This is a genomic window from Pseudomonas sp. Leaf15, from assembly GCF_001421425.1.
GTDB classification, from domain to species: domain Bacteria; phylum Pseudomonadota; class Gammaproteobacteria; order Pseudomonadales; family Pseudomonadaceae; genus Aquipseudomonas; species Aquipseudomonas salomonii.
Map to the genome: position 1 here is coordinate 171,446 of NZ_LMKI01000034.1, position 111,926 is coordinate 283,371.

The 111,926-nt window shown below is 58.2% G+C and carries 110 protein-coding genes, 9 tRNA genes and 1 riboswitch (2 of these 120 running past the window's edge); of the genes, 75 read left to right on the top strand and 44 right to left on the bottom strand.

Annotated elements, in window-relative coordinates:
- Positions 1–105 carry the end of a DUF1852 domain-containing protein gene (locus ASE80_RS24385; RefSeq protein ID WP_056861182.1) on the top strand. It extends 879 nt beyond the left edge of the window, so only the last 105 of its 984 coding nucleotides appear in the window; its start codon lies beyond the left edge, outside the window; it ends in the stop codon at positions 103–105.
- A gap of 29 nt (positions 106–134) precedes the next feature.
- Positions 135–1,169 (top strand): methionine synthase, encoded by a 1,035-nt coding sequence (locus tag ASE80_RS24390; protein WP_056861183.1) that lies wholly within the window; start codon positions 135–137, stop codon positions 1,167–1,169.
- Between the two features lie 242 nt (positions 1,170–1,411).
- Here ASE80_RS24390 and ASE80_RS24395 read toward each other — a convergent pair whose 3' ends face one another.
- Positions 1,412–2,839: an MFS transporter gene (locus ASE80_RS24395; RefSeq protein ID WP_056861184.1), complete on the bottom strand. Its 1,428-nt coding sequence runs from the start codon at positions 2,837–2,839 to the stop codon at positions 1,412–1,414.
- A gap of 95 nt (positions 2,840–2,934) precedes the next feature.
- Between ASE80_RS24395 and ASE80_RS24400 the strand changes: the two genes are divergently transcribed.
- Positions 2,935–3,558 (top strand): helix-turn-helix transcriptional regulator, encoded by a 624-nt coding sequence (locus ASE80_RS24400; RefSeq protein WP_201784837.1) that lies wholly within the window; start codon positions 2,935–2,937, stop codon positions 3,556–3,558.
- 267 nt (positions 3,559–3,825) lie between these two features.
- On the opposite strand, the gene cynR is transcribed toward ASE80_RS24400, so the two are convergent.
- Positions 3,826–4,719, bottom strand: coding sequence for a transcriptional regulator CynR (gene cynR / locus ASE80_RS24405; RefSeq protein ID WP_056861185.1), 894 nt, complete (start codon positions 4,717–4,719; stop codon positions 3,826–3,828).
- A 111-nt stretch (positions 4,720–4,830) separates the two neighbouring features.
- On the opposite strand from cynR, the gene ASE80_RS24410 reads away from it, so the two are divergent.
- The 3 genes from ASE80_RS24410 (at position 4,831) to ASE80_RS30905 (ending at position 6,185) form a co-directional block, all read left to right on the top strand.
- Positions 4,831–5,472, top strand: coding sequence for a carbonic anhydrase (locus ASE80_RS24410; protein WP_017136973.1), 642 nt, complete (start codon positions 4,831–4,833; stop codon positions 5,470–5,472).
- 31 nt (positions 5,473–5,503) lie between these two features.
- Positions 5,504–5,974 carry a cyanase gene (gene cynS, locus ASE80_RS24415; RefSeq protein ID WP_056861186.1) on the top strand — a complete coding sequence of 157 codons (471 nt, stop codon included), beginning with the start codon at positions 5,504–5,506 and terminating at the stop codon, positions 5,972–5,974.
- A 67-nt stretch (positions 5,975–6,041) separates the two neighbouring features.
- Entirely contained in the window at positions 6,042–6,185 is a 144-nt protein-coding gene (locus tag ASE80_RS30905) for a hypothetical protein (protein WP_156376423.1), read from the top strand.
- On the opposite strand, the gene ASE80_RS24420 is transcribed toward ASE80_RS30905, so the two are convergent.
- Positions 6,164–7,225: an alpha/beta hydrolase family protein gene (locus ASE80_RS24420; RefSeq protein WP_056861187.1), complete on the bottom strand. Its 1,062-nt coding sequence runs from the start codon at positions 7,223–7,225 to the stop codon at positions 6,164–6,166. The two genes, ASE80_RS30905 and ASE80_RS24420, sit on opposite strands and share 22 nt — an antisense overlap.
- A 255-nt stretch (positions 7,226–7,480) precedes the next feature.
- On the opposite strand from ASE80_RS24420, the gene ASE80_RS30910 reads away from it, so the two are divergent.
- The 3 genes from ASE80_RS30910 (at position 7,481) to msrA (ending at position 10,008) form a co-directional block, all read left to right on the top strand.
- On the top strand, positions 7,481–7,975 hold the full coding sequence (locus ASE80_RS30910; protein WP_133257324.1) for a hypothetical protein: 495 nt from the start codon (positions 7,481–7,483) through the stop codon (positions 7,973–7,975).
- A gap of 61 nt (positions 7,976–8,036) precedes the next feature.
- A complete protein-coding gene (locus tag ASE80_RS24430) occupies positions 8,037–9,392 on the top strand; it encodes a hypothetical protein (RefSeq protein WP_133257323.1) in 1,356 nt (451 codons plus the stop codon).
- Between the two features lie 109 nt (positions 9,393–9,501).
- Positions 9,502–10,008: a peptide-methionine (S)-S-oxide reductase MsrA gene (gene msrA / locus ASE80_RS24435; protein ID WP_056861190.1), complete on the top strand. Its 507-nt coding sequence runs from the start codon at positions 9,502–9,504 to the stop codon at positions 10,006–10,008.
- Positions 10,009–10,173: 165 nt separating this feature from the next.
- On the opposite strand, the gene ASE80_RS24440 is transcribed toward msrA, so the two are convergent.
- Complete coding sequence (locus ASE80_RS24440; RefSeq protein ID WP_056861191.1) at positions 10,174–10,497, bottom strand: DUF6124 family protein; 324 nt, start codon at positions 10,495–10,497, stop codon at positions 10,174–10,176.
- A 479-nt stretch (positions 10,498–10,976) separates the two neighbouring features.
- A complete protein-coding gene (locus tag ASE80_RS24445; RefSeq protein WP_056861192.1) occupies positions 10,977–12,218 on the bottom strand; it encodes an acyl-CoA dehydrogenase family protein in 1,242 nt (413 codons plus the stop codon).
- A gap of 272 nt (positions 12,219–12,490) precedes the next feature.
- Between ASE80_RS24445 and ASE80_RS24450 the strand changes: the two genes are divergently transcribed.
- The 4 genes from ASE80_RS24450 to ASE80_RS24465 all read left to right on the top strand — a co-directional run bounded on the left by ASE80_RS24450 (position 12,491) and on the right by ASE80_RS24465 (position 15,317).
- Positions 12,491–13,414, top strand: coding sequence for an ABC transporter substrate-binding protein (locus ASE80_RS24450; RefSeq protein WP_056861193.1), 924 nt, complete (start codon positions 12,491–12,493; stop codon positions 13,412–13,414).
- 139 nt (positions 13,415–13,553) lie between these two features.
- Positions 13,554–13,856: a type II toxin-antitoxin system RelE/ParE family toxin gene (locus tag ASE80_RS24455; protein WP_056861194.1), complete on the top strand. Its 303-nt coding sequence runs from the start codon at positions 13,554–13,556 to the stop codon at positions 13,854–13,856.
- 1 nt (position 13,857) lies between these two features.
- Positions 13,858–14,232 (top strand): addiction module antidote protein, encoded by a 375-nt coding sequence (locus tag ASE80_RS24460; protein ID WP_056861195.1) that lies wholly within the window; start codon positions 13,858–13,860, stop codon positions 14,230–14,232.
- Between the two features lie 134 nt (positions 14,233–14,366).
- Positions 14,367–15,317 carry a DHH family phosphoesterase gene (locus tag ASE80_RS24465; protein ID WP_056861196.1) on the top strand — a complete coding sequence of 317 codons (951 nt, stop codon included), beginning with the start codon at positions 14,367–14,369 and terminating at the stop codon, positions 15,315–15,317.
- Here ASE80_RS24465 and gudD read toward each other — a convergent pair.
- Both gudD and ASE80_RS24475 read right to left on the bottom strand, forming a co-directional pair.
- Positions 15,286–16,611 (bottom strand): glucarate dehydratase, encoded by a 1,326-nt coding sequence (gene gudD, locus ASE80_RS24470; protein ID WP_056861197.1) that lies wholly within the window; start codon positions 16,609–16,611, stop codon positions 15,286–15,288. The genes ASE80_RS24465 and gudD overlap by 32 nt on opposite strands.
- 18 nt (positions 16,612–16,629) lie before the next feature.
- Entirely contained in the window at positions 16,630–17,991 is a 1,362-nt protein-coding gene (locus ASE80_RS24475) for an MFS transporter (protein WP_056861198.1), read from the bottom strand.
- Between the two features lie 350 nt (positions 17,992–18,341).
- Here ASE80_RS24475 and ASE80_RS24480 point away from each other — a divergent pair, with 350 nt between their 5' ends.
- The 7 genes from ASE80_RS24480 (at position 18,342) to ASE80_RS24510 (ending at position 30,097) form a co-directional block, all read left to right on the top strand.
- A complete protein-coding gene (locus ASE80_RS24480; RefSeq protein WP_056861199.1) occupies positions 18,342–19,052 on the top strand; it encodes a FadR/GntR family transcriptional regulator in 711 nt (236 codons plus the stop codon).
- Positions 19,053–19,065: 13 nt separating this feature from the next.
- On the top strand, positions 19,066–19,761 hold the full coding sequence (locus ASE80_RS24485; protein WP_056861200.1) for a tRNA (adenine(22)-N(1))-methyltransferase: 696 nt from the start codon (positions 19,066–19,068) through the stop codon (positions 19,759–19,761).
- A gap of 298 nt (positions 19,762–20,059) precedes the next feature.
- The gene (locus ASE80_RS24490; protein ID WP_081321476.1) at positions 20,060–20,599 is read left to right on the top strand and encodes an ATP phosphoribosyltransferase regulatory subunit; all 540 of its coding nucleotides are present in this window, start codon (positions 20,060–20,062) and stop codon (positions 20,597–20,599) included.
- A 93-nt stretch (positions 20,600–20,692) separates the two neighbouring features.
- Positions 20,693–20,992: a DUF3144 domain-containing protein gene (locus ASE80_RS24495; RefSeq protein ID WP_056861202.1), complete on the top strand. Its 300-nt coding sequence runs from the start codon at positions 20,693–20,695 to the stop codon at positions 20,990–20,992.
- A gap of 1,458 nt (positions 20,993–22,450) precedes the next feature.
- Complete coding sequence (locus ASE80_RS31970) at positions 22,451–23,311, top strand: methyl-accepting chemotaxis protein (protein WP_442962927.1); 861 nt, start codon at positions 22,451–22,453, stop codon at positions 23,309–23,311.
- 450 nt (positions 23,312–23,761) lie between these two features.
- Positions 23,762–29,356, top strand: a complete 5,595-nt coding sequence (locus ASE80_RS24505) for a membrane-targeted effector domain-containing toxin (protein WP_133257322.1) — start codon at positions 23,762–23,764, stop codon at positions 29,354–29,356.
- Between the two features lie 114 nt (positions 29,357–29,470).
- On the top strand, positions 29,471–30,097 hold the full coding sequence (locus tag ASE80_RS24510) for a glutathione S-transferase family protein (RefSeq protein WP_056861205.1): 627 nt from the start codon (positions 29,471–29,473) through the stop codon (positions 30,095–30,097).
- Positions 30,098–30,216: 119 nt separating this feature from the next.
- Here ASE80_RS24510 and solA read toward each other — a convergent pair whose 3' ends face one another.
- From solA to ASE80_RS24530, 4 genes are all read right to left on the bottom strand, one after another.
- A complete protein-coding gene (solA, locus tag ASE80_RS24515; RefSeq protein WP_082463672.1) occupies positions 30,217–31,335 on the bottom strand; it encodes an N-methyl-L-tryptophan oxidase in 1,119 nt (372 codons plus the stop codon).
- Positions 31,336–31,739: 404 nt separating this feature from the next.
- A complete protein-coding gene (locus tag ASE80_RS24520) occupies positions 31,740–32,090 on the bottom strand; it encodes a hypothetical protein (RefSeq protein ID WP_056861206.1) in 351 nt (116 codons plus the stop codon).
- Between the two features lie 93 nt (positions 32,091–32,183).
- Entirely contained in the window at positions 32,184–32,618 is a 435-nt protein-coding gene (locus ASE80_RS24525) for a hypothetical protein (RefSeq protein WP_236708863.1), read from the bottom strand.
- Positions 32,619–32,685: 67 nt separating this feature from the next.
- Positions 32,686–33,141 carry a VOC family protein gene (locus tag ASE80_RS24530; RefSeq protein WP_056861207.1) on the bottom strand — a complete coding sequence of 152 codons (456 nt, stop codon included), beginning with the start codon at positions 33,139–33,141 and terminating at the stop codon, positions 32,686–32,688.
- A 126-nt stretch (positions 33,142–33,267) separates the two neighbouring features.
- On the opposite strand from ASE80_RS24530, the gene ASE80_RS24535 reads away from it, so the two are divergent.
- Positions 33,268–34,008: a BPL-N domain-containing protein gene (locus ASE80_RS24535; protein WP_056861208.1), complete on the top strand. Its 741-nt coding sequence runs from the start codon at positions 33,268–33,270 to the stop codon at positions 34,006–34,008.
- Positions 34,009–34,348: 340 nt separating this feature from the next.
- On the opposite strand, the gene ASE80_RS24540 is transcribed toward ASE80_RS24535, so the two are convergent.
- The 3 genes from ASE80_RS24540 to ASE80_RS24555 all read right to left on the bottom strand — a co-directional run bounded on the left by ASE80_RS24540 (position 34,349) and on the right by ASE80_RS24555 (position 38,369).
- The gene (locus tag ASE80_RS24540; protein ID WP_133257321.1) at positions 34,349–35,569 is read right to left on the bottom strand and encodes a hypothetical protein; all 1,221 of its coding nucleotides are present in this window, start codon (positions 35,567–35,569) and stop codon (positions 34,349–34,351) included.
- A gap of 70 nt (positions 35,570–35,639) precedes the next feature.
- Complete coding sequence (locus tag ASE80_RS24550) at positions 35,640–36,563, bottom strand: hypothetical protein (RefSeq protein WP_133257320.1); 924 nt, start codon at positions 36,561–36,563, stop codon at positions 35,640–35,642.
- A gap of 378 nt (positions 36,564–36,941) precedes the next feature.
- The gene (locus tag ASE80_RS24555) at positions 36,942–38,369 is read right to left on the bottom strand and encodes a hypothetical protein (protein ID WP_056861212.1); all 1,428 of its coding nucleotides are present in this window, start codon (positions 38,367–38,369) and stop codon (positions 36,942–36,944) included.
- A gap of 422 nt (positions 38,370–38,791) precedes the next feature.
- Between ASE80_RS24555 and ASE80_RS24560 the strand changes: the two genes are divergently transcribed.
- Positions 38,792–39,025, top strand: coding sequence for a hypothetical protein (locus tag ASE80_RS24560; RefSeq protein WP_056861213.1), 234 nt, complete (start codon positions 38,792–38,794; stop codon positions 39,023–39,025).
- A 75-nt stretch (positions 39,026–39,100) separates the two neighbouring features.
- Positions 39,101–39,400 (top strand): hypothetical protein, encoded by a 300-nt coding sequence (locus ASE80_RS24565; protein ID WP_056861214.1) that lies wholly within the window; start codon positions 39,101–39,103, stop codon positions 39,398–39,400.
- A gap of 37 nt (positions 39,401–39,437) precedes the next feature.
- Here the strand turns inward: ASE80_RS24565 and ASE80_RS24570 are convergent, their stop codons facing one another.
- A complete protein-coding gene (locus ASE80_RS24570; protein WP_017136895.1) occupies positions 39,438–39,677 on the bottom strand; it encodes a DUF6124 family protein in 240 nt (79 codons plus the stop codon).
- A gap of 543 nt (positions 39,678–40,220) precedes the next feature.
- Positions 40,221–40,826: a hypothetical protein gene (locus ASE80_RS24575; RefSeq protein WP_056861215.1), complete on the bottom strand. Its 606-nt coding sequence runs from the start codon at positions 40,824–40,826 to the stop codon at positions 40,221–40,223.
- Positions 40,827–40,953: 127 nt separating this feature from the next.
- On the opposite strand from ASE80_RS24575, the gene ASE80_RS24580 reads away from it, so the two are divergent.
- The 5 genes from ASE80_RS24580 (at position 40,954) to ASE80_RS24600 (ending at position 44,089) form a co-directional block, all read left to right on the top strand.
- A complete protein-coding gene (locus ASE80_RS24580) occupies positions 40,954–41,523 on the top strand; it encodes a nucleotidyltransferase family protein (RefSeq protein ID WP_056861216.1) in 570 nt (189 codons plus the stop codon).
- Between the two features lie 58 nt (positions 41,524–41,581).
- Positions 41,582–42,022, top strand: coding sequence for a tryptophan-rich sensory protein TspO (tspO, locus tag ASE80_RS24585; RefSeq protein ID WP_056861217.1), 441 nt, complete (start codon positions 41,582–41,584; stop codon positions 42,020–42,022).
- On the top strand, positions 42,022–42,966 hold the full coding sequence (locus tag ASE80_RS24590) for an alpha/beta hydrolase (protein ID WP_056861218.1): 945 nt from the start codon (positions 42,022–42,024) through the stop codon (positions 42,964–42,966). The genes tspO and ASE80_RS24590 overlap by 1 nt, the downstream gene beginning before the upstream one ends.
- Positions 42,967–43,031: 65 nt before the next feature.
- A complete protein-coding gene (locus tag ASE80_RS24595; protein WP_056861219.1) occupies positions 43,032–43,571 on the top strand; it encodes a hypothetical protein in 540 nt (179 codons plus the stop codon).
- A gap of 20 nt (positions 43,572–43,591) precedes the next feature.
- Positions 43,592–44,089, top strand: a complete 498-nt coding sequence (locus ASE80_RS24600; RefSeq protein WP_056861220.1) for a GNAT family N-acetyltransferase — start codon at positions 43,592–43,594, stop codon at positions 44,087–44,089.
- 318 nt (positions 44,090–44,407) lie between these two features.
- Here the strand turns inward: ASE80_RS24600 and ASE80_RS24605 are convergent, their stop codons facing one another.
- The 3 genes from ASE80_RS24605 to ASE80_RS24615 are packed head-to-tail and all read right to left on the bottom strand — an operon-like array spanning position 44,408 to position 47,180.
- Complete coding sequence (locus ASE80_RS24605) at positions 44,408–45,172, bottom strand: ABC transporter ATP-binding protein (RefSeq protein WP_056861221.1); 765 nt, start codon at positions 45,170–45,172, stop codon at positions 44,408–44,410.
- Positions 45,169–46,173: a FecCD family ABC transporter permease gene (locus ASE80_RS24610; protein WP_056861222.1), complete on the bottom strand. Its 1,005-nt coding sequence runs from the start codon at positions 46,171–46,173 to the stop codon at positions 45,169–45,171. The genes ASE80_RS24605 and ASE80_RS24610 overlap by 4 nt, the downstream gene beginning before the upstream one ends.
- Positions 46,170–47,180 (bottom strand): ABC transporter substrate-binding protein, encoded by a 1,011-nt coding sequence (locus ASE80_RS24615; protein ID WP_056861223.1) that lies wholly within the window; start codon positions 47,178–47,180, stop codon positions 46,170–46,172. Before ASE80_RS24615 ends, ASE80_RS24610 begins: the two co-directional genes overlap by 4 nt.
- 115 nt (positions 47,181–47,295) lie before the next feature.
- A riboswitch (cobalamin riboswitch) is annotated at positions 47,296–47,489 on the bottom strand.
- A gap of 60 nt (positions 47,490–47,549) precedes the next feature.
- On the opposite strand from ASE80_RS24615, the gene ASE80_RS24620 reads away from it, so the two are divergent.
- Together ASE80_RS24620 and ASE80_RS24625 are read left to right on the top strand one after the other, a co-directional pair.
- Positions 47,550–48,413 (top strand): M24 family metallopeptidase, encoded by an 864-nt coding sequence (locus ASE80_RS24620; protein ID WP_236708864.1) that lies wholly within the window; start codon positions 47,550–47,552, stop codon positions 48,411–48,413.
- 108 nt (positions 48,414–48,521) lie between these two features.
- A complete protein-coding gene (locus tag ASE80_RS24625) occupies positions 48,522–49,151 on the top strand; it encodes a hypothetical protein (protein ID WP_056861224.1) in 630 nt (209 codons plus the stop codon).
- 718 nt (positions 49,152–49,869) lie between these two features.
- Here ASE80_RS24625 and ASE80_RS24630 read toward each other — a convergent pair.
- Positions 49,870–51,261 (bottom strand): aldehyde dehydrogenase family protein, encoded by a 1,392-nt coding sequence (locus tag ASE80_RS24630; protein ID WP_056861225.1) that lies wholly within the window; start codon positions 51,259–51,261, stop codon positions 49,870–49,872.
- Positions 51,262–51,447: 186 nt separating this feature from the next.
- Between ASE80_RS24630 and ptrR the strand changes: the two genes are divergently transcribed.
- Complete coding sequence (gene ptrR / locus ASE80_RS24635) at positions 51,448–52,320, top strand: putrescine utilization regulator PtrR (RefSeq protein ID WP_017138723.1); 873 nt, start codon at positions 51,448–51,450, stop codon at positions 52,318–52,320.
- 46 nt (positions 52,321–52,366) lie between these two features.
- Here ptrR and ASE80_RS24640 read toward each other — a convergent pair whose 3' ends face one another.
- Together ASE80_RS24640 and ASE80_RS24645 are read right to left on the bottom strand one after the other, a co-directional pair.
- The gene (locus ASE80_RS24640; RefSeq protein ID WP_017138724.1) at positions 52,367–52,576 is read right to left on the bottom strand and encodes a hypothetical protein; all 210 of its coding nucleotides are present in this window, start codon (positions 52,574–52,576) and stop codon (positions 52,367–52,369) included.
- 101 nt (positions 52,577–52,677) lie between these two features.
- Positions 52,678–53,874 carry an amino acid aminotransferase gene (locus ASE80_RS24645; RefSeq protein ID WP_056861226.1) on the bottom strand — a complete coding sequence of 399 codons (1,197 nt, stop codon included), beginning with the start codon at positions 53,872–53,874 and terminating at the stop codon, positions 52,678–52,680.
- Positions 53,875–54,217: 343 nt separating this feature from the next.
- Here ASE80_RS24645 and uvrB point away from each other — a divergent pair, with 343 nt between their 5' ends.
- The 10 genes from uvrB (at position 54,218) to ASE80_RS24695 (ending at position 61,931) form a co-directional block, all read left to right on the top strand.
- A complete protein-coding gene (gene uvrB / locus ASE80_RS24650) occupies positions 54,218–56,233 on the top strand; it encodes an excinuclease ABC subunit UvrB (protein ID WP_056861227.1) in 2,016 nt (671 codons plus the stop codon).
- A gap of 198 nt (positions 56,234–56,431) precedes the next feature.
- A complete protein-coding gene (gltX, locus tag ASE80_RS24655; protein ID WP_056861228.1) occupies positions 56,432–57,913 on the top strand; it encodes a glutamate--tRNA ligase in 1,482 nt (493 codons plus the stop codon).
- Between the two features lie 147 nt (positions 57,914–58,060).
- Positions 58,061–58,136: transfer RNA gene (locus ASE80_RS24660), tRNA-Ala, on the top strand.
- 78 nt (positions 58,137–58,214) lie between these two features.
- Positions 58,215–58,290 (top strand) — tRNA-Glu (locus ASE80_RS24665).
- Positions 58,291–58,340: 50 nt separating this feature from the next.
- A tRNA-Ala gene (locus ASE80_RS24670) sits at positions 58,341–58,416 on the top strand.
- A gap of 80 nt (positions 58,417–58,496) precedes the next feature.
- A tRNA-Glu gene (locus ASE80_RS24675) sits at positions 58,497–58,572 on the top strand.
- 183 nt (positions 58,573–58,755) lie between these two features.
- On the top strand, positions 58,756–59,295 hold the full coding sequence (locus ASE80_RS24680; protein WP_017138728.1) for a TetR/AcrR family transcriptional regulator: 540 nt from the start codon (positions 58,756–58,758) through the stop codon (positions 59,293–59,295).
- A gap of 14 nt (positions 59,296–59,309) precedes the next feature.
- Positions 59,310–60,143 carry an alpha/beta fold hydrolase gene (locus ASE80_RS24685; protein WP_056861229.1) on the top strand — a complete coding sequence of 278 codons (834 nt, stop codon included), beginning with the start codon at positions 59,310–59,312 and terminating at the stop codon, positions 60,141–60,143.
- Between the two features lie 37 nt (positions 60,144–60,180).
- Entirely contained in the window at positions 60,181–60,618 is a 438-nt protein-coding gene (locus tag ASE80_RS24690) for an acyl-CoA thioesterase (protein WP_056861230.1), read from the top strand.
- A 347-nt stretch (positions 60,619–60,965) separates the two neighbouring features.
- Positions 60,966–61,931 (top strand): tRNA dihydrouridine synthase, encoded by a 966-nt coding sequence (locus ASE80_RS24695; protein ID WP_056861231.1) that lies wholly within the window; start codon positions 60,966–60,968, stop codon positions 61,929–61,931.
- 102 nt (positions 61,932–62,033) lie between these two features.
- On the opposite strand, the gene ASE80_RS24700 is transcribed toward ASE80_RS24695, so the two are convergent.
- Both ASE80_RS24700 and ASE80_RS24705 read right to left on the bottom strand, forming a co-directional pair.
- Entirely contained in the window at positions 62,034–65,312 is a 3,279-nt protein-coding gene (locus tag ASE80_RS24700) for an EAL domain-containing protein (protein WP_056861232.1), read from the bottom strand.
- A 67-nt stretch (positions 65,313–65,379) separates the two neighbouring features.
- Entirely contained in the window at positions 65,380–66,270 is an 891-nt protein-coding gene (locus ASE80_RS24705; protein ID WP_056861233.1) for a LysR family transcriptional regulator, read from the bottom strand.
- A gap of 140 nt (positions 66,271–66,410) precedes the next feature.
- Here ASE80_RS24705 and leuC point away from each other — a divergent pair, with 140 nt between their 5' ends.
- The 19 genes from leuC to ASE80_RS24800 all read left to right on the top strand — a co-directional run bounded on the left by leuC (position 66,411) and on the right by ASE80_RS24800 (position 85,359).
- A complete protein-coding gene (leuC, locus tag ASE80_RS24710; protein ID WP_056861234.1) occupies positions 66,411–67,829 on the top strand; it encodes a 3-isopropylmalate dehydratase large subunit in 1,419 nt (472 codons plus the stop codon).
- Positions 67,830–67,839: 10 nt separating this feature from the next.
- Entirely contained in the window at positions 67,840–68,484 is a 645-nt protein-coding gene (gene leuD / locus ASE80_RS24715) for a 3-isopropylmalate dehydratase small subunit (RefSeq protein WP_056861235.1), read from the top strand.
- Positions 68,485–68,613: 129 nt separating this feature from the next.
- Positions 68,614–69,378: a class I SAM-dependent methyltransferase gene (locus tag ASE80_RS24720; protein ID WP_056861236.1), complete on the top strand. Its 765-nt coding sequence runs from the start codon at positions 68,614–68,616 to the stop codon at positions 69,376–69,378.
- Positions 69,379–69,431: 53 nt separating this feature from the next.
- A complete protein-coding gene (gene leuB / locus ASE80_RS24725; RefSeq protein WP_056861237.1) occupies positions 69,432–70,514 on the top strand; it encodes a 3-isopropylmalate dehydrogenase in 1,083 nt (360 codons plus the stop codon).
- Between the two features lie 64 nt (positions 70,515–70,578).
- Entirely contained in the window at positions 70,579–71,691 is a 1,113-nt protein-coding gene (asd, locus tag ASE80_RS24730) for an aspartate-semialdehyde dehydrogenase (RefSeq protein ID WP_056861238.1), read from the top strand.
- A gap of 251 nt (positions 71,692–71,942) precedes the next feature.
- Entirely contained in the window at positions 71,943–72,953 is a 1,011-nt protein-coding gene (locus ASE80_RS24735; protein WP_056861239.1) for an aspartate-semialdehyde dehydrogenase, read from the top strand.
- A gap of 161 nt (positions 72,954–73,114) precedes the next feature.
- A complete protein-coding gene (locus ASE80_RS24740; protein WP_056861240.1) occupies positions 73,115–75,682 on the top strand; it encodes a FimV/HubP family polar landmark protein in 2,568 nt (855 codons plus the stop codon).
- A gap of 178 nt (positions 75,683–75,860) precedes the next feature.
- Entirely contained in the window at positions 75,861–76,685 is an 825-nt protein-coding gene (gene truA / locus ASE80_RS24745; RefSeq protein WP_056861241.1) for a tRNA pseudouridine(38-40) synthase TruA, read from the top strand.
- Between the two features lie 64 nt (positions 76,686–76,749).
- Positions 76,750–77,382: a phosphoribosylanthranilate isomerase gene (locus ASE80_RS24750; protein ID WP_056861242.1), complete on the top strand. Its 633-nt coding sequence runs from the start codon at positions 76,750–76,752 to the stop codon at positions 77,380–77,382.
- A 245-nt stretch (positions 77,383–77,627) separates the two neighbouring features.
- A complete protein-coding gene (gene accD, locus ASE80_RS24755) occupies positions 77,628–78,548 on the top strand; it encodes an acetyl-CoA carboxylase, carboxyltransferase subunit beta (RefSeq protein ID WP_003234319.1) in 921 nt (306 codons plus the stop codon).
- A complete protein-coding gene (gene folC / locus ASE80_RS24760; protein ID WP_056861243.1) occupies positions 78,545–79,852 on the top strand; it encodes a bifunctional tetrahydrofolate synthase/dihydrofolate synthase in 1,308 nt (435 codons plus the stop codon). The genes accD and folC overlap by 4 nt, the downstream gene beginning before the upstream one ends.
- Positions 79,836–80,510, top strand: coding sequence for an SPOR domain-containing protein (locus tag ASE80_RS24765; RefSeq protein ID WP_056861244.1), 675 nt, complete (start codon positions 79,836–79,838; stop codon positions 80,508–80,510). The genes folC and ASE80_RS24765 overlap by 17 nt, the downstream gene beginning before the upstream one ends.
- 194 nt (positions 80,511–80,704) lie before the next feature.
- Entirely contained in the window at positions 80,705–81,262 is a 558-nt protein-coding gene (locus ASE80_RS24770; protein WP_003212681.1) for a CvpA family protein, read from the top strand.
- A 41-nt stretch (positions 81,263–81,303) separates the two neighbouring features.
- Positions 81,304–82,809 carry an amidophosphoribosyltransferase gene (gene purF / locus ASE80_RS24775; protein WP_017138746.1) on the top strand — a complete coding sequence of 502 codons (1,506 nt, stop codon included), beginning with the start codon at positions 81,304–81,306 and terminating at the stop codon, positions 82,807–82,809.
- 65 nt (positions 82,810–82,874) lie between these two features.
- Positions 82,875–84,086 (top strand): O-succinylhomoserine sulfhydrylase, encoded by a 1,212-nt coding sequence (locus ASE80_RS24780; RefSeq protein ID WP_056861245.1) that lies wholly within the window; start codon positions 82,875–82,877, stop codon positions 84,084–84,086.
- Between the two features lie 11 nt (positions 84,087–84,097).
- The gene (locus tag ASE80_RS24785) at positions 84,098–84,862 is read left to right on the top strand and encodes an SDR family oxidoreductase (protein ID WP_056861246.1); all 765 of its coding nucleotides are present in this window, start codon (positions 84,098–84,100) and stop codon (positions 84,860–84,862) included.
- A 107-nt stretch (positions 84,863–84,969) separates the two neighbouring features.
- Positions 84,970–85,045, top strand: a tRNA-Val gene (locus tag ASE80_RS24790).
- 55 nt (positions 85,046–85,100) lie between these two features.
- A tRNA-Asp gene (locus ASE80_RS24795) sits at positions 85,101–85,177 on the top strand.
- A 105-nt stretch (positions 85,178–85,282) separates the two neighbouring features.
- A tRNA-Asp gene (locus ASE80_RS24800) sits at positions 85,283–85,359 on the top strand.
- 230 nt (positions 85,360–85,589) lie between these two features.
- Here the strand turns inward: ASE80_RS24800 and ASE80_RS24805 are convergent.
- Positions 85,590–86,873 carry an NAD(P)/FAD-dependent oxidoreductase gene (locus ASE80_RS24805; RefSeq protein WP_056861247.1) on the bottom strand — a complete coding sequence of 428 codons (1,284 nt, stop codon included), beginning with the start codon at positions 86,871–86,873 and terminating at the stop codon, positions 85,590–85,592.
- Positions 86,874–87,057: 184 nt separating this feature from the next.
- Here ASE80_RS24805 and ASE80_RS24810 point away from each other — a divergent pair.
- From ASE80_RS24810 to ASE80_RS24820, 3 genes are all read left to right on the top strand, one after another.
- A tRNA-Val gene (locus ASE80_RS24810) sits at positions 87,058–87,134 on the top strand.
- A gap of 268 nt (positions 87,135–87,402) precedes the next feature.
- Positions 87,403–87,762, top strand: a complete 360-nt coding sequence (locus tag ASE80_RS24815) for a nucleotide pyrophosphohydrolase (protein ID WP_056861248.1) — start codon at positions 87,403–87,405, stop codon at positions 87,760–87,762.
- Positions 87,759–88,748, top strand: a complete 990-nt coding sequence (locus ASE80_RS24820) for a hypothetical protein (protein ID WP_056861249.1) — start codon at positions 87,759–87,761, stop codon at positions 88,746–88,748. Before ASE80_RS24815 ends, ASE80_RS24820 begins: the two co-directional genes overlap by 4 nt.
- 469 nt (positions 88,749–89,217) lie before the next feature.
- Here ASE80_RS24820 and ASE80_RS24825 read toward each other — a convergent pair whose 3' ends face one another.
- Positions 89,218–90,675, bottom strand: a complete 1,458-nt coding sequence (locus ASE80_RS24825; RefSeq protein ID WP_236708865.1) for a hypothetical protein — start codon at positions 90,673–90,675, stop codon at positions 89,218–89,220.
- A gap of 305 nt (positions 90,676–90,980) precedes the next feature.
- On the opposite strand from ASE80_RS24825, the gene ASE80_RS30915 reads away from it, so the two are divergent.
- Together ASE80_RS30915 and ASE80_RS24830 are read left to right on the top strand one after the other, a co-directional pair.
- Positions 90,981–91,958, top strand: coding sequence for a hypothetical protein (locus ASE80_RS30915; RefSeq protein WP_133257319.1), 978 nt, complete (start codon positions 90,981–90,983; stop codon positions 91,956–91,958).
- A gap of 253 nt (positions 91,959–92,211) precedes the next feature.
- Complete coding sequence (locus tag ASE80_RS24830; protein WP_056861250.1) at positions 92,212–92,976, top strand: DUF2971 domain-containing protein; 765 nt, start codon at positions 92,212–92,214, stop codon at positions 92,974–92,976.
- A gap of 338 nt (positions 92,977–93,314) precedes the next feature.
- Here ASE80_RS24830 and ASE80_RS24835 read toward each other — a convergent pair whose 3' ends face one another.
- The 3 genes from ASE80_RS24835 to ASE80_RS30455 form a co-directional block, all read right to left on the bottom strand.
- The gene (locus ASE80_RS24835; RefSeq protein ID WP_082463674.1) at positions 93,315–94,049 is read right to left on the bottom strand and encodes a recombinase family protein; all 735 of its coding nucleotides are present in this window, start codon (positions 94,047–94,049) and stop codon (positions 93,315–93,317) included.
- A 90-nt stretch (positions 94,050–94,139) separates the two neighbouring features.
- Entirely contained in the window at positions 94,140–94,343 is a 204-nt protein-coding gene (locus tag ASE80_RS30450; RefSeq protein WP_082463675.1) for a hypothetical protein, read from the bottom strand.
- A 32-nt stretch (positions 94,344–94,375) separates the two neighbouring features.
- Positions 94,376–94,597, bottom strand: a complete 222-nt coding sequence (locus ASE80_RS30455; RefSeq protein ID WP_082463676.1) for a helix-turn-helix domain-containing protein — start codon at positions 94,595–94,597, stop codon at positions 94,376–94,378.
- Between the two features lie 79 nt (positions 94,598–94,676).
- On the opposite strand from ASE80_RS30455, the gene ASE80_RS24840 reads away from it, so the two are divergent.
- Both ASE80_RS24840 and ASE80_RS31230 read left to right on the top strand, forming a co-directional pair.
- Complete coding sequence (locus ASE80_RS24840) at positions 94,677–95,285, top strand: hypothetical protein (protein ID WP_133257318.1); 609 nt, start codon at positions 94,677–94,679, stop codon at positions 95,283–95,285.
- 421 nt (positions 95,286–95,706) lie between these two features.
- Entirely contained in the window at positions 95,707–96,078 is a 372-nt protein-coding gene (locus ASE80_RS31230) for a hypothetical protein (RefSeq protein ID WP_056861252.1), read from the top strand.
- A gap of 449 nt (positions 96,079–96,527) precedes the next feature.
- Here the strand turns inward: ASE80_RS31230 and ASE80_RS24850 are convergent, their stop codons facing one another.
- The 6 genes from ASE80_RS24850 to ASE80_RS24865 form a co-directional block, all read right to left on the bottom strand.
- Positions 96,528–97,253, bottom strand: coding sequence for a hypothetical protein (locus ASE80_RS24850; RefSeq protein WP_133257317.1), 726 nt, complete (start codon positions 97,251–97,253; stop codon positions 96,528–96,530).
- A gap of 437 nt (positions 97,254–97,690) precedes the next feature.
- Positions 97,691–98,167, bottom strand: a complete 477-nt coding sequence (locus ASE80_RS24855; protein WP_056861254.1) for a hypothetical protein — start codon at positions 98,165–98,167, stop codon at positions 97,691–97,693.
- Positions 98,167–98,421 (bottom strand): hypothetical protein, encoded by a 255-nt coding sequence (locus ASE80_RS24860; RefSeq protein ID WP_056861255.1) that lies wholly within the window; start codon positions 98,419–98,421, stop codon positions 98,167–98,169. Before ASE80_RS24860 ends, ASE80_RS24855 begins: the two co-directional genes overlap by 1 nt.
- On the bottom strand, positions 98,418–98,627 hold the full coding sequence (locus ASE80_RS30925) for a hypothetical protein (protein WP_133257316.1): 210 nt from the start codon (positions 98,625–98,627) through the stop codon (positions 98,418–98,420). Before ASE80_RS30925 ends, ASE80_RS24860 begins: the two co-directional genes overlap by 4 nt.
- Positions 98,628–98,804: 177 nt before the next feature.
- The gene (locus ASE80_RS30930; protein WP_133257315.1) at positions 98,805–99,053 is read right to left on the bottom strand and encodes a hypothetical protein; all 249 of its coding nucleotides are present in this window, start codon (positions 99,051–99,053) and stop codon (positions 98,805–98,807) included.
- Positions 99,054–99,408: 355 nt separating this feature from the next.
- On the bottom strand, positions 99,409–100,365 hold the full coding sequence (locus tag ASE80_RS24865) for a tyrosine-type recombinase/integrase (RefSeq protein WP_056861256.1): 957 nt from the start codon (positions 100,363–100,365) through the stop codon (positions 99,409–99,411).
- A gap of 51 nt (positions 100,366–100,416) precedes the next feature.
- On the opposite strand from ASE80_RS24865, the gene ASE80_RS30935 reads away from it, so the two are divergent.
- Positions 100,417–100,487, top strand: a tRNA-Val gene (locus ASE80_RS30935).
- Positions 100,488–100,590: 103 nt separating this feature from the next.
- Here ASE80_RS30935 and ASE80_RS24870 read toward each other — a convergent pair.
- A complete protein-coding gene (locus ASE80_RS24870) occupies positions 100,591–100,995 on the bottom strand; it encodes a winged helix-turn-helix transcriptional regulator (protein ID WP_056861257.1) in 405 nt (134 codons plus the stop codon).
- A gap of 100 nt (positions 100,996–101,095) precedes the next feature.
- On the opposite strand from ASE80_RS24870, the gene ASE80_RS24875 reads away from it, so the two are divergent.
- The 5 genes from ASE80_RS24875 (at position 101,096) to pcp (ending at position 105,645) form a co-directional block, all read left to right on the top strand.
- Positions 101,096–102,217 (top strand): NADH:flavin oxidoreductase, encoded by a 1,122-nt coding sequence (locus ASE80_RS24875; RefSeq protein WP_056861258.1) that lies wholly within the window; start codon positions 101,096–101,098, stop codon positions 102,215–102,217.
- A gap of 447 nt (positions 102,218–102,664) precedes the next feature.
- Positions 102,665–103,090 carry a GNAT family N-acetyltransferase gene (locus ASE80_RS24880; protein WP_056861259.1) on the top strand — a complete coding sequence of 142 codons (426 nt, stop codon included), beginning with the start codon at positions 102,665–102,667 and terminating at the stop codon, positions 103,088–103,090.
- 242 nt (positions 103,091–103,332) lie between these two features.
- A complete protein-coding gene (locus ASE80_RS24885; RefSeq protein WP_056861260.1) occupies positions 103,333–104,049 on the top strand; it encodes a DUF969 domain-containing protein in 717 nt (238 codons plus the stop codon).
- Positions 104,046–104,996: a DUF979 domain-containing protein gene (locus tag ASE80_RS24890; protein WP_056861261.1), complete on the top strand. Its 951-nt coding sequence runs from the start codon at positions 104,046–104,048 to the stop codon at positions 104,994–104,996. Before ASE80_RS24885 ends, ASE80_RS24890 begins: the two co-directional genes overlap by 4 nt.
- Positions 104,997–105,003: 7 nt before the next feature.
- Positions 105,004–105,645 (top strand): pyroglutamyl-peptidase I, encoded by a 642-nt coding sequence (gene pcp / locus ASE80_RS24895; RefSeq protein ID WP_056861262.1) that lies wholly within the window; start codon positions 105,004–105,006, stop codon positions 105,643–105,645.
- 15 nt (positions 105,646–105,660) lie between these two features.
- Here pcp and ASE80_RS24900 read toward each other — a convergent pair whose 3' ends face one another.
- From ASE80_RS24900 to ASE80_RS24915, 4 genes are all read right to left on the bottom strand, one after another.
- Entirely contained in the window at positions 105,661–107,061 is a 1,401-nt protein-coding gene (locus ASE80_RS24900) for a heavy metal sensor histidine kinase (RefSeq protein ID WP_056861263.1), read from the bottom strand.
- A complete protein-coding gene (locus ASE80_RS24905; protein WP_056861264.1) occupies positions 107,058–107,729 on the bottom strand; it encodes a heavy metal response regulator transcription factor in 672 nt (223 codons plus the stop codon). Before ASE80_RS24905 ends, ASE80_RS24900 begins: the two co-directional genes overlap by 4 nt.
- A gap of 42 nt (positions 107,730–107,771) precedes the next feature.
- Complete coding sequence (locus ASE80_RS24910; RefSeq protein ID WP_056861265.1) at positions 107,772–108,032, bottom strand: DUF2790 domain-containing protein; 261 nt, start codon at positions 108,030–108,032, stop codon at positions 107,772–107,774.
- A gap of 110 nt (positions 108,033–108,142) precedes the next feature.
- Positions 108,143–108,913 (bottom strand): alpha/beta fold hydrolase, encoded by a 771-nt coding sequence (locus ASE80_RS24915; RefSeq protein ID WP_056861266.1) that lies wholly within the window; start codon positions 108,911–108,913, stop codon positions 108,143–108,145.
- A 221-nt stretch (positions 108,914–109,134) separates the two neighbouring features.
- Here ASE80_RS24915 and ASE80_RS24920 point away from each other — a divergent pair, with 221 nt between their 5' ends.
- Entirely contained in the window at positions 109,135–109,812 is a 678-nt protein-coding gene (locus ASE80_RS24920) for an HAD family hydrolase (protein WP_056861267.1), read from the top strand.
- A 19-nt stretch (positions 109,813–109,831) separates the two neighbouring features.
- Here ASE80_RS24920 and ASE80_RS24925 read toward each other — a convergent pair whose 3' ends face one another.
- From ASE80_RS24925 to csrA, 3 genes are all read right to left on the bottom strand, one after another.
- On the bottom strand, positions 109,832–110,128 hold the full coding sequence (locus ASE80_RS24925) for a hypothetical protein (RefSeq protein ID WP_056861268.1): 297 nt from the start codon (positions 110,126–110,128) through the stop codon (positions 109,832–109,834).
- A gap of 94 nt (positions 110,129–110,222) precedes the next feature.
- Entirely contained in the window at positions 110,223–110,486 is a 264-nt protein-coding gene (locus ASE80_RS24930; protein WP_017138763.1) for a hypothetical protein, read from the bottom strand.
- Positions 110,487–110,695: 209 nt separating this feature from the next.
- Positions 110,696–110,890 carry a carbon storage regulator CsrA gene (gene csrA, locus ASE80_RS24935; protein ID WP_003192511.1) on the bottom strand — a complete coding sequence of 65 codons (195 nt, stop codon included), beginning with the start codon at positions 110,888–110,890 and terminating at the stop codon, positions 110,696–110,698.
- A gap of 262 nt (positions 110,891–111,152) precedes the next feature.
- Here csrA and ASE80_RS24940 point away from each other — a divergent pair, with 262 nt between their 5' ends.
- Entirely contained in the window at positions 111,153–111,518 is a 366-nt protein-coding gene (locus ASE80_RS24940) for an SPOR domain-containing protein (protein ID WP_056861269.1), read from the top strand.
- Positions 111,519–111,549: 31 nt separating this feature from the next.
- Here ASE80_RS24940 and ASE80_RS24945 read toward each other — a convergent pair whose 3' ends face one another.
- Positions 111,550–111,926, bottom strand: the 3' portion of a protein-coding gene (locus tag ASE80_RS24945) for an endonuclease (protein WP_056861270.1). 313 nt of this gene lie beyond the right edge of the window; the window shows 377 of its 690 coding nt (coding positions 314–690); its start codon lies beyond the right edge, outside the window; its stop codon occupies positions 111,550–111,552.

Consider the following 111,926-nt stretch of genomic DNA (forward strand, 5'->3'; position numbering starts at 1 on the left):
GAACGTGGTCGGCTGGCGATGGAGCAGGGCAGGTTTGTTGAGGAAAATTTCATCAAGCCCTATCACGCTGTGCTTGAACAGTGGTCCGCTCAATACGCCGCTTGACTCATCAAACTTACAAGGTTGTGCCTGTCATGAAAAAGTTATTACCCACTTCTACAGCTGGCAGCTTGCCAAAACCGGCCTGGCTTGCCGAGCCCGAGACGCTGTGGTCACCCTGGAAGTTGCAAGGTGACGAATTAATCGAAGGCAAGCAAGATGCCTTGCGCCTGGCATTGCAGGAACAGCAACACGCCGGGATTGATATCGTCAGTGACGGTGAGCAAACGCGCCAGCACTTCGTGACCACGTTTATCGAGCACCTCAGCGGGGTTGATTTCGAGAAGCGTGAAACCGTCAGGATTCGTGATCGCTATGACGCGAGCGTGCCGACCGTGGTGGGCGCCGTTACCCGGCAAAAGCCGGTGTTTGTCGAAGATGCCAGGTTCCTGCGCCAGCAAACCAACCAGCCGATCAAATGGGCGCTGCCGGGCCCCATGACCATGATCGATACGCTGTATGACAACCACTATAAAAGCCGCGAAAAACTCGCGTGGGAGTTCGCCAGGATCCTTAACGAAGAAGCCCGGGAACTGGAAGCGGCGGGCGTCGACATTATCCAGTTTGATGAACCGGCCTTTAACGTGTTCTTTGACGAGGTGAATGACTGGGGCGTCGCCACCCTGGAACGGGCCATTGAAGGCCTCAAATGCGAAACGGCGGTGCATATCTGTTATGGCTACGGCATCAAGGCCAACACCGATTGGAAAAAGACCCTGGGGTCGGAGTGGCGGCAATATGAAGAAGCCTTCCCCAAGCTACAGAAGTCCAGTATCGATATCATTTCGCTGGAATGTCACAACTCCCATGTCCCCATGGAACTGATTGAGTTGATTCACGGTAAAAAAGTCATGGTCGGGGCCATTGATGTGGCAAACCACAGCATTGAAACGCCGGAGGAAGTGGCCGATACCCTGCGCAAAGCCCTTCAGTTTGTCGATGCCGACAAGCTTTACCCATGCACCAATTGCGGCATGGCACCTCTGCCTCGCCACGTTGCAAGGGGCAAGTTGAATGCATTGAGCGCAGGCGCAGAGATCGTTCGAAGAGAGCTCCTTAACGCGCACTAAGCCACATTGGAAGGGGTGTAATCAGTTGCACCCCTGTGCAGGACTTACCCTGTCACTTCCCACTACGACGGTCGAGCAACCGAGCTTTCGTGAAGCGCTCGGGCACTCGATGGACGGCCACGCTTGGCTGCCTGATCCCGGCGTATCACCGTTACGCGCCTTGATCGAGCAACGACTGGGCAACGCTTTGCGCACGCGGCAGTGTCGGCGCTGGGTCGCCAAGCGTAGCGCGTAGGCGGTGTTCAGGACGGGGTCAATTGCGCCGCCGCAACCTTCAACCGCGTCGCCCGCCGCGCCATTACCCAGGCCAGCACCGGCGCCAGGGTAAACAGGGCAAACAACCAAAGTGCCGCGTTGGCGATGCCGGCTTTGCCGGTTGCGTCGTTGATACCCGCCACGTTGGAAATGACCCCGGCCAATGCCGCGCCCAGGGCCATGGCGAACAATTGCAAAGTGGTGATCGACGCGGCGGCCGTGTCCTTGTCCTGCTCCGACGCCACTTGCAGGATGCGCGTCAGCAGGTGCGGCCAGCCCAAGCCGATGCCGAAGCCGACCAGGAACAGCCCCAGGCAGATCGGCGCCAGCCGCGCCCATTCACCCAGGCTTTCCACCGGCGTGGTGATGGCCAACAGCACCAGCCCGGCCACGATAAACAGCGGCCCCGCGAGGATCGCGCGCTGTGCGCTGCGGCCGCTCCAGCCGGAGCTGAGGATTTCCGACACGGTCCAGCCGGCCGCCATCAGCGCCGCCATGTAGCCGGCAACCAACGGTGATTGGCCATGCAGGTGTTGCAGGAAATACGGCATGAAAATCTCGCTGCTCATGCCGATCACCAGCAGGCAAGTGGTTGCATACAGCGCGCACAGCGGGGCGTCGAACTTCAGTGCGTCCTTGGGCAGCAGCCGTAGGGTCGCGTTGGATTCGTGGCGTATCAGCGCATACACCAGCACGGCGCACACCGCGATGCCCAGCAGGTTCCAGCTCGGCAGCGCCGACACGCTGCCTGCGCACACGGCCAGCACGGCGGCGGCCAACAGCACCAGTTGCGGCACCGGCAAGCGGGTCGGCGTGCTCGCCGTGGCGTCGCGTGGCGGTAGCGCGCGGTGGGTGAGCACCATATAGGCAAGGCTTATCGGCACCATGGCGCCGAAGGCGAAACGCCAGGCATCCATCTCGGCGAACACGCCACCGACCGCCGGGCCGACCAGCGTAGCGACGCCCCACATGCCCGATACCAGCGCCATCGCCCGCGGCCATAAGCGCTCTTCGAACACCAACTGGATCATCGAGTAACACAGGGCCAGCAACATGCCGCCGCCCAACCCCTGAATCAAACGCCCGACCAGCATCACCGGCATGTTTGGCGCCAAGGCGCAGATCAGCACGCCAACCATAAAGATCAGCGTGGCGAGGGTGTATGCCAGTCGAGGTCCGGTACGTTGCAGCAGCTTGGAGGTGAGGGCTGAGCCGATGATCGAGGCCACCACGTACAGGGTGGTGCTCCACGCATACAGGGCCAGACCGCCGATTTCGGCGACCACCGACGGTAGAATGGTCGTGGCGATATAGGTGTTGGTGGCATACAGCGCAATGCCGCCGGAGAGGGCGATGGAACGGGGGGCATTCTTGCCCCGGAGCAACTCGCTCCAGCTGCTGTCTTGGGTGTGCATCGACGATTCCTTGTGCCGCTGGCAGGCTTGGGTTAATTTGCCAAGTAATTGCTTTGAATATTGCGACGAGGCTGTTTATTTTGTCAAGAAACGACTTGGAATATTCGCCGGTGTCGCCAGCGGATCGTTTGCTGCACCTGCTCAAGACCCGTGGGCCACAATTGGCCAGTGATGCCGGTGAGTTCCTCGGCACCACCGGTGAAGCGGCACGCCAGCAGTTGGTGAAACTGGCCGCCAGTGGGTTGGTCGAGGCCCGCTCCGAGGTGCGTGGGGTAGGGCGCCCGACCCAGGTCTGGCAGCTCACGGCGGCGGGGCACGCGCGCTTTCCCGACACCCATTCCGAACTCACCGTGCAACTGTTGCAGACCGTGCGCGAGACCTTTGGTGAAGAGGCTATCGAGCGTTTGATCGACGTGCGCGAGCGCCAGACCCTGGCGTTGTATGAACGTGAGATGCAAGGCGTCAGCGGCCTTAAAGCGCGGGTCGAAAAGCTCGCGGCACTGCGCACGCGTGAAGGTTATATGGCCCAATGCAGCGAGCAGCCGGACGGCGCCCTGATCCTGGTGGAGAACCACTGCCCGATCTGCGCAGCGGCGACCGCGTGCCAAGGGTTTTGCCGCGCAGAATTGCAGGTGTTCGAGCAGGTGTTGCGTGCCAGGGTCGAGCGCGTGGAGCACATCCAACTGGGCGCGCGGCGGTGTGCTTATCGGATTCACTGAACGCGCCGCCGATTGAATGTGGGAGCTGGCTTGCCTGCGATAGCCATCGGTGTCTGCACACCTATTGAAGGTATCCACACTCCCCTGTGGCGAGCGGGCTTGCCCCGCGTTGGGCTGCGACGCAGCCCTGAAATCAGGCGCTGCGTTTTTTCAGAAAGAACGCGGTGGCATTACTGGGGCCGCTGCGCAGCCCAACGCGGGGCAAGCCCGCTCGCCACAACAGCCCGTTCAGCCTGTAGCATCGCAGCGGTGCGACGATTCGGCACGTCAGCTCCCTTCTCCCAGTGCTACCGCTACCTCTTTGGCCACCTCGATAAACGCCCGCGCCGCCGCGCTCTGGTAAACCCCTTTGCGCTGCATCAACACCGCCGTGCGCTGCAGCCGCTGCGGCCCCAGTTCAATCGCGACCAACTCGGGATGCGCCCGTGCAATCGCGGCCGGCAATAGCGTCGACAGCGTGGTCCGGCGCACCACCTCGATCAGTGCGCCGATCACATTGGCCTCCATCATCACGCGCGGGCGGATGCCGTGTTGGTTGCAGTAGCGGTCGATCTGCTCGCGGGTGGCAAACGCCTTGCTGAGCAAGATCAGCGATTCGCCATTCAGCGCCTGCAACCCGATGGCTGCCTCGCCTGCCAGCGGGTGTTGGTTGCCGACCACCAACGCCAGGGTTTCCACCAGCAGGGGATAGCTGTCGATGTCGGGCGCGTGCACTTGATCAAAGGCGATGCCCACTTCCAGTTCGTCGGCCAGCAACTGGTTTTCCATCTGCTCCTGGGCGACTTCGCGCACGTTCAACGTGATGTTTGGGTAGCGGCGGTGGAAGGCTTCCACCAGCGGCCCCACCAGGTAGGTGGTGAAGGTGGGCGTGACGGCAATCCTCAGCGTCCCACGGCTCAAATCGCCCACGTCATGGATCGCACGCTGGCCTTCCTGCAGTTCCTGCGCCGCCCGTAACGCATAGCGCAGGTAAACCTCACCCGCGTCGGTCAGACGCGTCTTGCGCCCTGAGCGATCAAACAACTGCGCGCCGAGGCTCTCCTCCAACTGCCGCACTTGCTGCGACAGCGCCGGCTGCGAGACATGCAGGGCCGTCGCCGCCTTGGTAAAGCCCTGATGCTCTGCGACAGCAAGGAAGTAGTGGATATGGCGGGCCAGCATGCTTGTACTCATAAGATTATCTGATGTGCTTGATCGTATATGAGACTTTTACCTTATTTAAGTGGCTGCGTAACCTTTGCTTCATCGCATCGCGAACCAAAGGAGTCACCCATGCAAGACATCATCGACGGTTTCCTGAAGTTTCAACGTAACGCCTTTCCCGAGCGTGCCGGCCTGTTCAAAGACCTGGCCAACCAGCAGAGCCCACGGGCGCTGTTCATCTCCTGCTCCGACAGCCGCCTGGTACCGGAGTTGGTCACGCAGCGCGAGCCGGGCGACCTGTTCGTGATCCGTAACGCCGGCAATATCGTGCCGTCCTATGGCCCCGAGCCGGGCGGTGTGTCGGCCTCGGTGGAATACGCCGTCGCCGCCCTGCAAGTCAGCGACATCGTGATCTGCGGCCATTCCGATTGCGGCGCCATGACCGCCATCGCCACCTGCAAATGCCTGGACCACATGCCCGCCGTGGCCGGCTGGTTGCGCTACGCCGACTCCGGCCGGGTGGTCAACGAGGCCCGCCAGCATGTCGACCAACACGCCAAAGTCGCCTCCATGGTGCGCGAAAACGTCATCGCGCAATTGGCCAATATCCAGACGCACCCTTCAGTGCGCCTGGCCCTCGAAGAAAAACGCGTAACCCTGCATGGCTGGGTCTACGACATCGAAAGTGGCTGCATCCAGGCCTTCGATGGCCGTACCGGCCAGTTCGTGGCCCTTGCCGACAACCCGACCGCACGCGCCGTTTCCTACTGACACCCAACTTTTTACCCACGGAGATAACCCCATGATCCAGTCGCAAATCAGCCAGACTACTCGCCTTGCCCTGACCGACGTCATCCTCTTGGCCAAAGCCCGCAAAGACCTGTCGTTCGCCCAGATCGCCGAAGGCACCGGCCTGCACGAGGCCTTCGTCACTGCCGCCTTGCTCGGCCAGCACCCACTGCCCGCCAGCGCCGCTCAAGTCGTTGCCGACACCCTGGGCCTGGATGCGGATGCCGTGCTCCTGCTGCAAACCATCCCGGTGCGCGGCAGCATCGGCAACGGCATCCCGACCGATCCGACCCTCTACCGCTTCTACGAAATGATTCAGGTGTACGGCACCACGCTCAAGGCGCTGGTCCACGAGAAGTTTGGCGACGGCATCATCAGCGCGATCAACTTCAAGCTGGACGTCAAAAAGGTTGAAGACCCGGACGGTGGCTCCCGTGCCGTGATCACGCTGGATGGCAAGTACCTGCCGACCAAACCGTTCTGATCAGCTGAGTAACGGCCCGGCGCTGCAAGGCGCTCGGGCCACGGCAGCGATATTGAGGGTCGCAGTTATGGATTTGATCTTTCGTCATGTACGCATCGACGACGCACCGCCGCTGATGGGTGTGATTCTTGATCTGCCCGCGCGGTTGATGGTGCTCAAGCGCGGGAAGATCGTGGTGATGTCGGCGTGTCAGCGGTCGGTGGTTTTCTGATCCTGCGTACTCAGCCTGCCCAGAAACCCGGTAATCAACCCCACCACCTGCTGCTGAATCACCGCCCGTGGCCGTCCACCCTCGCCATCGCGGCAGATCATGCCATCGCCCGGCGAGCTTTCCTCAATCAACTTGATTGCGCCCGGTTTGCAGATCGACATAAAGCTGAAGTGGGTGGCGTCGCTGATTTCCACGTATTGGGTCGAGGCTTTTGGCAGGTGCTTGACCAGGTTGGCGGACTCCAGGTTGGGGTCCATATCCTCGGTTGGCACGCCACCTGCGATAACCAGCGCAGGCACCTTGAATGCCGCCAGGCTGGCGTCGGTCATGCCGCGTGACAGGCCCAGGTCCAGAGACACAATGGCGGTGACGCGCTTGTCGCTCAAGTCGGCGGCCAGCCGGGCTTTGCCTTCGGGCGTCGCGGCGGGGTTCATCTCGTGGTAGCCGATGCAACCGCCCAGTTTTGGGTGCTCTGCGCAGTCACGGGCGAACAGGTCAGGGTCGAAGCGCGCGCCGGCGATTTCCAGCACGGTCCAGCCGCCGAGGGAATGGCCGACGGCGGCAATCTGTTGGTTCGCCACTGCGCCAAATTGCTTGGGTTGAGCCAGCACCGCGTCGATGGCGCGGCTCAGGTCGGCCGGGCGCTGCCATAGCTGCGCGGCGGCTTGCGGGTTGCGGTCCTTGGTGGTGGTGCCGGGGTGGTTGACCGCCGCGACGATGTAACCTTTGTGCGCCAATGCACTGGCCAGCCACACCTGCTTGCCCCAGTTGCCACCGTACCCGTGGGACAGCACCACCAGCGGATGCTCGCCCGCAGCCGGTGCTGCGTCGGGCACGGCGAGTGCGCCGATAAAGACCGCGTTGTCGGCGATCAGCTTGGGTTTGGCCGTGGTGGTGGCGGGGTACCACACCACCAGCTCCAGTGGGCGGTTGTTGTGCGCATCGGGCAGGGTGGTGGTTTTGAAACCGACCGAGCTTTCGTCGGCGAAGGCGGGGGCGGCCAGGCAGAGCAGGAACAGCGCGCGTAGAGCGGTTTTCATTGTTTTTATCGTCCTTGATGAGGTGGCGCATCATGACGGGAAAAACCCCGTTTGAGTAGAGGGCAGGCGGGACTAGGAAGTAACTTACGTACTCCTACTTTTAGGTATGACAGAGCGGTCCTTAGTGTTTTTAGGAAGTGGCTGGCTTATCCCGGTTGATTATTCGTGCAGTGTTGGAGGCGTGAATCCTACTGCGGGAAAAGAGTGTGCCGACGGCAGGCTGAGTACTTGATTATTAACTCTAGGGTGATAACGATGAAAAGGTTACTTGCGGTTTCGTATGGTGTTGGTGTGCGTAGAGCGTTGTGTGGCGTATTGGCTGTCTCACTATTGTCTGTCTCCATCACTGCGAGTGCGGAAACGGTTAATAAAGTGGTGAAGCCCGACGTCATCACCGTACTATCTATTGGCGGTTCCGGGTTGGCGCAGTTTTATCTGCTCAGTACTGATTTTCCCAGCGGTACATTAGCTATTCCCCGAAAGTTGCAAGGGATCGATTGGACGACCACCGCCTATCTGCAGAGTTTTGGTGAGACAGTTGAGTTGTGCCTTTACCCGCCATTTAACAGTGTCACTCCCTTGGGCTGTGAAGCTATCGCACCCAATTCCTCTGGCACTGTTAATACCTTTAATGATCAGCGCTTTGGTAACGGCTCTAAAGTCATAATCCGGCATACGATATTGGGTGCCAGTGAGCGTCTCAGCTATCCGGCTGGCAACGATTCTCTCACCTTTCGTTTCAGCCAGTAGCTTAAACGTCTTTAGTTTCTCAGACTTCAACGCAGAAACTATCTGTGTGGGGGGAAGACTTATGATTGATATCACCAGCTCTCTATTGTCGTCCAACAGCCGCTTGGCCAATAGCCTCGACAGCACACCCAAAGCCCAACCAGTTGGGAACATTGACACTCTTTCATTAACAGACGGCGCGCGTTCCGTTAGTACGGTCTCAACCCTGGCCCGTCAATTGAACGAGGCGGCAACCCGCGCCGAAACACGTGTGGTTCAGGTCTCTTCCAGCTTGACAGGGTCGATTACGGGCGATGGGTATCTCGCTAAAAAAGCGCAACATGACGCTGAGGTGCCAAGCACCCACGACGCGCAACTACTGGCACGTTCCAGGCAAGCGACCGCCTTCCTCAACGGTTCAGACAGTAATCCCTTCAAAGGTCTCACACCCGATCAGTTGAACCTGATTGCCCACGATGAGGGTGGTACTTTCACAATCAATGAGCGACGCGCAGCATGGGTTGAAGTGGAGGCAACCGTCGTTCCGGTTCCCGCCCAGCCAATATCTTCATCCAGTTATGGGCGTGATTTGATGGTCTCGCGGCTGTTCTTTGGCATGGAGCCCGGGGTTTCCGACGGGGCGCAGGGGATGAGCCTGGCCAATATGAGCCGATTTCCTTACGAATTCCTAACCCGTGATGATCGTAACCTCTTGTCGCAGATGTACGCGTACACGCAGGAGCAAGGCGCCGACCTGGCCTTTGTCGACAGATTAGCCAACGAATTGGGCGAGTATCGTAAGCATGACAACGGACGTTTACTCGGCAATTTCAACAGCGGCCACAACTATGACGCTCAGGGCTACCAGCTTGCGGTCAGTTTCAACGACAAAGATGCGGCCACCGTCGCGCGCATTTTAAATGGCACGTCGATCAACAGCACGCTTATAGACCGCGGCTTTCTGAACTTCATCCTCGATCCGGGCTTTGGTGCTATCGGTAACAGCAGCAGCTATGAGTTTCTCGAGCAGATGGTGACGAAGTTCTCTGATGAGGGCGCAATGCAAACCGCGCTGGGTAGCCAGTTCGACACCTACGTGCCAGTCACCAATCTTGGCGACAATATCGTGATGACCCGGTCCCAGGACGTAAAGATCCATCGCGCCGATCCGCTCGTCATCAATGACAATGGTGTCTGGAGCGTTACCGAAAAAGGCAGGGCTGCCGGCTATTCGTTGGACCCGCAGACGGGTAGAGCCCGCTGGGCCGATCCCACTGCGGTTGTCCAGCAACCGAGCGGTTCCATCGCAGATACACCTGCCGGTCAAAGGCCGAACAGCTTCATTCTGGAAGCCCTCTCCGGCAATCGTGATCAGCCTGATGCGCGCCCGATCTGGCTGAGCAGCCTATTCAAGTTGATTCAAAATTACCGGCCTTGATTGGGCTGCGCGAGATTTCGCAATCTTTGAGGCAACTAATCGACGCCTAACCTTGGTATTGGCTAACCCAGCCCCATAACTACCCTCGTATCCACTGAGGGCGCAGACCATGACCAACTCAACCGAAACCGCCATCCTTGCCGGCGGCTGCTTCTGGGGCATGCAAGACCTGTTGCGGCGCTACCCTGGCGTACTCAGCACACGCGTCGGCTACACCGGCGGCGATGTGCCGAATGCCACGTACCGCAACCACGGCAACCACGCCGAAGCCATCGAGATCGTGTTTGACCCAGCGGTGATCAGTTATCGGCAGATACTGGAGTTCTTTTTCCAGATCCATGACCCGAGCACGCCTAACCGCCAGGGCAATGACACGGGGCCAAGCTATCGCTCGGCGATTTATTACCTGAGTGAGCAGCAGCGCGATATTGCCGAAGATACGGCGGCCGACGTGGACGCGTCGAAGCTGTGGCCGGGCCGTGTGGTCACTGAGATTGAGCCGGCAGGGCCGTTCTGGGAGGCGGAGCCTGAGCATCAGGATTATCTGGAGCGGATACCGAATGGGTATACCTGCCACTTTATTCGGCCGAACTGGAAGCTGCCGAAGCGGGCTTGAGAGTTCGCATGACGTGAACCCTGCGCCAATCCAAAAATGTGGGAGCGGGCTTGCCTGCGATTACGGTGTGTCAGTCAATAAATGAGTTAACTGATCCTCCGCCATCGCGGGCAAGCCCGCTCCCACATTAGCCTTGTGTTGCCTGGTGCTCAGCGATCATCAGCGTTAGCCGGCGGCCTCGCGCTCCAGCAGCCTGTCCATCAGCAACACCCCCAACTCACTCAACTGGTGAATCGCCAGCGCCACGTCGCGCTGTTTTCCCGTCAAATCTTCTGACAGGTCGAGCAACAAGGCAGTGACCGAGGAAAAGGTTTCGTAGCTGTTGGTGATCAGGGTTTCGCTGCTGGCGTCGGCGGCGACGTTGAACAGCGCAGGCGGTGGCAGGGCAGGGTCGGCTTTTGGGTTGAGGTAGTGATCTATCGCACGATGCGCGGCCTGATTGAGTTGCAGGTCCGGTTCGCTTGGAGGGTTCGGCGTTATTTTGAACATACTTGGAATTTCCCACTTTAGGGCCGCCACCTCTGAGCTACTAAACAAAGGGGTGGCAGCTGTGCACAGGTTAGTAGACCGGGGAATTCCAAGAAAGCCGGCGCGCCCGAAGACGCCCTGCACACAGCCACCATCAAGCACGGAAGAAGCCGTCCGACAGATGAAGCTCATGCACTGACTGGAATAACCCCGGGCTACTAAACCCGATCACTGAATTGTCAGCGACCGAGCAACCTTAGAGACGCCCACCACAGCGCACAAGCCGGCGGATTCTGACGCAAGCGTAGGCAAGGGAGCAAGGCGCTGTGGCTTCGGACTTTCCTGTTTCAGTGTGCGCTGTAGGACGTGAACCCTACACTGACCTAAATGTGGGAGCGGGCTTGCTCGCGAAAGCGGTGTATCAGCCAACACATTCAGTGACTGACACTCCGCTTTCGCGAGCAAGCCCGCTCCCACAGGGTTCTGTGTTGGGTGGTTGATCAGGCTTTGGCTACGCCCACACGCCACTGCGCGGGCGGCAGCAACCCATTCACCAGGTAATTACCGACGATCCGCGACTTGTACACCCGCGGGTTATGGTTCGCCAACGTGCGCGCATTGCGCCACAGCCGATCCAGCGCCTTGTTGCTGGCCGTGGCACTGGCGCCCAATGCATCGAACAACCCGGTGGTCGCCGCCAACGTCGCATCCACCACCGGATTGACCGCCAGGCACACCTCCAACTCCGCCAACGCAACCTGCGGGTCGTCATCCTGCAGCGGCCGGTCTTGCGCAATCACATACTGCGCCGTCTGATCCAGGCGCTGCGCCGCGTGTTGGGTGATGGCCTGGGCGGCGTAGGCTTGGCTGGCGACTTCGCCAATCACTTGCAACAACTGCACATCCTGGGCCGCCGTGTCGGCGTTGCCGGTGGTGAAGGTGCGGGCGCGCTGGCTGAGTTCTGCGGCGCCACTGAGCGCGGCGCGGCGGGCGATGCCGGCCAGGGTGGCAAGGTGGTAGATCTGGTAGAACGATTGGCCATAGGCGAAGCGTTGGGTGGTGGGGCGCACATCGTCATCCACCACCGGCGCGTTGTCGAAGAGGCAGGTGCCGCTGGCGGTGAGGCGTTGGCCGAAGCCGTTCCAGTCGTCGATGATCTGCACGCCGGGCGCCTTGAGGTCGACCACCAGGCTGTACACCACACCGTCCTCGCCGGTGGCCACGGTGTTGATCAGGTCACTGTAGAGCGCGCCGGTGGTGTAGAACTTTTTGCCGCTGATGCGCAACGTGCCGTCGCTGTGGCGGTGCAGGCGGGTGCCGAAATCGCCACGGGCCTGGTTGCCGACTTCGGTGCTGCCTGGGGAAAGCAGGGCGCCCTGGCCGAGGCGGTCGAGCCACTGCGCTCGCCAGTCGTGGTCTTTGGCACACAACACGTCTTCGCAAAAGCCAAAATGCCCGCGCAGGGCCTGGGTGATGTTGGAGTCGGCGGCGGAAAGCTCTGTCAGCAGCGCAAGCAGTTCAGCGAAGCTCGCACCTTGCCCACCGCAACTGGCGGGCAATCGCCAGCGTGGCAAACCCAGTGCGTTGAGTTGTTGGATGACTGCCGCCAGGCTGGCGCGTGTCTGGTCCGCCTCGGCAGCTTGCGCAAGTATCTGCGCAAACAACGGGCGAAAGGGCGCGGCCAGTTGTTCGTAACGGGCGGAGGGCGCAGTGCCCCAGGTATTCAAAAGGGGTGTGGACATGCAATGGACCTTGCAGAAAGGGTTTCAGGCGCGGGGTCCAGTGGTCTGGTGGCGTCACCCTAACTCAGTGGGCAGCAAATTTTTAATACGAAAAATAGCTAACCCACTGTGCTGCGGTTCTATCGATAGTGCACAACAGTATTAAACCCGGCGCTTTTATTGCGCTAGCTTCTACGGGCGCCACGCTCGGCGACCGCCAAAACCCTTCTCTCATTGCCAGACTGCACGCCCACAGATGGTTGAGTCAGCCATTAACTGTGTGGATTCCTCCTATGATCAATCGTCGTAACTTGCTAGCCGTGCTGGGCCTGGCCTCGCTGACACTGCACGGCCCAACGGTGTGGGCGGCAGAACCGCAGACCCTGACGGTGGGCGACCAGTTCTTCTCCAATCGCATCGTCCTGGAACTGTCCGGCGAGCTGAAAGACTTGCCGTATAAAATCGACTTCAAGCGCTTCAACACCGGCTCCCCGGTGGCCTCGGCGGTCGCCAGCGGCGCGCTGGACGTGGGCATTGTCGGCGACACCCCGGTGATCAGCCTCGCCGCCAATGGCGCGCCGGTCAAAGTGGTTGCCAGCACCCAGACCAGCCTCGATGGCGTGGGCATTGTGGCGCGCAAAGGCATCCATTCGGTGGCCGAGCTCAAAGGCAAAACGGTGGCGATCTGGAACGGTTCGTGGAGCCAGCAACTGGCCTACAAGGCCCTGGATGAGGCCGGTGTGCCGCGCAGCAGCGTGACCTTCAAATACCTGCTGCCGGCCGAAGCCAGCCTGGCGCTGAGCCAGGGCGACATCGATGCCTTCGGCACCTGGGAACCCTACGTGTCGTTGCAGGAGAAAGAGGGCAGCACCCTGATTCGCAATGCCAAGGGCCTGATGAGCGCGCCGACCTACATCGTTGCGTATGAGCCGGCGCTGGCGCAGAAACGCGCGATTATCAAAGATTTTGTGGCGCGTCTCACCCGTGCGCGGGTGTGGAGCAGCAGCCACGTTGATGAGTATGCCCAGGCGTGGTCGAAGGCCAACCAATCTGCACCGGAGATTGCCAAAGTGTGGTTCAAGCGTGATGCGATCAAGGTGCTGCCGATCTCCCCGACCATTGTCGGCGAAGCCCAGGCCACGGCGGATTTCCTGGTCGACGCGCAGATGCTCAAGCAGCCTTATGACGTGACGCCCTTGTTTGATCAGGCCCTTTAAACGCGGACGAAACACGCGCTAATAGTCTCGGGCGCCTGTTGATACGGGGGCTGAGCTAGGGTTTTTGGTTCCGGTTGGCGCCGGAACAAAAAATTCACTAGCATCAGTATGGAGTAGCCAGTAGGCTACAGGTGAGACCTTGACCAATTTAATCGGCAGGACGCCGGAGTTTGATACATGGCTCGACGGTATGAAGGATCTATGGGGCAAAACGGCGGTGCTGACTCGCCTGGACCGCGCCGAAGAAAACAATTTCGGCGATTGCGAGCCGGCCGGTGACGGCCTGAGTGAAATGCGTGTATTCGTCGGGCCGGGCTACAGGATTTATTTTGTACGCACAGGCATCACGGCCTACCTGATGCTGTGGGGCAGTGATAAAACCGACCAAAAAAGAGGCATACAGCGGGCAAAAGAGATTCTTGTTGCCCTGAGAGGTAAATGAAATGAGCAACGCGACATTCAAACCCGAGGACATGCCGATCCTCGATCTTGATACATCCGGCACCAGCGTCTACGAAGCGTCGCGCTTCCTCGACAGCCCGGAAATCATCAGTGCTTATCTGGCGCAAAGCATGAAGTCCCAGGACCCGCAGATCCTCATGAAGGCGCTGGCCGAGGTTGCCAAGGCCCAGGGTGTGAACAAAGTGGCCGAGGCGGCGGGGGTCAATCGCGAGAGTCTGTATAAAACCCTGAAGGGCGGCTCCAAAACACGTTTTGAAACGATCAAGAAACTGATGCTGGCGTTAGGCGTTGAGCTGACGGTGCAGCCCGTTGCGGCGAGCGCGAGCAAAAAAATGCCACGGCACAACGGGCAATAATCATCAACTGTCAGTTTTCACAGTATCTTTCTCCTTGAAGTCATGGTCTTGTCATGCGCTGTTGCGAACTTGCCTCGGCCAATAGTCAATTGGCACATGGCTACGCCTGAGTTGTACTTCAAGGAGATTGAATCATGAGGGTAGTGACCTCAGGCTGTGCTTATCTGGATATTGACGCGTATGCCTGCTGCATTGCCTACGCCGAGCTGCTCAATCACCAGGGGATTCAAGCGCGGGCGGTCAGCAGCGCGCCGCTCAATTTCAGCATCTGCGCCAGTGTGCTCGGCTGGAAGGCGTCGCTGGACGATTACCGCCCCGGGGCCGACGATGAGTTCGTGTTGGTGGATGTTTCCGACCCCCATCATTTCGACCCGATCGTGATACTCGATCAGGTACGCGAAGTGATTGACCACCATCCAGGCTTTGAAATCCACTGGGCGCAGAAGCTGGGTGCGGATGCCGAAATCCGCCCAATCGGTGCAGCGGCAACGCTGGTCTTCCAGCGCTGGGAAAGGTCCGGCCTGCTGCCGAAGATGAGCCGGCACAGCGCGGCGTTATTGGCCACGGCGATTCTGGACAATACCCTGAACTTCACCGGCAAAATGACCGCATCCCTGGATATCTGGGCCTACGAGGTGCTGGCGCGGCGGGCGGGGCTGACGGCGGATTGGCCGCAGCGTTATTTCAGCGAATGCCAGGCTGCGATCGAAGCCGACCTTGAGGTCGCCCTGGCGGCTGATATGAAACACATGACGGCCACGTGCAACTTGCCGCAACTGATCGCGCAAATGACGGTGTGGGATGCGCAGGGGCTGCTCCAACGGCACCACGCAGCCATTGAGCAATGGCTGGCGGCGCAAGGTGAGGACTGGCTGTTGAACGCCATCAGCATCCGCGAGCGCAAGAGCTATTGGCTGGCGGGGCCTTTGCCCAGCCAGCAAAAGCTGAGCCTTTTGCTGGCGGTCCATTGGCAAGGTGCACACGCAGTGCTGGGGCGTGCGATGCAGCGCAAGGAGCTGCTGAAGCTGGCCCTGGCTGCCGCAAGCCCGGACCTCAACGTACGAGGCAAGGCCGTTTGTTGTTGAAGGCCCAGCCTGGAATCAAAAACTGCATCGCCACGCTGTCGTCCCGCGCCCCGAGGCCCATGCCTTTGTACAGCTCGTGGGCCTTGGTCACGGCGTCCATGTCGATCTCCACACCCAGGCCCGGTTTGCTCGGCACCTTCACGTAGCCACCCTCGATTTTCAGCGGTTCCCTGGTCAAGCGTTGGCCGTCCTGCCAGATCCAGTGGGTGTCGATCGCGGTGATGTCGCCCGGTGCGGCGGCGGCCACCTGGGTGAACATCGCCAGGGAAATATCAAAGTGGTTATTGGAGTGCGAACCCCAGGTCAGGCCCCACTCATTGCACATCTGCGCCACGCGCACCGAGCCTTGCATCGTCCAGAAGTGCGGGTCGGCCAGGGGAATATCCACCGATTGCAGCTGGATCGCGTGGCCCATTTCACGCCAGTCGGTGGCGATCATGTTGGTCGCGGTTTTAAGCCCGGTGGCACGGCGGAATTCAGCCATGACTTCGCGGCCCGAGTAGCCGTTTTCTGCGCCGCAGGGGTCTTCGGCGTAGGCCAGCACGTGGTGCTGGTCGCGGCACAGGCGGATGGCTTCTTTCAATGACCATGCGCCGTTCGGGTCGAGGGTGATGCGTGCATCCGGGAAGCGCTCGGCCAAGGCCGTCACCGCTTCGATTTCTGCATCGCCACTCAAGACGCCGCCTTTGAGCTTGAAGTCGTTGAAGCCGTATTTGGCTTTGGCGGCTTCGGCCAGGCGCACCACGGCCTCGCTGGTCAGGGCTTTTTCATGGCGCAGGCGGAACCAGTCATCATCGGCGTCCGCTTCATTGCGGTAGGCCAGGTCGGTGGCCGCGCGATCGCCCACGTAGAACAGGTAGCCGAGCATTTTCACCGCGTCACGCTGTTGGCCTTCACCGAGCAGGGCGGCTATGGGCACTTCGAGGAATTGCCCGAGCAGGTCGAGCAGGGCGGCCTCCATGGCAGTGACGGCGTGAATGGTGATGCGCAGGTCGAAGGTTTGCAGGCCACGGCCGGCGGCGTCCCTTGAGGCAAAGGTGGTGCGCATCTGGTTGAGGATGCGCTGGTACTGGCCGATGGGTTGGCCGATCACCAGGCTGCGGGCGTCTTCCAGGGTCTCGCGGATACGTTCACCGCCGGGCACTTCACCCACACCGGTGTTGCCCGAACTGTCCTTGAGGATGACGATATTGCGGGTAAAAAATGGCCCATGGGCGCCGCTCAGGTTCAGCAGCATGCTGTCGTGGCCGGCGACGGGAATGACGTGGAAATGGGTGACGACGGGCGTGGTCATGGCAAGGTCCTGATAAGCTTAAAGAGGTTTGCTGATAGCGGTGCCTGTTGGCGCAACGCTCGGCGGCGCCAGCACGGCAGAAGGCGAAGTCTTGGCAAAAAACACCAGGATGGCCGCCAGCACCGAGGTGCCGGCCAGGCCATACAGGCCGCCCTGGATCGAACCGGCTTTCTGCTCCAGAAAGCCGAAGGTAGTGGGGGCCACGAAGCCGCCCAGGTTGCCGATGGAATTGATCAGCGCGATCACGGCCGCGGCGATGCGCACGTCCAGGTAACCCTGTGGGATCGGCCAGAACAGCGAGGACGCGGACTTGAACCCGATGGCCGCAAAGCAGATCGCGACAAAGGCGAAGACTGGCCCGCCGGTTGTGGACATGAACATGCCGGCGGCGGCAATCAGCAAAGCGACGGCAACCCAGGCTTGCTGGAACTTGAACTTGCCCGACAGCGCGGCGAAGGCGTACATGGCGATGATCGAGATCAGCCACGGGATCGAGTTGAAGAAGCCGACCTGCACGTCGCTCAAATCACCCATCTTCTTGATGATGCTCGGCAGCCAGAAGGTCGCGGCGTAGATCGTCAGCTGGATGCAGAAGTACAAGGCGCAGAACAGCAGGATCTGCCGGTCTTTCAGCAGCCTGGCAATGGTCGGTTTGACCGTGGTCAGCGCTTCACGCTCGCGCTGTTCCTGGTCGATGGCGCCCACCAGTGCGTCCTGTTCTTCACGGGTCAGCCATTGGGCGTCGTGGGGTTTGGAGTCTAGCCAGAACCACACAAAGAACCCCAGTGCCACGGAGGCCAGGCCTTCGATGGCAAACATCCATTGCCAGCCGTGGAAGCCGAACCCTTCTATTTGCAACAATGCCCCCGACAGCGGGCCGGAGATCAGCGACGCAACCGCCGAGCCACTGAGGAAGATGGCGATGGCTTTACCGCGCTCCACGCCGGGCAGCCAGCGGGTGAAGTAGTAGATCACCCCCGGGAAAAACCCCGCCTCGGCCACGCCCAGCAGAAAGCGCAGGATGTAGAACTGGGTTTCGTTCTGGATGAACGCCATCAGCGTGGCGACGATGCCCCAGGTGAACATGATGCGGGTCAGCCAGATGCGCGCACCGACCTTTTGCAGCAGCATGTTGGAGGGCACTTCAAAGAGCGCGTAGCCAATGAAAAACAGCCCGGCGCCCAGGCCGTAGGCGGCCGCGCCGATGCCCAGGTCATGCTCCATGTGCGTGCGCACAAAGCCGATATTGACCCGGTCGATGTAGTTGAGGATGAACATGATCACGAACAGTGGGAGCACGTGGCCCTTCACTTTGCTCACGGCGCGCGTGAGGACCGAATCACTGTCTGGAGCGGCAGATGCGTGGCTTGAATTGTTCACAATTGAAAAACTCCCCCTGATTTATTTTTATGCGGGTTTGCGTGTTTAGTTGCCAGACATCATACAAGTTCTTTTCTTGGGTTCGCAATGTGGCTGCAACTGTTTTTGTTCTTATAAGGCGGCTGATTGGGTGTGTGTTTTGGTTATTTGATCAGCGTTTATTGGGTATTTAGATCGTTCGTCGATGGGGGTAACGTAGATTTCACCTCGACGCACGGCTCGCAAAGGCTGGCGATTCAAGCACCGCTTAGATTGGTTGTCATACAAGTTGATGGCTTTATGAATCAAGCCTGCGCCTGCTCGGGGCAGGGTGTTAAGCTCCCCGCAGCCAACCCCGTGGACCCATAGTGATGCCCATTGAAAGCGCAAACCCTGTGCGTAAACGCTCCAATAACCTTGCCCAAGGCGTGGTCGAGGCGCTGACCCAGCGCATCCTGCTGGGCCAGCTCAAACCCGGTGAGAAGTTGCCGTCCGAGTCCAGCATCGTGCTGGAACATGGCGTGAGCCGCACAGTGGTGCGCGAGGCGATCTCCAAGCTGCAGGCGTCGGGGCTGGTGGAGACGCGTCACGGCATCGGCACCTTTGTGTTGGCGCAACACGCCCAGCAAGGTTTGCGCTTGCATGTGGACACGGTCGCCAGCGTGCGTAATATGCTCGAGCTGCGCCTGGGCCTGGAGGTGCAAGCCGTGGCGTTGGCCGCGCTGCGCAGGAGCGACGAACAGCTCGCCCACATGCGCCAGGCGCTGGACGATTACCAGGCCTCGCTGGCCAGCAACGACAGCTGTGTGGAAGAGGACAAGCGCTTTCATCAACTGATCGCCGAGGCCACCGGCAACACCTTTTTTACCGAAATCATGCTGCACCTGGGCAATGCGATGATCCCGCGCACCCAGGTCAAGGGCGTCGAACGCGGCGGTGCCGACTTCGCCAAGCTGGGGCAGTTGGCGAACCTGGAGCATGAGGCGATCTTCAATGCCATCAAACGCCAGGACCCGGACGCGGCGCGTGCTGCCATGGTGCTGCACCTGACCAACAGCCGGGACCGGTTTTCCGGGGAATGACAAGGAACCACCGTTGAACGAACACACATTGTCCATGCGCCTGGAGCGCGTGGCCGCCAACGTGCCCGTCGGCGCGCGCCTGGCCGACATCGGCTCGGACCACGGCTACCTGCCGGTGGCCTTGATGCGCCGTGGCGTGATCACGGCCGCAGTGGCGGGGGAAGTGGCGACCACACCCTTTTACGCAGCCCAACGCACCGTGCGCGACAACGGCCTGGAGCAGCACATCAGCGTGCGCCTGGCCGATGGCCTGGCGGCGATTGAAGCGGGCGACGGGATCACCGCGATCAGCGTCTGTGGCATGGGCGGCGAGACGATCCGCGACATCCTCGACAACGGCAAGGTGCACCTCAGCGGCCAGGAACGCCTGATCCTGCAACCCAATGGCGGCGAGCAACCCTTGCGCCAATGGCTGATGGACAACGGCTATCGCATCCTCAGCGAAGAGTTGCTGCGGGAAAACCGCTTTTACTACGAGATCATCGTGGCCGAGCGCGCAGGGCCAGTGGCCTACACCGATGAGCAGTTGTACTTTGGCCCATTGCAAATGCAAGCCCGCAACCCGGAGTTCCTGGCCAAGTGGCAGCGGATGCTGCGCCAGAAGCACAAGACCCTGGCCAGTTTTGAGCAGGCACGCCAAGCGGTGCCGGAGCAAAAACGGCAAGAGATTGCCCAGCAGGCGCGGTGGATTACCGAGCTGCTGGCGTGAAGTGACTTGTAACTTTTCCTACGCATGTGCAAGGATCTGCCCATGACTCAATTTTCGCAAAGCAACCGCCATCATCCCCACGGACCTTCCTTCAGGTGCCGTGGTTGTTTGCGCTCACTGATTGACCAGCCCCGCTGATCGCTCAATGAACCCCACCCAAGGCGCCTATGGCGCCTTTTTTATTGCCTGTAAACACTGGAGATTCAACCCATGACAATGCTACGTGGAACCCGAATGGTCACCGGCAAAGAAGCCGCAACGATGCGTGAAGTAGAAGGCCGTTTCCGTAGCTACCTTCATCGAAGCGGGCGCTGAAGAAGTCATCGTGCCGGCCTTGTGGGGCCAGGACACGTTTATCGAAAAAGCCGGCGGCAGCGAAATCATTGGGCAGATGTGGGCCTTTGATGACAAGGCGGGCCGCCAGTGTTGCCTGATCCCGGAAGCCACCGCGCTGTTCCAGGAGCGCAACGCTGCGTTGCTCGACGGCCGCGAGGCGGCGATGTTTTTCTACGTGGCGCGGTGTTATCGCTATGAGCGGCCGCAAGCCGGTCGTTATCGTGAGTTCACCCAGTTGGGGCTGGAGATTCTAAGCCCTGACCCTGGGTTGGCGTTGCAGCGCAGCCAGGCCCTGTGTACAGGGTTTCTCGACACACTGGGACTCGACTATGCGCTGAACCTGGCCGTGAAACGTGGGTTGAGTTACTACCTTGAGGGCAACGGTTTCGAGGTGCGCTGCCCGACATTGGGGGCGCAACAGCAAGTGGTGGGCGGCGGGGCGTACCGTGAAGGTGCGGGCTTCGGTATCGGGCTGGAGCGGTTGGTGCTGGCGTTGGCGTGAAGCACCAGGCGGCTCCCAGTGGGAGGCGCCTGCTTTGCTGCGCTCGAATATGCTCCAATAGCCGCCTTCTTTTGCTGACCCAGGAACCCTGCCATGGCCGAGACCACCGACCAAGCCTTCTACGACCGCGCAGACGCGCATATCGAACTGTCCAACGAGCAGCTCAAAACCTGCGAAAACCTCGGTGAGGTCAGCGCCTCGATGATGTTCGGCACTACGCGCTTCAATGCCTGGGCCAGCGCCCGCAACTTCAAGTCCGGCGCCGAGATGGCCGAGGCCCGTGAGGCGATGCTGAAGTATTTCTGTGACCAGTACCGGATGATGCTTGAGGATAACCTGGATGATCACATCAATAATTTCAGTCAGTACATGCGGGTGAACATGGCGGATTAAGAGAGTGATGGGGGAGGGGTTGTGTGTCTGGCAGCCCCAGTGGACGCCATCGCAGGCAAGCTGGCGCCCACAGTTACCGTTTCACTCTCGCCATTGAGTGTTTTTGCCCCATTTTTGCGCACGCCCGCGCACTTTTTCATTGCCGCACCGCCTATCTCCTGCCCCTCCTGCAACGGCCCGTATCTTGCTAGAGCCAAGCTAATCAATGACATGGCATTTTGCTTCTAGTCATTTCCAGCGTGTTTTCGGGAGCGGTCGGCCATGCACACTCTTCTATCACCCGGTATCCACTTGCTCGGCCGTTTCGGTTTTGCGCGCAAGTTCCAGGTGCTGTTTTTCCTGTTCATGCTGCCCCTGGCGGGGAGTCTCTGGATGATTGGTTCGGACTATCGCGGCAAATTGAACGTGATCAGCAGCGAGCAGTCCGGTGTGCACCAACTGTTGGCTCTGGACACACTCGATGGCCAATTGAGCGCGCAACGCAACCTGGCCGCGCGCTGGAAAGCGCTGGATATCCTTCACGCGCCAACCCCGGCCGCCCAGGCTGCCATGGACAAAGTGGATGCCGGCAACCCGATGATTGTGCAAAGCCTGCAAGCCCTGGGGGAGGTGCTCAAAGCCCGCAATGCCAGCGCCGACACCCTTGCGCGTTTCGAGGCGTTGCAGGCGACGGTCAAGGGCATGGACACCCAGTCCCTGCGCACCGTGGGCTGGTGGCCGGACGGCTACGACCGTTTCACTGCCGCGTTGACGGCGCTGCAAACCCTGCGCGAGCAAATCACCCTGGACACCGGCCTGATCCTCGACCCGTGGCTGGAGACCTACCTGCTGATGCAGATCTCCACCCAGCACACCCCGGACCTGATCGAGCGCATCGGTCGCACCGCCAGCGTTGGCCAGTCGTCCATCGCCTCGGGGCAGTTCACCTTGCAAAGCCGCTTGCAGATGCGCGACCTGCGCGGCCGTATCGGCGATGCACGCGACCAGTTGTTCAAGGCCGCCGCTTCGCTCAAAGCCAAGCCATTTCCCGGGATCGAGCCGTGGACAGCGCAATATGACAGCAGCCTGCAGCTGCTGGATAGCGAGCTTAAAACCCTGGACGACGGCGTGTTCGGCGGCACCATCAAAGTGGACAGCGTCGCCTTCGACCGCAGCGTCGACAGCATGTTGGGCGCGTTGGGGGCGTTGCGCAGCCAATCGTTGAACTCACTGGATGCGCGCCTGAGTGACTACCGCGAGCGTTCGCTCCAGCACTTTATTCCGGTGGCGGCGACGTTCAGCCTGCTGGCCCTGGCCGCGTTGTACTTGTTTATCTGTCTGCAAGCCTCGATCCGCCGCAGCGCCAGTGGCATCACCACACTGGCCGAGTCGTTGCGCGACGGTAACCTGTGCGTCGAAGTGGCGGTAGAAGGGCGTGATGAATTGGCCGCGATCAGCCGGGCACTCAACGTTGCCGTGATGCAACTGCGCACCAGCCTGCTGGGCGTCAATCACGAAACCCAGCAACTCGGTTCAGCCGTGCTCACCCTGAATGCGCAGTCGGGCAGCACCCTTACCGAGGTTGAAGACCAGCAACACCAAATCAGCCAGATTGCAGCCGCCGCGACCCAATTGGCCGCCACTTCCCTGGGCGTGGCCAAGAGTTGCGAACAAGCCTCGGGCAGCGCGCAGCACACCCGGCGCATCGCCGAAGACAGCAGCCGCGACAGCCAGCGCACCACGGCAAGTATCCAGCACCTCAACCAGCGCCTGACCGACACGGCCAACGCCCTGGAGCAGGTCAGCCAGCAGGGCCAGCAGATTCAGTCGGTGGTCGACACCATTCGTGGCATCGCCGAACAGACCAACCTGCTGGCGCTCAACGCGGCCATCGAGGCCGCGCGTGCGGGCGAGCAGGGCCGTGGGTTTGCGGTGGTGGCCGATGAAGTGCGCAGCCTGTCGCAACGCACCCAGGCGTCCACCGCACAAATCGCCGGCACCGTGGACAGCCTGCGCGCGACCGTCAGCCAAGCCGTCAGCCTGATGGGCGCGGCGTGCGACCAGGCACTGACCGACGCCGAATCCGTGACGGGCCTGGGCACCCGCCTGGGCGAAATTGCCGGTGCGGTGCAACACGTCACCGACACCCTGGCGCAGATCGCGGCAGCGGTGGAAGAACAGGCCACCACCGCCGATGAAGTCAGCGGCAATATCCAGCAGGTCGACCAGGCGGCAGGGCGTTTGCTGGACGGCGCACGGGCGGTCAATTCGGCGGCGGACACCTTAAGTAAGGGCAGTCGCGCATTGAGTGATAACACTGCGCGGTTCCGGCTGGTCTGAGGCGCCGGCGGCTGAACAATATGTACCGCCGATACACCCAGGCTCGCTCTCATGCTGAGGGTTCATTCCATCAGCATGAGGACCGTGCCCATGAGCACGCCGAACCCCACATCCGCCGCACCGACGCTTCAGGAAATTCGTACACACCTGCTTGAGATCGACCCGGGCCTGCGCACGCAAACCCAGGAGCCTGTCGTATTACCTGCCGAACTGCATGCGCTGGAACAACTGAACACCACCCTGATCAGCGCCAACAACGTCCTGTTGGCGAGGTCACGCAGCTTGTTCGAGGCATTGACGGAGGCAGATCTCACCCAAGCGGCCGGCAAGACGTTGCTTGCCCAACTCAAAACCGACTTGGACAAGCACCTGCTGGGCCTTGACGAAGTCAGCACGGTGGGCATTCAAGGCCGCAAGAGCTACCTCACCCAGGCGGCCGGTCTTGGCGCGTTGGAGCAGCAAGCCAAACTGGATGTGCGTGATTACCTGCTAAGCCCTGCCGAACAGCGCATGGTTGAAGACTGCTCCCGAGGCCCGACCTTTCGTCCTGGCATGTACTCGCTTAATTTCAGCTACCAGGACAAAACTGTGGAATTTGCCGGGGCCTTCGTTCTTACGAGAAAGTCCAGCCCAGTCGTGGACAACCTGACGTCGGTAGAAAACCTCGGCCAGGTCTTGTTGTTCACGCCAAACAGGGGGCTGGAGGCCTTCGACTCTCTGGTGCAGCTCGACCAGAGCCTCAAGGCGACTTTGGCGTTACCGGAGGGTCGAGCGGAGTTCTGCCGACACTTGCCTGTACGTTATCAAACGCTGGATGTCATCGATATCTGGCCCTTGCAATTGCTGCCCATTGACGGCGAGCCACTGTTCGAACACACCTACAACGCGATTATCGACAAGCGCAGCCAGGACATCGAACTGGCATTGAGCCTGGTAGACAACCCATTGCACGAGGCAACGCAGCTCAAGTCAGCATTGGACAACGCGGTGACAGCAGCGCTGCCAGACTTGTCGTCACGCTTGGCGTTCAGGCGCCAACAGCTACTCGAGCGCGGCGTCTATAACAGCCTGCCGGATTGGTATCGCAACGCGGCTGCGACGGACCAGCAAACCCTGAGTCGTTGCATGCAGGATTACAATCAGGCCCGGGCTACCTATATCGAGCTGCTGGGGCCTGTTGCGTCGCCTCAAGCCCTGGCAAATTTCCAGTTGACCGAGTATCTGGACGAAGCGCTGGAAATCTACGACCTGGACCCGCGTCACCTGAACATCACCACCCGACGCAACGTCGCCAATGTCGGCACCTATGAGCAGACCCGCAATCTGGTGCAATTAAGCTATGACGGGCTGCATACCGGCGACGAGTTGCCCGGCTCTGATTTTTTGACCACGACCGCCCTGACCTATGCCGACGCGCCACTGCAAGGTGACCATGCCGTTCTGAGTGCGCAAAGCCTGCTCCACATCCTCCGCGAACCAGGCCTGCAGCCGCGCCTGGACTATGCCGCGCTGCAAAAAAAAATGCAGGCCGAAACTGGCTACAAGCAAGCCACTCGCGACCTGTTTGATCATCGCCTGGTGTTGCTTGCCTTTGTCGCCCGGTTGCGAGGTGACCTGAGCCCGGCAGACCACAGGTTGTTCGAAACGTTGCGGGCCGGTACGAACCCGCTCCTGTGCGCACGCACCGTGCTGCTGCATGGCGCGCAACTCAAAGACCTGTGGTTATTGCGCGAGGAAGATGCCAACGGCCAAATCCGACGCTTGCTGTTGTGCACCCCCGATTCGCCACGTGAGCGACAGTTCCTGGCGTTCACCACCGAGCTCGAATGCCAGGCGCATATCATCGGTTGGGCCGATGACAACACCCGGTTAAAGGGTCGCACCATGAGCGACTACCTGTTGGAGCAATGCCCGCTGCGTTTTCGGCCGAAGATGCGCACGTTCCTCAAAGGCTTGGGCTTCAGGCCCGACGCAAAGGAACATGAGGAAGTGACATTTGGCCCTGTGTGCTCCCACACGGTATGCCTGGACGCCATGGTCATGCATGGGCAAAGCGCAGCGCAGGACGACTACGAATACAGCACCCCGCTGTGGTATCGCTCAGCCCAGGCGGCGGACCGAACCCGGTTGACCAGCCTTGCCGAAGATGCCGCAGGTGCCTTGCGCGTCTATAACGCCATGCCCGATTCAGAAGCGAACTTCATTACCTTCAATGCCTATCTGCACGATAAAGCCAAACTCAGCCTGAACACGCTGCTTGGTCGCCGTCAGAATGATATCGACCCGGATAGCGTGTTTGTGTCGGCGCCCTGGCCGTTGCTGGGCGGTGCGCCGAAGCCCATTTCCTATACCCGGCTGTACAGGGACGGTTACACGGATAACGTCGGGTTCATCGACCCGAAATTCTCCACTTCGGCCACGTTCAGCGGGCCGGTGGGCGTGGACCTGAGCCGTTTGACCCCGCAGAACGTATCAAGGGCGGTGACGGGTGTATGGATCGGGCAACGCTACACCGACGAAGTGCGCGCCAACTTGCAAAGCGCGAGCAGTCCCGGTTACGCCAAACGGCGCGACGCCACCTTGACGATCACACAACTGCAGATGAAGTACGCCGCACTCGATGGCTGCCTGCGCGGTCATATCGCCCGAGTCGACTTGACCTGGTTGGAGCGTGCGATCGACAGCCTTGGCGACACAGCGGCGGCGACCCGCTCGACTTATCAGGTACATCGCCTGAGCATTGACGGCGATTGGGTGATAGGCAGCTACCTGTTCAGCCATGCCAGCAACCCGGTTTTGCTCTACACCCCCAACGCACCCGATGGCATCGGTTTTCGTGAAGCGAAGCTATTCAACTACTGGCTGAAAAAGGTCGACGGTGTGTCCGACTACCTGCAGGGTCGGGTGCCGGTCCCATCTCAGGTACGGATCGGAGCGTTTCTGAAGACTGCCCGCAATGGCTTGCCCGAAACGATTGACCGTACGACCCCAAGTCCGGCGCGCTATGACCGGATAACCCCGGGCACCACCGTGAGCGACCCGCGCAATGATTTTTACAACATGGTGTTGCAGCGCAAAATAGACGATGTAGTTGCCTCCACGGTCAATCGCACGGAGATGATCACGGGGATTCTGTGGACGTGCGTCGAATTGGTCACTGCCATCGCCACTATCCCTTTTCCCGTATTGAGCCTGGGCCTGGGTGGTTTGCTGGCGTTCAAGGACGCGATGCTCGCTATCAGTGCCTACCAACAGGGTGACACGGGCGAAGCCTTGAAACACTACATTGGCTACCTGGCCAATGTGGGCGGCGCTGTGCTGTTTGACTTTCGCCCGGCCCTTAAAGCACTGCGCGTCCGGCCGGTGACCAAGGTGCTGGAGCAGGCCACGCTGATCAATGATATTGACCCCGGCATTGCTGCCGGAATGAAACCTGTGATGTTCAATACCGAGCAGTTCTGGATCAAAAACACACCGGACTCCCTGGGGCGGCATCTGCTGTTTCGCCGTGACCCAGTCACCGGGCAAATGCAGTCAACCACACGTGTGGTCAACCAGAACAGCGATGGCCATTGGGTGCGCTTCACGACTCCGGGAGGCGGGCGCCATACGCTACTGCGCGAAGAGGTCGACGAGTCACTGGTGCCCTACGAGATTGCACCCGAGCAAGGGAAGTATTTCAGGCGCGCGCTCGACCTTGAATATGTGCGCATCGTTACCAGCCCTCCGGACGACGCCATTGCACAGGGCATAAGTGACGGGGCCTATCTTCAGTTGAAGCCTCTACGCGACAGCTATCTCGATCAGATGAAATACCTGACTCAAGACGCGGACGCGTTTTATGCCTCGCCTCCAGCGCGCCCGGACCGTAGCGGCTTGCCGGTGCTGGCACCGGATTCCAGCCCATCTACTGCGCTTGCCACCCTGTTTCCACTCAAGAAGCGGCTGATCATTGGCGCATCCAATACCAGCGTTGCCAGTAAGCAATTACTCATCGAAAACCTGCCAGCCTTGAAAGTGCAAGGGCTCAAGCGCGTGTACGTTGAAAACCTGCCGGCCGATGTTTTCCGGACCAAACTCAAAATTATCAACGGCGAAACCCAGGGTGACGTGGCGTATGCCTTGAAACAGGTCGAGGACCATCTGGCGCGGGTAGACGCAGGCTTGGGCTGGGACGCGGACGCGCCTTTTACCTACCGTAAACTGATGCTTGAAGCCCACAAGCACAAGGTCGCGATCGACGGCGTGGATGCCTCGAGTTCTTATCATATGGAGCATGTGCTGGCGCTGTCTGAACAAGAGCGGTTTATCCCACGCAACAGCAAACTCAGGAACTTCTATTCCCACAAAGCCCTTTCACAAAACGACCCCGATGATGGTTGGATCGCCCTGGTTGATCACAACCGCATCGGCGGAACGGACGAGGTGCCAGGCCTGGCCGACTTGCAGAATGTCGTCGCCCTGCGTGTTGATGAAGGTGCGCTGGGCCAGGCGCTGGGCATCCAGTTCGATACGTCTGCCGCCGCCTTGTCCCGGGGTGACTACCGGCTGACGATGGCGCCCGCTTCGCGACCGTTGCCGGTGGCGGGCCCTTCAACGGCGGTAGTCGAACCCGCCTCACCTTCCCATTACACCGCGTTTGATCTGCCGTCGACCCTTAAGCCGCAGCTGGACGACATGGTGCATTCGCATCGTGACCTGGATTCTCGTTATGGCTTTCAGGCAGCGCACCCCTTTGAGGAGGCGTTCACTACGTTCAAGCGCACGCGCATTCGCTTGCAGCAGAGCGCCAAGGCAGCGTTTGCCACGTACGCGCCGCCGGCCCGTTCCAGCTTCGTCGAGCTGGCCGCGGCAACCAATGAAGAAACGTTTATCAAGCAGCTCTTTAAACTGAAGTTGGGGCTTATCATCGCTGAAGCGCATGCCGATCAGTCGAGCAAACGGTTCCTGATCAAGTACATGAAGTTATTGAAGGAGCAGGGCGTTAAAACCTTGTACCTGGAACACTTGCTCACCGATCTGCATCAGCTGGAACTGGAGGCCTTTTACAGCACGCTGAAAATGCCGGACAACCTCAAACGCTATTTGCGGGCGCAGGACCTCGGCCATCTGCCACGCGGGTACTCGGGCAGCGACACCTACACCAGCGTCGTCAAGGCCGCGAACAAGGCGGGCATCCGCGTGCGTGCGCTCGACTGCACGGCCAGCTATCACCTCAAAGGTATGCAAGACTTGAACGCTCGCGAGAACCTGTTCAGCTATTTCGCCAATGAGGTGATCAAGGCGGACCAGGCGGCGCAGGGGCCGCATAAATGGGTCGCGCTCATGGGCAGCGCTCACGCCGATATGTATTTGGGCGTGCCGGGTATCGCGCAGTTGCAGGATGCGGTCAGCTTGACGGTACGCGATGTCGCGCTCGATCACGCACGTCCCCTGCACCGAGGCGGCTGGGAAATTCTCGAGAAATCGATAAAAAATCCCGAAGGCGTCGCCCTGCGCAGTGATTTCAAGGTCGACGTCGGTATTGCCGGTACGCCTGCACCGCAGGCTACGCCGACAGCGGATCGCACATGGCTCAGAAGTGTTGGCGACTTCATGGTGGAGCGGCCTTCCGCGACCCAAGCTAACGTGCTGCACCGCTCCAATACGGGAGACATTATTTCCACCCCCGTTCAAATTGACGACAGCGGCCAATTCTTTATAGACCGGTGGCCGCAGGTGCAGGGACAGCGCTACGCCACGTTGGAGTTCCTGGTTCGTGCGCTCAAGACGGAGGTGTTGTTAACAGCCGTTTCTGCCTCGACCCTGCCGAGCGTGCGCCTGAAAAACATCGGCGATTTCCTGATCGAGTACGCGTCCTCCAACCAGGCCAATCTGCTCCACCGCTCCAGAACCGGAGATATTGTGACCACCCCGATCCAAAAGGATACGACGGGGCAGGTGTTCATTGAGCGCTGGCCACAGTTGAAAGGTAAACGCTACTTAACCATCGACGGCTTGATCGATGCGCTCAAGCAAGAGGTGTATTTGACGGCCGTCGCCTGATCCCTCCTGCTGTGCAGCCTCTGCTCAAGGGGCTGTGACAATTAATTGTGGGCACTCCCCCGAGCTGGCGTAGTCTCAACCCCTGACACCTACCCTTGCCCTGCGGAGTTGCCCATGATCACCGTTCACCACCTTAACAACTCGCGCTCACAGCGCATCCTCTGGCTCCTTGAAGAACTCGGCCTGCCCTACGAGGTCAAGCGCTACCAGCGCGACCCGAAAACCAACCTGGCACCACCGGAGCTCAAGGCCATTAACCCGTTGGGCAAATCCCCGGTTATCGAAGATGGCAGCCTGGTATTGATCGAATCCGCCGCCATCATCGACTACCTGATCCGCCGCCATGGCCAAGGCCGCCTGCAGCCTGATCCTGCCACCGCGACGTACGACAAATATGTGCAATGGCTGCACTTTGCCGAAGGTTCGGCCATGTTGCCGCTGATGCTCAACCTCTATGTCGGGCGCCTGGGTGAGGCCGGCGCGCCGTTGCACCCGCGTATCGAGTCGGAGGTGGCCAATTACCTGGGCTATCTGAATGATGTGCTGGCGGATACGCCGTATCTGCTCGGTGACGAACTGAGCGGCGCGGACATCCAGATGAGCTTTATCGGCGAAATCGCCAAGGCCCAGGGCAAGTTGCAGGCGTATCCAAACCTGGCGGCCTGGGTGCAACGCTTTCAGGCGCGACCTGCGTACCGCAAGGCGGTGGAGCAGGGCGGGGAATATGCGTTCGCCAAATAGGTCAGGCCAGAAGGCACAATCGCCCCTTGTGGCGAGCCCGCTCGCCACGGGTTCGTGCCTGCCTTTTCTTAAACGCTTTTGCCGTCGAAACGCTTCAACGAAAACGCCGACAGGTCCAGCTAACTCGACCCACGCATGCACCACTGCGCAAACGCCTCACCCAGCGCCGCCGAATGCTTGAAGCCGTGCCCCGAGCACGGCGACACCACCAGGGTGTGCTGCAGCGTGGGGTGTTTGTCGATGATGAAATCGTGGTCCGGCGTCACGGTGTAGGCACACACCGCCGACTTGACCACCTTGGCCGACACGCCGGTGATACGGCCCTGAACATGCTGTTCGTACATCGCCTGCGCTTGCGCCGCCGAGACCGTGCGGTCCAGCGTTTGCGGCGTGGCCGTGGTGTGATACTGCGCCGTGGCCAGCTTCAGGCTGCCTTCGCCGGGCAACGCCGGGAAACCGTAGTGGGTCTGGCCTTGATCGTGCGTGAGGATATAGGTGGGGGATTTGCCCACCAGGTCGGCCCCAGGCTCCAACGCGAACCAGAACAGCTGTTGCCGGTAAACACTCAGCAACCGGTCAAACGGCGCGCCGAGTAATTCGCCGGCCCAGTTGCCTGCACTCACCACCAACTTGTCGGCTTGCAGCGTGCGCTGGTCGGTGGCCACCGTGACGCCATGAGCATCCGAACGGATGTGAGTCACCGTCTCGCCCTTGTACAGCGTGGCGCCGTGTTGTTCGGCCAACTTGAGTTGCACATCAATGCACCGCTCAGGGCGCACGAAGCCGCCGCCAGGCTCGTAGTAGCCGATGGCGCTCTGCGCCACTTGGGCAAATTGCGGGAAACGCTGGCGAATCTGCGCAGCGTCCAGTAGCTCATGTTCAATGCCGTAGGTTTGCGCCAGGCCAATGGTGCGCAGGGTGAAATCGGTTGCATCGCTGGGATCAAAGTCATCACGAGAGGTGAGCACCAGCAACCCCGACTGCTCAAACAGCGCCTCCCCCGATAACGCCTCCAGCTCGCGCCAGATAGCGTGGGAACGCCGCACAATGGGCACGTATTGCGCGCCTTCCCCCACCGACAGCCGCGTGATACGCGTGTCGCCATGGCTGGAGCCCAGCGTGTGGGGCGGGTGATGACGGTCGATACCGGCGACGTTCACACCGGCTTTCGCCAGTTGATACACCGTGGCGGCACCCATGGCACCCAGGCCGATGACCAGCGATTCATAGCGTTCCAAGGTGATACTCGTGTGTGAGGGTGAGGGCGTAGTTGAGGCTAAGGCGTGGGAAAAAACAATGGGGGATAAGGCGGTAGCCTGTACCCCGTTCAGGAAACCCACAGTTGATCTTCGTCGCCCCGCAATTCCCTGTGGGAGCTGGTTTGAACTGCGATAGCCGGTTAACACGAAGTCTGTGGCAGGTGGGCTGTTGTGGCGAGCAGGCTTGCCCTGCGTTGGGCTGCGAAGCAGCCCCGGTAAAGGCACTGCAATTTTCCTGAAAGAACTCAGCGTCTGGGTTTGGGGCTGCTTTGCAGCCCAACGCAGGACAAGCCTGCTCGCCACAGGAGAAATTGGCTGCCTTCAAACGTTGTGTAGATACCCATAGCTATCGCAGGCAAGCCAGCTCCCACATTAGCGCCGCGTCAGGCCAGGCGTGCCCGCCAATCGCCGCCATGCTGGAGGTTGCAGGCTTCTTCGCAATCAAAGCGCACGCAGCGCTCGATTTTCACGGGGGCCACTTCGGCGTCGTGCAACGCCGCAGCCGTCAGTTCGCGCATACGTTGGTCCGCCCCGTTTGCCAGGGCCAGCTCCTTATGGGCCCGCGTATCGAACACCCAAATCACCCGCAGGCTTTGGGGAAACGCGGCGTAATCGACCGTGTGAGTCAGCCACTCGAAGCCCTGGATTTCAGCCTTGGCGGTTTCGCAGGCTTCGGTCAACGTAGCGACCAGGCGGCGTTCGAGGCGGGCGGTGTCGCGTTTGGTTGGGGGCATCAAAGGTCCTGGTATTCAATAAAAGTCATCACATCATCCGGCCCATATTCACGGATTCGCCAGTTGTTCCCCATCGGTTCGAAGTCAAACGCCTTAGACCTGAATGTCACACCGCGCCTCAACCGCGTGCAGCCGCAAGTTCAGACCCGATGCGAAGCACACAACCACGTGATGGTCGGCGGGAAAGGTATCGCTGAGGTAGAACGTATCCGTCTCGGCGTCGGCCGCCACAATGCCGATGGCGTGAAGCACCCTGTCGTCCTCAATCGGGCTGTCATGGCGCCCTTCGGCCGCAAAGTAACTTACGCCATGGAAGGTGAGGGTGACCTCCCGGGGCTCTTCGGGCGGCACCCAGTCCTCGGTCCGTCGTGTAAACCTGAGCGACAGCGTGCCCTCAGACAGCGCGTAATGGATGTCGCTGGCGACATAGAAATTGTGCAGGTCACAGGCGCGTCCTTCGACCTCAACCTCTATATGCCCGAGTGCAAAACCGTGGAATTTCATCGTGCCTGCGGTGAGTTCAAACATGTCGAGTTATCTCGGGATCGGGCACGGCCTACAGTAATCCTCATCTAGGCAACCAATGCAACGCCGTTCAAGCAAACGCGGCGACCATAAACGCCTCCAAGCCTTTCTCCTCCAGAATCTCGATAGAGAAATGCCCGAAGCGCTTGGGCAACCAAATGATGCGCGTGCCGGACGGCGACTGCAGAGCTTCCAGGGCCAATGGCCGGCCGTTTTCATCCTGTGGTTGCACACCCTCGGCTATCAACTCGGCATAGGCCACCTCGATATCCGGTGTGGTGTAGCAATGCCGATAAATCATGCCCTCACCGTGCGCGTCCAACAGCTCGCGCAAGTTGCCCGCCAACGGCTGCACCAGCATAAAACGCTCCTGGCCCATCAACGCCACCGCATACCGCACATGAAAGCCGCCGCGATTCCAGACTTGAGTGCTGGAGATTTTGGCCTTGAGGATCTTGGCGTAATAAGCGCAGGTTTCTTCAAGGTTCTCGACCAGTACGTCGACGTGGCTGAATTTCAGCTCCATTACAGGCCCTCTTGGCGAATGTGGTTTCAGGCGACAGTAGCTGATTTACAACTGTTAACGAATTCAAAGACGCGTTCGATATAGGCTTTGAACAGTCCCGACCTCCTGTTCGCTGAGCCCACAACCATGAAACTGCCCGCCGTCGCTGCCGCATTTTTTGCACTCGCCACCCTGCAATCACCCTGGGCACAGGCCGCAACGCCCATCACCCACGTTGCCATCTACCGAGGCCCGGCGGGCTGTGATGACTGTTCCGAGAACGTCAAAAACGCCTTGCTGCGGCTCAGCCCCAACTACCAGATCGACTTTGTGGGCGCGGATGAAGCCATCGACATCACCCCGCAGAACCTTGCGCGCTACGACCTCTATGTTCAGCCGGGCGGTGGGCAGGATATTCCCGCTGCGCTCGACAGCTTCGGTGATGCACGCGTGGACGCCATTCGCGAGTACGTGGCCAAGGGCGGGCGCTACCTGGGGTTATGCATGGGCGCTTATCTTGCCGACAACAGCAACTTCGGGTTGATACCCCAGGACCTCGACTCTGAAGCCGGCCGGCCAGGGTTTGAAGTACGCGGGATTGAAGACGCGGCGGTGCGGGTGGTGTGGGATGGCAAACCGGACAGTGTGTTCTATCAGGATGGGCCGTATTTTCCCAAGGTTGATGGGCACGCGCCGTATACGGTGATTGCGACTTATCGCAATGGCGATGTGGCGGCGGCGCGGTATCGGTATGAGAAGGGCGTGGTTGTGCTGAGCGGGCCGCATCCGGAGGCGGGGAAGGCGTGGTTTGAGAATGCGGGGATCGCGGTGAGTGAGATGCCGCGAGGGGAGTTGTTTGGGGTGTTGGTGGGGCGGGTTGGGGAATAATGTATGTATCTATGTTTGTTTGGTAGCGGGTTGTTGGGGAGGGCAGCTTTCGGCCAAAAGCTGCCCTTGGTTGCTCTATTTGTATCATCCCCCGGAAACCAGGATCTATCCACTGGAACACTCCGAAATGACCACAACGATGGTCTTTGCCTGCCTTGGATCCAGACTTTGGATAAGCCGTTATCAATGATTCCATGTCTATTTCGTTAATTACACGGCGAGATTAAACATCGTCGCGGTTATGATGGCTAGACTTGTTTGAATACAAATCAAAGCGACACTCAGAAGCCACTTTATATCCTATCTCCCTGTTTATGCTTATATGCTTGCTTAACAAAGCTTAGAAGAGTTTTTTTATTTCATTGGATAAGTAGGCTAGCCCGTCCGAATTGGTTGCACCAATGTTAGCTGCCTTCGTATCTCTGATTATTTGCTTTCGGAGTTCGTCGAAAATTGAAACTTGGCAATCTTGGCCGATATTTTGCTCGCTCAGCAGAATCTTCTTCAGTATGCTTGTTTGGCGTTCAGCACTAAGGGCGGCCCACACACGCGGTGTTATGAACCATTGATCCGTTCCATTGACCATCCATGACTCAACCATCGATAGAAAACCCAACGCATGTCTACACCAATAGCTTAAATAGTTTTTAAGATGTTCCTTATTAGCTGCTGTGCTGGCAAGGAACAACGTTGTCATTCCAGCCTGGGGCACCACGCCAATTAAAGCGCTCACTTCAGATTTTCGCTCATCGCCCCCGAATGCGAAGTTCCCAATGCCCGTCAGCGCAACAGGGAACTCAATATCAAGTTGTAGCGCTTCCAGAGCGATTCCAGTGCTGTCGCCATTGAATACTGCGCGTTCGAAAGCTGGAATTAGATGCAGTTTAATCTCACTTTGCAATTTAACTAATGTCTTGATTTTTTCTTCTGCATTTATTAGTAGCGGATCTTTATTCATAGTCAGTGTAGAAGCTTGCAATTTTACTTTCGCACCTATATTTTTGGCACGCTCAGTGATTATCCTTAACAGTCCCTGGTCTCTGTGGTTGACATACCCTGCTAAAGTCTCGTTTAGGTGCTTCAAGACGGAGTCGCAACGAAATAACTCTCTGCACCCTGTCCTATAAGCCTGAAGCAGAACATGACGAATTTCTCTTATATTTTTATCCTTCTCAAAATGTTCAAACAACTTTTCGTGCGCGGTGCAGAATCCCGGAAAAGTAGTGGCTGCTGACAGGCCCACTTTTTGCATTTTTAATGATCCGACTTTATGATCGAATGCTGGAGTCAATAAATTTCCAGAGTCTGCAATTGCCATAAGAGACATTGATCGCGGAATCGCATGGGACCTTGCGATGCTTAATGAGGCGCAACTTGGGACCATGCATACTCTAGCCCTACTCCAGCTTTTTACGGCCTTCTTAATATTTTCAAAATGGGCCGTAGCCCTGATCGCTTCGCTTTCAAATATGATTTTGTTATTGATGAAGTATTCATCTTCCACCGAGGAAATGATTTTCTCAATTTCGGACAACAATCTAGCGGATTTCTCGTCATTCATCTGACTGTCTCGAAACGCATGCTGGGAATGCTTTGATATCGAATTAAAAATCCTAATCAAACCGTTTAAATTAATTGCGCCAACGCGACATGGTGACATTATTATGCTTTTCCAGTATATCTGGCAGGTCAGAATGAGCTACTGAGGGAATAAAGTCTTTGCCTGTGTCAAATACATACATATTTAGCTTTATTTGAGTCCGATCGAATATTTCGCCCATAGCTGAATACAATACCTCAAAAAGAACGAAGGGCCAGTCTTTAAGACAGTAGACGTATTTAGAATCCTGTTCTTGGTGCTGCCCATAAAATGCTACACCGTCAAGAACAAAAACTCCCCAAGATGCCCCCATGACTGGTTCGGCTGTTTGAGATTTGTTGTTATTCGCAAACTGCGACATCGATGGAGTTGAGGAAAAGTGGATTTGTGATAGCTGATGTGTGAAACTATTTCTTAAGGAGTAGAGAAAAGCTAGCTTAAGTTTAGTTTTTTTGTTTTCGTCTTCTATTGGAAGAGAAGGATAGCTCGTGTTTTTATTTTCTGGCTTGAGTGATTCTGGGTTACGTCTAGTAACGCGTATAGAAGAAAGCAGATGATCTCTGGCCTTGAGCGACAGTCCATTAACGCCTGCATAAAACGCTTTGGTTGCTCCATAAAGGAGATTGTAGTAGTCATGAAGCAGCTTAGCATTCATAACAATTTCTCCAACTTCTGCGTTTAGTTTTTCCAAAGCATCCTTCTTCTCCTCAAGGATTTCATTTTTTTTACTGGAAAGCCACTCATAAAAAGTCATATATGGTCGAGACTGACCCAATAGATCAAAGCAAGTTAATAACAAGTAAACAACTAGGGCTTCTCGTTCGTGTCGAGGGTGATGAACGGTGTTATTGGCCTCGTCCACCGTATAACCTTCAGAGCCCGGCAATGTATCTGACTCCTCGAGAAGTCTTTGGCAAAGAACCAATCTTGCACGGATTAAATTAAGCTTATCCATTGAACAACCTGTAATATTTCAAAAAGTACCCTGGACGTCTTGAATGTAATTCCAGACTTACCATAAAACCACGCCCATCAAATGTTCAATTCAAATCTTATTTTTCTCAGGATAAATTTCTTTTACTCCTTGACTCAATTATTTATAGCGCGCTACAACTCTCGGGTAGATCTACGTCGTAGCACTTCAAGCTTTCCAATTCTTGACTATATCAGCTAAGTATAGAGTTTGCTTTTCCAATCTTCAGGCTACTTGAGCCTCTTGACGCCGCCATGTAAAGTATCATCAAGAATGCAAGTCTATATTTTCGCTCTAAGAATTAGGACTGATTCACTTTAATAAATAAATCAGCCCCATTATTAATGCTATAGCACAGTATTATGGCCAGTTTAGGTATCCTGCAGTCAGCTGTTTGAACCGGCTATCAAGTGGAGCTTTGCCATTCAGAGGCAGATTAATGAGGAGAAAGTCGATACACTCGAGTAGCCGCGCATTGACTACGCCTGACTTTAGTTTTTCTAATGCGCTGCATGCTTGTTTTCGGCAAATTTCTTCGCTTAGCTGAAGTTGTATCTCGTAAGAGGTTAAAGCAGCCAAAGCTGATGGAGCCCAAGCATCTCCTAGCAAGACAAGTAGCTGGTCATAATATACTGAGCCTCTTGGTGAAACCCCGCTGTAATAGGACCGCCCATTCCCAATACGGCACATAAGAAATATTTTTATGAGTTTAGGGCCAAAATTTTGCAATATATCTTGCTGGTTGTGGATATATGACATGATATCATGAGCTACAGGTGCTTCATGATGATAGTTATCCCAAGCATGATGCTTCTCTAACAATGTATCGATTAGACCATCCACAATTATTGCTCGCTCCGCGTTGGAGCGGAATGCATTACCGTTGACAACCTGAAAAAATTGCGTGCCAAGATCATATTTGTCTTTGTGAAGATTTGTATTATAGCCTTCTAAAGTAAGCCCAAGTCGGTACTTGACATCATCGTGGCTTGCTTTCCAAACAGATACAGATAAAAGTGATATGTTTTTTCTCACCTGCGGATCTGTATCTGGAGCCACATAAATTCCAAACATAGTTCTCAGAACGTTACCACAGTGGTGGGACGCTAGCTCATTGATTTTTGCCGTTATTCCTGCAAGATTGGCGGCATCTAATGGTTGTGTATAGCTGCGTAAGTTTTGAATAAACGCCTGAACTTGCAAGGCGGACTCTGTGGGTCTGTCTTTTAGGACATCCTTAATGCAGTTTGTCAGCCAGCCTAATAGTTCGTATGCATTAATTGTGTAATTGGTTGGGTGCGAAATACCTATATCATTTCGCATATCGAGCATGTGTTTTAATTTTTTTGATGTGGTCTCGCTGATTAGCTCAAGCTTGCGGCAAGTATCAAGTAGAGTAGAGTCCTTTACAGAGCGAAGATCTTCTTCCGCTTGATAAAACTCTCTATTTTTCCCGCCAATAGCTGCGTCATAAAAAATATCTAAACCGTAAGCTACGACTTTTTTGTGAAGGTCTAGGATAACTTCATTCCAGATCGCATTGAGGGAATAATCGAAAAGACCGAACCCCGCGCCCACCACAAATTTAGAGAGATATCTCGCGCCCTGCTTTGCTTCAGGAGGAAGTGACTCGATTAGTGCGGGCAAGCTCTGCCCAATAATGGCTCTGTCTTCAGCAGACGCAATAATGTTGTCGTATGGTAGTCCAATGCTTTGCAGTACCTCAACGATCATCTGTGCTTGCGGGTCAACTAACTGCATTTGTGGCTTGGGAATAAGTTTGTTCATCGACGATTCCTTTCTTTTGATGGGCGGTGCTGCCTGGTCATGCAGGAGCCTTCCGTTTGTAGCGTTTTCAGTCTTGGAAGCTATCCGCGGGGAAGTAGCCCTTCCGCCTGGATTACCGGTAATTACTAGCGAGGCGGCATTCTTCCACGCATGCTGGGAAAGCGTATCAACTGGGGCACGACTACTTTCTAAAATCGCATAGGCTCTTGCCTTGTCAAAACCTGGATGCATTTTGCCAGTAACAGCTTGCTTAGGCTATTAAGGGCGAACATGCCATATGAAACCCGCATTTGGCCGATTTCTGCACGCTACGGATGGCAGCTAGTGGCAGAAACCAGCCCCTTTCCCCGCCAACCGGTCTACCATGGCATCCCCCGGCAGTGGTCCATGCGCTCCCGATCATTTTTTCTCAAGGTATCGCCATGTCCATCGACCAAATTTCCCTCCCCAAAGGCGTCGGCCCTCACGCCACCAAGCTCCTTGACGCCATCACCGGCGCCTCCACGCACGAAGAACTCAACCGCGCTGGCGGCAAAGCCGAAGGATTTGTGTTGGGCCTGGAGGCCGCCAAAGCCATCAAAAGCCAGATCGCCGAATCCTTGTATGTGGCTTACGACGATGCAGCGAGTAACCGCGCGGGTGAGTTGAAGGGGTAAGCACCCGGCGATGCAGGACGCTTTGCGCACTGGGCGTTAGACTGGGCGCCTTTTATTGCTCAGGATGAGGCTGTCATGTTCAAAGTTGCTCTCGCGTCACTGCTGCTGGCGTGTGCCTTCGGCGCTCAAGCGGATACGACTGTTGATGTGTCGAAGATTTACGGCAATATCAAGTTCGTCACTAGCTTCCCGGACTATAAGGTCAAGGTAGTAAACAGTTTCCCTGACCTTAAGGTAAAACAGGTAAGCAGTTTTCCCGATTCGGCCGGCAAGTGGAAGACAGTCGAGAGCTTCCCCGACTACAAGATCCAGATTGTTGACTCCTTTCCTGACTTCACCATTCAGTACGTTGATTCGTTCCCTGGGGTTAATTGAAGGCAGCGCCATCAGCGGCGCTGCCTTGGGCTGTTTATCAGCCAGGGCAAGGTGCTTCACGGTCGAGCAATTTGGCCGTGAGCAGCACGCCCAGTTCGCTTAGTTGGTGGATGGCCAGGGCGACGTCGCGGTGTTTGCCGCACAGGTCTTCGGACAGGTCGAGCAGCAGTGTGCTGACGCTGGTGAAGGTTTCGTAGCTGTTGGTGATGAGGGTTTCGGTGTTGGCGTCGGGGACGACGGTGAAGAGGGTGGTTGAGTCAGTTTTTGCTTGAGTCATAACGATATCCTGGTTTTGGCCGCCATCTTTTCGCTACTAAACGAAAAAGGTGGCAGCTGTGCGCAGGTTAGTAGACCGGTGGATATCAAAGCCGGCGCGCCCGAGGACGCCCTACGCACAGCCACCATCAAGCACAGACGCAATGTCTGATTGATGAAGCTCATGCACTTTTCAATACCCAACTCAGGCTACTAAACCCGATCACTGAACATTCAGCGACCGAGCCACCTTAGAGACGGCCACCTCAGCACACAAGCCGGCGGATTCTGACGCACGCGTAGGCAATGGATCAAGGTGCTGCGGGCCTGTTCACCATTCCCTGTGGTTTGGATACTCCCTTGTGGCGAGCAGGCTTGCCCTGCGTTGGGCTGCGCAGCGGCCCCAAAAGCGGCGACTGGTTTTCCCTTTTGGACCGCGTTGGCTGGGTTGGGAGCGCTGCGCACTCCAGCGCAGGGCAAGCCTGCTCGCCACAACGAACCCACTTTCCACAACAAGCCTGCTCGCCATAACGAACCCGCTTTCCACCACAACACTGCTCACCACTTAGAACGCCTGGTTCACCCCAACCCCACGCATGATCGAAAACCGTGGGTCTATCAGCTTCAACCTTTGCTCACCCTTCAAGCGGCCCACCACCACGGTGTAGGTCTTGGGCACTTCGGAGAGGTTTTCCGGGTTGCGCGCCAGTTTTTCAATCGCCGGGGTGTTGGCCCAGTCGGCGATGGTTTTCTGGCGAATGTCCACGGTCACCACCCAGGATTTATCCACGGCGGCGCCCATCAGGTTGGAGTTGGTTGCAATGTTCTGGATCTTGGCGATTTCATAGCCCTGGGCGTAGCAGAACCCGGACTCTTGCTGCACGTAGGCGGCGCGGCCGTTGTCGGTGAGGCTGTAGGTTTTGTCGCTTTTAGCCAGCAGGCCGGCGTCGGTCAGCGCATCGAAGGCCGGCTGGTTGGCGCTGGAGGTGCCGGTCATGACGCTGTCACTCAGGGTCACCGGGAAGCGGTTGAACATCGCCGCCCTGACGCAGGACGCGCCTTCGAGCTTGGGTTGCAGCGCGGCTTGAATGTCGGCGTCCGACGGGCTGTCGCTGCAGGCGGTGAGCAACAGGGCGCTGGCGGTGATGAGGGCCATTTCTCTGATTCGCATCGTTTTATCCTTGACGATTGGTAGCGGGTGGGCAAAGTGTATAGAAACATGGCTGTCACGAAACCCTCCCCGCCGTCGTGTAGGGTCGGTGGCTTGAACCGCGCTGAATACACAAGGAATGCCCACCATGACATTGACCGTCAAAACCCTGCTCGACCTGGCCATGGCCAACCCCATCAACGCCGAAATCACTGCGCGCCTGCCCGACCTCGGTGTGGCGCAGTGCATGCTCACGGCGGGCTGCCTGTTCCAGGCCGTTTGGAACCATCAGTCAAACTTGCCTGCGGCTCATAACGTAAAGGACTACGACGTCTTTTACTTCGACACGGACTTGTCCTACGAAGCGGAGGACAAAGTGATCCGCGCCGCCGCGCGGTTGTTTGAGGATTTGGGCGTTAACGTCGAGGTCAAGAACCAGGCGCGGGTGCACCTTTGGTACGGCGAGCGCTTTGGTCGGCCTTACCCGCAACTGCACTCGGCTAAACAGGGCGTGGACCGTTACCTGGTGGCCGGCACGTGCATCGGGCTGGAGATCGACACCGGCGAGGTGTATGCGCCCTATGGGTTGGCGGATGTGGAGCAGGGCGTGTTGCGCATTAACCCGCAGCACCGCGAGCCTGAGTTGTTCGCCGCCAAGGCCAGGAGTTATCAGGCGCGCTGGCCTTGGCTCACGATCGTTTCGCCGGATGATTTGTGAACTTTTACCGGTTGCCCATACGTCCTATCTTCAAATGAACCCTGAGAGTGGACAGTCCATGATCTTTCTGATTTTCCTCATCGCCTGCGGCGCGGCCGCCAGTACCGGCATCATTTTCAAGCCCGGCCAGTGGTACGAAACCCTGGTCAAACCCAGCTTTACCCCGCCCAATTGGCTATTTCCGGTGGCCTGGACGGTCATCTACCTGCTGCTTGCCTGGGCGGGCTATCGCCTGACGATGATTCCCGGCAGCCAATTGGCCCTGGGCCTGTGGGCGGCGCAGATTGCGCTGAATACGCTGTGGACGCCGGTATTTTTTGGGGCTCACAACCTCTTGGCCGGGATGGTGGTGATCGTGCTGCTGTGGCTGGTGGTGGCGGCGTTGGTGGTGATGGCGTTGCGGCTGGACTTGATCACCGGCTTGATCCTGTTCCCGTACCTGGCGTGGCTGAGTGTGGCGGCGGCGTTGAATTTCTCGATCTTGCGGAATAACCGCTGATGGCTCACACACTCTGGCCCGCGAGCGAGGCTGAACTGGCGCAGATGCGCCAGTTCAATAAAAAGCTCGCGTGGCTGCCGCGTTTTAAAATTCGCAACCGCATCACGCCGCGTTTGATTCAGGCGCTGTTGCGAGTCAGTCAGAAGGTCAAGAAAGCGCCTGCGGCTGAAACCCGCCGAGTGGCCGGCGTGCCCGTGCGCATCCTGCGGCCCGAGGGGAAAACCCAAGGCGTGGTGCTGGATATCCACGGCGGCGGCTGGGTGATCGGCAATGCGCAGATGGATGACGACTTGAACCTGGGCATGGTGCAGGCGTGCGGCGTGGCGGTGGTGTCGGTGGATTATCGGCTGGCGGTGGACACGCCGGTTGAGGGGCTGATGGAGGACTGCCTGAATGCAGCACGCTGGTTGCTCAGCAGTGATGAGTTTGCAGGCTTGCCAGTGTTCGTTGTGGGTGAGTCGGCCGGTGGGCATCTGGCGGCGGCAACCTTGTTGGCGCTTAAGCAATGGCCTGAGTTACTCAAGCGTGTGCGCGGTGTGGTGTTGTACTACGGCGTATACGACTTGAGCGGCACACCGAGCGTGCGCACGGCGGGGCCCGAGACCTTGTTGCTGGACGGGCCGGGCATGGTCGACGCGCTGCGCCTGCTGACGCCGGGCTTGAGTGATGAAGAACGTCGGCAGCCGCCGTTGTCACCATTGAATGGCGACTTCACAGGGCTGCCGCCCGCGTTGATGTTTGTGGGCGAGTTGGACCCGTTGCTGGATGACACGCTGCAGATGGCCGAACGCTGGGGCGCGGCTGCGCAGGTTGAGGCGCACCTGTTGCCGGAGTCGGCCCATGGGTTTATTCATTTTCCGGTGGCGATGGCGGATGGCGTACTTGCTTACAGTCGAGGGTGGATATCGGCGAGAATCCAGTCGGTACTCGCTTGTAGTGATTAGCCATTCACCTGCACCCCGCGTAACCTCTGACACCCGGATTTCCAGATTCCCGCAAGGACGCACACGTGACCCTTTCCCATGCAGTCGTAGGGCTATCGGCATTTTTGCTGATGGCAGGTGTTCAAGCCGCCGAATACAACTTCTCGTTTGATGTGCCCTACGGGCAATACGAGCGGCAATTCAAAATGAAGACCCCAGGTGACGGCACGTTGAGCTGCACGGTGTTCATCGAAAAAGAGTACAGGGGCGAGAAGTGGGTGCCGGCAGTGATTCTGGCGGCTGCCGAAGACGATGCCGAGGACGACACGCTGTTTCTGTCCAGTTCGACCGAGCCAAACGGCGGGCCGCGCACGTTCCACCTGCGCACGTTCAACCAGGCGAAACCGATCATCGACAAGGCGCTGTGGGAGGCCCCGGATGAGAAGGGCGTGTATAAGATGGCCGTGTCGTGGTATGCCAATGGCGCCATCGGTTATCAGTACGGCATCTACGCGAGTTGGCAAGAGAAACAGTTTGTCGAGAAGCCAGGCTTTTCCACGCGCCATGTCAGCATCCATGCGTCGGGCGTGAAGGGCACTGCTTTTTGCTACGTGCATAGCAAATGACATTGAGCGATCGAGATTGTATGACACAAAGCCCGACCATTCGAACGGTCACTGCCGCCGACCTCCCGCAAGTGCTGACCTTTGTGCTGCAGGCCCGTGCCGAGCTTTTCCCCAAGCTCAGCGCGACGGGCATGCCGGATGATCTGGCGCGATTTGAGGCCGTTTACCTCAAGGGTGACGGCCAGTTTCTGCTGGCCTGTGTTGAAGATCAAATCGTGGCTGCCGTCGGCTATCTGCCGTACGACGGGCGCTTCCCGCAGTTGAATTACCAGGGCCGCAAAGTCGTCGAGGTGGTGCGCCTGTTCGTGCTGCCGGCGTTTCGCCGTTTTGGTTTGGCAGGGGAGTTGTATCGCGCATTGGAGGCTAAGGCACAGGCGGATGGGGTGGAGGTGGTTTACCTGCACACCCATCCGTTTTTGCCGGGTGCGATTGATTTTTGGCGGCGGCAGGGGTTTGAGGTGATCGACGTCGAAGCCGACCCGGTGTGGCAGACCACGCATATGCAGCGGGCGCTATAGATCAAGGTGGGAGCTGGCTTGAACCGGTTAGAAGTCTGTCGCAAGTGGGCTGTTGTGGCGAGCAGGCTTGTCCTGCGTTGGGCTGCGAAGCAGCCCCAAACCCAGACGCTGAGTACTTTCAGGAAAATTGCAGTGCCTTTACTGGGGCTGCTTCGCAGCCCAACGCAGGACAAGCCTGCTCGCCACAGGAGAAATGGGATGCCTCTAAAGTTGTGTAGATAACTATGCTGCGATAGCGGTGTGTCAGCCCCAGCTATGGCACTGATCCGCCGCCATCGCAGGCAAGCCAGCTCCCACCTTTGCACGGTGAGCAGTCCATTAAATGGGGCGTAACCGCAGGATTTGCGCGCCGTCGAACGGGTCCGTGAGGTAATGCGCCTGCACCCCGAATGTTTGCTGTAGCCGCTGCGGCGTCAGCACCTCCAGCGGCGTGCCCAGCGCCACCAAGCGCCCGCGATCCAGTACCGCCAAGCGATCACAGGTCAGTGCCTGGTTCAGGTCGTGCAGCGCAATCAAGGTGGTCACCGGCAGTGCCTGCACGCCTTTCAAAATCGCCAATTGATGCTGGATATCCAAGTGGTTGGTCGGCTCATCCAGCAACAAGATCTGCGGTCGTTGCGCCAACGCCCGGGCGATGTGCACGCGTTGGCGCTCGCCGCCGGAGAGGCTGCGCCAGGCGCGTTGGCTCAGGTGGGTGGCGTCTACGTCGTGCAGCGCCTGGCGCACGATGGCATCGTCTGCGTCAGACCAAGGGCTCAGCGCCGACAGCCAGGGCGTGCGGCCCAGTGCCACGGCATCGAACACGCGGATGGCGTCGTCGGTATCAGCCTGCTGCTCCACCACCGCCAGGTGTTGCGCAACAAGACGGCGCGACAGCCTGGTCAGGCGCTGGCCGCCCAGCAACACTTCGCCCGACGCAGGCACACGCAAACCGGCGAGCAATTTGAGCAGGGTGGATTTACCCGAGCCGTTCGGCCCGACAACGCCTAAGGTTTCCCCTTGCTGAACCTCCAGGTGGACATCGCGCAGCAACTCGGCGTCGCGTACCTTGAAGCCCAGGCCGGTGCAACTGAGGATGGTCATCGCGCATTTCTCCGGCCAATCAGGATCAATGCAAACACTGGCGCGCCGACCAAGGCTGTGACCACACCGACCGGAATCACCTGGCCTTTGATCAGCGTGCGCGACAGCACATCCGCGGCGATCAAGAACAACGCGCCGCCCAGCGCACTGGCCGGCAGCAAGCGTGAATGCCCGGTGCCCAGCAGCAGGCGCACGGCGTGGGGAATCACCAGCCCGACAAAACCGATGGAGCCGACAATCGACACCATCACCGCCGTCACCAGCGCCGCGCAACCCACCAGCACAAACTGCACGCGCCGCACCGGAATGCCCAGCGAGGCGGCCGAGTCGGTGCCGAAGGTGAACGCATCCAGCGCACGCCGATGCCACAAACACACGGCCAAGCCGGCGACCGCCACCGGAACTGCCAGCCACACCGACGGCCAGCGCACGCCGCTGAGGTTGCCCAGCAGCCAGAACATGATGCCGCGCGCCTGTTCGGAACTGGCGGACTTGGTGATCAGGAATGCGGTGAGGGCATTGAACAGCTGCGAGCCGGCGATGCCAGCGAGGATGATCTGCCCGGTGCCGCTGGCTGAGCCGCTGGCTCGCGCCAATAGAATCACCAACGCAAATGCCGCCATGGCGCCGACAAACGCGCCCGCCGACAGCGAAATCAGCCCGCCGCCCACGCCCATCAATGCCACCAACACTGCGCCGGTCGAGGCGCCTGCGCTGATGCCCAGCAGGTATGGATCGGCCAATGGGTTGCGCAGTAACGACTGCAGGATCACCCCGCAGGTGGCCAGGCCGGCGCCACAGGCGGCGGCGACCAGGGCGCGGGTCAGGCGGTAGTTCCACACCACGCCTTCGTCGATCGGGTCGAGCACGTAACCGGCCGCCCAGAGTTTGTTGGCCAGCACCTGCAAGACCACTTGCGGTTCGATGGCGGTTTCGCCGATGGCGGTGCCGGCGAGCACGGCCATCAGCAACACGGCGAGGGCGAGTAGGGTGCGCATCATTTTGGCAAGTCGTAGCCGTCGATGGCGTCGGCCAGTTGTTCCAGGCCGTCGAACATGCGCAGGCTGGCCTGCAACGCCAGGGCGTCAATAATAATGATGCGGTTGTTTTTCACCGCGTCCATGTTGCGGGTGACCGGGTCGCTGCGCAGGAAGGCGAGTTTCTTTTCATGGTCGTCGGCGGGGTAGCGACGGCGGTCCATGCGGGCGATCACCAGGAAGGTCGGGTTGGCCTTGGCAATGGTTTCCCAGCCGACGGCAGGCCATTCTTCATCGGACTGCACCACGTTGTGCAGGCCCAGGGTCTGCAGCATGAATTCGGGAATGCCCTTGTGGCCTGCGACATACGGGTCGGCTGCCATCTCGCTGCTGGAGAACCACACCAGCGCGCTGGGGTGCTTGAGGCCTTTGCCCTGGGCGGTGGCGACCGACTTGGCCAGGCGTGCCTTGAGTGCGTCGTTCAACTGTTGGCCACGGCCTTGCACGTCGAAGATCTCGGCCAACTGGCTGATGCTTTTATAGATCGTGTCGATGCGGAACGGCTCCAGCCGCGTGCCGTCGGCGCCCACCAGGTTGTCCTTGCCTTCGCAGTCGGAGGGCAGCACGTAGGTAGGAATCTTCAGCTCATGGAATTGCTCGCGGGTACCGACCACGCCTTGCGGGCCGACCACCCATTCCAGCTCGGCGGCCACCAGTTGCGGGCGCTTGGCGATCACGGCTTCGAAGCTCGGCTCGTTGTCGGCCAGGCGCTCGACCTTGTCGTTCTGCGCCTTGAACTGCGGCAGTACGTTGTTGAACCACAACGAGGTGCCGACCACTTTGTCTGCAACGCCCAGGGCGTAGAGCATCTCGGTGGCGGCCTGGCCAATGGTCACGCTGCGCACCGGGGCTTGCTGGAACGTCACGCTGCTGCCGCAGTTTTCGACCGTCAGCGGGTAGTGAGTCGGCGTGGCGTGGGCCAGGGCACAAAAGCCCAGGCCGGTGATCAGGGCGCAAACGCGTAGCAGCATGGGGCAATCTCCGAGTGAACCGTACGGGAAACAGGGCAGGTACGGCTCGGAAACACACCTTTGAACGCTGCAGGTTTGCAGGGCGCGGATGTCCTTCCCGGACACCCCGCCGGTTGGTGATAACGCTTTGCCGGCAGGTCTCCTGACTGATGCGTCGTCGCCTCGCTCCGGCCTTCCCGAGCATGGCTCAGTGGCAGTGGGGAGCAGGCTCGGCACCTACAGTTGCGGGGGCAGTTTCGATTGGCGCGATGGGCCGCGCTTCGAATTCCCTATTAGTCCCGTTTGGGAACCGGCGCGGTATGGTAGTCCATCTTGGGCGCTGGGTGGAGGTACAATCCGGCCCCGTCCATCATTACCCCAAGGAAGGCCATGTTGATACGTCTGGGAATAGTGCCACTGCTGTTTTGCATGAGCGCACACGCCGCTGACCCTGCGCTAGCCCGCTATACCGACGCGATCGGCGACAGGGCCCGCGCCATCGCCCAGTTGGATGACGCCACCATTCTTGCCGAGGAAGCCAAACTGGCGCCCATCGCCAGTGACCTGTTGCTCCAGGTCGCGCCGCTGATCCGCAAGGGCGGCACCGGCACTGCGGTGCAGGGGTTTTTACTCGATCAGTACGCGCAGCACGGCTGGCTGCCGATGATGTTCGGCTTTCGCGGTTACCCGGCGGCGGTAGCGGTTTCGGTAAATAACCAGGTGAGCGCCGCGCCGCCCAGCGACGTGCCGTTCCCGGACGCGGCGCTGGTAAAAGTGGAGTTGATCGCGGCATCGGCCCAGGCCCATGTTGCTCAGGTCTGGACGTTCGCCACGCCCAATGCCACCGCGGCGCAGCGCCAATTGCTGGCGACGGCGCGCCGTGCGCTGACCAACGGGGTCGCGCAGGTTCAGGGTGGCCAGCGCTTGGCCAATGTGGGGGCGGCGATACAACAGGAACTGGACGCGGGCCAGGCCGTTGCGGTGCGCGAGTTTGCCGGCTATGCCATGGGCCAGGCGCGCATACAAAAGCCGCAGGTGCTCGGTTACAAGGTCGAGGGTGACAGCCCGTTGATGCAACCCGGGCAGGTGCTCAATGTGTATGTGATCGCCAAGGCGGGCACAGTGGGGGTGAGGTACCAGCCGCCAGATTTCTGGAGCCTGCTTTCCTCAGACGGTGCCGACGGCGTGATGCTGTCGGCGATGGTCGAGGTGACGGTAGATGGGCACCGGCTGCTTAGCCGGATGCTGGATTGATGCGCTGTACCGCCCTGCGAATGTTCGGGCTATGGGCTGACACGCAGTGATGGCTCAATGATATTATTTGCTGCACCCATTCGATTCGCTTTTGTTCATGGAGAACTTATGCTTTTTCGCAACGTCCTCGCCTTGACCCAGTTGTGCACCGTGTTACTGCTCGGTGGTTGCGCCCAGTCAGTGTCGTCACCCCTACCAGCTGCGCCTGTGCCGCTTGAACCATTAGGGCAGGTATTGCCCTCGAACCCTTCACGGGTGGGCTGGATCGACCAGATCATCGCTCAAGACCCGGTCGTGATTTCGTCGCACAAGCCCGTCCTCCAACCGACTTCGGACAACGACGCGCGCATTGCCAAATTACGTAAACAAGACGGTGGTGTGCTGCCCGAGGGCTATTGGGCGCTCTACAAGCAAAACCTGGAAGCGATGCAGTACGATTTGAACCACCAGCATGACGCGGCGCGTGCCGAATACGTAGACACCTACCGCGATGAGTTGAGCCGCCTCAGCGACGTGACACTTCAAACCATGGCCACCGCGCCCCAGGCGCTGGATGCCCACACCCGCCGCCAGTTAAGCGCACGCCTGAGTGATCGCACCGCGGCTTATATCACCACCAGCAATCAGTCGTTCCGGGCAGCCACGGACGCCCACATCAACCGCATGGCCTTGATGGATCGCCAATACGATGTCTGCGCACGCCAGCCGGACTGCTGGGATGCGCCGGTCAAGCACTAGCCTCGATAGGTCATACACAGGGACCAAGTGGGGAAAGTGACGGTCGATTAATCGATAAGCACCGCAGATCAAAGGTGGGAGCCGGCTTGCCTACGATGGCAGTGGGTCAGCCAAGAAGTTGTCACTGACCCACCGCTATCGCAGGCAAGCCAGCTCCCACAGTTGAATGGAGTTGCCTGTTTTATTTGCGATCCGGCCACACGGTCTGTGCGTTGCAGAATTCACGCACACCCACAAACAGCGCAGATCAAAGGTGGGAGCTGGCTTGCCTGCGATTGCAGTGGGTCAGCCAAGGAGTTGTCGCTGACCCACCGCTATCGCAGGCAAGCCAGCTCCCACAGTTGAATGGAGTTGCCGGTTTTATTTGCGATCCGGCCACACGGTCTGTGCGTTGCAGAATTCACGCACACCCACAAGCACCGCAAATCAAAGGTGGGAGCTGGCTTGCCTGCGATGGCAGTGGGTCAGCCAAGAAGTTGTCACTGACCCACCGCTATCGCAGGCAAGCCAGCTCCCACAGTTAATTAGTGTTGCCTGTTTTATTTGCGATCCGGCCACACGGTCTGCGCGTTGCAGAATTCATGCACACCCACAAGCACTGCAGATCAAAGGTGGGAGCTGGCTTGCCTGCGATGGCAGTGGATCAGCCAGGGAGTTGTCACTGATGCACCGCCATCGCAGGCAAGCCAGCTCTCACAGTTAATTAGTGTTGCCGGTTTTATTTGCGATCCAACCACACGGTCTGCGCGTTGCAGAATTCACGCACACCGAAGTGCGACAATTCCCGCCCGAACCCGCTCTTTTTCACGCCGCCAAACGCCACGCGGGGGTCGGACACGCTGAAGGCGTTGACGAAGATCCCGCCGGTTTCCAGTTGGTTGGCAATCTCCCGTGCTTTTGCCGAGTCGGTGGTGAAGATGCTCGCCGTCAAACCAAACTCGCTGTCGTTGGCCAGCGCGACCGCGTGGTCGGCATCGCGGGCGGTGATGATCGAGGCTACGGGGCCGAACAGTTCCTGTTTGAATGAGGTCATCTGGTCGGTCACGTCTGCCAGCACGGTCGGCTCGTAGTAGTTGCCGGCGCCGGCGACTTTATTGCCACCGAGCAGCAGGGTCGCGCCTTCTTCGAGGGTGGCCTGGACTTGGCCGTGCAGCTCATCACGCAGGTCGAAACGCGCCATCGGGCCGACGTAGGTGTCGGTCGATGTCGGGTCGCCCATCACCAGTTTGCGGCTGGCTTCGAGGAATTTGGCGGTGAAGGCTTGCACCACACCGGCTTCGATAATCAGGCGCTTGGCAGCAGCGCAGACCTGGCCGCTGTTCTGGAAGCGCCCGATCACGGCGGCCTGCACGGCGGCATCAAGGTCGGCGTCGTTAAGCACGATAAACGGGTCGGAGCCGCCCAGTTCCAGCACGCATTTTTTCAGCGCAGCACCGGCCTGGGAGCCGATGGCGATACCGGCGCGCACGCTGCCGGTGAGGGTGACGGCGGCGATGCGTGGGTCGGCGATGGCCTTGGACACGCCGTCGTTGGTCACGTTGACCACTTCAAAAATACCTTCGGCAAAACCGGCTTTCTGGAACGCCTGCTGGATCAGGTAGGCGCTGCCCATCACATTCGGCGCGTGTTTGAGCACGTAGGTGTTACCGGCCAGCAAGGTCGGCACGGCGCCGCGCAGCACTTGCCACACCGGGAAGTTCCACGGCATCACGGCGAAGATCGGGCCCAACGGGCGATATTCGATCTGCGCGCTGCCGTTGTCCACCAGGGTCGGTTCGGGGGCGAGCATGGCCGGGCCTTGGGCGGCGTACCACTCGCTGAGCTGGGCACATTTTTCGATTTCGGCGCGGGCCTGGGCGATGGGTTTGCCCATTTCCAGGGTAATCATCTGGGCCATGTCTTCGGCTTGTTCGCGCAATGCACTGGCCAGGGCCAGCAGCAACTCTGCACGCTGGTTCACCGGCTGGCGACGCCAGGTGCGGAAAGCTGCGGTGGCGCGGTTGAGGGCGGCGTCCAGGTGCGCTGCGGTTTCGTAGGGGTAGCTGGCGACCGTTTCGCCATTGGCGGGGTTGATCGACAAGGCGTGGGTCTGGGGAGTGATAGCGTTCATGGCACCGTCCGGCTGAATGAGTGGAATGGGGTTAGCCTACGGGGGTGCATGTTTTCTGGAAACTGAATAATATTAAGTGATACGTTCTCGAATTGAGAATGGCTGTTGAATTTTGGACGCGGAGCGTCCTTGGCGGCATTCCCACGCAGAGCGTGGGAACGATCATGTTCGCGATGGGAGAATGATTTGGATTTGGTGCAGCTGGAAATCTTCAAGGCCGTTGCCGAACAAGGCAGCATCAGTGCCGCCGCGCAGTTGATTCATCGCGTGCCGTCGAACCTGACCACGCGCATCAAGCAACTGGAGCAGGATTTGGGCGTGGAACTGTTTATCCGTGAGAAAAGTCGCCTGCGCCTCTCGCCAGCCGGCTGGAATTTCCTCGGTTATGCGCGGCGCATTCTTGATTTGGTCCAGGAGGCTCGCGCCACCGTGGCGGGGGAGGAGCCCCAGGGCGCGTTTGCACTGGGCTCGCTGGAGAGCACGGCGGCGGTGCGCATCCCGGCGCTGTTGGCGGCGTATAACCAGAAACACACCAAGGTCGAGCTGGACCTGAGCACCGGGCCGTCGGGCACGATGATCGAGGGCGTGTTGTCGGGGCGCCTGGCGGCGGCGTTTGTCGATGGGCCGGTGCTGCATGCCACGCTGGAGGGCGTGGCGGTGTTTGAGGAGGAGATGGTGGTGATTGCGCCGCTGCACCATGCGCCGATCACGCGGGGCCAGGATGTGGCTGGGGAGAGCATCTACACCTTTCGCTCGAACTGCTCGTATCGCCATCACTTCGAACGCTGGTTTTCACAGGATGGCGCGGTGCCGGGCAAGATCTTCGAAATGGAGTCGTACCACGGCATGCTCGCCTGCGTCAGCGCCGGGGCCGGCCTGGCGCTGATGCCGCGCAGCATGTTGGAGAGCATGCCGGGGTTTACGACGGTGAGTGTGTGGCCGTTGACCGACGCGTTTCGCCTGCTCAATACCTGGCTGATCTGGCGCCGAGGCACGGTGTCGCAGAGTTTGAACAGCTTTGTGAAGTTGCTGGAGGAGCGCGGCCTGGTAGCCACTTAGATCTCATGTGTGAGCTGGCAAGCCAGCTCCCACCTGTTGATCTGTGTCAGCCGCCAAATTGCAGGGTGCCCATGGCCAGCTTGGCCATTATCGCCGTGGCGCCCAACTGCACCAGCCACAGTGCCAGCCCACCCAGAAACACGCCCAGCGCCACTTGCAGCACCAGACTTTTCTGGCGCTTGGCTTGCGGCGCGCGCGGGGTGTAGTCATGCAGTTCGTCGCGGTCGGCGCGCAGGTCCAGGTCGTCGTTTCTCATAGGGCTCTCACAGCAAAGGGGCGATCAGGGTTCAGTCTAGTGGGTTCGCCAATAAAAAGGGGGAAGCCATCGGCTTCCCCCTTGGTACGACGCTGGCAGGTTTATAGAACCTGAACAATCGCTTTTGTTACCGCACCAATGTTCGACTGGTTCAACGCTGCCACGCAGATACGGCCGGTGTCGAGCGCGTAGATGCCAAACTCGGTACGCAAACGGGTGACTTGCTCAACGGTCAGGCCGGAGTAGGAGAACATCCCACGCTGGCGGCCGACGAAGCTGAAGTCGTGGCCCGGTGCAGCCTTGGCCAGTTCGGCGACCATTTGCTCACGCATGCCGCGGATACGCAGGCGCATTTCGCCAAGTTCCGCTTCCCACTGGGCGCGCAGCTCAGGGTTGTTCAGCACGGCCGCCACGATCGCCGCGCCGTGGGTCGGCGGGTTGGAGTAGTTGGTGCGGATAACGCGCTTGACCTGGGACAGGATGCGCGCGCTTTCTTCCTTGGATTCGCTGACGATCGACAGCGCGCCCACGCGTTCGCCGTACAGCGAGAACGACTTGGAGAACGAGCTGGAGACAAAGAAGGTCAGGCCCGATTCAGCAAACAGGCGCACGGCAGCGGCGTCTTCGTGGATGCCGTCGCCAAAGCCCTGGTAGGCCATGTCGAGGAACGGCACCAGGTTCTTGGCCTTGATCACGTCCAGCACGTTTTGCCAGTCGGCCGGGCTCAGGTCGACACCGGTCGGGTTGTGGCAGCAGGCGTGGAGCACCACGATGGACTGTGGCGGCAGGGCGTTGAGGTCTTCGAGCAGGCCGGCACGGTTGACGTCGTGGGTGGCGGCGTCGTAGTAGCGGTAGGTCTGCACCGGGAAGCCGGCTTTTTCGAACAGCGCCTGGTGGTTTTCCCAGCTCGGGTCGCTGATCGCGACGACGGCGTTGGGCAGCAGTTGCTTGAGGAAGTCAGCGCCGATTTTAAGCGCGCCGGTGCCGCCCACCGCTTGGGCAGTGATCACGCGGCCGGCGCTCAGCAGTGGCGACTCAGCGCCGAACAGCAGCTTTTGCACGGCCTGGTCGTACGCCACGATACCGTCGATCGGCAGGTAGCCACGGGCGGCGTGTTGCGCCACACGAATGGCTTCCGCTTCGGCAACGGCACGCAAGAGTGGAATCTTCCCCTCCTCGTTGCAGTAAACGCCTACGCCAAGGTTGACCTTGGTGGTTCGTGTGTCGGCGTTGAATGCTTCGTTGAGGCCCAGGATTGGATCGCGTGGTGCCATTTCGACAGCGGAGAACAGGCTCATTTTTGCGGCAGCTCTATGGGGGATAGGAGGGACGTGTCGCGCTCCAGCCGAATGCACTAGAGCGGTGCACAAACGGGGAGCTAGTATAGAGGCCATCCAGGCTCAGGGCGACAGCCGAAACGGCTTTTCGGCCAAGTTTTTCGGTTTATTTGCCCACCGTTAGTCTTATTGCACAATTGATCATCGACGGCTGGTAGGACGATTGCCTTGAAACCCGTCACATTCGCCACCACTTCTACAGCTATCATGGTTTTTTCCTGCAACCTGCGAAGACTTTTCGCGGGTTGCTGAGCTATTTCGTCCCTGGCGGTGTTGAGTCTGGGGTGACTTCACGAGGTACGTTATGTCGGATTTCCAGCTTGTCACCCGTTTTGAACCCGCCGGCGACCAACCCGAAGCCATTCGCCAGATGGTCGAAGGCATCGAAGCCGGCCTGGCGCACCAGACGCTGCTCGGGGTGACCGGTTCAGGCAAGACCTTCAGCATCGCCAACGTGATCGCGCAGATCAACCGCCCGACCCTGGTGCTGGCGCCGAACAAAACCCTGGCCGCGCAGTTGTACGGTGAGTTCAAGGCGTTCTTCCCGAACAACGCGGTGGAGTACTTCGTTTCCTACTACGACTATTACCAGCCCGAAGCCTATGTGCCGTCCTCCGACACCTTTATCGAGAAGGATGCGTCGATCAACGACCATATCGAGCAGATGCGGTTGTCGGCGACCAAGGCGTTGCTGGAACGCAAGGACGCCATCATCGTCACCACGGTGTCGTGCATCTACGGCCTGGGCAGCCCGGAAACCTATTTGAAGATGGTGCTGCACGTCGATCGCGGCGACAAACTCGACCAGCGCGAGCTGCTGCGCCGCCTGACGAGCCTGCAGTACACCCGCAACGACATGGATTTTGCCCGCGCTACCTTCCGTGTGCGTGGCGATGTGATCGACATTTACCCGGCCGAATCGGACCTCGAAGCCATCCGCATCGAATTGTTCGACGATGAAGTCGAGAGCCTGTCGGCCTTCGACCCGTTGACCGGCGAGGTGATCCGCAAACTGCCACGCTTCACTTTCTATCCGAAAAGCCACTACGTGACGCCGCGTGAAACCCTGATGGGGGCGATCGAGGGCATCAAGGCTGAACTGGTCGAGCGCCTGGAGTACCTGCGCGCCAACAACAAGCTGGTGGAAGCTCAACGCCTGGAGCAGCGCACCCGGTTTGACCTGGAGATGATCCTGGAGCTGGGCTACTGCAACGGCATCGAAAACTACTCGCGGTACCTCTCGGGCCGCGAATCCGGGGCGCCGCCTCCGACCCTTTACGACTACTTGCCGGACGACGCGCTGCTGGTGATCGACGAATCCCACGTCAGCGTGCCGCAGGTCGGCGCCATGTATAAGGGCGACCGTTCGCGTAAAGAAACCCTGGTGGAATATGGCTTCCGTCTGCCGTCGGCGCTGGATAACCGGCCGATGCGTTTTGATGAGTGGGAAGCCATCAGCCCGCAGACCATTTTCGTGTCGGCCACGCCAGGCAACTACGAAGCCGAGCATGCCGGCCGTGTGATTGAGCAGCTCGTGCGCCCGACCGGCCTGGTGGACCCACAGATCGAAATCCGCCCGGCGCTGACCCAGGTGGATGACTTGCTCTCGGAAATCACCAAGCGTGTGGCCCTGGAAGAGCGGGTGCTGGTCACCACGCTGACCAAGCGCATGTCCGAAGACCTGACCGATTACCTGGCCGACCACGGCGTGCGCGTGCGTTATTTGCACTCGGACATCGACACCGTGGAGCGTGTAGAGATCATCCGCGACCTGCGCCTGGGTGTGTTTGATGTGCTGGTGGGCATCAACTTGCTGCGCGAAGGCCTGGACATGCCGGAGGTTTCGCTGGTGGCGATTCTGGATGCGGACAAGGAAGGCTTCCTGCGTTCCGAGCGTTCGTTGATCCAGACCATTGGCCGTGCCGCGCGTAACCTTAATGGTCGGGCGATTCTGTATGCCGACCGCATCACCGGCTCCATGGAGCGGGCGATTGGCGAAACCGAGCGCCGTCGGGACAAGCAGATCGCTTTCAACCTGGAGCATGGCATTACCCCGAAGGGCGTGTTCAAGGACGTCGCCGACATCATGGAAGGCGCCACCGTGCCGGGCTCGCGCAGCAAGAAGCGCAAGGGCATGGCCAAGGCGGCCGAGGAGAGCGCCAAGTACGAGAACGAACTGCGCTCGCCGAGTGAGATCACCAAGCGGATTCGGCAGTTGGAAGAGAAGATGTACCAGTTGGCGCGCGATCTTGAGTTTGAGGCGGCGGCGCAGACGCGCGATGAGATTGGCAAGTTGCGTGAGCGCCTGCTGGCTGTTTGATTTGTAGAGGCTGTGATGGCCTCTTCGCGAGCAAGCCCGCTCCCACATTTGACCCCATTCTCATAGGGGGACTCGGTCGAATGTGGGAGCTGGCTTGCCTGCGATAGCGGCACCGCGGTCTGCCAGAACCCCCCGCGCTGGTGTTACCATTCGCCCCTTGTTTCAATTTTCAGTTTTATCGCCCATTCGAGACCTGCCATGACCACCGTCCGCACGCGCATTGCGCCATCGCCTACTGGGGATCCCCACGTCGGTACTGCCTACATCGCCCTGTTCAACTACTGCTTTGCCAAGCAGCACGGCGGTGAATTCATCCTGCGGATCGAAGACACCGACCAGGTGCGCTCCACCCGTGAGTCGGAGCAGCAGATTTTCGATGCCTTGCGCTGGTTGGGCATTACCTGGGCCGAAGGCCCGGACGTTGGCGGCCCGCACGGCCCGTATCGCCAGAGCGAGCGCAGTGACATCTACAAGCAGTACACCCAGCAACTGGTCGACATGGGCCATGCCTTCCCGTGCTTCTGCACCGCCGAAGAGCTGGACCAGATGCGTGCCGAGCAACAGGCCCGTGGTGAAACCCCGCGTTACGACGGCCGCGCACTGCTGCTGTCCAAGGAAGAAGTGGCCCAGCGCCTGGCCGCCGGCGAGCCGCATGTGATCCGCATGAAAGTGCCGAGCGAAGGCGTGTGCGTAGTGCCGGACATGCTGCGCGGTGACGTCGAGATCCCGTGGGACCGCATGGACATGCAAGTGCTGATGAAGACCGACGGCCTGCCGACGTACTTCCTGGCCAACGTGGTCGACGACCACCTGATGGGCATCACCCACGTGCTGCGCGGCGAAGAATGGCTGCCCTCGGCGCCTAAACTGATTCTGCTGTACGAGTACTTCGGTTGGGAGCAACCGCAGCTGTGCTACATGCCGCTGCTGCGTAATCCGGACAAGAGCAAGCTGTCCAAGCGCAAGAACCCGACGTCGGTGACGTTCTACGAGCGCATGGGCTTTATGCCTGAGGCGATGCTCAACTACCTGGGCCGCATGGGCTGGTCGATGCCGGACGAGCGCGAGAAGTTTTCGCTGCAGGAAATGGTCGATAACTTTGACCTGTCCCGCGTGTCCCTTGGCGGGCCGATCTTCGACATCGAGAAGCTGTCGTGGCTCAACGGCCAGTGGCTGCGTGACTTGCCGGTGGACGAGTTCGCCAGCCGCGTGCAGCAGTGGGCGCTGAACCCCGAGTACATGATGAAGATCGCGCCGCTGGTGCAGGGCAGGGTAGAGACGTTCAGCCAGGTCGCACCATTGGCCAGCTTCTTCTTCGCCGGTGGCGTGAACCCGGATGCCAAGCTGTTTGAGTCCAAGAAACTCTCCGGCGATCAGGTTCGCCAGTTGATGCAGTTGATCCTGTGGAAGCTCGAAAGCCTGCGCCAGTGGGAGAAAGAGGCGATCACCGCGACGATCCAGGCAGTGGTGGAATCGCTGGAACTGAAATTGCGCGATGCCATGCCGCTGATGTTTGCTGCGATCACCGGGCAGGCCAGTTCGGTGTCGGTGCTCGATGCGATGGAAATTCTCGGCCCGGACCTCACGCGTTTCCGTCTGCGCCAAGCCCTTGATTTGCTTGGGGGTGTGTCGAAGAAAGAAAACAAAGAGTGGGAAAAGCTGCTGGGCGCTATCGCTTAAGCAGGCTGTTGTTACGACGAAACCCCGGTTTTCCGGGGTTTCGCCGGTAAGTGATTGTTATCCCGGCAAAAAAGTTTGGAAATTGTTGAAAATAAATTTGACACACTTCCAAACCGCCATTAAGATTCGCCCCGTCCTCACCGATGAGGGGCTATAGCTCAGCTGGGAGAGCGCTTGCATGGCATGCAAGAGGTCAACGGTTCGATCCCGTTTAGCTCCACCAATTTACAGGTTCAAGGTCTGGCCACACCGTCCTTGAATTGATCAGAACTCAGCTCTGATCGGTTGTACAGAAGGTTTTGTCCCCTTCGTCTAGTGGCCTAGGACACCGCCCTTTCACGGCGGTAACAGGGGTTCGAGTCCCCTAGGGGACGCCAGTTTCAACAAGCAGTTCGAAAGGTCTGCTGCGTCGCGAGACGAAAAATCCGGGGCTATAGCTCAGCTGGGAGAGCGCTTGCATGGCATGCAAGAGGTCAACGGTTCGATCCCGTTTAGCTCCACCAATTTTACAGGTTTAAGGTTCCGGCCACACCGTCCTTGAATCGATCAGCTCTCAGCGCTGATCAGTGTATAGAAGGTTTGTGTCCCCTTCGTCTAGTGGCCTAGGACACCGCCCTTTCACGGCGGTAACAGGGGTTCGAGTCCCCTAGGGGACGCCACGATTACCCGCTCTGCGGGATTTTTAAGGGTCATTCAATTATTGAATGGCCCTTTTGTTTGTCTGGCGTTTGGCCAATCCTCTCCTTAATCCCCTTTATTCTGTCCTGACCAGCGGTCATGCCTGTCGCTTGCTAAATATTATTATGGTAATAATATTCAACCCATGAGAGACGGAGGCTTCGATGAGCGATAAAAAAGCGCAAACCCGCGAACGCATTTTGCAGGCTGCCAGCGCGGCGTTGATCCAGCGTGGCCCGGCCGAACCGAGTGTCGGCGAAGTCATGGGCGCTGCCGGGCTGACGGTCGGCGGTTTCTACGCGCACTTTGAAAGCAAAGACGCGCTGATGCTGGAGGCCTTCACCCAGTTGCTGGCTCGGCGGCGTGCGTCGATCGACGACATGGATGCGCAACTGACCGGTGAGGAGCGCAGAAGCCTGGTGGCGGCGTTCTACCTGTCGCGCAAGCATCGCGACTCCACCGACCACGCCTGCCCGATCCCGGCCACCGTGGGCGAGATGAGCCGCCTGCCGGATGAGTTTCGCCTGGCGCTTAACGAGCACACCGAGTTGATGGCTGCCCAGTTGGCTGCCAGCCCCGAAGACACCGACAAGGCCTTGGCCGACATGGCCTTGATGATCGGCGGCCTGGCCCTGGCCCGTGCGCTTGGCCCGGGTGAGTTGTCCGACCGCGTGTTGCGCGCTGCCAAGTCGGCGGTGCGTTAAAAAGGAGTGGTGTGATGGGCGCATTAACCTGGATTCGTGGGTTCCATGGCACCGTCGGCCGCCTCGCGCCGCACACGGTGGCCAGCAAGTTCCGCCGCACCTTCATGACACCGCGCAACCTGCCACCGCGCGATTGGGAGCTGCCGTTGCTGGCGCAATCGGAGCGCATCACCTTGCGTTTCGGCTTGTCGGCGTTGCGCTGGGGCCAAGGACCTGCGGTATTGCTGATGCACGGCTGGGAAGGGCGCCCTACGCAGTTTGCCAGCCTGATCACCGCTCTGGTGGCTGACGGTTATTCAGTGATCGCACTCGATGGCCCGGCCCACGGTCGCTCGCCAGGGCGTGAAGCGCATGTGTTGCTGTTTGCCCGCGCCATGCTCGATGCTGCCGCTGAATTGCCGCCGCTGCATGCGGTGGTCGGGCATTCCATGGGCGGCGCCAGCGCGATGCTGGCGGTGCAATTGGGGTTGCGCACGCAAGCACTGGTGAGCATTGCCGCGCCCTCGCGCTTCCTGGATGTGCTGCGTGGTTTTACCCGCATGATGGGCTTGCCGCCGCGTGCGCGCTCGGCGTTTATCCAGGAGGTCGAACAGACCTTCGGCATGCCGCTCAAGCACCTGGATGTGGCCCACTACCAGATGAACCTGCCCGGGTTGATCGTGCACGCTGAAGACGACACCTTTGTCCCCGTCAAAGCCTCGCAAGCCATCCATGAGGCGTGGTTCGACAGCCGCCTGCTGCGCCTGGAGCAGGGTGGCCACCAGCGCGTGCTGGCCGACCCGCGGGTGATCGAGGCCGTGCTGACGCTGCTGGCCGGCCGTCGTTTACAGGAGCGGCAAACCGCCTGATACACTGCCCGGCGACATTCATCGACTGGAGCAAGGCATGGGCTGGGATCTGGCAGCGCCGTTTATCATCGACCTGCAGGTCGCCGCTGAAGATATCGACGGTCTTGGGCACGCCAATAATGCGGTGTACGTGTCCTGGCTGGAGCGTTGTGCGTGGCGCCACTCCCAGCGTCTGGGGCTGGACCTCACCGCGTATCGCCGGCTGGATCGCGCCATGGCCGTGGTGCGCCATGAGATCGACTACCTGGCGGCCGGCTACGAAGGTGACGAGCTGCAATTGGCCACCTGGATCGTCGATTGGGACCAGCGCCTGAAGATGACCCGGCGTTTCCAGCTGGTGCGCCCCAGCGATGGCGCGACCCTGCTGCGTGCGCAAACCACCTTTGTCTGCATCGAACTGTCCAGCGGCAAACCCAAGCGCATGCCTGCCGAGTTTCTCGACGGTTATGGCCCGGCCCTGATTTGCATACACTGAAGAGCTGCTTTTCTGTGGGAGCTGGCTTGCCTGCGATGGCCTCGACTCGGCGTGTCAGGTACACCGAGTGAGGCCATCGCAGGCAAGCCAGCTCCCACCTTTGACCGAGTATGGCTCTGCTGTAGATGTTGCTCCGGCCCTTACATCCTTTTCTATGACGAAGTCAGCGGTCTTTTGATCTTGATCTGAAATCGTCCCCCAAATCACTGTCTGGCAGGCAAACCACGCACATTTATACCGCGCGGTCCCACAAAACAGCTGTGCTGATGCCTATGCCCTGACAGGCAGTTACCGATTCCTGCGGGAAACCCAGTAAACTGCGCCACGATTTTTGTTGAGTGTTTCCCATGCAAATTGCTTTGGCGCCCATGGAGGGGTTGGTCGACAACATCCTGCGGGACGTGTTGACCCGCGTGGGCGGTATTGACTGGTGCGTGACCGAGTTCATTCGCGTCAACGACCGCCTGCTCACACCGGCCTATTTCCACAAGCTCGCCCCCGAGCTGCTGCACGGTGCCCACACTGCAGCGGGCGTGCCATTGCGTGTGCAGTTGCTGGGTTCGGACCCGGTGTGCCTGGCGGAAAACGCTGCGCTGGCGTGCGAGCTGGGTTCGCAGGTCATCGACCTGAACTTCGGCTGCCCGGCCAAGACCGTCAACAAATCCCGTGGCGGTGCGGTATTGCTCAAGGAGCCCGAGCTGCTTAACCAGATCGTCGAGCACGTACGCCGCGCCGTGCCGGCGCATATCCCGGTCACCGCGAAGATGCGCCTGGGCTTCGACAGCCCCGACGGCGCGCTGGTGTGCGCCACGGCTCTGGCCGAAGGCGGCGCTGCGCACATCGTGGTGCATGCGCGCACCAAGACCGATGGCTACAAACCGCCGGCCCACTGGGAATGGATCCCGCGCGTGCAGGACGTGGTCAAGGTCCCTGTGTTTGCCAACGGCGATATCTGGAGCGTCGAAGACTGGAAGCGCTGCCGCGAAGTCAGCGGCGCCGAAGACATCATGCTCGGCCGCGGCCTGGTGGCCCGTCCGGACCTGGCGCGGCAGATTGTGGCGGCGAAAGCCGGTGAAGAGGTGGTGGAAATGACCTGGGCGCAGATGCAGCCGATGCTCCACGAGTTCTGGCGCCAATCGATGGCGCAACTCACCGAAAAACAGGCGCCGGGCCGTTTGAAGCAGTGGCTGGCAATGCTGACGCGCAACTACCCCGAAGCGGTCGAGCTGTTTACCGCGCTGCGCCGCGAAACCGGGCTGGAGCAGGTCAGCCGCTTGTTGGGAGTGGCGCATCCGCAGCCGCTTGAAGCATAAGCGCTGATGCCCGAAGGGTTTTCTGGCGTTGCAAAAAATGCCCCGTATCGACAGGTACGGGGCATTTTTTTTGTATACGGCACACTGAAGCGCGCCTGACCGCTATCCCAACAACTGCCTGAACCCTTCGATCGGCAATGGCCGGCTGTGCAAATACCCCTGGAACAAATGGCACCCCAGTTTTTGCAGGAACGCCAGTTGCTCCGGCGTTTCCACGCCTTCGGCGATCACGTCCAGGTTGAGGCTGCGCGCCATGGCCACAATGGCGCGGATGATTTCCGCATCGTTGGGGTCATGGGTGGCATCGCGCACAAAGGACTGGTCGATCTTCAGCGCGTCCACCGGCAAGCGCTTGAGGTAGGTCAGCGATGAATAGCCGGTGCCGAAGTCATCCATGGCAAAACTCACGCCGAGTTTTTTCAGGCGGCGCATCTTGGCCACGGTGTCGTCCAGGTTCTGGATGACGATGCCTTCGGTGATTTCCAGCTTCAACAGGCTGCAGGGCAGATGATGCTGTTTGAGGCTGCGTTCTACCCGTTCCACAAAGTCGTTCTGGCGAAACTGCCGGGGGCTGATATTCACGCACAGGCTGAAATTAAGCGGGTCTACCAGGCCCTCGGCAATCAGCTGTGCAAAGGCGCCGCAGGCTTCATCAAGGATCCAGGTGCCGACCTCCAGGATCAGGCCGCTGTCTTCCAGGACCTTGATAAATTCGGTGGGTGACTGCGCGCCCAATTGTGGGTGCTCCCAGCGCACCAGCGCCTCGGCACCGACAATTTTGTTGCCACGTGCATCCACCTGAGGCTGGTAATGCACGCTGAACTCGCCGCGTGACAGCGCCAGGCGCAGGTCGGTCTCCATGCGCAGGCGCTCGCTGGCGGTTTTCTGCATGCTGTTGTGAAACATTTGCGTGGTGTTGCGCCCGGAGTCTTTGGCGCGGTAAAGGGCGATGTCCGCGCGCTTGAGCAGGTCGGCGGGCGTGGAACCATGATCGGGAATCAGCGCCACCCCAATGCTCGGCGTGACTTGCAGGCGGTGGCCATCCAGAAACATCGGCTCCGACAGCAGTTCGCGCAGCGTGTCGGCCAATAGGTGCACTTGGCTGCCGACCTCTGCACGTGTGCCCTCCAGGCCACTGAGCAACACCACGAACTCATCACCGCCCAGGCGCGCCACGGTGTCTTCCAGGCGCACGCTGGCTTCCAGCCGTGCAGTGACTATTTTCAGCACGGTGTCGCCCACCGGGTGGCCGAGGGAGTCATTGATGTGTTTGAAGTGGTCAAGGTCGAGGAACAGCAGCGCGCCACGCAGGTTATGGCGTTTGAGCAAGGCGATCTGCTGGCTCAGACGGTCCATCAGCAGCGCGCGGTTGGGCAGGTTGGTCAGTGGGTCGTGATACGCCAGGTGACGAATCTGCGCCTGGGCGTTTTTCAGCAGGCTCACATCCCGCGCGGTCAACAGCAGGCACGGGGTTTCATTGAGGGTGATGGGTTCCACCGAGACTTCCACCGCCAACACTTCACCGCGCTTGTTGTGCCAGAGCATTTCCAGGTGATGAATGCGGCCCTTGATCTGCAGCTCGGCCAACAACGCCGCGCGCTGGTTTTCATCGGCCCAGATGCCGATCTGGTAGAGCGTGAGGCCGATGGCCTCTTCGGCGCGGTAGCCGGTCAGGCGGCAAAAGCCGTCGTTGACCTCGACGTAACGGCCGGTGTCGCGTTCGGTGATGGAAATCGCATCGGGGCTGGAATGGAAAGCCTTGGCGAATTTCTCCTCACTGGCCTTGAGCGCAGCTTCCGAGCGCTGTTGCTGGGTGATATCGCGCAGCGTGGTGACGATGCACGGCTGATCGCCGACCTTGATCAACCGGCTGGAAATCACGCAGGTCAGGCTTTGGCCGTTCTGGTGAAGCACCACCAGGGCCACATTGCTCAACGACTGTTCGCGAATCACCTGCTCAATGCGTTGCAGGCGCTGGCTCGAATCGTCCCACAGGCCGATCTGCTCGGCGCTGTTGCCGATGACGTCGGCGGCGGTCCAGCCGAAGGTCTGGGTAAAGGCCGGGTTGATCTCGATAAACACGCCGCTGTCCAGGCAGGTTACGCAGATCGGGTCGGGGCTGGCCTGGAACAGGCTGGCGAATTTTTCTTCGGAGGCGGTCAGGCGTTGTTCGCGTTCAACCTGGTCGGTGATATCGAGCAAGGTGCCGGCCATGCGCAGCGGTTTGCCGGCGTCATCGCGATACAGACGTGCGCGGCTTTCCAGGTAGCGCGGGCTGCCATCTTCGATTTCCACGCGGTAGGTCAACTGGTAGTTGCCGTCCGGGCCTTCGCGCAGGCTGCGGTAGGCGTTGCGCATGCCCTCGCGGTCGGCATCGGACATGCCTTCAAAAAACGCGTCGAAGGATTCGTGAAAAGGCTCGGGCGGCAGGCCGTGCAGTTGGGCGGCGCGGGCCGAGCCGTAGAGCATGCCGGTGGGAATGTGCCAGTCCCAGGTGCCCAGTTGCGCCGAATCCAGGGCCAGGTCGAGGCGCTCCTGGCTGTCCTTGAGGGCCTGTTCGGCATTCTTGCGGTCGGTGGTGTCGAGGAAGGTGCTGATCAGGTAAGCCTCGCCTTCAAGCTCGACCTTTTGTGCACTCAGGGTGCCATCGTGAATTTGCCCGTTGCTGGCGCAGAACTGCACGTCCATGGTGATCGGCTCGCCCTTGCGCTGGGTGGCCTTGACCAGCAGCGCGCGCTCCTCGGGGTGGCGCCACAGCCCCAGCTCCAGGGTGGTGCGGCCGATGGCCTCGGCCACGGGCCAGCCAAAGTGAATCTCGAAATATTGGTTGGCTTCGCTGATGCGGCCGTCGGACTGGCGGGTGAGCAACACCATGTTGGGGCACAGGTGAAACAGCGTGGCGAAGCGTTTTTCCGATTGCATGAGGGCGTGTTCGCGCTCGCGCTGGCGGGTGGTTTCGCGGATCACTCCGATCATGCGGCGTCTGCCGGCTTTGTCCGGCGCCAGGCTGCCGTTGACTTCCAGCCAGTGATGGCTGCCATCCGGCCATTGGATATGGTGGTGCATGGCCTGCTCGAACGGCTCGCCGGCCAGCACCGCATGAAACGCGCGCACCACTCGGGCGCGGTCCTGAGGCGCCAGCAGGTCCAGGTAGTCCAGGTCTTTGGGCAGTGGTTGCCGAGGGTCGTAGCCGAACAGCGCCTGGGTGCCGCGTGACCAACTGATCCTGCCGGTGTCGATTTCCCAGCACCACGCGCCAAGGCGGGCAGCATTGAGGGCTGCCAGCAATTGCGGGGCACTTTCCCAGCTTTGTTCCGCCTCTTGAGGGTCCAAGGCGTAAATACGCGGCAGGGGCGGCACAGAATCGAGGGGGTTGCGCATTATCAAAGGGCCTTGGCTCAATGGGCGTTCGGCGCGGTTCTATTCAGGCTTTATGGGCCGCACAGCTTCATGCCGGTGTCCCTGGCAGATCGACCTGTGCATCCAATAGGCTCATGAAAGCCCGCGCAGCGTTCGACAGCGTCCTTTCGGTGTGCACGATATAGCCTAGCTGGCGACTGAGCTGTATGCCCGGCAAAGCGATGCTCGCCACCTGATCATCGAGCATGGTGCGCGGCAACACGCTCCAGGCCAGGCCGATGGAGACCATCATCTTGATGGTTTCCAGGTAGTTGGTGCTCATCGCAATGTTGGGCGTAAGGCCTTGCGCTTCGAACAGCCGGCTGACGATATGGTGGGTGAAGGTGTTGCCGCCGGGAAAAACCGCCGGGTGTTTGGCAATGTCGGCCAGGCTGACCGTGCCGTTGCCGGTCAAGCTGTGTTCCGGCGCCACCACAAAATCCAGCGGGTCATCCCACACCGGCGTGGCGCGCACCAGGTTGTGCGGGTCGGGTGCCAGGGTGATGACCGCCACTTCGGCGCGGCCGTGGAGGATTTCCTCGTAGGCCACTTCCGAATCAAGGAACTGAATATCCAGTGCCACATTGGGATATTGCCGGGTAAAGGTGCGCAGAATCGGCGGCAGGCGGTGCAGGCCGATGTGATGGCTGGTGGCCAATGTCAGCCGTCCGCTGACTTCGCCGGTCAGGTTGGTCAGCGCGCGGCGCGTATCGTCCAGCACATTCAGAATCTGGTAAGCGCGCGGCAGCAGGGCGCGTCCGGCCTCGGTCAGGCCGACTTCACGGCCCAGGCGATCGAACAGGCGCACCTTTAATTGCTGCTCCAGCCCGGCAATGCGTTTGCTGATGGCCGGCTGGGTCAGGTGCAGGCGCTCACCGGCGCCGGAGAAGCTGCCGGTCTCGGCGATGGCAATAAAGGCGTTGAGGTTGGCCAGGTCCATGGTGGTATTCCAGTTGGTAATCCAAAGCATAAAAAATATGAATTTGAGTTATTTAATGTAGCGCCATACCATCAGCCTCACAAGCCAAAGGGTTATTGAAAAGCCCGGCGTTTAGATGCACCTGTGATGAGGACCGACTGATGGCCGGCAAAACGCTTTACGACAAGCTTTGGGATTCCCATGAAGTGAAACGGCGCGACGATGGCTCGTCGCTGATCTATATCGACCGTCACATCATCCATGAAGTGACCTCGCCCCAAGCGTTCGAAGGCCTGCGACTGGCCGGGCGCAAGCCTTGGCGCGTCGACTCGATCATCGCCACCCCGGACCACAACGTGCCGACCACCCCGGAACGCAAGGGCGGGATCGACGCCATCGCCGACACCGTGTCGCGCCTTCAGGTGCAGACCCTCGACGACTATTGCGACGAATATGGCATCACCGAATTCAAGATGAATGACGTGCGCCAAGGCATCGTCCACGTGATCGGCCCGGAGCAGGGCGCCACCTTGCCAGGCATGACCGTGGTCTGCGGCGACTCCCATACCTCCACTCACGGTGCATTTGGCGCTTTGGCCCATGGCATCGGCACCTCGGAGGTCGAACATGTGTTCGCCACCCAGTGCCTGGTCGCCAAAAAGATGAAGAATATGCTGGTCAAAGTCGAAGGCACCTTGCCCTTCGGCGTGACCGCCAAAGACATCGTGCTGGCCGTGATCGGCAAGATCGGCACCGCTGGTGGTAACGGCCACGCCATCGAGTTTGCCGGCAGCGCGATTCGCGACCTGTCCATCGAAGGCCGCATGACCATCTGCAACATGTCCATCGAAGCCGGTGCCCGCGTGGGCATGGTGGCGGCGGACGAAAAAACCGTTGAATACGTCAAAGGTCGTCCATTTGCACCGGCGGGCGCCGATTGGGATGCTGCGGTCGAGGCCTGGAAAGACCTGGTCTCCGACGCCGACGCGGTGTTCGACACCGTGGTCGAGCTCGACGCGGCCCAGATCAAGCCGCAAGTCAGCTGGGGCACCTCGCCGGAAATGGTCCTGGCGGTTGACCAGAACGTGCCGGACCCGGCTAAAGAAACCGACTTGGTCAAGCGTGGCTCCATCGAACGCGCCCTGAAGTATATGGGCTTGAAGGCCAACCAGGCGATCACCGACATTCAGTTGGACCGCGTGTTTATCGGCTCCTGCACCAACTCACGGATCGAAGACCTGCGCGCTGCGGCGGTGATCGCCAAGGGCCGTAATGTGGCTTCGACCATCAAGCAAGCCATCGTGGTGCCGGGTTCAGGCCTGGTGAAGGCTCAAGCTGAAGCCGAAGGCCTGGACAAGATCTTCCTCGAAGCCGGTTTTGAATGGCGTGAGCCGGGCTGCTCGATGTGCCTGGCGATGAACCCGGACCGTTTGGAGTCGGGCGAGCATTGCGCGTCCACGTCCAACCGTAACTTCGAAGGGCGTCAGGGCGCTGGTGGCCGTACCCATCTGGTCAGCCCGGCCATGGCCGCTGCGGCTGCCGTCAACGGTCGTTTCATCGACGTTCGCGAATTGATCTGAGGAATACCCGATGAGAGCTTTTACCCAACACACCGGCCTTGTCGCCCCTTTGGATCGCGCCAACGTCGACACCGACCAGATCATCCCCAAGCAGTTCTTGAAGTCGATCAAGCGCACCGGTTTCGGCCCTAACCTGTTCGACGAGTGGCGCTACCTGGACGTGGGCTACGCCTACCAGGACAACTCCAAGCGCCCGTTGAACAAGGATTTCGTGCTCAACGCCGAACGCTATCAGGGCGCCAGTGTATTGCTGGCGCGGGAAAACTTCGGCTGCGGCTCCAGCCGTGAGCACGCGCCGTGGGCGCTGGAAGAATATGGCTTTCGCAGCATCATTGCGCCGAGCTACGCCGACATCTTCTTCAACAACAGCTTCAAGAACGGCTTGCTGCCGATCATCTTGAGCGATGCCGAAGTGGATGAGTTGTTCAAGCAGGTGGAAGCCGATGTGGGCTACCAACTGACCGTTGACCTGGCGGCGCAGACCGTGACCCGCCCGGACGGCAAGGTGTATCACTTTGAGGTGGATGCGTTCCGCAAGCACTGCCTGATCAATGGCCTGGACGACATCGGCCTGACCTTGCAGGACGGCGATGCGATTGCCGCGTTTGAAGCCAGACACCGGGCGAGCCAGCCCTGGTTGTTTCGCGATGCCTGATTGGCGGTAACCGTGCGGGCCCCATCGCGGGCAAGCCCGACTCCCACCTTGGAATGCATTCCAACTGTGGGAGCTGGCTTGCCTGCGATAGCGCCCGTACAACCACCCCAAAACCCAAGGAAAGCCACCATGACCACCACCGCCCACACCCAAGTCGTGCAAAAACAGTTCGGCGAGCAAGCCTGCGCCTACTTGAGCAGTGCCGTGCACGCCCAAGGCACCGAATTCGCGCTGCTCCAGGCCGAACTGGCCGGGCAGGGCGCTGCACGCCTGCTGGATCTGGGTTGCGGTGCGGGGCATGTGAGTTTCCAGGTGGCGCCACTGGTTAAAGAAGTAGTGGCCTACGACCTGTCCCAACAGATGCTCGACGTGGTTGCCGCAGCTGCTATTGACCGCAACCTGGCCAACATCCGCACCGTACACGGCGCCGCCGAGCGCCTGCCATTCGCCGACGGCGAGTTCGATTTCGTGTTCAGCCGCTACTCGGCCCACCACTGGAGCGACCTGGGCCTGGCGTTGCGCGAAGTGCGCCGGGTGCTCAAGCCGGGCGGCGTGGCGGCCTTCGTCGACGTCTTGTCACCGGGCAGCCCGCTGTTGGACACTTACCTGCAAACCGTCGAAGTGCTGCGCGACACCAGCCACGTGCGCGATTACTCCGCCGCCGAATGGATGCAACAGCTCAGCGAAGCCGGCTTGCATGTGCGCACCAGCAGCCGTCAGCGCCTGCGCCTGGAATACACCTCGTGGGTCGAGCGCATGCGCACACCAGAGGTCTTGCGCGCCGCGATCCTTGCGCTGCAACAGGCAATGGGCCAGGAAGTGCGCGATTACTACGAGATTCAAGCCGACGGCACCTTCAGCACCGACGTGCTGGTGGTTTTCGCTGAACGCTGATTGATTTTTCCCGACCTGCCCACGGGCGGGTCGCTTGATGAAATGAGGAACGCATGAGCAAGCAGATTCTGATTCTCCCTGGCGACGGCATTGGTCCGGAAATCATGGCCGAAGCGGTCAAGGTCCTGGAACTCGCCAACAGCAAGTACAACCTGGGCTTTGAACTGAGCCACGACGTGATCGGCGGCGCGGCCATCGACAAACACGGCGTGCCGCTGGCCGACGAAACCCTGGACCGCGCCCGTGCGGCCGATGCCGTGCTGCTCGGCGCCGTGGGTGGCCCGAAATGGGACAAGATCGAGCGTGATATCCGCCCGGAACGCGGCCTGCTGAAAATCCGTGCGCAACTGGGCCTGTTCGGCAACCTGCGCCCGGCCATCCTCTACCCGCAGCTGGCCGACGCGTCGAGCCTCAAGCCGGAAGTGGTGGCGGGCCTGGACATCCTGATCGTGCGTGAACTGACCGGCGGTATCTATTTCGGCTCGCCACGCGGCGTGCGCGAGTTGGAAAATGGCGAGCGTCAGGCCTACGACACCCTGCCGTACAGCGAGAGCGAGATCCGCCGTATCGCCCGTGTCGGTTTCGACATGGCCCGTGTGCGCGGCAAAAAGGTCTGCTCGGTGGATAAAGCCAACGTACTGGCCTCCAGCCAACTGTGGCGCGAAATCGTCGAGGAAGTCGCCAAGGACTACCCGGACGTCGAGCTGAGCCACATGTACGTCGACAACGCTGCCATGCAACTGGTGCGTGCGCCCAAGCAGTTTGACGTGATCGTGACCGACAACCTGTTCGGCGACATCCTGTCCGACCAGGCTTCGATGCTCACCGGCTCCATCGGCATGCTGCCGTCGGCGTCCCTGGACACCAACAACAAGGGCATGTACGAGCCGTGCCACGGTTCGGCGCCGGACATCGCAGGCCAGGGCATTGCCAACCCGCTGGCGACCATTTTGTCGGTCTCGATGATGCTGCGTTACAGCTTCAACCTGAGCGAAGCGGCGGATGCCATCGAGAAGGCGGTCAGCCTGGTGCTGGATCAAGGTTTGCGCACCGGTGACATTTGGTCACAGGGTTGCAGCAAAATCGGCACGCAAGAAATGGGCGACGCAGTAGTCGCCGCGCTGCGGAATCTGTAATCTCTCCGGCCCGCTTGCAGTTGTTGCTGCAAGGCGGCCCACTTTTTAACAAGGTGTAGTTGCGATGAAACGTGTAGGTCTGATCGGTTGGCGCGGTATGGTCGGTTCCGTGCTCATGCAGCGGATGCTGGAAGAGCAGGATTTCGATCTTATTGAGCCGGTGTTTTTCACCACTTCGAACGTAGGTGGCCAAGGGCCGTCCGTGGGCAAGGATATCGCCCCGCTCAAGGACGCCTACAGCATTGAAGAGCTGAAAACCCTCGACGTGATTCTGACCTGCCAGGGTGGCGACTACACAAGCGAAGTCTTCCCCAAGCTGCGTGAAGCCGGCTGGCAGGGTTACTGGATCGACGCCGCCTCCAGCCTGCGCATGCAGGACGACGCGGTGATCATCCTCGACCCGGTGAACCGCAAGGTCATCGACCAGCAGCTGGATGCCGGCACCAAAAACTACGTCGGCGGCAACTGCACCGTCAGCCTGATGCTGATGGGCCTGGGCGGCTTGTTCGAAGCCGGCCTGGTTGAGTGGATGAGCGCCATGACCTATCAGGCGGCGTCCGGCGCCGGCGCGCAGAACATGCGCGAACTGATCAAGCAGATGGGCGCCACCCACGCCGCTGTCGCCGATCAACTGGCCGACCCTGCCAGCGCGATCCTCGACATCGACCGCCGTGTGGCCGAAGCCATGCGCAGCGAGGCTTACCCGACCGAGAACTTCGGTGTGCCATTGGCCGGCAGCCTGATCCCGTGGATCGACAAGGAACTGCCAAACGGCCAGAGCCGCGAAGAGTGGAAGGCTCAGGCCGAAACCAACAAGATTCTGGGTCGTTTCAAGAACCCGATTCCGGTGGACGGCATCTGCGTGCGCATCGGCGCCATGCGCTGCCACAGCCAGGCGCTGACCATCAAGCTGAACAAAGACGTGCCGATCGCCGATATCGAAGGGCTGATCAGCCAGCACAACCCATGGGTCAAGCTGGTGCCGAACAACCGCGACATCAGCATGCAGGAGCTGAGCCCGACCAAGGTCACCGGCACCCTGAATGTACCGGTGGGCCGTCTGCGCAAGCTGAACATGGGCAGCCAGTTCCTCGGCGCTTTCACGGTGGGCGACCAACTGCTGTGGGGCGCGGCCGAGCCGCTGCGTCGCATGCTGCGGATCTTGCTCGAGCGTTGATCGCTTGAAGCCGTAAGAGAAACCCGCGCTCTGGTGACAGGCGCGGGTTTTTTTATTGCCCTTGAGGCCGCCATCGCAGGCAAGCCAGCTCCCACACTGATCGTTCCCACGCAGAGCGTGGGAACGATCAGTGTGGGAGCTGGCTTGCCTGCGATGAGGCCATCAGCCTCACCACAAAGGCCAGCTTAATTGCCTCACCCCGAGCCACCCGGTAAAGTGCCGCTCCCCCCGCAATGCCCGAGGCAGCCCCCATGACCCAGACCTTTGAAATCGCCGTGATCGGCGCCACCGGTACCGTCGGTGAAACCCTGGTGCAGATTCTCGAAGAGCTGGATTTTCCGGTGGGCACCCTCTATCTGCTGGCCGGCAGCAATTCGGCCGGCGCCTCCGTGCCGTTTCGCGGCAAGAACGTGCGGGTCAAGGAAGTCGATGAGTTCGATTTCAAAAAAGCGCAGCTCGCCTTCTTTGCGGCCGGCCCGGCCGTTACCTTGAGCTTCGCCCCACGCGCCACCGCTGCTGGCTGTGCGGTGATCGACCTGTCTGGCGCCTTGCCCGCTGAACAGGCGCCCCACGTGGTGCCGGAAGCCAATGCCCATGTCCTGGGCAGCTTGAAAAAGCCCTTCCAGCTGAGCAGCCCAAGCCCATCGGCGACCAACCTGGCCGTGGTGCTGGCGCCGTTGCGTGAATTGTTGGGGATCCAGCGTGTCAGCGTCACCGCCAACCTGGCGGTATCGGCCCAGGGCCGTGAAGCCGTCAGCGAGCTGGCGCGACAGACCGCCGAACTGCTGAACGTGCGCCCACTGGAACCCCAGTTCTTTGATCGGCAGATGGCCTTCAACCTGTTGGCACAAGTCGGTACGCCAGATGCGCAAGGTCATACAGCTCTGGAGAAACGTCTCGTACACGAACTGCGCGCGGTGCTGGAAACTCCATTGCTGAAGATTTCTGCAACCTGCGTTCAAGCCCCGGTGTTTTTTGGCGATAGCCTGACGGTGTCGTTGCAATTGGGCGCGCCGGTCGACCTGGCGGCGGTGAACCGTGCATTGGAAGCGGCGCCGGGCATTGAGCTGGTTGAAGAGGGCGATTACCCCACGGCCGTGGGCGATGCGGTCGGCCAGGATGTGGTCTACGTCGGCCGTGTGCGGGCGGGTGTGGATGACCCGGCGGAACTAAATCTGTGGCTGACGTCAGATAACGTACGCAAGGGCGCGGCACTCAATGCCGTACAGCTGGCGCAGTTGTTGATAAAAGGCCTTGTGTAAAAGATACTTGGCGGCAATTTGTAGATTGATTCTAGCCAGGCGCTATGCTTGGCCCCAAGCGGTAAAGAAGCGCGTCGGTAACCTATCGGCTCGCCATGCCTTATGGCAGCGGTTACCAACCTTCTCGCAGGCCGGGGAGTGTTCAGACAAAGGATGAGGCTATGGTTCAAGTTCGCAAACTGGTGTTAGCAATAGCGGCCGCCTCGGCGCTGTCCTCCGGTATGGCGCAGGCGCTGCAACTTGGGGAGATGACCCTCAAGTCGAAGCTGAACCAGCCGTTGTCGGTGGAAATCGAATTGCTCGACGTGGGCGGCCTCACGGCTGCCGAGATCACCCCGAGCCTGGCTTCCGACCAGGCCTTTGTCGATGCAGGCGTAGACCGCCAGGCGTTCCTCAATGACCTGACGTTTACCCCGGTGGTCAACCCCAGTGGCCGCAGTGTGGTGCGTGTCACCTCCAGCAAACCGTTGCCCGATTCCTACGTACGCTTCCTGCTGCAGGTGCAGTGGCCCAATGGCCGCCTCATGCGCGATTACAGCGTATTGCTCGACCCGGCCAAATTTGAGCAATCGGCGCCCGCCACCAGCGCGCCCACGCCGCGCTTGAGCGCACCGACCACCACTGCGCCCGCCAACACAGCGACGCCCGCCAGCAAATCCGCTCAACACACCACGACTTCTCACGACACCTTGTGGGAAATTGCCGAAAAGAACCGCAACGGTGCGTCGGTGCAGCAAACCATGCTGGCCATTCAGGCGCTTAATCCTGATGCCTTCGTCGACGGCAACATCAACCGCCTGAAAACCGGCCAGGTTCTGCGCCTGCCGGACCGCCAGCAATCCACCAGCTTGCCGCAGCCCGAGGCGATTGCCGAAGTGACTGCGCAAAATGCTGCCTGGCGCGCAGGTCGTCGCACAGCCGGTAACCCGGTAGCGGGCAAGCAGCAGTTGGACGCGACCAAGCGCACCCAGGCGGGCAATGCGCCGTCGAGCACCACGGCCAAGGACAACTTGAGCCTGGTGTCGGCGGAGTCGGCCAAAAAAGGCGCGAAGGGCAAGGCCGGTGACAGCCGAGCGGTGAGCGACAAACTGGCGATGACCCAGGAGCAGTTGGACACCACCCGGCGTGACAATGAAGAGCTCAAAAGCCGTGCGGCGGACCTGCAAAGCCAACTGGACAAGCTGCAAAAACTCATTCAACTGAAAAACGATCAACTCGCCAGGTTGCAGGCCGGTAACCCTGGGCCGGCAGCACAGGCGACAGCGGCGATGCCGGCTCAATTGGCAACTGAACCTGCGCCTGCGCCAGCACCCGCTGAGGCTGCGCCCGTTGCCGCAGCACCCGCGCCCGAGCCGATCAAGGCGCAGGACACGCCAGCCACCAGCGAAGGCAAGTTCAACGACCTGCTGACCAACCCGATCGTCCTCGGTGTGATCGGCGGCGCGGCCGGCTTGCTGGTGTTGTTGCTCCTGCTGCTGTGGGCGCGCCATCGCAATGCGCGCCTCGAAGAGGAAAAGCACCTGCGCATGGCGCGCGCGCTGGCCGAAGAGCCGGCATTTACGCCAAATGTGGATCACGATCTGCCTGCGGACAGCTTCGAAGGCCTTGAAGTGGCAGCACCGAACGTTAAATTGGCCGCCACTCCCGCGCCGGCGGCTGTTGCTGAGCCCGTGGTGGTGCCATCGGTTGCCTCCGTACTCGCGCCGTTGGCCGTTGCCGTCGCCCCGGTAAACTCCAGTGATGCACTGGCGCAAGCGCAATCCCATATCGACCGTGGCCACCTGAACCAGGCCGCCGATGTGCTGGAGCAGGCGATCAAGCGCGAACCCAAGCGCAGCGACCTGCGCCTGAAGTTGATGGAGGTCTATGGCCTGCAAGGCGACAAGGACGGTTTCGTCACCCAGGAGCGTCAACTGGTGGCCAATGGTGAAAACCATGCCCAGGTCGAGCAGCTGAAAAACCGCTTCCCGGCCATGGCCGTATTGGCGGCGGGCGTCAGTGCTGCGGTGGCAGCGGCGGCCCTGGATGCTCAATACGTCAAGGACTTGCTCGAAGACAAGCCCGCCGCGCCGGCCCCGGAGCCGGAGGCGTTCGACACGGATTTCGACCTGAGTCTGGATGACCTGGAAGCGGCGTCACCTACCGTCGTCAACCCGAAAGACGCGCCGAGCTTTGAGTCGGTGCTGCAACAGCAGACCGAAGCCAAGGCCAACCCGGATGACCTGTCGGATTTCGACCTGGATTTGCAGCTCGAGGCACCGTCTTCACTGGCAGATGATGACTTTCTGTCGGGCCTGGAAGATCAAATGAAGGACGTGCCGGCCGTCGAGCCGCCGACCCTGGCGCCCACTGCGCTGGACGATTTTGACCTGCCGGAGGACTTCGATCTGTCCCTGGCCGATGAGCCACAAGCCCCGGCCGCAACCAAGCCTGATGCCTTCGCCTCGCAACTTGATGACGTCAACGCAGAACTCGATCGCTTGTCCCAGAGCCTGGAGCATCCGCCGATCGAGCCTTCCTTCACCGCTGAAGATGCGGCGTTGGGTGCTGATGAGCCCGAGTTCGACTTCCTTTCCGGTACCGATGAGGTCGCCACCAAGCTGGACCTGGCCCAGGCCTACATCGACATGGGTGATACGGATGGTGCAAAGGAGATCCTGGAGGAAGTGCTGACCGCTGGCACTGTAGAACAGCGCGATGAAGCCAAGGAAATGCTCGGCAAGATCTAAAGGGCGCTGCAAAACCCCTGTGGGAGCTGGCCTGTGTGGGAGCTGGCTTGCTCCACACAAGCCAGCTTCCACACAACAAAAGCGCCCCGCAGAGGTTCTACCGCCTTTATAATGGCTCTCTTCGCGCAACTCATCGGGCTCTCAGTTCTTGGCAAATATAGATAACGCGGCCGCCGAAATGGCGGCCGCAGGCTTTAACCGCATCGCCTTGGGCGTGGAATACAAAGGTTCGCGCTATCGCGGCTGGCAGCGCCAGGCTTCCGGTGTGCTGACCGTGCAGGAAACCCTCGAAAACGCGTTGTCGAAGGTGGCGGATTCGCCGGTCTCGCTGATGTGTGCCGGGCGTACCGATGCCGGTGTGCATGCCTGTGGCCAGGTGGTGCACTTTGACACCCAGGCCGAGCGCACGCTGAAAGCCTGGGTGATGGGCGCTAATATCAATTTGCCCCATGACGTCAGCGTGACCTGGGCCAAGGTCATGCCTGCGCATTTTCATGCGCGCTTCAAGGCCATTGCCCGGCGCTACCGCTATGTGATCTACAACGATCAGATCCGCCCGGCGCACCTGAATCAGGAAATCACCTGGAACCACCGCCCGCTGGATGCCGAGCGCATGGCCGAGGCCGCCCGGCATCTGGTCGGCGTGCATGATTTCAGCGCCTTCCGTGCAGGCCAGTGCCAGGCCAAGTCGCCCATCAAGGAAGTCCACCACCTGCGCGTGACCCGTCACGGCAAGATGATCGTGCTGGATATCCGTGCCGGCGCCTTCCTGCACCATATGGTGCGCAATATTGCCGGTGTGCTGATGACCATCGGCACTGGCGAGCGCCCGGTGGAGTGGGCGCGCGAGGTGCTGGAAAGCCGCGTTCGCCGCACCGGCGGTGTCACGGCGCACCCGTTCGGCCTGTATTTGGTGGATGTGGAGTACCGCGACGAGTTTGAATTGCCGCAGCGCTTTATCGGTCCACATTTCCTCACAGGTTTCAGCGAACTTGACGGCTGACGCCTGCAAGCGCTTTTGTTACCATCCGGGACTTTCTCGGCCCAACCCCTGAGGTTTCCACGCCATGCCAGCCGTTCGCAGCAAGATTTGCGGGATTACCCGCATAGAAGACGCGCTGGCGGCAGTCGAAGCGGGGGCGGATGCCATCGGTTTCGTGTTCTATGCCAAGAGCCCGCGGGCGGTGAATGTGTTGCAGGCGCGGGCGATCATCGCTGCACTGCCGCCATTCGTGACCACCGTGGGGCTGTTCGTCAACGCCAGCCGTTGCGAACTCAACGAAACCCTGGATGCCGTGCCGCTGGATATGCTGCAATTTCACGGTGACGAAAGCCCCGATGAATGCGAAAGCTATCAGCGCCCGTACATCAAGGCGCTGCGCGTCAAGGCCGGGGATGACATTGCTGCTGCGTGCGCCGCCTATACTGGTGCTCGCGGCATTTTGCTGGATACCTATGTCGAAGGCGTGCCCGGCGGTACGGGTGAGGCCTTCGACTGGTCGCTGATTCCCGAAGGCTTGAGCACGCCCATCATCCTCGCTGGTGGGCTCAACCCCGCGAATGTCGCGGAGGCCATCGAGCAGGTCCGGCCTTATGCGGTGGACGTCAGCGGCGGAGTGGAGCAGGGCAAGGGCATCAAGGATCACCACAAGATTCGCGCATTCATGCAGGCCGTGCGCAACAGCAGTGGCGCGATGTGACGGCTGGCAGTCTGCCGCCGTCCATAACTACCACTGTGTAGAACAGCACCGGCGCCGCCTGCGGGAGGCCCGGAAATGAAGTGGCAACCCTGCGCTGGCAGGTTGTCTGGAAGGCTGAGGATACAGGCGGGAAATGGCCGGTCGAACGTCTGACCCCGTCCAGCCTGTGTCATCGCCACATATGAATTTAGCTCAAGGGCATACGCGGGGCTGTGTTCAAGCCACCGGTACTGGAGAAAGAAAGCATGAGCAACTGGTTAGTAGACAAACTGATCCCTTCGATCATGCGTTCCGAGGTGAAGAAAAGCTCGGTTCCTGAAGGTCTGTGGCACAAGTGCCCATCCTGCGACGCGGTGCTGTACCGCCCGGAGCTGGAAAAGACCCTGGACGTTTGCCCCAAGTGCAACCACCACATGCGTATCGGCGCCCGCGCGCGCATCGACATCTTCCTTGACGCCGACGGCCGTAACGAGCTGGGCGCAGACCTGGAGCCGGTAGACCGTCTCAAGTTCCGCGACGGCAAGAAGTACAAGGACCGCCTGACCGCTGCGCAGAAGCAAACCGGTGAAAAAGACGCGCTGATTTCGGTCAGCGGCAAGCTGCTGGGCATGCCGGTGGTAGTGTCCGCGTTCGAGTTCTCCTTCATGGGCGGCTCCATGGGGGCCATCGTTGGTGAGCGTTTTGTGCGTGCGGCCAACTACGCGCTGGAAAACCGTTGCCCGATGATCTGCTTTGCCGCCTCCGGTGGTGCGCGCATGCAGGAAGCGCTGATCTCCCTGATGCAAATGGCCAAGACCTCTGCGGTGCTGGCGCGTCTGCGTGAAGAAGGCATCCCGTTCATCTCGGTGCTGACCGACCCGGTTTACGGCGGCGTTTCCGCCAGCCTGGCGATGCTGGGTGACGTGATCGTCGGCGAGCCCAAAGCGCTGATCGGCTTTGCCGGCCCACGCGTGATCGAGCAGACCGTGCGTGAAAAACTGCCGGAAGGCTTCCAGCGCAGCGAGTTCCTGCTGGAGCACGGCGCGATCGACCTGATCATCCCGCGCGGTGAACTGCGTCCACGCCTGGGTAACCTGCTGGCGCAAATGATGGGCTTGCCGACGCCTGTGTACGTTGCACCTAAAATCGAACCTATCGTTGTTCCGCCGGTGCCAGCAAACCTATGACCCAACGTACCCTGGGCGAATGGCTCGCCTACCTTGAGCAGTTGCATCCGTCCGCCATCGACATGGGCCTGGAGCGCTCGCAACAGGTAGCGGCCCGCCTCGGGTTGGGCCGGCCGGCGCCGCGTGTGATCACGGTGACCGGCACCAACGGCAAAGGCTCTACCTGTGCCTTTGTCGCGGCGCTGCTGCAAGCCCAAGGGCTTAAAGTAGGCGTCTACAATTCTCCGCACCTGCTGCGTTATAACGAGCGGGTGCAGCTCAATGGCGTCGAAGCCACTGACGCGCAGCTCTGTGAAGCCTTCGCCGCACTGGATGCCGGCCGTGGCGAAATTTCCCTGACCTACTTCGAAATGGGCACCTTGGCGGCGTTCTGGCTGTTCGAGCGTGCGCAGTTGGATGTGGTCGTGCTGGAAGTCGGGCTTGGCGGGCGCCTGGATACCGTCAACGTGGTGGACGCCGATATTGCGCTGGTGACCAGTATTGGCGTAGACCATGCGGACTATCTGGGCAACACCCGCGAGTCGGTCTCTTATGAAAAGGCCGGGATCTTCCGCCAGGGCAAGCCGGCGCTGTGTGGTGACCTGGACCCGCCGCAGCCTTTGCTGGACAAGGTGCGCGAGCTGGATTGCGCGTTTTACCTGCGCGGCCGCGAATTCAATCTCGAAGTTGGCGACCAGCATTGGCAATGGCGCGGGCGTGATGCACACGGTCAGGTGGTAGAGCTGCGGGATTTGCCGCTGCTGAACCTGCCGATGGAAAACGCCGCCCTCGCGCTGCAAGCCTACCTGTTGATGGATCTGCCGTGGAACCCCGAGCAGATTGCTGCCACGTTGCTGGCTACCCGTGTGGTGGGGCGCCTGGATCGCCGCACATTCGAGTGGGAAGGCAAGCGCCTGAGCGTGCTGCTGGATGTGGGGCACAACCCGCACGCCGCCGAGTACCTGGCGCAACGCCTGGCGCGTACGCCGCCGGTGGGTCGGCGCCTGGCGGTGTTCGGCTTGTTGGCCGACAAGGACCTGGACGGTGTGGTTGCGCCGTTATTCGGCAATGTCCAGGCTTGGGCGGTAGCGCCGCTGGACACGCCGCGCAGTCGCCCGGCTGCCGAACTGCAAGTGGCCTTGCAGAACCTTGGCGCCCCGGTGGCGTCGTATGCAAGCGTCACTGCAGCGCTTGAAGCGCAATGTGCGGTGGCGACGGCCGAGGACGAGATTCTGTTGTTCGGATCATTTTATTGTGTTGCCGAGGCGCTTGAGTGGTTGGCCCGGCGCTCCACGGAGGAAGCTGCACATGGCATTACTGGATAGCGCATACAAGCAGCGAATGGTCGGAGCGCTGGTATTGGTGGCATTGGCGGTGATTTTCCTGCCTATGCTGTTTTCGCGCCAGAACGAACAGCGTCAGGTGGTGGTCGAGGCACCGGCAGCGCCACAGGCGCCGGCGATGCCGCAGGTTCAGGTGGAACCGGTGGTGGTGCCTGAGCCGCAGGCGCTGCCTGAAGAGCCTGTGCCGAGCGATGATGAGGTGGCTGCGCAAACGGCTCCAGCGGCGCCAGCAGTGCCGGTGCAACAGAGCGTGCCGGTGGTCAAGCCGGCGCCCGCTCCAGCAGCTCCGGTGGTGGCTGCCAAGCCTGCAGCGCCAGCCCCTGCACCCAAGCCGGTAGCGCCACAACCTGCCGCACCGGGTAAGCCGGATGTCGGTCAAAGCCGTATCGACCCCAATGGCCTACCGATCAGCTGGTCGATCCAGCTCGCCAGCCTGGCCAACCGTGAAAGCGCCGATGCCTTGCAGAAAAAGCTGCGTGCCCAGGGCTATAACGCCTATATCCGCAGTGCCGACGGCAAAAATCGCGTATTTATCGGGCCGCTGATCGAGCGCGCCGAGGCGGATCGCCTGCGTGACCTGCTGGGGCGTCAGCAGAACCTGAATGGGTTTGTCATGCGGTTCCAGCCTGAGCGCGGTTGAGTAAAGGGTTGGAATGCAGGCCAAATGTGGGGGCTGGCTTGTGTGGGAGCCAGCTCCCACATTGGTTTTGGGGTGGTTATAAATGGGGTTGGGTTGCCACAACCCATTGATTTGCAAAGCACCCACAATCACAGCTTACCGATAGCCCAGCGCTCTGCTAAAATGCGCCGCCTTATCCGTACGTAGGCTGCACTGTGCCATTTACCTGGGTTGATTGGGCGATCGTAGCAATCGTCGCCATCTCCGCTTTGATCAGTCTAAGCCGCGGCTTCGTAAAAGAAGCACTGTCGTTGCTGACCTGGATCATCGCAGGAGTCGTAGCCTGGATGTTCGGTGGTTCACTGTCGGTTTACCTGGCCGGGTATATCGAAACACCTTCGGCTCGCGTCATTGCGGGCTGCGCCATCATGTTCATCGCCACGCTGTTGGTGGGGGCAATGGTCAATTATCTTATTGGCGAGTTGATACGTGTCACCGGCCTCTCCGGGACCGATCGATTTCTCGGCATGGCCTTCGGCGCCGCACGTGGCGGCTTGCTGGTGGTTGTGGCGGTCGGGCTGTTGAGCCTGGGGCCGGTACAGCAGGATTCGTGGTGGCAGGAGTCGGTACTCGTGCCAAAATTTCTATTGGTTGCAGATTGGTCCAAGAACCTCATATTGGGGTGGAGCAGTCAGTGGCTTGCCAGCGGAATCAGCGTACCCGCTGATCTTCCGTTCAAGGAACACCTCTTGCCGGCCAAAACGCCTCAGTAAGCAGTGTTCAGTCAAGATTCATTAAGTAGGGGTTGCGTCGCATGTGTGGCATCGTCGGTATCGTCGGTAAGTCGAACGTCAATCAGGCGCTGTATGACGCGCTAACCGTCCTCCAGCACCGCGGCCAGGACGCTGCCGGTATTGTGACCAGCCACGACGGCCGGTTATTCCTGCGCAAGGACAATGGCCTGGTGCGTGACGTGTTCCATCAGCGTCACATGCAGCGCCTCGTCGGGCACATGGGTATTGGCCATGTGCGTTACCCGACTGCCGGTAGCTCGACCTCGGCCGAAGCTCAACCGTTTTACGTCAACTCGCCTTACGGCATTACCCTGGCGCACAACGGTAACCTGACCAACGTTGAACAGCTGGCCAAGGAGATTTACGAATCTGACCTGCGCCACGTCAACACCAACTCCGACTCGGAAGTGCTGCTCAACGTGTTCGCCCACGAGCTGGCCCAGCGCGGCAAGCTGCAGCCGACCGAAGAAGATGTGTTCGCTGCCGTGACCGACGTGCACAACCGTTGTGTCGGTGGCTATGCCGTCGTCGCAATGATCACCGGTTATGGCATCGTCGGTTTCCGTGACCCGCACGGCATTCGCCCAATCGTGTTCGGCCAGCGTCACACCGACGAAGGCGTCGAGTACATGATCGCCTCCGAAAGCGTGTCTCTGGATGTGCTGGGCTTCACCCTGATCCGCGACCTCGCGCCGGGCGAAGCCGTATACATCACCGAAGACGGCAAGCTGCACACCCGTCAGTGCGCGATTGCGCCGAAACTCACCCCGTGCATCTTCGAACACGTCTACCTGGCGCGTCCGGATTCGATCATTGACGGTGTTTCGGTGTACAAGGCGCGCCTGCGCATGGGCGAGAAGCTGGCCGAGAAGATCCTGCGCGAGCGTCCCGAGCACGATATCGACGTGGTGATCCCGATCCCGGACACCAGCCGTACCGCTGCGCTGGAGCTGGCCAACCACTTGGGCGTCAAGTTCCGCGAAGGCTTCGTCAAAAACCGTTACATCGGCCGTACCTTCATCATGCCAGGCCAGGCAGCCCGCAAGAAGTCGGTGCGCCAGAAGCTCAACGCCATCGAGCTGGAGTTCCGCGGCAAGAACGTGATGCTGGTCGACGATTCCATCGTGCGTGGCACCACCTGCAAGCAGATCATCCAGATGGCCCGCGAAGCCGGTGCGAAGAACGTGTACTTCTGTTCCGCCGCACCTGCGGTGCGTTACCCGAACGTATACGGTATCGACATGCCGAGCGCCCACGAGCTGATCGCTCACAACCGTTCGACCCAGGATGTGGCCGACCTGATCGGTGCTGACTGGTTGATCTATCAGGACCTGCCGGACCTGATCGAAGCGGTCGGTGGTGGCAAGATCAAGATCGCCGAGTTCGACTGCGCCGTGTTCGACGGCAAGTACGTGACGGGCGATGTCGACGAGGCCTACCTGAACAAGATCGAGCAGGCGCGTAACGATTCATCGAAGATCAAGACCCAGGCGGTCAGCGCGATCATCGATCTGTACAACAACTGAGTAAACACCGGCCCTGAGGGGCCGGTTTTGTATCTTAAACAGAGTATTGAGTAAGGAGTCGCAGCATGAGTCAGGAATGGGATGCCGGTCGGTTGGACAGCGACCTCGATGGCGTAGCTTTCGATACCCTGGCTGTGCGCGCCGGTCAGCACCGCACCCCGGAAGGTGAGCACGGTGACCCGATGTTCTTCACTTCCAGCTATGTATTCCGTACCGCCGCTGACGCGGCTGCGCGTTTTGCCGGTGAAGTGCCGGGCAACGTCTATTCGCGTTACACCAACCCGACCGTGCGTGCGTTCGAAGAGCGTATCGCCGCCCTGGAAGGTGCCGAGCAGGCGGTGGCCACGGCGACCGGCATGGCCGCGATCCTGGCCGTGGTGATGAGCCTGTGCAGTGCTGGCGACCATGTGCTGGTGTCGCGCAGTGTGTTCGGCTCCACCATCAGCCTGTTCGAGAAGTACTTCAAGCGCTTCGGCATCGAAGTGGACTACGTGCCCCTGGCGGATCTGTCCGGCTGGGATGCGGCGATCAAGGCCAACACCAGGTTGCTGTTTGTCGAGTCGCCTTCCAACCCGCTGGCCGAGTTGGTGGATATCGCCGCGTTGTCCGAAGTGGCCCACGCCAAGGGCGCGATGCTGGTGGTCGATAACTGCTTCTGCACGCCGGCGCTGCAACAGCCGTTGAAGCTGGGCGCGGACATTGTTGTGCACTCGGCCACCAAGTTCATCGACGGCCAGGGCCGCTGCATGGGCGGCGTAGTCGCCGGCCGCAGCGAGCAGATGAAGGAAGTGGTGGGTTTCCTGCGCACCGCCGGCCCTACCCTGAGCCCGTTTAATGCGTGGATCTTCCTCAAAGGCCTGGAGACCCTCAGCCTGCGTATGAAGGCCCACTGTGCCAACGCCCAGGCCCTGGCCGAGTGGCTGGAGCAGCAGGAGGGGATTGAGAAAGTCCATTACGCCGGTCTCAAGAGCCACCCGCAACACGCGCTGGCCCAGCGTCAGCAGCGTGGTTTCGGCGCGGTGGTGAGCTTTGAAGTAAAAGGCGGCAAAGACGGCGCCTGGCGCTTTATCGATGCGACGCGCCTGATCTCCATCACGGCCAACCTGGGTGACAGCAAGACCACCATCACCCACCCGAGCACTACCTCCCACGGGCGCCTGGCGCCACAGGAGCGTGAAGCGGCCGGCATCCGTGACAGCCTGATCCGCATTGCAGTGGGCCTGGAAGACGTAGCCGACCTGCAAGCTGACCTGGCTCGCGGGCTGGCGGCCTTGTGATCGAGTGGTCCATGGAAGCGGCGGCGGCCGGTAACGGCCGTGTTGCGCTGGTGACGGGCGCGGCCCGGGGCATTGGTCTCGGGATCGCGGCGTGGCTGATCAGCGAAGGCTGGCAGGTGGTGTTGACCGACCTGGACCGCGAGCGCGGTTCCAAGGTGTCCAAGGTGCTGGGTGATAACGCCTGGTTTATCACCATGGACGTGGCTGACGAGAAGCAGGTCGCCCAGGGCGTTGCCGAAGTGCTCGGCCAGTTTGGGCGCCTGGATGCGTTGGTGTGCAACGCCGCGGTGGCCGACCCGCGCAATATCACCCTCGAAAGCCCCGACCTGGCGTACTGGAACCGCGTGCTGGCGGTGAACCTCAGCGGGCCGATGCTGCTGGCCAAGCACTGCGCACCGTACCTGCGTGCCCATGGCGGTGCGATCGTCAACCTGGCCTCGACCCGTGCGCGTCAATCGGAGCCCGATACTGAGGCCTATGCGGCGAGCAAGGGCGGGCTGCTGGCCCTGACGCACGCCTTGGCCATGAGTCTTGGGCCGGAGGTGCGGGTCAATGCCGTCAGCCCTGGCTGGATCGATGCGCGTGACCCTGCGGCGCGGCGTGCCGAGCCTTTGAGCGATGCCGATCATGCCCAGCATCCGGCGGGCCGGGTGGGCACGGTTGAGGACGTGGCGGCGATGGTGGCGTGGCTGCTGTCGCGTCAGGCGGGGTTCGTCACCGGGCAAGAGTTTGTGGTCGACGGCGGCATGAGCAAGAAGATGATTTACAGCGAGTAGGGCGGGTAGCCGTCTTGAAGCAATTTTGTCTTTTTCAGAAAAACTTCAAGCAGGCTATTGACTTAGGTCCGCTACCTGCGTAAATTTCGCGGCCTCAACGAAGCAAAGGGTGATTAGCTCAGCTGGGAGAGCATCTGCCTTACAAGCAGAGGGTCGGCGGTTCGATCCCGTCATCACCCACCACTTCTTGAGAGTTTTGCCTTCGGGCAAGACGCAACGTTAAAGGTTGCACCGACGCGCAGCGGTAGTTCAGTCGGTTAGAATACCGGCCTGTCACGCCGGGGGTCGCGGGTTCGAGTCCCGTCCGCTGCGCCATATTTTCCAGGTCCGATTTGTCGGGTTTGAGATTGAGACGCTTAGGCTGATCAGTCAGATGTTTAAAGACAGTTGAGGGTTTACGTTCAACTGGTCAAGCGATACGCAGCGGTAGTTCAGTCGGTTAGAATACCGGCCTGTCACGCCGGGGGTCGCGGGTTCGAGTCCCGTCCGCTGCGCCATATCTGTTTCAAGGCCCACTGAACGCCTTGGAACACAAAGCAAGCGTTAAGCTGCTTTGATCCGATAGCAAACACCCTGGTCGAAAGACCGGGGTTTTTTGTGTCTGCGATTTGATATTTTAATTTGAGCTACTTCCAAAGCTCCCTCTATTCAATGTGGGAGCTGGCTTGCCTGCGATGGCTTCACCTCGGTCGAAGGTAAAGCCATCGTCGGCAGCCAGCTATCGCAATCAGAACCCCAACTTATCCCGCAGCCCGTAATACCAAGCGCCCAGTGCCGCAAACGGTGTGCGCAACAGTTGCCCACCCGGGAACGGGTAATGCGGCAAGTCGGCAAACGCATCAAAACGCTCTGCCTGGCCTCTCAACGCCTCTGCCAGCACCTTGCCAGCCAGGTGCGTGTACGTCACGCCGTGGCCACTGCAGCCTTGTGAGTAATAAATGTTGTCGCCCAGGCGACCCACCTGTGGCAGGCGCGACAGGGTCAGCAGGAAATTGCCGGTCCAGGCGTAGTCAATCTTCACATCCTTGAGCTGCGGGAAGGCCTTGAGCATCTTCGGGCGGATGATCGCTTCGATGTTGGCCGGGTCGCGTGCGCCATACACCACGCCGCCGCCGAAGATCAGGCGCTTGTCACTGGTGAGGCGGTAGTAGTCCAGCAAGTAGTTGCAGTCCTCGACGCAATAATCCTGTGGCAGCAAGGTCTTGGCCAGTTCATCGCCCAGCGGCGCGGTGGTGATGACCTGGGTGCCGCACGGCATCGACTTGGCCGCCAGCTCCGGCACCAGATTGCCCAGGTAGGCATTGCCCGCCACGATGATGAATTTGGCCCTGACCTTGCCCTCGGCGGTGTGCACCAACGGGTTGGCGCCGCGCTCGATGCGCACCGCCGCCGATTGCTCGTAAATCGTGCCGCCCAGGGACTCCACCGCCGCGGCTTCGCCCAGTGCCAGGTTGAGCGGGTGAATGTGCCCGCCGCTCATGTCCAGCAGGCCGCCGACATAGTTGTCACAGGCCACCACTTCGCGGATACGGCGCTCATCCAGCAACTCAAGTTGCGTATGGCCATAGCGCTCCCACAGGCGCTGCTGCGACTCCAGGTGGCCCATGTGCTTGCTGTTGAGTGCAGCGAACACGCCGCCGTCCTTCAAGTCGCACTGGATCTGGTACTTGGCCACGCGCTCACGAATGATCCTGCCGCCCTCAAACGCCATTTGCCCCAACAGTTGCGCCTGCTTGGGGCCGACGCTGCGTTCGATCACATCGATGTCGCGGCTATAGCTGTTGACGATCTGCCCGCCATTACGGCCCGAGGCGCCAAACCCGACCTTGGCGGCTTCCAGTACCGTCACGCGAAAACCGTTCTCCAGCAGAAACAGCGCGCTGGACAGGCCGGTGTAACCGGCGCCGATTATGCATACATCGGTTTCGACTTCACCTTGCAGCACCGGACGTGGCGGAGCCGCATTCGCGGACGCGGCGTAATACGACTGGGGGTAGGGGGTGTTCGCCATCCTGGAACCTCTGTTTTATATTTTTTACGAGTGCGCCGATCCTACCTGAGTTGAAAATTGCCTGCCAGCCACCCAAAAATCCAAGGCATGCCTTTCACAAATAAAAAATTCGCATATTCATAGGGTTAGCTGCAAAAAAGAGGTTGACACACCTTCGGAATTCCGTAGAATGCCGCCTCACAGCAGGCACGTAGCTCAGTTGGTTAGAGCACCACCTTGACATGGTGGGGGTCGTTGGTTCGAGTCCAATCGCGCCTACCAAACAAAATCCGCTCTGCTGGGCGGTCTGGAAGGGCTCACCGAAAGGTGGGCAGAACGTTCACAAAATATAGGCTTCGTTCACACAGGGCAATGTGAACGCCTAAAAGACCTGTTTTGGGCTGTGACTCTTCTATATTTCGTTGGAGGGGAAGGTGGGGTGTTGTGTTGTCGAATGGTTTTGGTGAACGTGTGATGTGTTGGCGACTAGACAGGCTTTGTCGGAGTCGTTAGCGTCCACACTATCTTGATCATGGTGAATGGAGTCGGAATGGACGTACTGAAACAACTGCAGTCCGATCTGGCTGCGTTTGCTATCGAGAGGGACTGGGATCAGTTCCATAGCCCCAAGAATCTAGTGATGGCATTGTCCGGTGAGGTGGGGGAGCTTACAGAGCTCTTTCAATGGGTCACTGCTGAACAGAGTGAGCGTGCTGCTCTTTCCGATAAGGCAGCAAAGGCCGTTGAAGAAGAGATGGCCGACGTTCTGCTTTACCTGCTGAGACTGGGCGATAGGCTGCAGATCGACGTTGCAGCGGCGGCTCAAGCCAAAATCAAGCTGAATGCAGAGAAGTATCCCGTTGATAAGTCCAAGGGCAATGCTGTGAAGTACTCAAGGAGAGGGGAATGACTGTCGCAATTGTGTACCAGCCTTGCTCTGATCCGGTTGCGAGGAAGAATCTTCAGAACACCATACTCAACCCCATCTTTCTTGACGATATCGTGCATCTTCTTGATCCTGCGCTTGCTGCGATACTTCGAGCAGAGAATCCCTCGGGCAAGCTTTATATCTGGGGGCTATCGCCCAGCAATACCGAAGCTGCTTGGCTGAGAATGGCTCCAAACGACGTAGTCATCTTCAACGTCAAAGGCGTGGTTACAGTTGCGGCGAGGTTTACTCATCGCACTCGTAATCGAGACCTTGCTCTTCATCTGTGGGGGTTTAAAGACGTCAGTGAGGGCATCACTTGGGAGAACGTTTACTTCGTTTCGGATGTACACCATGTGTCTATTCCATATCCTGACATCCTGCACTGCACCGAAAGCCAGCCTCGTATGTCTTTCAATCGCTTCTCCGAAGCAGACAGTGCAGCGATTATTGATCGCTACGAGGAGCTGCACGAGCTTGCTGATGAGCCTATAAGTCTCGAAGCGGCTCGGGTTGAAATTAGTCTCCAGATGGAGACGGATGGTTCTGCTACGAGGTCGACAAGAAACGAGCACCGCTTCATCGTGAAACACCTCTTTAAAGGCTTGGCCACTGGTACATGCTGCATCTGCTTAAACGACTATCCCCGTAACATGCTGGTTGCTGCGCACATCAAAAAACGGGCTTCCTGCGACAGAAAGGAAAAGCTGGATATCGAAAATATTGCAGCCCCTATGTGCCGTATGGGATGTGACCCACTTTTTGAGTTCGGATATATTTCGGTAAAGAGCGGGGTGGTTGTTAGGCATCCCTCCCTCGAAGCACCTGCTGCTATATCGAGTTACATTGATGGTGTGTTGGGTAATTTCGTACCTGCTTGGAGCGAGAAAACGAAGAAGTACTTTAAATGGCATAGAGATACGCATGGCTTCGAGCCCGCTGACGCTTTGGAGCTACTTGAAAACTAGCTGCATAGCCGTTACTCATCGTTTTAGTGCCATGTTAATGTCAGTACAGGTAAGTCATAGGGCTTAGCAAGTCCAATGCCCATAATACAAAATTAATATAATAATAAATTGTGGGGCACTAGAAAAAAGTATCCTCTAATGTTAGCTATCGCAAATGTTTCGGATATAAAGCATAAGGAGAAAGGAAGTGGATTTCAGAGACACCTAAAGCCTCCGCATGGAGGTTTTTTGTGCCTGCCGATGTCGTAGGGTCTAGAATAGAAATGCCCTAATACTCTCCATACTTCTCGGAGGTTATAATTGACGCAGTGTTGAATGGTAATAGTTTGGATGTAAAGGAGAAATAAATCATGATGGTTCGAAGTGAAAGCGAGTAGCCCAGTCAGTCGAGCGATATTAGAGAAGCTGAGCCAGTTAGTGTCAAATTATTTTTGCGGGTTTTCTGGCTCAAACTTCTTCTTGATCATTTTTATTTGCGTTTGCTTGCTGACTCTTTCCTGTTCCCATCAACTAAGTATATTGCTGATGTTTTTTGGCCTGCTTCAATTGCCTCTCGTCTCATTCGTTGTACTTCGTTGTATTTTTGGCCTAGACTGCCTACGTCAATAACTAGATATACTCCAACCTGAGTATCTTCAGCTTTTTTGTATATTTCAAGTTGCTTGGTGTAGCCATGCGCTAAATCGTTTGTTGAGAGCTTAATTTCTACTGCAATTCTAGTGTTAAAGCCGAACGAGAATTTAAAGTCGACTGGGCCGTTTCCAGTATCAGCTTCTGGTGTTACATCTAAGTTGTTGGCTTTGCAGTATGAGTATGCAATAACAAAGAATAACCTTTGTGCGGCTTTTTCTCTGCGAGGTTTTTTATCGTCAGACCAAAGCTCCTTCCAGATTCCTTTGTTTTCGACTAAGTCTTGAAATTGTTTAATAATTGTGTCGACTAATTTTTTTGCTTCTTCTAGATCGGTTATTTTTTGGGGGGTGCCTGTTACTATTAGCGGGTGTTGCTCAGCAATATCCTTTAGTCGCGTCCAGAATGCCTCTCCATTTCGATCTGCATCAAAGTTGTAGGGGGTTTTTGGAACTTCCTTAAGCAATTCAAGTATCTGCTCAAACGACTCTTTGCTTCTGAGTGCATTATCTCGGAGTGCTTGCTTTCTTTTCTTTGACATAGTAGCCCATACTTTTCCTATGCCCCCGCTCACTTTTTCCCGATATTCTTCGGTTTCTCGTGCAATGCGAGAAATATCACTCCAATCACTGGCTATTGGCAAGTCCCTAACAATGTCTCTTGGAACAAATATTAAGGGGTCTTTCGAGTATGGGTTTTCGGGAAGGTAAATAATTTCATCTTTGATCTTGAAACCCTTTGTTGGGAGGTTTAGTGATTTATTTTGTCTAATTGTGAATTCTACAAGGTGAGGAAGTATTATGTTTGTGGTCATATCACTGATTCTGTCAGGGCCAATACCCTCCTCAAATAGTGATAATCCCATGAAGAAGTCAATATCTGTGACTCCTAAAGCTACTATTTGAGCAGCAGTTTCTAGTGTGCTAGAGGTAAGCTCTGGACCAAATCCTGAGCCTCTTACGGATGAGCTATAGCCCAGACAAGTCCAGCTAACTTCGGAGAAATTGAATAGTTTTTCCGCTTTTCTCCACGTGATATCGCCTTTTTGTTTCGATGCGGCGAGTAATTTTATTATAAATTCAAATCGTTGTTCATAAGCTGTTGCTGCGCCAGTGTTTATTTCTTCGTGTTTACTCTCTGGTAGGAGCAGAGGGTCAATAAACAAGTTTGTATCGACAGTAAGTTGGGTGTCGATGATGTCTAACTTTTCAAGCTCCTTTGGGTCAATGCCGAACTTGCTAGATATTGTATCTAAACTGGTTATTTTGGCCATCGCAACCTCCTGTTGGTTAGTCATGTCATCTCCGGTGTATATCCCGAACGCGACAAAAAATCTACCACGATGATGTGATGATTCGTTTCTCCTCAGATTGAATTCCAAAAAATCGGAAAAAGTCGTGGATTCGAGCTTGGATGGAGGTACCTCCATCCAAGCTCGAAGCGGTCACCCTGTCCGAGTTGCTTAAACGCTCAGACGTGCACGATCACCTTTTTCGGGGGATTTATGGCGAAAATTCATTTACTTTGATAACCTCGCCATTGATTAATGGGGTAGTTATGGCTAGGGCTAGGTTTTTTCGAATTCTCTCTTCGGTGGGTTGAATGGATCGTGCGTACTGCGTAAGTCTCCAAAGAGAAGTGGGGATTAATGAGGTGGGGGAGTTGTACCGGCAAGGTTTGATTGCTGATAGGGGAGACTTTGCCTGTCTCGACCCAAAGTGCAGGGCAGGTTATGTTTGTGTAAATCTTGGGAAATCAACCTTTAAGGTTAGTCCGCACTTTAAGACAGCTATAAACGCGGATCGCAGTCATGCTGATGGTTGTGCTTATGAGGTTGAGTGCAAAATTCCAGTTGCTATTAAAATGGGGCGACCCAGGAAGCCGCGACTTTCGATAACCGCTGATTGTGAGATTATTTTTGGAAATGCTCGACCTAAAAAATACTTTGCCGTGCCCGGTAAATTTAATGGGATGCGTATTGATGTAAAAAGTCCACTAAAATATATCCCAAGTGGTTACTCTGAAACGAGCTCAGGGGCTGCCAATCCAAAGTGTTATTCAATAGAAAATCTCTTGAATGGTGGGTGGGATAGCAGGCAGAAGATTGTGTTGGATGGTTATAGTGGGGTGGTGAAGTCCACTTTTGTTCCTATAGATAATAACGTCCCAGATATGTATCGACGGTATATATATTGCGGGCTGGCAAAAATTACAGTTTCAGACGATAAGTATTACACATTTAGATTTGGGCGCTCATTCAGTGATGGGGTCCGCTTGGTTGATGTTTACCTAAAGATTGCGCAGCCTATTATTAGTGCGTCATTTGAGACAAGGTCTCCGTATTATCGGGAGTTGATTGATAGAGTTATAACTGCTGCTAGAGAATCGGGGAAGTACCCGAATAATCCGCTATTTCTTTATGCGCTTGGTTGTCCGAAGCTAGATAAAGAGTTGGGCGGTTTTGTTTTAGTTGTTGAAAACTTAGACCACTTTTATATAGCAAGTCGTGGTGATCGCCAGGGTATTGTTTCGCCCGTATACAGTAATTTGGAAGTGAATCAACATTATTTTGCTAGATGATTTTTAAGGTGAGATACCGAAAGCATTTATGTTATGGGCGCTTACCGTCACACAGTTGCGTGCTGTGTACGGCATCATATTAAAACCTAACTACGACTTGAAATGCTTGAAATCAATTGTTGATGGTTTTCTGTGATCAGCTCTAATGTGAGACGAAAAATAGATATCGCTAACTAAGCAGGCACGCTGCTCGGAGTTTCAAGTCGGTCGTGTTTTTGAGCGGGTATTATTACGGAAATAAGGGGGGGCTGAGATGCGCCTGTATTACCTAACATCTGAGCATTGGGCCAAGGTCATCCTAAAGGAGCGTCGAGTTAAGCTATCGACAATAGATGAGCTAAATGATCCTTTCGAATTGCTCGGTGCATCCATAGGCGAAAATAAAGCTCGCAAAGTTATGAAATATGCGCAAATGCGGTTGAGTGAAACATTCGGACTAATTTGTCTGAGTCGAACATGGCAAAGTCCGGTGATGTGGGCGCATTATGGGGACAAGCACAAAGGTATTTGTCTCGGGTTTGATGTGGTGGATGCAGCTCCCAAAGAGGTCCGATACACATCGGATCGGCTAACGCACTTGCTTGGAGAGAACCCGGTCTTAAGTGATCTTAATATAAACGCCATTGAAGAGCTCATGACTACGAAGTACGAAGATTGGTCTTATGAGCGGGAGTGGCGCTTTATCGTGGGGTTTAAAAGTGATGCGGTAGTTAAAGGTGCTGATGGTAAGCACTTTCTACCTTTTGATGACCGAGTGTTTGTTTTGCGAGAGGTTATCCTTGGTCACCGCTGCCCATGGACGCTCCAAGCCGCCGCCAAGTCCGTAGGAAAGGTGATTAAGTCAGTCCAAGTAAAAAAAGTCCGGCCATCTTTCAATGATTTCAAAATGGTTCAGCAACGTCGAGAAGCTGTGGTTCATGTTAAACCAGTAAGCCAGCGACGGACAAAGAGCGACTCGAATGGGCGCGCTGCAGGTCTTACTGGGTCAGAGTCACGGGGTGCTGAAAGATCACCTTAAAGTGAATCCGTGTGACCAACTCTATGATCACGTGAATTCAACTGCGCGGCTTCCTATATAAGGATAGGTGGTTCAAGCTTGTGTGTCGTTTATATTCCCATAATCCTGCAAATACAAAGTCGAGGTTTGGCGAAAAAGCGTATTTTGATGGTGATGGAATCCGAGGGTATTGATCGACTAGACTTAACTGCCCTGACTTCTGTGGCGAAGGGTGGGTGGCTTAAATCGCCAAATCCGATGGAAGCGGCCTGCCAGGCTTCTTGAGTGGTCCTATACAGATTCCGGGTGCATGCACACACTCAACATTGATCGTTGCTTCTACAGGCTTTGAGAGCGATTTATTTCAACGGGAACTGGAGCCCAAGGTTCTTCATTACTCGACTTACTTGGATTGACGACCATTCACCGCCCCGGCTTGTGGTGATGCCCTTACCATTTAGGCAATCAGCCACCTGTTGCAGTGTGCGGCCGCCCTTGCGGATACAAAGATCTATCGGATCGCGCACTGATTCTTGCCACGAACTCACACGATCTTGAATAGCCTTGCTGGCCTTCGCCCGGTTGGTAGGGGTACGACCTTTTTCCAATGCCGCAGTACGGCGTGCAATCTTTTCAACAGACTGTACGTCACCACCATCAGCACGAGCCTGTAGGGCTGCCAGAGCTTCTCTTGTACGGCTGGCAATGAAGGATCGCTCCTGCTCAGCCAGTGCGGCGAACAAATGAAGTTGGAACTTGTCGGCCTGCGGCATGGTTGCCACTTTGAAATCCATCGTCTCATCCAACAGACGGGCGATGTGGTGAACTGAACGGGACAACCGGTCCAACTTGGCAACTACCAGCTTTGCTTTCGTCTGTTTGCACAGGGCTAAAGCTTTGGCACCCTCTGGACGATCTTCAATTGCCAACTTACCCGACACGACATCTACGAACTCACCGATGATGATCCAGCCGTTCTGTTGGGCTGCACGAGTGATGTACTCACGTTGAGCTTCAAGACCCAGTCCACTTTCACCCTGTCCTTGACTCGACACGCGGTAGTAGCTCACTACATCGATGGTATTGGTGGTCATATCTTGGCTCCTGAAAATCTCTCTAGGAGCCAGTATAACATTATTTGAATGGTAGTTCTAGGTTTGTAATGTTTGTTGTTCGACTATTTTCTATTCCCTAAGCTTGAGAATACTTGCGGTAATGGCTGATGCGTTCGCATCTAGAGTTTCGAGTGCGTTGAGTGCTTTTTCATGAGCTTCAGGTGAGCCTGTCGTCCTTGCCCACAATGCCAATTCTTCAATGGCTGCCGCACAGGCCAGTTGCCCTTCCCATAAAAGGGTTAGTACATCTGCTGTGGCTATGTTGTCTTGCATGGCTGTCATCCGTAAACCATGTGTGATGAGCTTCAGAGTCCTTGTAACAGCTCCGATAGGGAGAGACCCAGACCGTCTGCAAGCACTTTGGTGGCCTCAAGGCTGGGGTTCGCTGTGCCTGTCTCAATGCGCGACATGTATGTTCGTACAAAGCCGCACCTATCAGCAAATGCTTCTTGGCTGAAGCCCTGACTATGGCGTAGATCACGCACACGTTGCCCGAAGGTCTTTCTGAGATTTTGATTTTTCTGCATTCCCGAATGATGGGCGTCTGTGCTCTAATCGGGAACACACCAGATGGTGACACACCAGATGATACATTTGAGTATTTTTATGGAAGCTCGCAAAGGGATGTTTGTAATGAACGTAAAGCTATCAACGGCATTGGCAATTCTTTGTTTGGCAACTTCGGTGTTCGGGGCTAAGAAAAATGCTGAACCTACGCGATGGGTCCAAGAGCCCACCACTTTTTTAGGAATTAAGCTTGATGAGAAACTGATTTATCAGATGAAGCAGTGTCCAGCGGACTACACTGTTCCTGCCGAAATCTGTTATCAACGTCCATTTCAAGGTTACTACCCTCTGTTTGCTGTGCCTTCTCTAGGTTTGCATGGCTATACAGCTGGCGTGTTGACGCATGACTCCTTGATCCGAGAAATTGTACTCAATACGAAGATAGATGATTACGATGCGGTGGTCGCTTTACTCACTCAAAAATACGGGCGTCCACAAAGTCAAAAGACGGAGATGGTGAAGACGAAGGTTGGTGCCACGTTCCAGAATGAAAAATCATATTGGGAAGGTAAGGAAGTACAAATTATCTTGAGAAAGTATAGCGACAATATTGATACCAGCTCCATATCAGTGATAAATAAGCCTGTTGCTGTAGAAGCTTTGAGAGATGAGCATGGGAAAGTAAACGAAAATGCTTCGAAACTTTGAAATCCTGTGCCGAATTGTTTAAATTCTACGATTTCGTAGAGGATGTGGCCGCTGCTTAGTCAGGAGTGACGAAAGGCTGCGTACAATCAGGTGCACAGCCGCTCTCTCTCAAGAGTATCGTTGTATTGGCTCAGTTATTACCCCTGATAAAGAACCTGATAAAGCATCTGATAAAGCCTTGGATGATCACGTTGTTCACCGTTGTCCACTATCTGCATACTTGATGGTAAGTATGGATAAATCGCAGATGGTGATGTGCGGGACGCTCCCTACACCCTATATAGGCAAAATAAAATGATGCAGGCGGCACATTATTATTAAAATAGCGAAAATAAGCCTTCAACAAATATAGGGCTTCTTAGTTCAGTAAAACAAAGCGTAACGCGACAAGTAGAATATTTTTAAATTTAGGAAAATTCAAATGGAACCTATACACTGGCTTATTGTATTTATCATTCTTTGCGTTCTTATCTCGTTTATTGCAAACAAAAAAGGACGCTCTGGTTTGCTTCTATTTTTCTCTATGGTTGCCCCTGCAGTGCCGCTGATGATGTTAGCTTCCTTTTCTCTAGGAAATAATATGGAAGCTAAGCCCCTTGCAATGTGGGTTGTTGCTTTCCTCTGTCCGGTTATTGGTTTTATTTGGGTAATAATGGCTAAGAACAAAGAGCAAATGGCTGCTGATACTGGAAGCTTCGGAGGCATGAAAAAGTGCCAGTTTTGTGCTGAGTCTGTAAGAGTGGAGGCTATTAAGTGCAAACATTGCGGTAGTAAATTGGAGCTCAATGCCTAGCTATTCAGGTTTGTTAAAGCTAGGAGTCTGTAGTGCGGTCTTCTGTGCGATGCACAGTGATACCCACTGGGTAAACTACCTGTGTATTTCACACAGAAGACAGGGCGCGTACATTGGTTTGCAACCAGAGGTGATTGATTAGAGAGATTTACTACCCCTGATACAATCAGTGTACGCAAGTGAGCGAAGCGAATGCTTTTGGGAGGAAAAGGGGAGAACCCCCTCCCGCTTTTGATCTGTCTTATGAGTCTACTCAGGATCCTATTCCTATCGTAACTACGATAGTGATCACATGCTAAGGCTAAGGAATATACAGCTATGTCGTGGTAACGACATGATGATCATCCTTTTAATTTTTATGGTTTTTCCTGCTCATCTTCTCTCATATTTCCTTAAGTTTATCTCCGGGTGATCCCCGGAGAAAACAAAACAGAGCACGCTTCACCGTTTCACGCTTCGCTATATATATCCGACGCTAAATGTGACTCGCTAAGCGTGGTCTGGTTTGCCTTCTGTTCTTCCCAATCGGCAAAGAATTGACTATCAATCTTAGCGCTTTCGCGCTCGAACTCATCAGATCCCGCGTTTGATAACGAGGTGAGCTTGGCTTTGATTGCTGGATGGCGATCTAGGTACATCTCAATGCCATTAAGGGCGATGCCTGCAACCTTGACCAGCCGTTGAGCATGTCGTTCACTGACGGGCAAAATTTGATGATTCCAGATCAACGATTGAACACCTTTGACTGAGATGTCATCAAGCTTACAAATTTTACGAATGTCCCCGGGGCTTACATCAAGGCGACCATTATCAGCAATCATGGACACATAGCACGCACCCATAATGTAATCGTCAAACCATTGCGGGTCAGGATGGCGCACTAGCTTCGGATAAGCCGTGCCATCCTCAGAAGCCTCAAATGCAACTTCTAAACTTTGGTTCATGACGCGTAGCAGGGGGGCAATTGCATTCTGTCTGCGAGGGGCAGTTCTGCCTCGAGAGCGCCGAGGTTGTTCGGATGCAGCCTTGCGTACCGTACGTACTCCGTTGGTTGAATGATCCTTGCACTTCCGACCACAATATTTTGCTGTAACTCGCAGGGCTGTGAACTCGGCACCGCATACCGGGCACGTTTTGGACAGAGGGTTGGTTGGTTTAATGATTGCCTGGTGCATTTCCATTCTCCTTTTCAAATTCAATTCATAGGCATTTCCTCTCGGGTATCTGCCGGTGGGTTTTGATAAATCACAGGCGCACAAAAACCCATGCGATCCTGATCTGGGGTGAGCCAGACGAGTGCATGAGACTTGATTTGATACTTTTTGGTGCTATCTGTAAGGGTGGATTTATACGCGAATGATTCGCATTTGTCAAGGGGTTTCTTGTTTGCTTTCCCGACTTGCGCGTTTGTTGCTTAATCGTTAAACAATGGGCAACCAACTAAGAACGAGATGTTGCTCGTGCCGTCCTCATACTTTTCCAGAAGGCACGTAAAGCCCCATACAGCCTTGGTAGCTGTCGGGGTCATGATGGACAGAGTTGCATCGGGAACGCCCTATAAAGCCGCTGTGGGAGCTTCTGGCTGCTGTCGTTTGTAGCGTGTGTTGCTGGGTTACTCAGGGATACCCAAATCACCAAATGTTTCGAGTACTTCCTTTTCGACCTCTGAAAGTAACTTAGCTCGCCTGTCGTCTTCTTTCTTTTTCTCTTTAGCCTCTGCTATTTGAAGCAGTTGCTCAGTGAGCATTTTTTTATACCTATCATGCTCGCTTTCAATCCAAGCGATGTACTCAAGCTTCACTTGGGCATCAAGCGCTTGGCGTTCACCAATCTTGATGGTGTCAGGCTTCTCCATACGACACCAGTAACTACCAGAGCCAAAAGAGGGTGGATACTTCATGCTTAGCGTGTAACCCTTAACATGATGATCAATTACATTGGTCAGAAACTGAACAGGGATCTCACCACGAACGAGAGCAGTGCACTCATCAGTTTGATCATAAACAATATGTCGAGCCTCTTGGCGCTGCTTCAAAACTTGCTCGTCAAACTTCGGAGCGGCGCCTTTGATGGATACTTTAGTGGTCATTATAGTTTTTCCTTTTTCTGTCTGATGTGAGTTAACGCTGCTTCGATGATTGCAGTCCTGTATTGCTCATCGCTGAGCTTAGTACTGGTGCTGAATACATTACTGGTTTTTGCATGGTTCGTGATGATTGCATCATTACTATCGTCGGCCTTCTGTACAAATTGTGTGGTTTGTTGCTGTGTCTTTCCTTTTGCACGCTGCCGTTCAAATGCCCTTACAAGTCCCCTGTGGACGTGATGTAAGCTGGTACTCATTTGGATTGCGCCCGAGCTTCATGAAGTAATGAAGCGCCATACTCTGTCGAAAGTTTGTCAATAATGTTAGTAGTACGTCTGAACTCTTGCTTGTCACTAGTTGATAATGCCGACTGCTGGAGATGCTGGTAGTGCTGAATTTGCTTGACTGCTAAGTGACGTTCAAGCATTGGTGTGTTAAAAACTTTGCCAGTATGAGTATTCATTATTTATCCTTTGGGTTGGTATGTATCATATACGTGCAGCTTTCCTCTCGTCTGCACGTCTAAGGTTATTGGTGACGGTACTGATCAACACCTGTAGACAGTGCTGATAATTCTTATGCCCAGTTCGACACATTAGCGCTTTCAGTTGAAAAACAGCTTGTTCATTGAGGAATACCTTCATTGTGAAAGCTCCAAGTTTTTAGTTAGACGGCCATGCACGTACTTGTTAATAGATGCGCCAGATGCCTTAGCAGCTTCTTTGATTGCTTCAAAGTGATGGATGCGGAATGCCAGCTTCAGAGACACCAATGGTGTTTTGTTTGCCCTCCAGCGAATTCCGCGACAGGTAGATGAGCAAGTGACGGCGTGGCTACGAAAGCCGATCATTGCTTTATTGCAAGTTAGACAGCGTTTTACGACGGGCATGGTGGTACCTCCAGTTGAGGATTGGTTATAAAGAGTTAGGTGTGTTTTGGGGTGGCAATAAAAAACCACAATCTGTGATGATTGTGGTTCTAGCAATAAGAGGAGAGAGTTATCAATATAGCTGTCAAGAAACGACTAGTAATCTAACAGGCTCACCATAAGGGGGTGGCATCGTTTTCCTCTATATATGTAACATTATACGCGAATGACTCTCATTTGTAAATACCCGTTGAGTGATTTTGTCAACTCTTTTTAAGTTTCTTTTCAAGGTCAAGGCTGAGGTGTTTGATTGCTTCGATCAAAGGGGGGGGAGGCAGCCAACAACTAAGTCATCATGGTTGCCTGCCCTGCTTGATCAGTCGATCAGGTGTAGTACGTCCCTGACATTCAAGTGGGAGTATCGCGCTACGGATCGTGTATCTCTGTGCCCTGAGACAATCATGATCTGAGCGTTATTGAATCCCTTTTTAGCTACGTTGGTGATTCTGGTGTGCCTGAGCTGATGCAGTCGGACACTGCTATCTAATCCTGCCTTCACTCTTGCCAATCGCACTGCCTGAGAAACGGCATGCGGAGTGACGGGGAAGATCAGGTTGTTCGGGTGACGTTCTACGGTGGCACACAGTTGCGCGAGTTCAAGAATCTCCACTGCACGATGTGTGAGGGGAACTGACCGTGTTCCATTCTTTCCGTCAATCACATCGGCAATGCGCTCCTTGAGGTGCAGGCAGTCTTTAGTCAGCTTCAGGATTTCAGAGCGTCGCATGGCAGTCTCGTATGCCAGTTCGACAATGGGTTTCATAATGGCTGACAGCTTCGCCAATAACCGCTCAAGCTCGTTTGCACTAATTACTTTATCGGAAGATCGATCAGGCTTTGGAAGTGCGATATCACTGACAGGGTTGTGAATGTCGATCAGCAAGCCGCGCTTGGCGAACCTATAGAATCGGGACATAAATGCGAGCTGCGTCCTGCACGTGGACGGCTTCACCTTCTTCAATCGCATAATCTTGAAGTCGTTGACCATCTGCGGCGTGATTTCGTTAATGGGCTGAGTGAAGTGCCTGCCCAGATGCTCTACGATCTTCAGTGCGTGGTCGTAGCTACCTTTACCCTTGAGCATCGTGTCGCAGTAGGTCATGCCCAACGTATAGATGGTGTGGTGCTTGTGCCCCATTGTCACGGCTTCGAGCTGGTTTGCCCACGACTCTACTTCGGCCTTCGTGTTGAAGGTTTTCGACTGAGAGGGGTTACCTTTTACCCGTACCTGAGCATTCCAGTTACCGGACGGAAGTAAACGAAAATTGGCCATTGTTGACGCCTCATGATGTGAATGGGCGTTCTGTGAAATCCAAGAGCACCAAGGCTTGCAGCTTGCGCAAGCAGACCTTGACATGGTGGGGGTCGTTGGTTCGAGTCCAATCGCGCCTACCAAACAAAATCCGCTCTGCTGGGCGGTCTGGAAGGGCTCACCGAAAGGTGGGAAAACTCCCTTCTCAGCACTCCCGCCGCCATCGTTAAGCGTTTACCCGTCGTGTTACTGCTCTTCTGCACGCTTATCGAAGGCCTCCTGGGCGTTCTTGACCGCGTCAGAATATTGAAGCGTCCACCTGTACAACGCACGAAATGGCTCCTCCAACGTATGCCCCAGGTCGGTAACGCTGTATTCGACGGCGACTTGAGAAGAGGGAATGACCCGGCGCGACAAAATGCCGTTACGCTCCAGGCGACGCAGGCTTTGCGTGAGCGCTTTTTGCGTTATTCCATCGAGTCGACGTTTGATTTCGTTGAAGCGCAGCGGGCTTTTACACAGGGTTGCCAGTATCAATACGGACCACTTGTCCGCGATCTGATCGAGCAATACCCGGCTTGAGCAATCAGCGGCGTAGACGACTGGAGGGCTCTGGTTTTGTTGCAGCGCCTGAATACCTTGTTCCTGCATGTGGTTTCCTCGCGTAAACCTGAGCACTTATAAGTGCCTTATTGATATTAGGTATACATCTTATACCATCAGATCTCCTTTTCGCTCGGAGCATCTTTTCATGAGTTCTACCCAGCTCGACTCTCTGTTTCAGCCGTTTACGATCAAGTCTTTGAGCCTGAAGAATCGAATTGTAATGGCCCCTATGACGCGCGCTTTCGCCAAGGGCGGTGTGCCTGACGAGCAAATCGCCGCCTATTACCGCAAGCGCGCGGAAAACCAGGTCGGGTTGATTCTGTCTGAGGGGACTGTGGTGGATCGTCCTGGCGCGCGTAATATGTCGGGGATCCCGTTTTTCCATGGCGATGAATCACTCGCAGGCTGGAAGGCAGTCATCGACGGTGTTCATAGCGCAGGTGGCAAAATGGGGCCGCAGATTTGGCACGTAGGCGCTGCGCCCAGCTTCCAGGAAGACTGGGCACCTGCCGGAGGATTCGAGAGCCCGTCCGGGCTTGCCGGCCCGCACAAACCGCTGGGGCAGGCCATGAATGATGAGGCGATTGCCGACACCATTGCGGCATTCGCCAAGGCCGCCGCTGATTCCAAGCGGCTGGGGTTTGATACGGTGGAAATACATGGGGCCCACGGCTACCTGCTGGACCAGTTTTTCTGGCCGGGTACGAATGAACGCGCCGACCGTTTCAATGGTGCAACGATCAAGGAGCGTTCACGGTTCGCAGCGGAAGTGGTCAAGGCCATACGCGCAGCCGTAGGCCCGGATTTCCCGGTGATTCTGCGTCTGAGTCAGTGGAAGCAGCAGGATTACAGCGCCCGTTTGGCGACAACCCCTGAAAGCATGTCCGATTGGCTGGTGCCACTGGTGGAAGCCGGCGTGGACGTTTTGCATTGCTCTCAACGGCGCTTCTGGGAGGCCGAGTTCCCGGAGCTGGACGGCGAGCAGGGTCTGAATTTTGCCGGTTGGGCCAAAAAGCTCACGGGCGCTGCGACCATCAGTGTCGGCTCTGTGGGCTTGTCCGGCGACTTCCTCGGCGCTTTCAGCGGCGAAAGCTCCCAACCGGCAGCGATCGACAATTTGGTAAAGCGATTGGAGAACGAAGAGTTTGACTTGATCGCTGTCGGGCGGGCACTGCTGAGTGACGCGCAGTGGGTAAGGAAAATCCGATCGGGTAACTCGGCCGACTTGAAGCCTTTTAACGTGAAAGACTTGGCCGAGCTGGCCTGAGTTTCGCACCTGCGGCACGTGCAAAACCTTGAGTGTTGAAGGGCTCACCGAACGGTGGGCTCTTTTTTTTGGCTGGAATTTTGGCAATACCTGCCCAGACCGCTTGGCGGGTTACTGCGTTAAAAAGTGGTTTAGCAGAAAAGCGTCGCCACCGATAAAAGGCAGATAATCTGTGCAAACATCTGGCAGCGTATCTCACCATTTGTTGTCGCCATACTCTTTTGTCCGGCGTACATAGCGTTTGCCTCCGTCGGCACTACTGCGCTGAGCGCTGCGCAGTATCGCGCAGCACTATGCTGAGTATAGGTATGGAACGAGATCCATGCTGTCGAGCCGACTTAAGGTTATTGAGCGCCGCTGGGTTAATGAACCTGGCGCAGATCCACCCAGGTTTGGCGCGGCCAAGGCATACTGAGCGGCGATTGAATTCAACCCAGGGAGTCTGTGATGGCATTGGCAATGGAAGTATCGTTCGACGTGACGGCGCAGGAGCGTGAGGCCATCCTCACGCCGCTGAGGGCTTACAACCGCAGCCACACCGGCAAGATGCCGTCCGAAACGGTCGGCATTCTGCTGCGTGACCCCGCTTCTCAAGAGGTGGTCGGCGGTCTTTACGGCGAGATTTCCTTTGGATGGTTGTTCATTGAGCTCTTGAGCATTCCCGACCAGATGCGCACCCAAGGTACGGGCACACGATTGATGCGTGCGGCTGAAGACTTGGCCCGTGAGCGCGGATGCGAGGGCATCTGGCTGGACACTTTCAGCTTCCAGGCGCCCGGGTTTTATCGCAAGCAGGGCTTCACTGAATTTGGCCACATTGCTGATTTCCCACCGGGCCATAAACGCCATTTTTTCCACAAGCGCTTGAGCTGAACGCCCTCAAAGCGCCGGGCCATCCGGCGCCAATCACCGACAAAATTTATTGGTTTGCAGCAACAATTTTTCTTGTTGGACACCTCCCGCCCCCAAGCAGCACAGTTGCCGCCACTGACGCTCGACCTTCCAGGTCAACAATAAAAAACCACGTCGGGCTGCACGCCACTTTCATGCTGTGAACCCTTTGTTCACATCCTGCCGTCATGGCGCCGCAGCGCGCATTCTAGGACTTCATCGTCATGCAAACTGTTGTGAACCTATGGCCTTTGATCGGCGTACTTGTCATCGTGGTTGGCTTCGTCCTGCGCTTCAATCCATTGCTGGTGGTGACTGCCGCCGCCATCGCCACCGGGCTTGCCGCCCACTTCCCATTGGAAAAAATCCTCGCCAGCATGGGCGAAGGCTTCCTTCAGACCCGCGCCCTGCAATTGATCCTGTTGCTGCCCCTGGCCGTCATTGGCCTGCTGGAGCGCCATGGCCTGCGCCTGCATGCGCAGAACTGGATCGCCCGCTTCGAGCGCGCCACAGTCGGGCGCTTGTTGATCATGTATCTATTTGTGCGCGAGTCCACGGCCGCCATGGGCCTCACCAGCCTGGGCGGGCATCCGCAGATGGTGCGCCCGTTGTTGGCACCGATGGCCGAAGGCGCAGCGGAAAAACGCTACGGCAAGCTGCCGGACACGGTGCGCCACAAGGTGTTGGCGATGTGTGCGGCGACCGACAACGTCGGCCTGTTTTTCGGTGAAGACATTTTTGTCGCCTTTGGTGCGATTGCGCTGATGCACACCTTCCTGCTCGGTTCGGGAATTGATGTAGAGCCTTTACACATCGCGGTATGGGGCATCCCGACGGCGATCTGTGCGTTTATCATCCACGCGATTCGCCTGCACCGGTTCGACCGCAGGCTTACTCGCGAGATGACGCCCGTCGCCACGCCGGTGGAGGCTGCGCAATGATTATCTCGATTGAGTACCTGTACTGGCTGGCCGGCATTCTGTTGTTGATTACCGCCGGCATGATCCTGATGGATCGAACTCATCCCAAACGCTGGTCCAGCGCGGTGTTCTGGCTGTTATTCGCCATTCCGTTCCTGGTCGGGGAGCGCTTGCCACCGGTGGTTATCGGCGTGGGCGTGGTGATCATGGCCTTGATCGCTGGTTTGGGCGGCGTGGGGCGTGGCACGCATGCCCAGTTGCATGACAAGTCTGCCCGCGCCAGTGCCGGTCGGCTTGGCCACAAGCTGTTTATCCCGGCGTTGGCCATTCCGCTGACCACCGTGATCGGCTCGGTATTGCTCAAGCACACCGAAATCGGCGGTGTGCCGCTGCTGGATCCGAAAAACACCACCTTTGTCTCCCTGGGCATTGGTTGCCTGATCGCCCTCGGCCTGGCCTGCTGGCTGACCCGCGACACACCGGTACAAGCCTTGCGCGAGTCCCGGCGCCTGACCGAAGCCCTGGGCTGGGCCATGGTGCTCCCGCAAATGCTCGCCATGCTCGGCTTGCTGTTCAATGAAGCCGGGGTCGGCACAGCGGTTGCCCATGTCACCACCACCTATATCAACCTGGATTTCAAACTGGTGGCGGTGATGGTGTATGTATTGGGCATGGCGCTGTTTACGGTGATCATGGGCAATGGTTTTGCCGCGTTCCCGGTGATGACCGGCGGTGTCGGCGTACCGGTGCTGGTGGGCATCTATGGCGGCAACCCGGCGGTAATGGCGGCGATTGGCATGTTCTCCGGCTATTGCGGCACGTTGATGACGCCGATGGCGGCCAACTTCAATATTGTCCCGGCGGCCTTGCTGGAGTTGCCCGACAAGAACGCGGTCATCAAGGCGCAGCTGCCGACGGCACTGATGATGCTGGTGGTCAATATTGTGCTGCTCTACCTGTTGATGTGAGGCGAGGATGCAAACGTTACTGTTGATGGGCTTCGAGCCCTTTGATCAAGACCCGGTCAACCCGTCCTGGGAGGCCGTGCGCCAGTTGGATGGGATGCTTTTGGGTGAGGGTGTGCAGATTGTTGCGCGCCGACTGCCTTGTGCATTTGCCTTGGTGGAGGAGTGCCTGGCTGAGTGGATCACCCAATTGCGCCCGGCGATGGTGATCGCCACGGGGCTTGGGCCTGGGCGCGACAGCATTTCCATGGAGCGGGTGGCGATCAACGTTAACGACGCGCGCATCCCTGACAACCTGGGTGCGCAACCCGTCGATACGCCGGTGGTGGTCGATGGGCCGGCCGCGTACTTCAGCACACTGCCGATCAAGGCCATGGTCAAGGCGCTGCGCGAGGCCGGTGTGCCTGCGGCGGTTTCGCAGACGGCGGGCACTTTTGTGTGCAATCAGGTGTTTTATCTGTTGCAGCATGCGCTGGCCGGCACGGGCGTGCGCAGTGGCTTCATCCATGTGCCGAACCTGCCGGAGCAGGTGGTGGGAACCGGGCTGGCATCGATGCCATTGGTGACAACCGTTGAAGGCCTGCGCCTGGCGGTGCAGGTGGCCTGGAGCACACAGGTTGATGTGGTGCAGGCCGGTGGCCAGGTCAGTTGACCCGGCTCGCGGTGTTCAGGCTTCGCGCCTGGGGAAAAACAACTCAAAACAGGTCACTCCGGCCTCACTGGTGACGCTGTAGCGACCGTTGTGCAGCTGCATGATGGTCGCCACGATCGACAGCCCCAGCCCGTTGGATTGGGCTGAACGTTCCCGCGACTCATCCACCCGGTAAAAACGTTCGAACAGGCGCGGCAAATGCTCGGCGGGAATGGTCTGCCCCTGGTTGCTGACGCGCAGGTGGATACCCTCGGCGTCTGGAATGGCCTGAATCAGCAACTGCGAACTGGGTGCGCCGTACTTGATGGCGTTTGCACATAAATTTGCCAATGCGCGGCGCAACAGCATCGGTTCGGCCCAGATCAGGCCTTCGCCTTCGGCCAGAATGTGGATATCCACATCGCTCGCCAACCCTTCGAAGTAGTCCGCTATACGCTCCACTTCATCCGCCGCATTCAGTTCCTGGCGTTGGCGCAGTGCGCTGGCCGGGTCGGTACGGGCGAGGAACAGCATGTTGTCGAGCATTCGCGCCAGGCGTTCGAGTTCTTCCACATTGGACGCCAGCAGTTGCTGGTAGCTCTCGACGTTACGGCTCTGTTGCAGCGCGACCTGGGTTTCTCCCAGCAAGTTGTTGATCGGCGTGCGCAGCTCGTGGGCCATGTCGGTGGACACCTGGCCCAGTTGTACAAAGCCCTTGGCCAACCGTTCAAGCATGGTGTTGAAGGCGTCGATCATCGGCAGCAGCTCTTTGGGCGCGCCGTGGCTGTCGAGGCGTTCGGCCAGGTTGCCCACGCCGATGCCCTGGGTGTGCACGGCCAGGCGCCGCAGCGGCACCAGCCCGCGGTGCACCAGCAGGTAGCTGACGATGGCGAGGATGACTGCGGCGATGCTGGCGAGGATAAACACACTCAAGCGATAGCTGGCGAGCATCGCCGTGCGTTCGGTCATCAGGCGCCCGGTGGTGACTTGCAGACTGCCCAGGTCGCCCGAGGCGATTGACGCGGCCACGGTGGCGAAGGGCACGCCATTGATACCGGGTAAATGGTGAACGTCGGCGAAGCCCAGTTCACGGTTGGTGGGCACAGGCGGCACATCCGGCATTGCAATATTGCCCGGGTTTACCAGCAGCAACGGCTTTTGCCCCGGCGCCGCGATGCTCAGCACCGACTCGCTGTTGCCGAGCATGTTCTGGAACAGCTCCGGCTTGGTCTTGATCAGGTCCAGGGTGTTGCTGTCCTTGAGCAGGTTGCGCAACTGGTCGGCGCGATAGATCAGCGCGGCGTCGTCACGCTTGATCAGCTCACGCTCAAGCTCGCGGTACAACGCAACGCCCAAGGTGGCGAGCAGGGCGAAGGCGAGCAGGGCGAAGATCAACGCCAGGCGCAGGGTCAGCGAATAATGGCGGCGACGGTTCATGGCTGGGTGTCGAAGCGGTAGCCGATGCCCCGCACGCTGTGGATCAACTTGAGTTGGAACGGGTCGTCGATTTTCAGGCGCAGGCGCCGCACGGCGACGTCGACCACATTGGTGTCGCTGTCAAAGTTCATGTCCCAGACCCGCGAAGCAATCATCGAGCGTGATAACACCTGGTCCTGATGCGTGGCGAACAGGTGCAACAGGGCGAACTCCTTGTTGGTCAGCGTTATGCGCGTGCCGTTGCGGGTGACGCGGCGCTTGAGCACGTCGATCTGCAGGTCGGCGATGTGCAGTTGTTCTTCTTCGCGACTCGGGCCGCGACGCGTCAGGGTACGCAAGCGCGCGACCAGTTCGGCGAAGGAGAAGGGCTTGATCAGGTAATCGTCGGCGCCCAGTTCCAGGCCTTTGATGCGGTCGGCGATGTCATCGCGAGCGGTGAGGAACAGCACCGGCGTGTCGGCCTCTTTGCGCAGGCGGCGCAGCACTTCCCAGCCGTCCATTTTCGGCATCATCACATCCAGCACGATCACGTCGAAGGGCGTTTCCAGCGCCTGGTGCAAGCCGTCTACGCCGTCGCGGGCGAGGCTCACCGAGTACCCCAGTTCCTGCAGGCCATTGAGCAGGTAATTGCCGGCCTTGGGTTCGTCTTCGACTACGAGGATGTTCATGGGAAATGCCCTGGTTCGCTGCGTTGCGCAAGTTTAGCCGGATCAATTGTCACTGGCGCAACCGATGCCTTGTACCTGGTAGTCCAGCACGTGTTCGCGGTCCTGGGAGTCGAGGTATTTGAGTTGCGCCGGGACGATTCCGCATTGGCCGTAGGTGTCGGTGCTCGACAGCACTTTGGCCACGTCCAGGTGCACGAAGAAGCCGGTTTTGTCGTGGATCACGTTAGCGTCGGGGGCGGTGTCGGCAGCGAACGCGGAACCGGTGGCAAGCAAAGCGGCAAAGCCCAAGATAAACAGTTTCATGGCAGTAGCTCTCTTTAAGGGTTGGCTGCCGGGGCTGGCAGTGAGTTCACAGTAACCAGGCACCCCAAACAGCCAACCAACAGGATGATGACAAGTTTGTAATGCGTGGCTTAAGGCTGGCGGCCGGACGCTTCAAGGATCAGGTCGGTGATTTCCCTGGCGTGGGACACCAGCGACAAGTGGCTCGACGGCAGTTCGATGGTGGTGGCGTTCATGCGCTTGGCCAGAAAACGTTCCAGGTCCGGGTTGATGGTCTGGTCATTGCTCGACACCGCGTACCACGACGGTTTGGTGTGCCAGGCGGCATTCACCGTGCGGCCGCTGAACAGGGTTTTGGCGATCGGCTGTTGTACGGCGAACAGCTCCAGGGCTTTGGCGCGCGGCACGTCGGCGGCGAAGTACTTGAGGAAGGCGTCCTGGTTCAGCGTCAGGTAACCGTCGTGCTCGACGACACCGGCGCGCACCGGCGTGCTGGGGTATTTGGCAGACAGGGCGACGAAGTCTTCGTTGGCGTCCGGTGCACGGGCGGCCACATATACCAGCGAGCTGACCTTGGGGTTCGCCCCGGCGTCGCTGACCACGGTGCCGGCGTAGGAGTGACCGACCAGCACGGTAGGGCCGTCCTGTTGGTCCAGCACGCGGTTGGTGGCAGCGACGTCATCGGCCACCGAAGTCAGCGGGTTCTGGACGGCAGTCACATGCAGCCCGGCGGCCTGCAGGCGCGTGATCACCTCGGACCAGCTCGAGCCGTCAGCCCAGGAGCCGTGCACCAGCACCACGTTGTTGGCCTTGACCGGCGCGACAGTGCCGGCCATGGCGGTGCCGGTGCCCAGCATCAACAGGCTGGCGGCGATCAGGCAGAGTTTGCTGGCAGTTTTCATCGTGCGGCCCTTCATCATCAGTGGGAAGTTGTGCCACCCGGTGCGGGTGACTGACGACGCCACTGTATGAAGCGAGGGTGCTGACAAGGCTTACAGGTTCATTACAAACCTGTAATCCAAACGCCAGGTCCGCCAGGTGCTACTGGCGTTTACAAGCGAGAAGGTGACCCGTAGATTGCATCGGGCCGATTATTTGTTACCGCCTATGAGGAATCCACGCAGTGTCCATCCGAGGTTCAGTTGTGTTTAACCAGCGTTACCGCGCCTTCCTGTTCGACATGGACGGCACCTTGCTCAACTCCATTGCCGCCGCCGAGCGTGTGTGGAGCATCTGGGCTGAACGCCACGGTTTGGAGGTGGCGGCGTTCCTGGCCACCATTCATGGCGCACGCGCCATTGACACCATTACCCGTCAGGCGCTGCCAGGTGTGGATCCCGACGTTGAAGCGCAGTGGATTACCGAGGCGGAAATCAACGATGTCGAGGGCGTGGTGGCGATTCCCGGTGCTGTCGAGTTTCTGAATAGCGTGCCCGGTGATCAATGGGCACTGGTTACGTCTGCGCCCAGGGAACTGGCGTTACGTCGCCTGGCCGCGGCAGGTATCGCGCCCCCAGCCGTGCTGGTGACGGCCGAGGACGTTGCCAGCGGCAAGCCGGATCCCGCCTGTTACGTGCTGGGCGCCCAGCGTCTGGGTGTGCCGGTGCAGGATTGCCTGGTGTTCGAAGACGCTGCGGTGGGGATTCGTGCCGGGGAGGCGGCCGGCGCGGATGTGCTGGTGGTCACCGCTACACACCTGACGCCGATCGTCACGGCGCATGCCTGCATTAACGACTATCAGCGGCTGCAGGTTCTGCGTGCCCCAGAGGGTACGTTGCGCTTGCAGCGCCCGGAAGGCTGAAACGAAAAAGCCGAGCCCGTTAGCGGTCTCGGCTTTGTGCGCAGGAAGGGGAGTCGGGTGGCGGCTGCAGTCGGCTGCTCTTGATGCCTTGGCGCGAAAGCACCATTTCCCTGAGGATTTCATTGGCAAGCCGGGCAATCGCCTCGGGGCCACGGTAGTGCGCGCGCACGATGCCGGTAATCGCGAAATGGTCGGTTTCGGGGCCACTCAGGATGGCGGAAAGGGTGCCGTCAGCGTGTAACGTACAGGTGATCGCATAGCTGGGCAAACGCGCCGCCAGGGCCGCTTCGATTTGAGATTTGCTGAGGGTATCCATCTGCGTCAACGCCTTTCAGAAACCGTGCAAGCCCAAGCATAGATCCTGCCGCCGACCTGTAAATACCGGCAATCTGATAGCAAATTAGCGGCCATCAACGTGCGGTTTTCGGATGCTCGCGTTGCGCGGCGCGCTGGCATAATTTGCGCAAAATGGCTTTCTGGATAGGCTGCAGGCAGAACACGAACAGGTAACCGCACAAGAAGAGTGTAAGTTCCATCGACGAACGCTTGCCGGGGTCACTGACTGTTTCGATCTCGAACTTCACGCCATATCCCAGCACCACGAAGGCCAGCCCTATCAGCAGGGCGATCCCCCAAGACTTGGAGGCAAGCGGTTGTTTTGCAATCGGTCTCATCGACGTGCTCCTGAACGCACACTGATGGTAGGGTTATAGTCAGTGGATTCGGCCGCGAATTACGCAACAAGTTCCAGTCGCCAAGGCAGTTTCATCTTGCAGCGTAGCTGAAAGCACAGAGCGCGCCGGTCATGCAGGAACCGCGAGCGTGAGGAAGGGTTTTCGCCAGCCATCACAATGAACGAAAAGGCTGGCTACTGAGTGAAGCGTCAAGGAGTCTGGTTTTTGTCTGGAGCGGTCAGGCCAGCCTGAATGCGCTGGTAGATCTCCTCGCGATGCACGGCAACGTCCTTGGGGGCGTTGATGCCGATTCGTACTTGCTGGCCGCTGACGCCCAGGATGGTGATCGTGATGTCATCACCGATGTTTATGCTTTCACCAACTTTGCGGGTGAGTATCAGCATGGACTTCTCCTTGATTACTTTTAAGGACACATGTTTCAGACAGGGCAGGTGTCGGATGTGTGTAGCTTACTGCTAAGCGCTTCCCTGTGACTGCCTCTTTTAGGACGCATAGAGGCGACATTAATTCCCATGGCGGCATCATACAGGTCTGCGATACATCATTCGCATTGTTTAAGCCAACGTTTATGACGGCCAGAATAGACAGTGAATGATAAAGTTGCCTCTTTATCCTTAAAGGAGCAGGGCAGTGCGTAAAGTAGCGATGGCAATTGCGGTGTTGGCGTTGGCCGGTTGCGGGGAAGGTAAACCGGTTGACGCCCCCAAGGCCAAGCCTGCCGTGACCGAGAGCCAGCCACAAACCGGGGCGATTGCCGCTCAGGAATGGGACGTGTGGGTAGGCCCGCCGGGGCATAAGCTGCAAGCAATCACCGACCTGACTGCCTGGCTGCTTGAACATGGTTTCAATTTTTATATCGTCAAAACAGACGGCAAGGACGAGGTGTATCTAGGCCCGTTCGCGAGCAAGGCCGAGGCTGAAGCCAAGCAGGCGCTGCTGACCGAAAAGCTCGCACGTGCCAAGAAAAACGATACCGAATCCGAGGTTATCGAGCACAAGACTGCGCAATAACCGGCAGAGTGGGCGGCAACCCCGCCCACACTTAGCCGCAGGTCTTAAGGTTTACCGGGCCGACAAACTCGTTACCGCGCCCCATCACACACGCCACAGTCTGGTTGCGCTGGCGCTCCCAGGGTTGCACCGGGTAGGTCTTGTTCCAGGCTTCATACAACTGGCGGTCCTGTTTTGACAGGCGCAAGCCGTATTGTTTGCTCATGTAAAAATACGTTCGGGCGATCATTCCGCGAATAGACGGGCGCGGCATGACTTTTTTGGCCTTGAAATCTACCTGGGTCAGGCATGAACCGTACTGCCCACGTTGCGCCGGCAACCAGCCGAAACTGAAGTTGTTACGGTCGCCATTGACCTCGCCAATGCTCGGCACCAGGTTGTGCAGGTCGGCCTCGGCCCGCTTGAACA

Coding starts and splice junctions, on each gene's coding strand:
- ASE80_RS24390 (WP_056861183.1), top strand. CDS start 135: ATGAAAAAGTTATTACCCACTTCTACAGCTGGCAGCTTGCCAAAACCG.
- ASE80_RS24395 (WP_056861184.1), bottom strand. CDS start 2,839: ATGCACACCCAAGACAGCAGCTGGAGCGAGTTGCTCCGGGGCAAGAAT.
- cynR (WP_056861185.1), bottom strand. CDS start 4,719: ATGCTGGCCCGCCATATCCACTACTTCCTTGCTGTCGCAGAGCATCAG.
- ASE80_RS24410 (WP_017136973.1), top strand. CDS start 4,831: ATGCAAGACATCATCGACGGTTTCCTGAAGTTTCAACGTAACGCCTTT.
- cynS (WP_056861186.1), top strand. CDS start 5,504: ATGATCCAGTCGCAAATCAGCCAGACTACTCGCCTTGCCCTGACCGAC.
- ASE80_RS30905 (WP_156376423.1), top strand. CDS start 6,042: ATGGATTTGATCTTTCGTCATGTACGCATCGACGACGCACCGCCGCTG.
- ASE80_RS24420 (WP_056861187.1), bottom strand. CDS start 7,225: ATGAAAACCGCTCTACGCGCGCTGTTCCTGCTCTGCCTGGCCGCCCCC.
- ASE80_RS30910 (WP_133257324.1), top strand. CDS start 7,481: ATGAAAAGGTTACTTGCGGTTTCGTATGGTGTTGGTGTGCGTAGAGCG.
- ASE80_RS24430 (WP_133257323.1), top strand. CDS start 8,037: ATGATTGATATCACCAGCTCTCTATTGTCGTCCAACAGCCGCTTGGCC.
- msrA (WP_056861190.1), top strand. CDS start 9,502: ATGACCAACTCAACCGAAACCGCCATCCTTGCCGGCGGCTGCTTCTGG.
- ASE80_RS24440 (WP_056861191.1), bottom strand. CDS start 10,497: ATGTTCAAAATAACGCCGAACCCTCCAAGCGAACCGGACCTGCAACTC.
- ASE80_RS24445 (WP_056861192.1), bottom strand. CDS start 12,218: ATGTCCACACCCCTTTTGAATACCTGGGGCACTGCGCCCTCCGCCCGT.
- ASE80_RS24450 (WP_056861193.1), top strand. CDS start 12,491: ATGATCAATCGTCGTAACTTGCTAGCCGTGCTGGGCCTGGCCTCGCTG.
- ASE80_RS24460 (WP_056861195.1), top strand. CDS start 13,858: ATGAGCAACGCGACATTCAAACCCGAGGACATGCCGATCCTCGATCTT.
- ASE80_RS24465 (WP_056861196.1), top strand. CDS start 14,367: ATGAGGGTAGTGACCTCAGGCTGTGCTTATCTGGATATTGACGCGTAT.
- gudD (WP_056861197.1), bottom strand. CDS start 16,611: ATGACCACGCCCGTCGTCACCCATTTCCACGTCATTCCCGTCGCCGGC.
- ASE80_RS24480 (WP_056861199.1), top strand. CDS start 18,342: ATGCCCATTGAAAGCGCAAACCCTGTGCGTAAACGCTCCAATAACCTT.
- ASE80_RS24495 (WP_056861202.1), top strand. CDS start 20,693: ATGGCCGAGACCACCGACCAAGCCTTCTACGACCGCGCAGACGCGCAT.
- ASE80_RS31970 (WP_442962927.1), top strand. CDS start 22,451: ATGCAACTGCGCACCAGCCTGCTGGGCGTCAATCACGAAACCCAGCAA.
- ASE80_RS24510 (WP_056861205.1), top strand. CDS start 29,471: ATGATCACCGTTCACCACCTTAACAACTCGCGCTCACAGCGCATCCTC.
- ASE80_RS24520 (WP_056861206.1), bottom strand. CDS start 32,090: ATGCCCCCAACCAAACGCGACACCGCCCGCCTCGAACGCCGCCTGGTC.
- ASE80_RS24525 (WP_236708863.1), bottom strand. CDS start 32,618: ATGTTTGAACTCACCGCAGGCACGATGAAATTCCACGGTTTTGCACTC.
- ASE80_RS24530 (WP_056861207.1), bottom strand. CDS start 33,141: ATGGAGCTGAAATTCAGCCACGTCGACGTACTGGTCGAGAACCTTGAA.
- ASE80_RS24535 (WP_056861208.1), top strand. CDS start 33,268: ATGAAACTGCCCGCCGTCGCTGCCGCATTTTTTGCACTCGCCACCCTG.
- ASE80_RS24540 (WP_133257321.1), bottom strand. CDS start 35,569: ATGAATGACGAGAAATCCGCTAGATTGTTGTCCGAAATTGAGAAAATC.
- ASE80_RS24550 (WP_133257320.1), bottom strand. CDS start 36,563: ATGGATAAGCTTAATTTAATCCGTGCAAGATTGGTTCTTTGCCAAAGA.
- ASE80_RS24555 (WP_056861212.1), bottom strand. CDS start 38,369: ATGAACAAACTTATTCCCAAGCCACAAATGCAGTTAGTTGACCCGCAA.
- ASE80_RS24560 (WP_056861213.1), top strand. CDS start 38,792: ATGTCCATCGACCAAATTTCCCTCCCCAAAGGCGTCGGCCCTCACGCC.
- ASE80_RS24565 (WP_056861214.1), top strand. CDS start 39,101: ATGTTCAAAGTTGCTCTCGCGTCACTGCTGCTGGCGTGTGCCTTCGGC.
- ASE80_RS24570 (WP_017136895.1), bottom strand. CDS start 39,677: ATGACTCAAGCAAAAACTGACTCAACCACCCTCTTCACCGTCGTCCCC.
- ASE80_RS24575 (WP_056861215.1), bottom strand. CDS start 40,826: ATGCGAATCAGAGAAATGGCCCTCATCACCGCCAGCGCCCTGTTGCTC.
- ASE80_RS24580 (WP_056861216.1), top strand. CDS start 40,954: ATGACATTGACCGTCAAAACCCTGCTCGACCTGGCCATGGCCAACCCC.
- tspO (WP_056861217.1), top strand. CDS start 41,582: ATGATCTTTCTGATTTTCCTCATCGCCTGCGGCGCGGCCGCCAGTACC.
- ASE80_RS24590 (WP_056861218.1), top strand. CDS start 42,022: ATGGCTCACACACTCTGGCCCGCGAGCGAGGCTGAACTGGCGCAGATG.
- ASE80_RS24600 (WP_056861220.1), top strand. CDS start 43,592: ATGACACAAAGCCCGACCATTCGAACGGTCACTGCCGCCGACCTCCCG.
- ASE80_RS24605 (WP_056861221.1), bottom strand. CDS start 45,172: ATGACCATCCTCAGTTGCACCGGCCTGGGCTTCAAGGTACGCGACGCC.
- ASE80_RS24610 (WP_056861222.1), bottom strand. CDS start 46,173: ATGATGCGCACCCTACTCGCCCTCGCCGTGTTGCTGATGGCCGTGCTC.
- ASE80_RS24615 (WP_056861223.1), bottom strand. CDS start 47,180: ATGCTGCTACGCGTTTGCGCCCTGATCACCGGCCTGGGCTTTTGTGCC.
- ASE80_RS24620 (WP_236708864.1), top strand. CDS start 47,550: ATGTTGATACGTCTGGGAATAGTGCCACTGCTGTTTTGCATGAGCGCA.
- ASE80_RS24625 (WP_056861224.1), top strand. CDS start 48,522: ATGCTTTTTCGCAACGTCCTCGCCTTGACCCAGTTGTGCACCGTGTTA.
- ASE80_RS24630 (WP_056861225.1), bottom strand. CDS start 51,261: ATGAACGCTATCACTCCCCAGACCCACGCCTTGTCGATCAACCCCGCC.
- ASE80_RS24640 (WP_017138724.1), bottom strand. CDS start 52,576: ATGAGAAACGACGACCTGGACCTGCGCGCCGACCGCGACGAACTGCAT.
- ASE80_RS24645 (WP_056861226.1), bottom strand. CDS start 53,874: ATGAGCCTGTTCTCCGCTGTCGAAATGGCACCACGCGATCCAATCCTG.
- uvrB (WP_056861227.1), top strand. CDS start 54,218: ATGTCGGATTTCCAGCTTGTCACCCGTTTTGAACCCGCCGGCGACCAA.
- gltX (WP_056861228.1), top strand. CDS start 56,432: ATGACCACCGTCCGCACGCGCATTGCGCCATCGCCTACTGGGGATCCC.
- ASE80_RS24680 (WP_017138728.1), top strand. CDS start 58,756: ATGAGCGATAAAAAAGCGCAAACCCGCGAACGCATTTTGCAGGCTGCC.
- ASE80_RS24685 (WP_056861229.1), top strand. CDS start 59,310: ATGGGCGCATTAACCTGGATTCGTGGGTTCCATGGCACCGTCGGCCGC.
- ASE80_RS24690 (WP_056861230.1), top strand. CDS start 60,181: ATGGGCTGGGATCTGGCAGCGCCGTTTATCATCGACCTGCAGGTCGCC.
- ASE80_RS24695 (WP_056861231.1), top strand. CDS start 60,966: ATGCAAATTGCTTTGGCGCCCATGGAGGGGTTGGTCGACAACATCCTG.
- ASE80_RS24700 (WP_056861232.1), bottom strand. CDS start 65,312: ATGCGCAACCCCCTCGATTCTGTGCCGCCCCTGCCGCGTATTTACGCC.
- ASE80_RS24705 (WP_056861233.1), bottom strand. CDS start 66,270: ATGGACCTGGCCAACCTCAACGCCTTTATTGCCATCGCCGAGACCGGC.
- leuC (WP_056861234.1), top strand. CDS start 66,411: ATGGCCGGCAAAACGCTTTACGACAAGCTTTGGGATTCCCATGAAGTG.
- leuD (WP_056861235.1), top strand. CDS start 67,840: ATGAGAGCTTTTACCCAACACACCGGCCTTGTCGCCCCTTTGGATCGC.
- ASE80_RS24720 (WP_056861236.1), top strand. CDS start 68,614: ATGACCACCACCGCCCACACCCAAGTCGTGCAAAAACAGTTCGGCGAG.
- leuB (WP_056861237.1), top strand. CDS start 69,432: ATGAGCAAGCAGATTCTGATTCTCCCTGGCGACGGCATTGGTCCGGAA.
- asd (WP_056861238.1), top strand. CDS start 70,579: ATGAAACGTGTAGGTCTGATCGGTTGGCGCGGTATGGTCGGTTCCGTG.
- ASE80_RS24735 (WP_056861239.1), top strand. CDS start 71,943: ATGACCCAGACCTTTGAAATCGCCGTGATCGGCGCCACCGGTACCGTC.
- ASE80_RS24740 (WP_056861240.1), top strand. CDS start 73,115: ATGGTTCAAGTTCGCAAACTGGTGTTAGCAATAGCGGCCGCCTCGGCG.
- truA (WP_056861241.1), top strand. CDS start 75,861: ATGGCGGCCGCAGGCTTTAACCGCATCGCCTTGGGCGTGGAATACAAA.
- ASE80_RS24750 (WP_056861242.1), top strand. CDS start 76,750: ATGCCAGCCGTTCGCAGCAAGATTTGCGGGATTACCCGCATAGAAGAC.
- accD (WP_003234319.1), top strand. CDS start 77,628: ATGAGCAACTGGTTAGTAGACAAACTGATCCCTTCGATCATGCGTTCC.
- folC (WP_056861243.1), top strand. CDS start 78,545: ATGACCCAACGTACCCTGGGCGAATGGCTCGCCTACCTTGAGCAGTTG.
- ASE80_RS24765 (WP_056861244.1), top strand. CDS start 79,836: ATGGCATTACTGGATAGCGCATACAAGCAGCGAATGGTCGGAGCGCTG.
- purF (WP_017138746.1), top strand. CDS start 81,304: ATGTGTGGCATCGTCGGTATCGTCGGTAAGTCGAACGTCAATCAGGCG.
- ASE80_RS24780 (WP_056861245.1), top strand. CDS start 82,875: ATGAGTCAGGAATGGGATGCCGGTCGGTTGGACAGCGACCTCGATGGC.
- ASE80_RS24785 (WP_056861246.1), top strand. CDS start 84,098: ATGGAAGCGGCGGCGGCCGGTAACGGCCGTGTTGCGCTGGTGACGGGC.
- ASE80_RS24805 (WP_056861247.1), bottom strand. CDS start 86,873: ATGGCGAACACCCCCTACCCCCAGTCGTATTACGCCGCGTCCGCGAAT.
- ASE80_RS24815 (WP_056861248.1), top strand. CDS start 87,403: ATGGACGTACTGAAACAACTGCAGTCCGATCTGGCTGCGTTTGCTATC.
- ASE80_RS24820 (WP_056861249.1), top strand. CDS start 87,759: ATGACTGTCGCAATTGTGTACCAGCCTTGCTCTGATCCGGTTGCGAGG.
- ASE80_RS24825 (WP_236708865.1), bottom strand. CDS start 90,675: ATGACTAACCAACAGGAGGTTGCGATGGCCAAAATAACCAGTTTAGAT.
- ASE80_RS30915 (WP_133257319.1), top strand. CDS start 90,981: ATGGATCGTGCGTACTGCGTAAGTCTCCAAAGAGAAGTGGGGATTAAT.
- ASE80_RS24830 (WP_056861250.1), top strand. CDS start 92,212: ATGCGCCTGTATTACCTAACATCTGAGCATTGGGCCAAGGTCATCCTA.
- ASE80_RS24835 (WP_082463674.1), bottom strand. CDS start 94,049: ATGACCACCAATACCATCGATGTAGTGAGCTACTACCGCGTGTCGAGT.
- ASE80_RS30450 (WP_082463675.1), bottom strand. CDS start 94,343: ATGCAAGACAACATAGCCACAGCAGATGTACTAACCCTTTTATGGGAA.
- ASE80_RS30455 (WP_082463676.1), bottom strand. CDS start 94,597: ATGCAGAAAAATCAAAATCTCAGAAAGACCTTCGGGCAACGTGTGCGT.
- ASE80_RS24840 (WP_133257318.1), top strand. CDS start 94,677: ATGGAAGCTCGCAAAGGGATGTTTGTAATGAACGTAAAGCTATCAACG.
- ASE80_RS31230 (WP_056861252.1), top strand. CDS start 95,707: ATGGAACCTATACACTGGCTTATTGTATTTATCATTCTTTGCGTTCTT.
- ASE80_RS24850 (WP_133257317.1), bottom strand. CDS start 97,253: ATGCACCAGGCAATCATTAAACCAACCAACCCTCTGTCCAAAACGTGC.
- ASE80_RS24855 (WP_056861254.1), bottom strand. CDS start 98,167: ATGACCACTAAAGTATCCATCAAAGGCGCCGCTCCGAAGTTTGACGAG.
- ASE80_RS24860 (WP_056861255.1), bottom strand. CDS start 98,421: ATGAGTACCAGCTTACATCACGTCCACAGGGGACTTGTAAGGGCATTT.
- ASE80_RS30925 (WP_133257316.1), bottom strand. CDS start 98,627: ATGAATACTCATACTGGCAAAGTTTTTAACACACCAATGCTTGAACGT.
- ASE80_RS30930 (WP_133257315.1), bottom strand. CDS start 99,053: ATGCCCGTCGTAAAACGCTGTCTAACTTGCAATAAAGCAATGATCGGC.
- ASE80_RS24865 (WP_056861256.1), bottom strand. CDS start 100,365: ATGGCCAATTTTCGTTTACTTCCGTCCGGTAACTGGAATGCTCAGGTA.
- ASE80_RS24870 (WP_056861257.1), bottom strand. CDS start 100,995: ATGCAGGAACAAGGTATTCAGGCGCTGCAACAAAACCAGAGCCCTCCA.
- ASE80_RS24875 (WP_056861258.1), top strand. CDS start 101,096: ATGAGTTCTACCCAGCTCGACTCTCTGTTTCAGCCGTTTACGATCAAG.
- ASE80_RS24880 (WP_056861259.1), top strand. CDS start 102,665: ATGGCATTGGCAATGGAAGTATCGTTCGACGTGACGGCGCAGGAGCGT.
- ASE80_RS24885 (WP_056861260.1), top strand. CDS start 103,333: ATGCAAACTGTTGTGAACCTATGGCCTTTGATCGGCGTACTTGTCATC.
- ASE80_RS24890 (WP_056861261.1), top strand. CDS start 104,046: ATGATTATCTCGATTGAGTACCTGTACTGGCTGGCCGGCATTCTGTTG.
- pcp (WP_056861262.1), top strand. CDS start 105,004: ATGCAAACGTTACTGTTGATGGGCTTCGAGCCCTTTGATCAAGACCCG.
- ASE80_RS24900 (WP_056861263.1), bottom strand. CDS start 107,061: ATGAACCGTCGCCGCCATTATTCGCTGACCCTGCGCCTGGCGTTGATC.
- ASE80_RS24905 (WP_056861264.1), bottom strand. CDS start 107,729: ATGAACATCCTCGTAGTCGAAGACGAACCCAAGGCCGGCAATTACCTG.
- ASE80_RS24910 (WP_056861265.1), bottom strand. CDS start 108,032: ATGAAACTGTTTATCTTGGGCTTTGCCGCTTTGCTTGCCACCGGTTCC.
- ASE80_RS24915 (WP_056861266.1), bottom strand. CDS start 108,913: ATGAAAACTGCCAGCAAACTCTGCCTGATCGCCGCCAGCCTGTTGATG.
- ASE80_RS24925 (WP_056861268.1), bottom strand. CDS start 110,128: ATGGATACCCTCAGCAAATCTCAAATCGAAGCGGCCCTGGCGGCGCGT.
- ASE80_RS24930 (WP_017138763.1), bottom strand. CDS start 110,486: ATGAGACCGATTGCAAAACAACCGCTTGCCTCCAAGTCTTGGGGGATC.
- csrA (WP_003192511.1), bottom strand. CDS start 110,890: ATGCTGATACTCACCCGCAAAGTTGGTGAAAGCATAAACATCGGTGAT.
- ASE80_RS24940 (WP_056861269.1), top strand. CDS start 111,153: ATGGCAATTGCGGTGTTGGCGTTGGCCGGTTGCGGGGAAGGTAAACCG.